This is a genomic window from Oceanobacillus sp. FSL K6-0251 (assembly GCF_038004725.1).
Taxonomy (GTDB): Bacteria; Bacillota; Bacilli; order Bacillales; family Amphibacillaceae; genus Oceanobacillus; species Oceanobacillus oncorhynchi.
In genome coordinates this window covers 661030-776372 of sequence record NZ_JBBORS010000001.1, presented here as the reverse complement: position 1 = coordinate 776372, position 115343 = coordinate 661030, and the positions used below count along the sequence as shown (strand labels likewise).

General features: G+C 38.3%; 103 protein-coding genes, 1 pseudogene and 3 riboswitches (2 of these 107 only partly in view). Of the genes and pseudogenes, 24 read left to right on the top strand and 80 right to left on the bottom strand.

The features are described from left to right. The 14 genes from MKY45_RS03880 to MKY45_RS03815 all read right to left on the bottom strand — a co-directional run. Positions 1 to 25 carry the 5' end (the start) of a cupin domain-containing protein gene (locus MKY45_RS03880; protein ID WP_341172545.1) on the bottom strand. The gene continues 866 nt to the left of window position 1, outside the view, so 25 of the gene's 891 nt are visible here — the first part of the coding sequence; its start codon is at positions 23 to 25; its stop codon lies beyond the left edge, outside the window. A 133-nt stretch (positions 26 to 158) separates the two neighbouring features. Continuing rightward, entirely contained in the window at positions 159 to 911 is a 753-nt protein-coding gene (locus MKY45_RS03875) for a class I SAM-dependent methyltransferase (protein ID WP_193065192.1), read from the bottom strand. 225 nt (positions 912 to 1136) lie between these two features. After that, positions 1137 to 1655, bottom strand: a complete 519-nt coding sequence (locus MKY45_RS03870; protein ID WP_256705681.1) for a GNAT family N-acetyltransferase — start codon at positions 1653 to 1655, stop codon at positions 1137 to 1139. Between the two features lie 123 nt (positions 1656 to 1778). Next, positions 1779 to 2456 carry a flagellar brake protein gene (locus tag MKY45_RS03865; protein WP_341172544.1) on the bottom strand — a complete coding sequence of 226 codons (678 nt, stop codon included), beginning with the start codon at positions 2454 to 2456 and terminating at the stop codon, positions 1779 to 1781. A 504-nt stretch (positions 2457 to 2960) separates the two neighbouring features. Next, complete coding sequence (locus tag MKY45_RS03860) at positions 2961 to 3662, bottom strand: LutC/YkgG family protein (protein WP_332093888.1); 702 nt, start codon at positions 3660 to 3662, stop codon at positions 2961 to 2963. Beyond that, positions 3662 to 5086, bottom strand: a complete 1425-nt coding sequence (locus MKY45_RS03855) for a LutB/LldF family L-lactate oxidation iron-sulfur protein (protein WP_332093889.1) — start codon at positions 5084 to 5086, stop codon at positions 3662 to 3664. The genes MKY45_RS03860 and MKY45_RS03855 overlap by 1 nt, the downstream gene beginning before the upstream one ends. Further along, entirely contained in the window at positions 5083 to 5826 is a 744-nt protein-coding gene (locus MKY45_RS03850) for a (Fe-S)-binding protein (RefSeq protein WP_332093890.1), read from the bottom strand. The genes MKY45_RS03855 and MKY45_RS03850 overlap by 4 nt, the downstream gene beginning before the upstream one ends. Before the next feature lie 42 nt (positions 5827 to 5868). Beyond that, positions 5869 to 6582: a FadR/GntR family transcriptional regulator gene (locus MKY45_RS03845; protein ID WP_042531843.1), complete on the bottom strand. Its 714-nt coding sequence runs from the start codon at positions 6580 to 6582 to the stop codon at positions 5869 to 5871. Between the two features lie 70 nt (positions 6583 to 6652). Continuing rightward, positions 6653 to 8242, bottom strand: a complete 1590-nt coding sequence (locus tag MKY45_RS03840; RefSeq protein WP_289584977.1) for an L-lactate permease — start codon at positions 8240 to 8242, stop codon at positions 6653 to 6655. A gap of 505 nt (positions 8243 to 8747) precedes the next feature. Then, the gene (locus MKY45_RS03835; RefSeq protein WP_341172543.1) at positions 8748 to 9749 is read right to left on the bottom strand and encodes a glycosyl hydrolase family 18 protein; all 1002 of its coding nucleotides are present in this window, start codon (positions 9747 to 9749) and stop codon (positions 8748 to 8750) included. A gap of 437 nt (positions 9750 to 10186) precedes the next feature. Next, on the bottom strand, positions 10187 to 11470 hold the full coding sequence (locus MKY45_RS03830) for an IS110 family transposase (protein ID WP_341035585.1): 1284 nt from the start codon (positions 11468 to 11470) through the stop codon (positions 10187 to 10189). A gap of 234 nt (positions 11471 to 11704) precedes the next feature. After that, positions 11705 to 13450 carry a polysaccharide deacetylase gene (locus MKY45_RS03825; RefSeq protein WP_341172542.1) on the bottom strand — a complete coding sequence of 582 codons (1746 nt, stop codon included), beginning with the start codon at positions 13448 to 13450 and terminating at the stop codon, positions 11705 to 11707. A gap of 75 nt (positions 13451 to 13525) precedes the next feature. Then, on the bottom strand, positions 13526 to 15337 hold the full coding sequence (locus MKY45_RS03820) for a glycosyltransferase (protein WP_341172541.1): 1812 nt from the start codon (positions 15335 to 15337) through the stop codon (positions 13526 to 13528). A 48-nt stretch (positions 15338 to 15385) separates the two neighbouring features. Then, on the bottom strand, positions 15386 to 16783 hold the full coding sequence (locus tag MKY45_RS03815) for a polysaccharide deacetylase family protein (protein ID WP_341172540.1): 1398 nt from the start codon (positions 16781 to 16783) through the stop codon (positions 15386 to 15388). Positions 16784 to 17301: 518 nt separating this feature from the next. Between MKY45_RS03815 and MKY45_RS03810 the strand changes: the two genes are divergently transcribed. From MKY45_RS03810 to MKY45_RS03790, 5 genes are all read left to right on the top strand, one after another. Further along, positions 17302 to 18291 carry a LacI family DNA-binding transcriptional regulator gene (locus MKY45_RS03810; protein WP_042531836.1) on the top strand — a complete coding sequence of 330 codons (990 nt, stop codon included), beginning with the start codon at positions 17302 to 17304 and terminating at the stop codon, positions 18289 to 18291. Positions 18292 to 18302: 11 nt separating this feature from the next. Then, positions 18303 to 19319 carry a Gfo/Idh/MocA family protein gene (locus MKY45_RS03805; protein WP_256705675.1) on the top strand — a complete coding sequence of 339 codons (1017 nt, stop codon included), beginning with the start codon at positions 18303 to 18305 and terminating at the stop codon, positions 19317 to 19319. Positions 19320 to 19491: 172 nt separating this feature from the next. Then, the gene (locus MKY45_RS03800) at positions 19492 to 20490 is read left to right on the top strand and encodes an ABC transporter substrate-binding protein (protein WP_332093894.1); all 999 of its coding nucleotides are present in this window, start codon (positions 19492 to 19494) and stop codon (positions 20488 to 20490) included. Between the two features lie 56 nt (positions 20491 to 20546). Further along, entirely contained in the window at positions 20547 to 22046 is a 1500-nt protein-coding gene (locus MKY45_RS03795) for a sugar ABC transporter ATP-binding protein (protein ID WP_332093895.1), read from the top strand. A 90-nt stretch (positions 22047 to 22136) separates the two neighbouring features. Further along, the gene (locus tag MKY45_RS03790; protein WP_193065181.1) at positions 22137 to 23183 is read left to right on the top strand and encodes an ABC transporter permease; all 1047 of its coding nucleotides are present in this window, start codon (positions 22137 to 22139) and stop codon (positions 23181 to 23183) included. Positions 23184 to 23227: 44 nt separating this feature from the next. Here the strand turns inward: MKY45_RS03790 and MKY45_RS03785 are convergent, their stop codons facing one another. Beyond that, complete coding sequence (locus MKY45_RS03785; RefSeq protein WP_193062887.1) at positions 23228 to 25042, bottom strand: YhgE/Pip domain-containing protein; 1815 nt, start codon at positions 25040 to 25042, stop codon at positions 23228 to 23230. Then, entirely contained in the window at positions 25026 to 27101 is a 2076-nt protein-coding gene (locus MKY45_RS03780; protein ID WP_175297030.1) for an efflux RND transporter permease subunit, read from the bottom strand. The genes MKY45_RS03785 and MKY45_RS03780 overlap by 17 nt, the downstream gene beginning before the upstream one ends. 169 nt (positions 27102 to 27270) lie before the next feature. Here MKY45_RS03780 and MKY45_RS03775 point away from each other — a divergent pair, with 169 nt between their 5' ends. After that, positions 27271 to 27825, top strand: coding sequence for a TetR/AcrR family transcriptional regulator (locus tag MKY45_RS03775; RefSeq protein ID WP_042531824.1), 555 nt, complete (start codon positions 27271 to 27273; stop codon positions 27823 to 27825). A 765-nt stretch (positions 27826 to 28590) separates the two neighbouring features. Then, on the top strand, positions 28591 to 29592 hold the full coding sequence (locus tag MKY45_RS03770; RefSeq protein ID WP_341172539.1) for an Rpn family recombination-promoting nuclease/putative transposase: 1002 nt from the start codon (positions 28591 to 28593) through the stop codon (positions 29590 to 29592). A 356-nt stretch (positions 29593 to 29948) separates the two neighbouring features. Here MKY45_RS03770 and MKY45_RS03765 read toward each other — a convergent pair whose 3' ends face one another. After that, the gene (locus tag MKY45_RS03765; RefSeq protein ID WP_341172538.1) at positions 29949 to 30734 is read right to left on the bottom strand and encodes an SDR family NAD(P)-dependent oxidoreductase; all 786 of its coding nucleotides are present in this window, start codon (positions 30732 to 30734) and stop codon (positions 29949 to 29951) included. Positions 30735 to 31005: 271 nt separating this feature from the next. Between MKY45_RS03765 and MKY45_RS03760 the strand changes: the two genes are divergently transcribed. Further along, positions 31006 to 31779, top strand: a complete 774-nt coding sequence (locus tag MKY45_RS03760) for an acetoin reductase (protein ID WP_042531819.1) — start codon at positions 31006 to 31008, stop codon at positions 31777 to 31779. A 73-nt stretch (positions 31780 to 31852) separates the two neighbouring features. Here the strand turns inward: MKY45_RS03760 and MKY45_RS03755 are convergent, their stop codons facing one another. The 5 genes from MKY45_RS03755 to MKY45_RS03735 all read right to left on the bottom strand — a co-directional run bounded on the left by MKY45_RS03755 (position 31853) and on the right by MKY45_RS03735 (position 35988). Further along, positions 31853 to 32176, bottom strand: coding sequence for a hypothetical protein (locus tag MKY45_RS03755; RefSeq protein ID WP_042531817.1), 324 nt, complete (start codon positions 32174 to 32176; stop codon positions 31853 to 31855). Positions 32177 to 32238: 62 nt separating this feature from the next. Next, the gene (locus tag MKY45_RS03750) at positions 32239 to 32829 is read right to left on the bottom strand and encodes a histidine phosphatase family protein (RefSeq protein ID WP_226894757.1); all 591 of its coding nucleotides are present in this window, start codon (positions 32827 to 32829) and stop codon (positions 32239 to 32241) included. Between the two features lie 188 nt (positions 32830 to 33017). Beyond that, a complete protein-coding gene (locus MKY45_RS03745; RefSeq protein WP_042531813.1) occupies positions 33018 to 34124 on the bottom strand; it encodes a 5-methyltetrahydropteroyltriglutamate--homocysteine S-methyltransferase in 1107 nt (368 codons plus the stop codon). Positions 34125 to 34159: 35 nt separating this feature from the next. After that, positions 34160 to 34909 carry a cyclase family protein gene (locus MKY45_RS03740; RefSeq protein WP_042531811.1) on the bottom strand — a complete coding sequence of 250 codons (750 nt, stop codon included), beginning with the start codon at positions 34907 to 34909 and terminating at the stop codon, positions 34160 to 34162. Positions 34910 to 34935: 26 nt separating this feature from the next. Continuing rightward, complete coding sequence (locus MKY45_RS03735) at positions 34936 to 35988, bottom strand: homocysteine S-methyltransferase family protein (RefSeq protein WP_341172537.1); 1053 nt, start codon at positions 35986 to 35988, stop codon at positions 34936 to 34938. 117 nt (positions 35989 to 36105) lie between these two features. Continuing rightward, positions 36106 to 36206, bottom strand: a riboswitch (SAM riboswitch). Positions 36207 to 36601: 395 nt separating this feature from the next. On the opposite strand from MKY45_RS03735, the gene MKY45_RS03730 reads away from it, so the two are divergent. Next, a complete protein-coding gene (locus MKY45_RS03730; protein WP_341172536.1) occupies positions 36602 to 36904 on the top strand; it encodes a hypothetical protein in 303 nt (100 codons plus the stop codon). A 278-nt stretch (positions 36905 to 37182) separates the two neighbouring features. Here MKY45_RS03730 and MKY45_RS03725 read toward each other — a convergent pair whose 3' ends face one another. From MKY45_RS03725 to MKY45_RS03710, 4 genes are all read right to left on the bottom strand, one after another. After that, positions 37183 to 38046, bottom strand: a complete 864-nt coding sequence (locus MKY45_RS03725) for a YitT family protein (RefSeq protein ID WP_341172535.1) — start codon at positions 38044 to 38046, stop codon at positions 37183 to 37185. A 180-nt stretch (positions 38047 to 38226) separates the two neighbouring features. Further along, entirely contained in the window at positions 38227 to 38652 is a 426-nt protein-coding gene (locus MKY45_RS03720; protein WP_341172534.1) for a GNAT family N-acetyltransferase, read from the bottom strand. A 34-nt stretch (positions 38653 to 38686) separates the two neighbouring features. Next, positions 38687 to 39334: a phosphoribulokinase gene (locus tag MKY45_RS03715; protein WP_212928668.1), complete on the bottom strand. Its 648-nt coding sequence runs from the start codon at positions 39332 to 39334 to the stop codon at positions 38687 to 38689. 67 nt (positions 39335 to 39401) lie between these two features. Beyond that, complete coding sequence (locus MKY45_RS03710) at positions 39402 to 39926, bottom strand: GNAT family N-acetyltransferase (protein WP_341172533.1); 525 nt, start codon at positions 39924 to 39926, stop codon at positions 39402 to 39404. A 203-nt stretch (positions 39927 to 40129) separates the two neighbouring features. Between MKY45_RS03710 and MKY45_RS03705 the strand changes: the two genes are divergently transcribed. After that, positions 40130 to 40318 carry a zinc ribbon domain-containing protein gene (locus MKY45_RS03705; RefSeq protein ID WP_379542154.1) on the top strand — a complete coding sequence of 63 codons (189 nt, stop codon included), beginning with the start codon at positions 40130 to 40132 and terminating at the stop codon, positions 40316 to 40318. A gap of 234 nt (positions 40319 to 40552) precedes the next feature. Continuing rightward, positions 40553 to 41785: a CynX/NimT family MFS transporter gene (locus MKY45_RS03700; protein WP_341172532.1), complete on the top strand. Its 1233-nt coding sequence runs from the start codon at positions 40553 to 40555 to the stop codon at positions 41783 to 41785. 197 nt (positions 41786 to 41982) lie between these two features. Here MKY45_RS03700 and MKY45_RS03695 read toward each other — a convergent pair whose 3' ends face one another. Further along, positions 41983 to 43914, bottom strand: coding sequence for a fructose-bisphosphatase class III (locus MKY45_RS03695; protein ID WP_042531788.1), 1932 nt, complete (start codon positions 43912 to 43914; stop codon positions 41983 to 41985). A 101-nt stretch (positions 43915 to 44015) separates the two neighbouring features. Next, the gene (locus tag MKY45_RS03690) at positions 44016 to 44855 is read right to left on the bottom strand and encodes an AraC family transcriptional regulator (protein ID WP_042531786.1); all 840 of its coding nucleotides are present in this window, start codon (positions 44853 to 44855) and stop codon (positions 44016 to 44018) included. Between the two features lie 221 nt (positions 44856 to 45076). Here MKY45_RS03690 and MKY45_RS03685 point away from each other — a divergent pair, with 221 nt between their 5' ends. The 3 genes from MKY45_RS03685 (at position 45077) to MKY45_RS03675 (ending at position 48731) form a co-directional block, all read left to right on the top strand. Then, positions 45077 to 46216, top strand: coding sequence for a Gfo/Idh/MocA family protein (locus MKY45_RS03685; protein WP_212928672.1), 1140 nt, complete (start codon positions 45077 to 45079; stop codon positions 46214 to 46216). A 95-nt stretch (positions 46217 to 46311) separates the two neighbouring features. Further along, positions 46312 to 47199, top strand: coding sequence for a sugar phosphate isomerase/epimerase family protein (locus MKY45_RS03680; RefSeq protein WP_256705671.1), 888 nt, complete (start codon positions 46312 to 46314; stop codon positions 47197 to 47199). Between the two features lie 107 nt (positions 47200 to 47306). After that, positions 47307 to 48731: a sugar porter family MFS transporter gene (locus MKY45_RS03675; protein ID WP_042531779.1), complete on the top strand. Its 1425-nt coding sequence runs from the start codon at positions 47307 to 47309 to the stop codon at positions 48729 to 48731. A gap of 64 nt (positions 48732 to 48795) precedes the next feature. Here the strand turns inward: MKY45_RS03675 and MKY45_RS03670 are convergent, their stop codons facing one another. The 9 genes from MKY45_RS03670 to MKY45_RS03630 all read right to left on the bottom strand — a co-directional run bounded on the left by MKY45_RS03670 (position 48796) and on the right by MKY45_RS03630 (position 57887). Next, positions 48796 to 50388, bottom strand: coding sequence for a solute:sodium symporter family transporter (locus MKY45_RS03670; RefSeq protein ID WP_042531777.1), 1593 nt, complete (start codon positions 50386 to 50388; stop codon positions 48796 to 48798). Positions 50389 to 50422: 34 nt separating this feature from the next. Then, on the bottom strand, positions 50423 to 51442 hold the full coding sequence (locus MKY45_RS03665; RefSeq protein ID WP_042531775.1) for a Gfo/Idh/MocA family oxidoreductase: 1020 nt from the start codon (positions 51440 to 51442) through the stop codon (positions 50423 to 50425). 236 nt (positions 51443 to 51678) lie between these two features. Next, positions 51679 to 51984: a PTS lactose/cellobiose transporter subunit IIA gene (locus MKY45_RS03660; RefSeq protein ID WP_193062877.1), complete on the bottom strand. Its 306-nt coding sequence runs from the start codon at positions 51982 to 51984 to the stop codon at positions 51679 to 51681. A 2-nt stretch (positions 51985 to 51986) separates the two neighbouring features. Further along, positions 51987 to 52283: a PTS sugar transporter subunit IIB gene (locus MKY45_RS03655; RefSeq protein WP_193062876.1), complete on the bottom strand. Its 297-nt coding sequence runs from the start codon at positions 52281 to 52283 to the stop codon at positions 51987 to 51989. Positions 52284 to 52466: 183 nt separating this feature from the next. Beyond that, on the bottom strand, positions 52467 to 53222 hold the full coding sequence (locus MKY45_RS03650; RefSeq protein WP_193062874.1) for a DeoR/GlpR family DNA-binding transcription regulator: 756 nt from the start codon (positions 53220 to 53222) through the stop codon (positions 52467 to 52469). Between the two features lie 25 nt (positions 53223 to 53247). Next, on the bottom strand, positions 53248 to 54258 hold the full coding sequence (locus tag MKY45_RS03645; protein ID WP_226894752.1) for a LacI family DNA-binding transcriptional regulator: 1011 nt from the start codon (positions 54256 to 54258) through the stop codon (positions 53248 to 53250). 271 nt (positions 54259 to 54529) lie between these two features. After that, on the bottom strand, positions 54530 to 55942 hold the full coding sequence (gene xylE / locus MKY45_RS03640) for a D-xylose transporter XylE (RefSeq protein WP_341172531.1): 1413 nt from the start codon (positions 55940 to 55942) through the stop codon (positions 54530 to 54532). Positions 55943 to 56031: 89 nt separating this feature from the next. Further along, entirely contained in the window at positions 56032 to 56844 is an 813-nt protein-coding gene (locus MKY45_RS03635; RefSeq protein ID WP_256705666.1) for a sugar phosphate isomerase/epimerase family protein, read from the bottom strand. Further along, positions 56844 to 57887 carry a Gfo/Idh/MocA family oxidoreductase gene (locus MKY45_RS03630; protein WP_341172530.1) on the bottom strand — a complete coding sequence of 348 codons (1044 nt, stop codon included), beginning with the start codon at positions 57885 to 57887 and terminating at the stop codon, positions 56844 to 56846. Before MKY45_RS03630 ends, MKY45_RS03635 begins: the two co-directional genes overlap by 1 nt. Positions 57888 to 58333: 446 nt before the next feature. Here MKY45_RS03630 and MKY45_RS03625 point away from each other — a divergent pair, with 446 nt between their 5' ends. The 9 genes from MKY45_RS03625 to iolG all read left to right on the top strand — a co-directional run bounded on the left by MKY45_RS03625 (position 58334) and on the right by iolG (position 67965). Next, positions 58334 to 59146 carry a DeoR/GlpR family DNA-binding transcription regulator gene (locus MKY45_RS03625; protein WP_256705664.1) on the top strand — a complete coding sequence of 271 codons (813 nt, stop codon included), beginning with the start codon at positions 58334 to 58336 and terminating at the stop codon, positions 59144 to 59146. A 2-nt stretch (positions 59147 to 59148) separates the two neighbouring features. Further along, entirely contained in the window at positions 59149 to 59538 is a 390-nt protein-coding gene (locus MKY45_RS03620) for a tautomerase family protein (protein WP_042531760.1), read from the top strand. An 85-nt stretch (positions 59539 to 59623) separates the two neighbouring features. Further along, positions 59624 to 61081, top strand: coding sequence for a CoA-acylating methylmalonate-semialdehyde dehydrogenase (locus tag MKY45_RS03615; protein WP_042531759.1), 1458 nt, complete (start codon positions 59624 to 59626; stop codon positions 61079 to 61081). Positions 61082 to 61174: 93 nt separating this feature from the next. Continuing rightward, on the top strand, positions 61175 to 61993 hold the full coding sequence (iolB, locus tag MKY45_RS03610; protein ID WP_256705663.1) for a 5-deoxy-glucuronate isomerase: 819 nt from the start codon (positions 61175 to 61177) through the stop codon (positions 61991 to 61993). 97 nt (positions 61994 to 62090) lie between these two features. Continuing rightward, a complete protein-coding gene (gene iolC / locus MKY45_RS03605; protein ID WP_289584973.1) occupies positions 62091 to 63071 on the top strand; it encodes a 5-dehydro-2-deoxygluconokinase in 981 nt (326 codons plus the stop codon). Between the two features lie 29 nt (positions 63072 to 63100). Then, positions 63101 to 65017 carry a 3D-(3,5/4)-trihydroxycyclohexane-1,2-dione acylhydrolase (decyclizing) gene (gene iolD, locus MKY45_RS03600; RefSeq protein ID WP_289584972.1) on the top strand — a complete coding sequence of 639 codons (1917 nt, stop codon included), beginning with the start codon at positions 63101 to 63103 and terminating at the stop codon, positions 65015 to 65017. A 22-nt stretch (positions 65018 to 65039) separates the two neighbouring features. Continuing rightward, complete coding sequence (gene iolE / locus MKY45_RS03595; protein WP_289584981.1) at positions 65040 to 65942, top strand: myo-inosose-2 dehydratase; 903 nt, start codon at positions 65040 to 65042, stop codon at positions 65940 to 65942. Between the two features lie 93 nt (positions 65943 to 66035). Then, a complete protein-coding gene (gene fba, locus MKY45_RS03590) occupies positions 66036 to 66893 on the top strand; it encodes a class II fructose-1,6-bisphosphate aldolase (protein ID WP_193062864.1) in 858 nt (285 codons plus the stop codon). Positions 66894 to 66954: 61 nt separating this feature from the next. After that, positions 66955 to 67965: an inositol 2-dehydrogenase gene (gene iolG, locus MKY45_RS03585; protein ID WP_341172529.1), complete on the top strand. Its 1011-nt coding sequence runs from the start codon at positions 66955 to 66957 to the stop codon at positions 67963 to 67965. Between the two features lie 159 nt (positions 67966 to 68124). Here the strand turns inward: iolG and MKY45_RS23235 are convergent, their stop codons facing one another. From MKY45_RS23235 to MKY45_RS03385, 42 genes and pseudogenes are all read right to left on the bottom strand, one after another. Further along, positions 68125 to 68307, bottom strand: coding sequence for a transposase (locus tag MKY45_RS23235; RefSeq protein ID WP_368901554.1), 183 nt, complete (start codon positions 68305 to 68307; stop codon positions 68125 to 68127). Further along, a complete protein-coding gene (locus tag MKY45_RS23230) occupies positions 68225 to 68530 on the bottom strand; it encodes a transposase (RefSeq protein ID WP_445667633.1) in 306 nt (101 codons plus the stop codon). The genes MKY45_RS23235 and MKY45_RS23230 overlap by 83 nt, the downstream gene beginning before the upstream one ends. Then, on the bottom strand, positions 68482 to 68928 hold the full coding sequence (locus MKY45_RS03580; RefSeq protein WP_341172528.1) for a transposase: 447 nt from the start codon (positions 68926 to 68928) through the stop codon (positions 68482 to 68484). Before MKY45_RS03580 ends, MKY45_RS23230 begins: the two co-directional genes overlap by 49 nt. 285 nt (positions 68929 to 69213) lie before the next feature. Next, positions 69214 to 70227, bottom strand: coding sequence for an ABC transporter substrate-binding protein (locus MKY45_RS03575; protein ID WP_341172527.1), 1014 nt, complete (start codon positions 70225 to 70227; stop codon positions 69214 to 69216). Position 70228: 1 nt separating this feature from the next. Continuing rightward, positions 70229 to 70969 carry an ABC transporter permease gene (locus MKY45_RS03570; protein WP_193062825.1) on the bottom strand — a complete coding sequence of 247 codons (741 nt, stop codon included), beginning with the start codon at positions 70967 to 70969 and terminating at the stop codon, positions 70229 to 70231. 3 nt (positions 70970 to 70972) lie between these two features. After that, entirely contained in the window at positions 70973 to 71746 is a 774-nt protein-coding gene (locus tag MKY45_RS03565) for an ABC transporter ATP-binding protein (protein ID WP_256705655.1), read from the bottom strand. A 142-nt stretch (positions 71747 to 71888) separates the two neighbouring features. Continuing rightward, a riboswitch (TPP riboswitch) is annotated at positions 71889 to 71998 on the bottom strand. A gap of 104 nt (positions 71999 to 72102) precedes the next feature. Beyond that, positions 72103 to 72203: riboswitch (TPP riboswitch) on the bottom strand. A gap of 650 nt (positions 72204 to 72853) precedes the next feature. Beyond that, entirely contained in the window at positions 72854 to 74221 is a 1368-nt protein-coding gene (locus tag MKY45_RS03560) for an alanine/glycine:cation symporter family protein (RefSeq protein ID WP_212928718.1), read from the bottom strand. 227 nt (positions 74222 to 74448) lie between these two features. After that, complete coding sequence (locus tag MKY45_RS03555) at positions 74449 to 75381, bottom strand: sugar phosphate isomerase/epimerase family protein (protein ID WP_193062820.1); 933 nt, start codon at positions 75379 to 75381, stop codon at positions 74449 to 74451. A 37-nt stretch (positions 75382 to 75418) separates the two neighbouring features. Continuing rightward, on the bottom strand, positions 75419 to 76630 hold the full coding sequence (locus tag MKY45_RS03550) for an MFS transporter (protein ID WP_193062818.1): 1212 nt from the start codon (positions 76628 to 76630) through the stop codon (positions 75419 to 75421). 318 nt (positions 76631 to 76948) lie between these two features. Further along, a pseudogene (locus MKY45_RS03545) lies at positions 76949 to 77482 on the bottom strand (sugar phosphate isomerase/epimerase family protein); the annotation flags it as partial. A gap of 322 nt (positions 77483 to 77804) precedes the next feature. Beyond that, the gene (locus tag MKY45_RS03540) at positions 77805 to 79187 is read right to left on the bottom strand and encodes a sugar porter family MFS transporter (protein WP_341172526.1); all 1383 of its coding nucleotides are present in this window, start codon (positions 79185 to 79187) and stop codon (positions 77805 to 77807) included. 202 nt (positions 79188 to 79389) lie between these two features. Then, complete coding sequence (locus tag MKY45_RS03535; protein ID WP_289584962.1) at positions 79390 to 80256, bottom strand: sugar phosphate isomerase/epimerase family protein; 867 nt, start codon at positions 80254 to 80256, stop codon at positions 79390 to 79392. A gap of 52 nt (positions 80257 to 80308) precedes the next feature. After that, positions 80309 to 81340 carry a Gfo/Idh/MocA family protein gene (locus MKY45_RS03530; protein WP_341172525.1) on the bottom strand — a complete coding sequence of 344 codons (1032 nt, stop codon included), beginning with the start codon at positions 81338 to 81340 and terminating at the stop codon, positions 80309 to 80311. Between the two features lie 616 nt (positions 81341 to 81956). Continuing rightward, a complete protein-coding gene (locus tag MKY45_RS03525; RefSeq protein WP_341172524.1) occupies positions 81957 to 82871 on the bottom strand; it encodes an AraC family transcriptional regulator in 915 nt (304 codons plus the stop codon). A 215-nt stretch (positions 82872 to 83086) separates the two neighbouring features. Continuing rightward, positions 83087 to 84028 (bottom strand): aldo/keto reductase, encoded by a 942-nt coding sequence (locus MKY45_RS03520; protein WP_341172523.1) that lies wholly within the window; start codon positions 84026 to 84028, stop codon positions 83087 to 83089. An 18-nt stretch (positions 84029 to 84046) separates the two neighbouring features. Next, entirely contained in the window at positions 84047 to 84880 is an 834-nt protein-coding gene (locus tag MKY45_RS03515) for a sugar phosphate isomerase/epimerase family protein (RefSeq protein WP_341172522.1), read from the bottom strand. Positions 84881 to 85292: 412 nt separating this feature from the next. Then, the gene (locus tag MKY45_RS03510; RefSeq protein WP_289584957.1) at positions 85293 to 86078 is read right to left on the bottom strand and encodes a sugar phosphate isomerase/epimerase family protein; all 786 of its coding nucleotides are present in this window, start codon (positions 86076 to 86078) and stop codon (positions 85293 to 85295) included. Between the two features lie 56 nt (positions 86079 to 86134). Next, on the bottom strand, positions 86135 to 87088 hold the full coding sequence (locus MKY45_RS03505; protein WP_212928691.1) for an aldo/keto reductase: 954 nt from the start codon (positions 87086 to 87088) through the stop codon (positions 86135 to 86137). A 24-nt stretch (positions 87089 to 87112) separates the two neighbouring features. After that, positions 87113 to 87838: a glucosamine-6-phosphate deaminase gene (locus MKY45_RS03500; protein WP_341172521.1), complete on the bottom strand. Its 726-nt coding sequence runs from the start codon at positions 87836 to 87838 to the stop codon at positions 87113 to 87115. A gap of 154 nt (positions 87839 to 87992) precedes the next feature. Further along, positions 87993 to 89318 carry a PTS sugar transporter subunit IIC gene (locus MKY45_RS03495; protein ID WP_289584954.1) on the bottom strand — a complete coding sequence of 442 codons (1326 nt, stop codon included), beginning with the start codon at positions 89316 to 89318 and terminating at the stop codon, positions 87993 to 87995. 12 nt (positions 89319 to 89330) lie between these two features. After that, positions 89331 to 89675: a PTS sugar transporter subunit IIB gene (locus MKY45_RS03490; RefSeq protein ID WP_212928694.1), complete on the bottom strand. Its 345-nt coding sequence runs from the start codon at positions 89673 to 89675 to the stop codon at positions 89331 to 89333. Continuing rightward, positions 89665 to 90009 carry a PTS lactose/cellobiose transporter subunit IIA gene (locus MKY45_RS03485; protein ID WP_212928695.1) on the bottom strand — a complete coding sequence of 115 codons (345 nt, stop codon included), beginning with the start codon at positions 90007 to 90009 and terminating at the stop codon, positions 89665 to 89667. Before MKY45_RS03485 ends, MKY45_RS03490 begins: the two co-directional genes overlap by 11 nt. A 15-nt stretch (positions 90010 to 90024) precedes the next feature. Further along, complete coding sequence (locus MKY45_RS03480; RefSeq protein ID WP_341172520.1) at positions 90025 to 92046, bottom strand: BglG family transcription antiterminator; 2022 nt, start codon at positions 92044 to 92046, stop codon at positions 90025 to 90027. A 537-nt stretch (positions 92047 to 92583) separates the two neighbouring features. Further along, entirely contained in the window at positions 92584 to 93465 is an 882-nt protein-coding gene (locus tag MKY45_RS03475) for an aldose 1-epimerase family protein (protein ID WP_341172519.1), read from the bottom strand. A 775-nt stretch (positions 93466 to 94240) separates the two neighbouring features. Beyond that, entirely contained in the window at positions 94241 to 95065 is an 825-nt protein-coding gene (gene rhaD / locus MKY45_RS03470) for a rhamnulose-1-phosphate aldolase (protein ID WP_256705653.1), read from the bottom strand. Positions 95066 to 95125: 60 nt separating this feature from the next. Next, positions 95126 to 95755 (bottom strand): dihydroxyacetone kinase subunit DhaL, encoded by a 630-nt coding sequence (gene dhaL, locus MKY45_RS03465; protein ID WP_256705652.1) that lies wholly within the window; start codon positions 95753 to 95755, stop codon positions 95126 to 95128. Beyond that, complete coding sequence (locus MKY45_RS03460; protein ID WP_256705650.1) at positions 95752 to 96753, bottom strand: dihydroxyacetone kinase subunit DhaK; 1002 nt, start codon at positions 96751 to 96753, stop codon at positions 95752 to 95754. The genes dhaL and MKY45_RS03460 overlap by 4 nt, the downstream gene beginning before the upstream one ends. Positions 96754 to 97126: 373 nt before the next feature. After that, positions 97127 to 97330, bottom strand: a complete 204-nt coding sequence (locus tag MKY45_RS03455) for a hypothetical protein (protein WP_256705649.1) — start codon at positions 97328 to 97330, stop codon at positions 97127 to 97129. Between the two features lie 27 nt (positions 97331 to 97357). Further along, positions 97358 to 98716: a PTS galactitol transporter subunit IIC gene (locus tag MKY45_RS03450; protein WP_256705648.1), complete on the bottom strand. Its 1359-nt coding sequence runs from the start codon at positions 98714 to 98716 to the stop codon at positions 97358 to 97360. Positions 98717 to 98770: 54 nt separating this feature from the next. Continuing rightward, positions 98771 to 99058: a PTS sugar transporter subunit IIB gene (locus tag MKY45_RS03445; RefSeq protein ID WP_341172518.1), complete on the bottom strand. Its 288-nt coding sequence runs from the start codon at positions 99056 to 99058 to the stop codon at positions 98771 to 98773. A gap of 27 nt (positions 99059 to 99085) precedes the next feature. Next, positions 99086 to 99565 carry a PTS sugar transporter subunit IIA gene (locus MKY45_RS03440; RefSeq protein ID WP_341172517.1) on the bottom strand — a complete coding sequence of 160 codons (480 nt, stop codon included), beginning with the start codon at positions 99563 to 99565 and terminating at the stop codon, positions 99086 to 99088. A gap of 36 nt (positions 99566 to 99601) precedes the next feature. Next, positions 99602 to 100621: a zinc-binding dehydrogenase gene (locus MKY45_RS03435; protein ID WP_341172516.1), complete on the bottom strand. Its 1020-nt coding sequence runs from the start codon at positions 100619 to 100621 to the stop codon at positions 99602 to 99604. Between the two features lie 33 nt (positions 100622 to 100654). Then, the gene (locus MKY45_RS03430) at positions 100655 to 102727 is read right to left on the bottom strand and encodes a BglG family transcription antiterminator (RefSeq protein WP_341172515.1); all 2073 of its coding nucleotides are present in this window, start codon (positions 102725 to 102727) and stop codon (positions 100655 to 100657) included. A 637-nt stretch (positions 102728 to 103364) separates the two neighbouring features. After that, entirely contained in the window at positions 103365 to 104168 is an 804-nt protein-coding gene (locus MKY45_RS03425) for an inositol monophosphatase family protein (RefSeq protein WP_341172514.1), read from the bottom strand. A 197-nt stretch (positions 104169 to 104365) separates the two neighbouring features. Further along, on the bottom strand, positions 104366 to 105418 hold the full coding sequence (locus MKY45_RS03420) for a galactitol-1-phosphate 5-dehydrogenase (protein WP_341172513.1): 1053 nt from the start codon (positions 105416 to 105418) through the stop codon (positions 104366 to 104368). A gap of 4 nt (positions 105419 to 105422) precedes the next feature. Beyond that, positions 105423 to 106919: an FGGY-family carbohydrate kinase gene (locus MKY45_RS03415; RefSeq protein ID WP_341172512.1), complete on the bottom strand. Its 1497-nt coding sequence runs from the start codon at positions 106917 to 106919 to the stop codon at positions 105423 to 105425. A 4-nt stretch (positions 106920 to 106923) separates the two neighbouring features. Next, positions 106924 to 107757, bottom strand: a complete 834-nt coding sequence (locus MKY45_RS03410) for a class II aldolase (RefSeq protein ID WP_341172511.1) — start codon at positions 107755 to 107757, stop codon at positions 106924 to 106926. 14 nt (positions 107758 to 107771) lie between these two features. Next, positions 107772 to 108800, bottom strand: coding sequence for an alcohol dehydrogenase catalytic domain-containing protein (locus MKY45_RS03405; protein ID WP_341172510.1), 1029 nt, complete (start codon positions 108798 to 108800; stop codon positions 107772 to 107774). A 57-nt stretch (positions 108801 to 108857) separates the two neighbouring features. Beyond that, positions 108858 to 110225 carry a PTS galactitol transporter subunit IIC gene (locus MKY45_RS03400; protein WP_339182442.1) on the bottom strand — a complete coding sequence of 456 codons (1368 nt, stop codon included), beginning with the start codon at positions 110223 to 110225 and terminating at the stop codon, positions 108858 to 108860. 315 nt (positions 110226 to 110540) lie between these two features. Further along, a complete protein-coding gene (locus MKY45_RS03395; RefSeq protein WP_339182440.1) occupies positions 110541 to 110822 on the bottom strand; it encodes a PTS sugar transporter subunit IIB in 282 nt (93 codons plus the stop codon). A gap of 17 nt (positions 110823 to 110839) precedes the next feature. Further along, the gene (locus MKY45_RS03390; protein ID WP_341172509.1) at positions 110840 to 111310 is read right to left on the bottom strand and encodes a PTS sugar transporter subunit IIA; all 471 of its coding nucleotides are present in this window, start codon (positions 111308 to 111310) and stop codon (positions 110840 to 110842) included. Further along, on the bottom strand, positions 111297 to 113366 hold the full coding sequence (locus tag MKY45_RS03385; protein WP_341172508.1) for a BglG family transcription antiterminator: 2070 nt from the start codon (positions 113364 to 113366) through the stop codon (positions 111297 to 111299). The genes MKY45_RS03390 and MKY45_RS03385 overlap by 14 nt, the downstream gene beginning before the upstream one ends. A gap of 313 nt (positions 113367 to 113679) precedes the next feature. Here MKY45_RS03385 and MKY45_RS03380 point away from each other — a divergent pair, with 313 nt between their 5' ends. After that, the gene (locus tag MKY45_RS03380) at positions 113680 to 114504 is read left to right on the top strand and encodes a Cof-type HAD-IIB family hydrolase (protein WP_341172507.1); all 825 of its coding nucleotides are present in this window, start codon (positions 113680 to 113682) and stop codon (positions 114502 to 114504) included. Positions 114505 to 114926: 422 nt separating this feature from the next. On the opposite strand, the gene MKY45_RS03375 is transcribed toward MKY45_RS03380, so the two are convergent. After that, a protein-coding gene (locus MKY45_RS03375; protein ID WP_341172506.1) for a PTS fructose transporter subunit IIC crosses the window boundary here: on the bottom strand, positions 114927 to 115343 show its 3' portion. It continues 663 nt past the right edge of the window; 417 of the gene's 1080 nt are visible here — the last part of the coding sequence; the start codon falls outside the window, past its right edge; it ends in the stop codon at positions 114927 to 114929.

The window sequence follows — 115343 nt, the reverse complement described above, 5'->3', positions numbered from 1 at the left end:
GCTGGTAAATAGGGTGATAATACATATGGGTCTGTTCCCTGCCTTTCCTTAATCTCCTATCAGCATATGACCATAAATGAAAAATGGAACCCAAAAAAAGAAGACATTGACAAATATCTTCTTCATCCATATTTCATTACACTATACCCAACTATTCTTTATACGCTCTGCTTTGCTTTCTTCTCCGCAGCAATCATCAAAAACATCGGTCTGCGCCATTCATGCTTCATCGCCGGCTCCCTCTCAAGCATTTCCTTTGAAGGTACTGACTCTTCCACACGTAAAATCTCAAATCCTGTTTGGATTAAATCGTTCATAAAAACAGACATCGGACGATGATATTTTATGACTGTTTCATTTAAAAAAGATGCTTCTCTTTTTCCTTCTATTTGATAATTATCCACTGGCCAATATAATGGATTCTTACTCGTTTGATCATATATCCAGTCCTGTTCTTTTCTTGCCGTAAAAATGGGATGCTCCACAGAAAACACAAAGCTTCCGCCTGGCTTCAATATCGTATGCACTTTTTCACATACACTGGAAAAGGACTTAATATAATGCAGGGCAAGCGAGCTGATAACAGTATCCATCGAGCTTTTAGAAAAATCGATGTCCTCTATAGCTTGATGCAGATATACAATCCCTGAATCATTGGTCAGTTCCTCTGCATGCGCAAGCATCCGTTCAGATATATCTGTTCCTGTCACAGATGCTGCGCCCTTCTCCCGTGCATAACGACTATGCCAGCCAAATCCACAGCCTAAATCTAAGACATTTTTTCCCTGGAAATCCGGCAGCATTTCTTTTAATATATGCCATTCACCGGCTCCTTCCAGCCCTTGTTTCGACCGGTCCATTTCCGCATATGCTTGAAAAAATGATTTATCATCATATTTGTTTTGTTTCAACGTGTCACTTCCTTTCCACCCTGTATATTATAATCGTCTATATAACGAAAAAAAAGCATATCTATTTAAAAACATGCTTTATTCTTGAAAATTATGTACCTGACAGCAACCTTATACAAATCTAAAAATAGATAAGGTGTACCGCCAGATTAAATATATTGAAGTTAATTGATTCTTATGAAATCCAAGAAGAAAGTAATGAGGATGGAAAACAACGGTTACAAATTATAAAATCTTTTCATACCTGCAATGATCATGATTTGTGCCCTTATAATCATAGCCAAAGTTTTTATAAATTTGGTTTAGTTTCTTATTGCTTTCTACACAGTCTAAACGAATCCGGCGCATTCCCTGCGTCTTCGTATATGCTTCCATCCATTCGACAATAGGTCTTCCTAAGCCGCGTCCAATATGATCATAGTCTACGGACAAGCGGTGCATATAAAACGCATCTTCGCTGGATTGTCCCCAAATGTTTTTATCCCAAGGGGTCTGCATTTCATTTAGTGTGAACGTAGCAATAATCTCATCGCCTTCTTTAACAACAAAGGTAGCTCCATCTTCAACAGACTGTCTTACTTCCGGATCTTCCTCATCCTGATCAAGGAATTCCCACTGCTTTAAACGGCTTTTCTTCAGCCATGTTGTTACACCCTTTAGCAGGCGGAGTATAGCTTTCATATCTTCCTTCTGTGCAATATACACATCTAGCTCCTGATTAATAGATCCAACTTTATTCGACATACCTCTACCTCCTTATACCCTTTGCTATACATTCGACATGAAAATTAAAAATTCCTCCTTTTTTATAAAAAAAATTCAAATTAAAGTAATCATTATCTCTTTCCAGATATTCCAATCCGTCATTTATCCCTTGATTTTATTGCGAATCTCAATTTGTTTAGCAATACAGAATTTCACAATATGTGACCTGGTTCCTTCTCGCATATCAATAAATTGCAGCGCATTTTTATACATGCTATTCGATTGTTTTATCACATTCACAACACTGCCTTTGAATACAATTTTCTGCTGGGTATCCTTTGTTTTCAAATACAATGTTCCTTCGACCTTATCGCCTATTTCAACGATTTTAGACTGCGTCAGAAAAGCAGCTCCCCCGCCGCTTATATCGTGGGTAGTAACGGTTATACTTTCCCCTTCGGCTTCCTCTTCGTTCGGATTTGCATCTTCTGCAGGAGGCAGTGTCAAATCCATATCCAGCATGACTTTCACACGGAAAAATTGCCTTCTTTGCACTACTTTAATTGCATCTAAAGAGGGGTTCGTAATGGCGATTTTTCCGTTTTGCTGAAGATGTAATTGGGAAGAGAAGTTACAGAGCCCTTTTTTATCATCATGAAAACAGACTGTAACCATCATGCCGTTTTCAATCAGCATAGGTACATTCTGTTTATTGACAGGTCTTTGAATCAGCAGCTCAGACTCATTGCGAATGAGCTGTGTATAGTATGTTTTTCCCTCTGATGTTACCAGTTCAAGTAATTGGCCATTCCAAAATTCTGTATATGCTTCGTTGCTCATAATAAATCCCCCTTTTCTCCGTTACTTTAAATAGATCATGTTCATCCTTCAATTCATTTCATTCTATGTAGTCATACAAGGAAACATTCAATCCAACCAAAAACCAATTTTTGTATTATTTTTAGAACTAATAAACGAATCCTATTTCTTACCACTATTTTTACCGAACTTTTCTATGTGTTATATCTATCATGGTGCCAGCGTCTGTTTTCTCCTCTGTTAAAGGGGAGACGAAAATAATTATATCCAAACAAAAGAGTCCTCCCAAAATAAAAACCCATACTATATTTAGGTATTTAGACAGGACTACTTTCTCCTAATTATAACGTTTTTTCTGATTTTTGTAATGGTAATTCTTATTATTCTTGATAAATATAACTCTTCCAGCTTAGTAATCACAAAAAAACACCTTTCCGTTCCGCGCGATTAAAAAACGCTTAACAGAAGAGATGTTTTTTTGACAGAAGCGGCTGTTTTAATAAAAAAGCTGCCATAAAAGCTATATTAATCTACTACAATATACGTTACCTTTACCGGTCCATGCACACCAACAATCAGATTCATTTCAATATCAGCACTGTTACTCGGACCTGTTACAAAACAAACACTGGAAGGAGGAGCAATGCCTTTTTCATTATCCTGATGAATCTTACCTGCTGCCTGTGTCATCCTGGGCACAATTGTTTCTTTAGGGATAATGGCAACATAGCATTTCGGCATTAAGCTGATGGATCTGCCATTATCTTTATTCGTCATCAATGCGACTGTTCCTGATTCAGCAAGCGTGATATCACTAAAGGAAATACCGACATCTGTTCTTTCGGCAATCACTTGGTTTTCCTTACCAAGGCTTGCATCCCAGATATGGACATCGACCTCTTTTGAAAATTCCTCATAAGCCTTATCCAGTCCATACTCCTGGTTACGCTTATCATTCGATGCAATAATCGAAGCTGCCTCATATCCATCTAATACTCTTTTCAGTGTTGCTTGCAAATCGCTTTTATCTGTCCGGACAAAATCGGTATGGATCACCTTACAATGCTCCTTTAGCACTCCAATCAGCTCTTCGGCAGAATAATCTTTAAAAACCTCATGCTGCGGCTGAACACTGTACTCCGGCCGGCTTACACCTTCTCTTCTTTGCGGACGTCCCAGGTTTGCGGCAAGATTGCTTAAAAAGGAGTCACGGTTTTGAATAGCCATTATGCCTCTCCTCCCTTCTGACGTTTATTCCACCAGCTGCGGAAGGATTGTTTCCCCGGTGCCGGAAAATCTCGGACATCCGTCCATCCTTTTAATGGTCCCGGACCATTTTCAACGTATTCCTCTTTTATCCACGGTTTTAATGCGCTTCTAGCAACTTTTGTACTTAATTTATACGCCGCCGGATTCGATGCCCATTGCGCAAAACCTTTCATCATGATTTTTTCAGAAGCAGGAGATTTTTTCTCTTCTTCTACAATAATTTCACGATGACGGATTAACTGTTCATGTAACGGAATTTTTACCGGGCAGGCTTCCGTACAAGCAGCACATAAAGAGGATGCATACGGCAATTCTTTATGATCCTCGTAGCCGTCAAGCAGCGGGGTTAATACAGCTCCAATCGGTCCCGGATAAATCGAGTTATACGCATGACCGCCGACATGACGATATACCGGACACACATTAATACAAGCTGCACAGCGGATACAATGAAGTGCAGACTGAAATTCTGTTCCCAGGATTTTAGAACGCCCATTATCCACAATTACCAGATGATAATCATCCGGGCCGTCGATTTCCTCTTCTAAGCGCGTTCCTGTAATGGTTGTGATATAACTGGTCAGCTTCTGCCCGACAGCAGCTCGTGTCAATAGGCTGACTAATACTTCCATGTCCTCCCAGGTTGGAACAAGTCTCTCCATCCCCATGACACTGATTTGTGTATCAGGAAGGGAAGTAACCATTTCCGCATTCCCTTCATTGGTTACCAATGTAACAGAACCAGATTCTGCAATCGCAAAGTTACATCCGGTAATCCCGACATCTGCGGTTAAGAAATCCTGCCTCAGCTGTTCTCTGGCAAAGGAAGCCAGTTCCTCGGGAGTATCTGATTTATCATAGCCTTTTTTATTTTGAAAGGTATCTTTGATTTGCTGCCTATTTTTATGCAAAGCCGGGGTGACAATATGGGATGGAGGATCTTCATCTAATTGCAGAATCCATTCCCCTAAATCCGATTCGACTACCTCTGCTCCGGTTTCCTCTAATGTTTTATTTAAACCAATTTCTTCGGTAACCATGGATTTGGTTTTCACGACTTTTTTCGCGTTTTTCTTTTTGACGACATTTTCAATATAGGCATTTGCTTCTTCTGCCGTCTCCGCAAAAAAGACATTGCCGCCGCGTTTTTCCACTTCCTCACTGAGCTGATATAAATAATAATCAATGTTTTCTAATGTATGGGACCGTATTTCCTCTCCAAGTCGGCGCCAATCTTCCCAATTGCCGAGCTCTTCCGCCTGCGTCAGGCGGCCATTTCGGAACCTTCCTTGTGCAGAAGAAACGGCCTGCCGCATAAAATCATTGTCAATCCCTTTTCCAATCCGTTCTTTATAAGGAGTTTCGCTAATTTTTATGCTCATACGGTTACTCCTTCTTGTTCTTTGACATGTGTATTTAAAATTTCTGTGATATGCATGACTTTTACATGTTTACCTTCCCTGCGCATACGTCCGCCAATATTCATCAGACAGCCCATATCTCCGCCGACAAGGTACTCTGCTTCTGTTTCCGAGACGTGCCGGGATTTTTCTTTTACCATTTCTGCGGATATATCTGCATTTTTCACAGCAAATGTACCGCCAAACCCGCAGCAGTCCTCTTTCACCGGCAGCTCAACAAAGTCAATTCCTTTGACATTTTGAAGCAGCTTGGTGGGCGCTTCCTTTACTCCTAAAATACGGGTCATATGACAGGATGGATGATAGGTTACCCTTCCCTCAAAGGTAGAACCGACATCAGTGATCCCTAATACATCCACGATAAACTGGGTTACTTCATAGGATTTACTAGCCAGCTCAATCGCCGGCTGTTCCCACTCCGGGTCTCCCTTGAATACGTTCGGATATTCTCGCAGCATCCCGACACATGAACCAGACGGGCCGACCACATACTCCGAATCTTTAAAGGCCTTTATCATCTGCTTCATTGCTTTTTTCGCTTCACTCAAGTAACCGCTGTTATATGCGGGCTGCCCGCAGCAGGTTTGAGCTGCCGGGAAATCTACTTCACAGCCCAGCCGCTCTAATAATTCCACCGTATTCTTACCTACATCTGCAAAAACAATATCACTTACACATGTAATGAACAAAGATACTTTCATTTTTTCCACCTCTTCTATTGATACCGGACATGAACGAGGTACTTAATTTTTATCAAGCTCCTGAAACAGCAACTGCTCTACATTCTCCAAATGCTCATACATTTTTTCTCTTGCCTGATCCGCCTGCCTATTTTTGATTGCTTGATAAATACGTTCATGCTCTTCATATAAAATATGTGACCGGTCTTCTGTATATAATAATATCCGACGTGCTTCCCGAATCGTCTCTGACATTAATTCGGAAACACTGCCCATTAAATGAATCAATAAATTCATCTGCGTTGCCTGAGCAACAGCCAGATGAAAATCGGTGTCTGCCTGCTCAGAAAGCTGATCATTCCCTTTCGCATCTGCCATCAGCTGTAACGCCGCTTCCATTTTCTCAAGGTCCTTGTCCGTATAGCTTTCTGCAGCATATGCGGCAGTGCCGACTTCTAAAATTTTGCGGACCTGATACAATTCTTTAACGTCATTCTGTTTCATTAAAAATGCCGTGCTTACAGGCAAGGTGAAAAGCTCTGCATCAAACGCTTTTACGTAGGTGCCTTCTCCCTGCCGCATTTCGACCAGCCCCATGGAACGGAGTCCGCTGAGCGCCTCTCTGATTGCGGAACGGCCGACGCCAAAGCTTTTTGCCAACTGCTCTACAGAATCCAGCTTGTCTCCTGACTTCAACCTTCCATCCTTAATCATGCCAATTAAGGAATCTGCTACTTGCTCATATATTTTTTCGGTTTTTATACGCTTATATTCCATCATGTCAACTCCTCTAGTACGTGAATCTATTTTAATTCATTCCCAGAGGTTTTTAAAGCCCATCAGCTTATCAGTCGAAGAATTGAATAGCAATAAACCCAGCCAATCCAATCATCAATCCATAGACAACGGCCGGAATCAGCGTTTTCCGAATAATATCCCCTTCTTTACCGCTCAAGCCAACGACCGCGCTTGCTGCAACGACATTATGCACACAAATCATATTTCCCGCTCCAGCTCCCATTGTTTGGGCAGCTAAAACCGTATTTATATCTAAACCCAATTGATTTGCTACGCTGTATTGAATAGGTGAGAAAGTTAATGTAGAAACCGTCGCACTTCCAGTAATAAACGATCCTAACTCTCCTAAAAAGGGTGCGACAAACATCCACATAAACCCTAAATGCTCCGCCATGCTTACGGCGATATACTGCGGCATGCTGATTAAATCTTCTGTATTTATTCCCGAATTTGTAAACACATGCACCATCGCTAACGTTGCCACTAAAGCAATCGCGGTTGACCGCATCGTCATCAGAGAATCCTTGGATGCACTAAAAAACGTGCCAATTGATTTTCGATGAACAAATACAGATAAAACTGCCGCAAATGTTAGAATTGTTCCTGGCGAATATAAAAACTCCCAGGCAGAGTCCACACCTTCTACACCAAAAATAGTTGTCCAAGAGAAATCAATGGCTGTCTGTGTGAACTCCTGCAGCCAAGGTATAATCCTGGTCATTAACAACAAGGCAACGACAATAACATAAGGTGTCCAAGCCGCCCCTATGCTCATCTTTGACTTCTCCGTTTTTACTTCAAAACCAGGGCGCAGCGCCTCTTTCCATGTCGTTTTTGGTAACAGCCAGCCTTTTTTAGCTGTGATTGTTGCTACTACCAATCCAGTTAAAGATGCTAAAATAGAGATAAATTCCTGACCAAATACCGAAGCATAGAATAAAGCAGACAACGTATAAGTAAACCCTATAAGAATGGTCCACGGAAGCATCGGCAAGGCATACTTAAACCCTCTTTTTTTACCAAAAAATAAAGTCATAATAACAATGACAATAAACGGTATAAATGATCCGGCGAATATATCTAACGTGGTTATCCGCACTCCAATTGCATTAAAGAACTCCGCATCTGCCCCCGGAATATTACTTAACCCTACTGCCAATGGTGTCCCTACAGCTCCAAAAGCCACCTGTGTGCTGTCTGCAATCAACGCCAATGTCGCAGCAACAATCGGACGAAATCCTAAAGCTACCATTAATGGAGCTGTAACCATTGCCGGAGTTCCGAACCCGGCTGCCCCTTCAATCACTCCGCCAAATAAAAAAGCAACAATGACAACCTGAACACGCATATCTTCAGAAATGCTCTGAAAACCTTGATTGATTCTGTCCACTGCTCCTGTTTTGCGAAGTGTATCCAGTAAAACTAATGCCCCAAATAAAATCCATAGAATCGTTAATGTTTTATGGGCCCCTTGAAAAATCGATGATAGAATAACATTTCCTTCCATCCCCCAAAAAATCATAGCTATTGCAATAACGATTGCTGCGCTTAACGACATCCCCTTCATTGCCGGCATACGTAACAGAACTAAAAACACAAACGGCGCAATGATTGCACTTAAAGCTAATAATAAATACAAACGAATCCCCCCTTGCCGCTCTTGTAAAACGCTTTCATTAAGTATGTATAAGTAAGGTCATCAGATGACCTTACTTATACATACTACTTTATAATTCTATTGATGACAAGATAAAATTATAAATTTTATCAAAATGAAAGAGAGAGTGCTCCATTGTTGTAGAAGCACTCCCTTTATCCTATTTATAAATAAACCCAAAATTGTAAAACTAAACCCTACTAATATCCAATGTTACACTATATTGAATTTGTCAAAAGTCTTAGTTAGATATCATCATTCTGCGTATTATAACCAAGCTATTTTATTTTTACAAAAATTGAATTGTTCTCCTGAGTATCTATTCAGTAGCTAAGCTTACAACTATTCCATTCCTTATCAAAAATTTTCATCGAGTAACAAAAAAACAATAAAATACAATCTTTCAAGGCTAAGTCAAAAACGCTTTTCCCCAGCTATGATTCTACTTATTTTCATCTATTCTAAATAATTTTTTTAGAGTTAGTAATCAAGCTTCTTCTTTATTTATTTGAGTTAAAACTTCTTCAAGATGATTAATTCTCCTTAGTGTATCTTCACTTAACCCCCCGGCTCTCCAAAAAGAAAAAGTATAATATTCTCCTTCCTCAGCCAATATTTTCGCCCATTCAGTCAGTGTTTCAGCATCTGCATACCATACTTCCACCTCTTGTTTTTCCTCTTCATAAATAAAGGTTAGGGAACCGCTCGCATGATCTCTTACCGGTGTTACATTATTTAAACTAATCAAATCTTCTACTTCATTTTCAGTTAGGGAAGTAACGTGATCATCTTTCCAACTGAAACCTCCTGTAGACAATGCAAATTCTATACTTGCTGCTTGATTTGAACACATGTCAGCTAAACTTTTTAAAAAATTTATATCAGTTTTAGGGCCGGGTCCACTGTGCATTCCATATAAGTTATATGTCATTATGGAATAATCTATATGCTCTGGTAAAGTATATTGTTCAACAGGGAACGATGGTTCAAGCACCACTCTTAACGCTAATCCTTTTCCTGAGAGTTGCTCTGATAATTCTTCTAAAAATTGCAGGTATGAAGATATATTTTCCTCAGGTATTTTTTCATAATCAATTTCGACACCATCTATAGGCATACTTACCGCATAGTTCATAATTTCTTCTATATGTTTTTTTCGCGTTTCTTCACTTTGCATCAAATTTTTTATAAGGTCCGGACTTTTTGGAATGGTAGAGCCATCTTCTAAAAACTGATCGTTCACCAGTGAAAGATATACCTGCTTATTCGCTCTTATCGGCTGTTGCAGTAATTCATCAATTAAATATTGGCCTTCTAGTGTAGTAAAGAGCTTTTCATTTTCATCAAAATAATTTCCAAATAATATAATGTTATCTACATTTGAAAGAGAGGAACTTACATCATCCAGACTCTTTTCAGCATCCCAGTCTACTATCCAAATAGAGGTTTTAACTGAAATGTCATCTACCCCTTCACTCGGTTTTAACATAGGTGTAGCTTTTTCCTCCTCAGCTGCTGAACACCCTCCCTCTATATACTTAAAATATCTCCGAAATGCTCTTGTTTTCTTAGAATTTCTTAAACATCCAATTTGGGGTTGGATAGTGGGGGTGGAGCGTTTGTCAGAATACAGAATATTCTAATGCACTCCTAGCCATCCTAACGACCAAACAGGTAGTATTTGGTAAAAAATGGTGTAACCATGCTTGGTAACTCCACACTTCTTATGGTCGCTCACCCTCCCATGTATCACGGGATTGGTATCCATACATTCCCTCGTCCTGCGTATCCACAAGGTGGAGGTCGGAATAAGCTCCTATGCTGGGTCTAGCCCGAATGGAAAAAATAAGCTCCGACTCCGCATTATTGGTGTTTGTGTATTCTAAGTTCCCAAGGTCATTTGTTGCTATTTCTTTCTTCTACAGCTTAAGCTGCCTGTAAAGTTTCTATCTGAGGTAAACCTTTCAATAACTTGCTTCCATCAAATTCACACTGTTTTTGACCAATGACAAACAAGGCACGTAATAATTTCCCACACAACGCAATCAATGATTGTTGTTTCTTTAATGGATTTTCCGGGCGGGTCGTGTAATACCTATGCAAGGTTTGAAACGTCGGATTATTCGCTACGAGCGGTCGTATCGCTAAATAAATCGCCTTTCGCAGTTTCTTCCGTCCGCGTTTCGTTATTTTCGTTTCCCCTTTGAATTTCCCGGAACTGTGCTCCCGCAACGATAAGCCGGCCAGATTCACGAGTTGTTGCGGATGATGATAATTTGATATATCTCCTACTTCCGCGAAAAAGGTAGCTACGGTTGTTACTCCCAGTCCTTTGATAGCCAGCATTTCTTTTGCTCCTGGTATCTCTCCTAAGAGCGCCTCTATTTCCAAATCCAGCTCTTTCAATTGTTCTGCATACAGCTCATATTGGTCTAATAAGCTGTGTAGCTCTTGTCTGGCAAAGCGTAAGCCGATTTCTATGCCAACACTCTTCTTCGCTTTGTCTACCAGTTTGGTTGCTCGTTTGATACCAACACCACGTTTAACGACCGTTTGCCATTCCTCCAGTACGTCTTCTGGCGTTTTATCACGAATATCAGATGGAAATGGAAATGCCCGTAACGTATATAATGCGGCCTTTCCATTCCATTGTTTAAATACATCCTGAAACTCTGGAAAATAGCGCTGCATGTTATTTTGTATACGTCCTTCCGTAACTGTCTGCTGTTTGATGAGTTGATCTCGTAGTTTCATGGCTTCTCTTAACTCGGCATAGATGCCGTCGAGAAGGTTTGGTATAGAGTATCTCCCATCCTTCACCAGCTGGGCAATCACGCGCGCATCTTTGGTATCATTTTTCGTTGGCGAGTTATCATCCAGTTCTTTTGCTTTCTTGACATGCATCGGATTAACCAATACAAAATCCGTATCCTTGCTGATCAGATAATAACCTAAACTCATCCAATAGTGACCTGTTGGCTCAGCTCCTATGATGACATGGTTTTTATCGTGTTCTTTCTGGAGCTTTGAAATCCATTCCAGTAGGATTTCAAAGCCTTCTATTCGGTTTTCAAAGATCAATCTTTTCCCAAATTCATAGCCTCTGTCGTCCTGTGCTCGTGCCACATGTTTGTCTTTGGCAATGTCTATTCCCACTACAAGTGTAGATGGTGTGATTTGCGATATTTTGTGATTTTGATTATAATTCATGGATGAGTCCTCCTTGGTATTTTTTAATTTCGGGGTCATTGCAATGACACCCTGTACTATACCAAGAGGGCTCTTTTTTGTTCAAACCTCAAATTTCTTCATTACAGGAATGCTCCTATAATAAATATGAAAATTATAACAACAATTATGTTTCTTAGCGGCAAATACATACCCCTCCTTTAAAAAACTATTAAACTATTTGGCATTCGACAGAACACGAGTTGAAATTTATATTTATAGATATTCTATGAAAAAGTCGATTATCTCATCTGTTTTATATTTTATATCTCTTTTCAGCTTTTTTTCTACTGGCGGTATAACCTGATAAATTATATCATCTTCAGAAGTTATTTGAAGCATATTAACAACCGAATCATAGATAGTATCAGTATTTTGTTGATGCTGCGTATTTAAATCTACAATTTTACCGCCAACTGCAAATTGTGTTAAGCCTTCTTCGTTTATCCAATCTATCTGCATCATATTTTTCCCATCAATCTCAACAGTAATTTCCTGCTCATTAACATCCAATACTATTTGGCGATTATTCTGCAAAGTAACTGGATATTCATCATCATCTACTCGAGACCCTTGTTGTGTGTCTTCGTACGTATAAACCATGGCTTTATTAAATGCATAGTCATCTTGATTCCATTTAATCCCGCTTAAATCTGTTTCAAACAGTACCTCTTCTTTATCTGATTTCCGCTGATAAATATATAGTTTATTTTGTTCTAAACTAAATTTCAGCTCTTTATTGTCATTAGACAAATAAAAAGTCTGTTCTCCCATTACATTCCCTTCAAGGTTCATAGAAATACGATAAGATTCAGGTAATACTTCTTTTAAAGTAGCCACTACCTCTTTTTCCGGTTGAGAAGTTAATATAATCTTCTCTCCAACAAATTCTCCAACTCCACCATTTATTGACCACAGGTTTGCAATAGATTCATCACCGTTTTCAAATTGAATACCCCAGTCATAATCCTCTTGTATTTTCATTAAAAGATGGTTAGTCGACCACCAAGGAGCTACTTGCAGTCGATTTAGATTATATATATCTGTTTTTGGACCATTGAAAGAGGTTAAATCACGATTAAAATGAAGAGAAAAATTATCTGTTATCATTTTCTCATTGATTGATTCTACAGATTGATCCATATTATTGTACATTGAATTCGCGTGCATGATTGCATAAGCATTCGGAATTTCATTAAAATGTTCCGTATAAGATTCATGCATTTTATTATACTGATTCAAAATTCTCTCTTCCATTTCTCTACGCGTCTCTTTTGGAATCATATATTCATCTCGAAGATAGTCCATTAAGTAATGATTATAATATTCAATATCTGGGTGGTCAGGAATTGGTATATTATCTAATTCTCCCAAAGACTCTCCATTCTCATTAAATGTATTGATATAGGATAATTGATAACCATTTGTACCAAGTTCCCAGTAGCCGCTTCTCATCATTGTTTTTAAATCGTTCGGTTTTAAAAACTTTGTATCTCGCTCTTCAAATTTATTGGCGTAGGTATACATCGTTGCTTTATAATTCAGTTCCTCCAATAAAGATTGAGAAAAAATACTTGAATCTGTCCGCCCGTCTTCAAACGATAGATACAATGCCTTTTCTGGCAAAAGTTTTCCCTCATGATAATACTCTAGAATTTGCTGCAGAGAAATCGTTTCAAAGTCCTGTTCTTTTAAAACTGTCAGTTGTTTCTCTAATTGTTCTTTTGATACATGCTGCGTAGAGCCGCTTCGATCTACTCCAAAATATGAGATAGCTAGAAAACCTTCTTCATTTACCATAGTGTCAGAAGACAAAGTTTCATACCTTTCCGTAATAAAAAGTGTACGTATCAACAGAACGGCAAGTAAACTAATTACCACAAACTGAAATAAAGATTTAATCAGTTTAAACGTATTTTTTCTTCGCACATTCAATTTATTCTTATTTGATTGGGACGGCATATGCCAACCTCCCTAAAGTTATTTACTTTTGGCGGTATATAACTGCCATCTATCATTAGGCTTTGACACATTATATTATTGGGCTTTTTTTTGTTTTTTTTCTAATTTCTTTTCCCTAGCTGATACGTCTTGTGGCGTATCTCTTGTCCCCCATGTCGATTTCCAGAAGGTAACCCATGCAACTGGCATTTGCCAAAGTAAAATAAACTCATAGTACATGACAAACACAAAACCAAAAAACCACAGTTTACTTCGTCGAAAAAGAAGGTGTGCAAAGCTAAGCATAAGTGCCATCACTAGTAATCCAATTATGAAGGTTAATGGGAATACTCCATAAACAACCGGAACATATACAAGATTGTAGAGCACAATAATAGGTGCTAATACTGGAACAATAAAGCCTACTATGAAAAACAGCACCATAAATGGCTCTTTTTTAAAGATAAAGGTCATCGCCCTTAATGTTTCTCTCAGCCATGATCTTTTCCAGCGCATCTGTTGTTTTAAAAACATGCTAAATTCTGAAGGAACAATGGTAGAACAAACTGCTCTATCCTGATAGCTTGTTCGATGCGTTTTCAAAATCAAATTAGTCATGCTCCGGTCGTCTCCAAATGTTGCAGGATGCCCTAAAAAGCGCTGGTCTAACCAAGCATCTGCATGCTTTAAAACTAATTCTTTACGATAGCAAGATAAGGGGCCTGACAAGCAAGTAACACAATCAAAGGTTGCTTCTGCCGCCTTCATGATTCGAAATGCAATATAATATCTGACGGTTTGTAATTTAGTCAGCGTATTAGTGAATTTATTCTCTACTTCGGTTCTTCCTGCCACGCCACCCATTTTAGGATCTTGAAATGGCTGCACAATGTTTCGAATTGCATTTGGCTCCAAAAAGCTGTCCGAGTCAACAAAAGCTACTAGTTCATGCTTTGCTATCTTTACTCCTTCTACAAGAGCCTCTCTTTTTCCACCGTTTTCCGGAAGTTGAACAAATTTTAAACGGTTCTTTGTTTTAAATCTTTTCCCTTCTTGATACATCTTAGAAACTATTTTACGTATTTCTTCCATAGAACGGTCAGATGATTGATCATCAACAATAATTACTTCTAATTTATCAATAGGGTATGTCTGATCAAAACAAGTTGTAATTGTCCGCTGAATCCATTCTTCTTCATTGAATACAGGAATGATAATTGAGACTCCGGGTTCAAAATCCGGGTTTACTTTAACATTTCGATATAACATTCCGAAAATATATCTAGATAGCAAAAATGTTGCGGCTACTAAGCTATATGCGTAGAGAATTTTATTAAACTGAAAATATATGATACTTTCAGCACGCATAAGCATAACAACTAGCGCCATGAAGAATAAAAGAATGCTGGCTACAGCAATGGATAACCCCCATCTCCTACTCCGATGATAGCTTTCCATTGATTGTAAAAATTCAAAAGCATAATAATGTTCCTTTTTGTTTTCTTCTTCTTGAAATTGCCGGACAAGCTTTGCTTTAATATTCACCCTCATTTCAAACCCTTCAGGCATGGCACCTGAGGGTATTTGAAATTTTAACTTTATTTGTTCCCCTTTTTGTAGACCAAGATCTTCAGTGCTGCTCGGCAGTTGAACTAAAATTCCGGTGTTAGATATATCTACACAGTTTGAAGTCTTCTTTTTTCTACCTATTCTCATCACTACTGGAAATTCCGCTATATAACGTTGTCCATCCATTCTTGCTTTATATAATTTATTCGTATCTTGCTCTGCAATTTCTGTATCTGAACCACGGCGATCTAGATTTAACCTGATTCCATCTGGATCAGGAACGTTTGATAATATTCTACGGTCTTTTTTTGGATTTGTTAATATTTCTTTTTTCTTCATTGATGAATGTAGCTGTTCACACAGCTCCCTCCCCTACTTTCCAATTTTTCAATCTCCAATCATTTCCGAAACAGTCTTAAATGTGTATCCACGCATTAGTATATTTTCAATAATTCTAGGCAGCACCCGGATTGTATGTGATTCATCTGAAATGTGCATTCCAATAATACTTCCGGATTCTACATTATCTACAACACGTTTATAAATCTCGTCTTCTGATCTGTTCAAATCCCAATCGAGAGAAGCAATGTCATAAAGGACAATATAATCTATTCCGGTTGCAGCAATTGTATTTGCTGATGAATCATCTAAAAGCCCTTGGGCAGGGCGAAAATAATTCTTCGGTTTTTCTTGTAACGCATTAGATATAACTTGATCCGCCTTCACTAAATCCTCCTGTAATTCAAGGGAATTCATTTCTGTTACAACAAGGTGATTGTAGGAATGGCTTGCCACTTCATGTCCTCTATCTATAATTAAACGTGCAAGTTGAGGATTTGCTTCTACTCCCTTTCCAATAACAAAAAATGTTGCCTTTATCTGATAATCATCTAGAATATCTAATATTATTGATAACGTTTCATCACCTGCCCAGTCATCGAAAGTTAGAACAACTTCTTGTTCATCGGTTTGAAAGTTTTCAATAACCTGAGGGGAAGCCTGATCGTAATCTTGATTAACAGCTAACTTATTTGTTTCAATTTCCTTATTTGGATTAGTATAAGCCGATTCCACAACGGCTTCCAAAGTTGTTAATTCATATCCCGCTTCTTCGGCATCTTTTTTAATTAAAGAAACAGCATCAATAATCTCTGGATTCAGATAAGTATTCAGTTGAATAATGGCTCCTCTGTTCATAAAACCCCTCACATATTCAGCAATTTCTTCTGCACTTTGCATGTCCCCGTCCCTTGGATTGATTGTATTAGTAACTACCTGCATATCTAGCTGTGCAGCAGCACTTTCAAAAAAAGGGGAAGTGTCTCCAGAACGGCTTCTTGCAAATTGTGGAGTAATATCTAAGTTTTCTTGGATTACTTTATTAGTCAAATATAATTCCGTATAAGCTTCTTCATAATCTATCGGTTCAACTAATATATGATTTAAAGTGTTATTTTGAATCGTATGTCCATTTTCTAAAATCATTTCTGCTATTTCTGGTTCCTCAGCTATCTTTACCCCCTGAACAAAAAAAGTGGCATGAATTTGAAGCTGATTCAATCTTTCCAAAAGACTAGTCATCGTTTCTTCATCTGCCATTCCATTAAACGTTAAAGCTATTTTTTTATCTGTTGTCATTATTTTACTTATCGATTCCTCAGACTCTATTTCATTTGGAGGAATTTCAATTTCCGGTTTTACAGCTTCTGCTTCTTCTGCTTTATTACTGCATCCCGTTATAATAACCAATACTAAACAGAGACTCCAGAAAATATACCTTTTCACTACATATCCTCCTTCTTTACTAAACAAATATTCGAAAGCACTTATGTATATTATAACAAATTTCTTATTTAAAAATTAAAATATGGAAAATATTATAATTATATTTTTAATAATCCACTTTTATAATGGAGTCAATTAACAAACTTCAAGGGACAAAGTCTATTTAAAAGTAAAAAAGTTTATTCACTCATCTACTAATAATTCTATATATACCAGTTATTTTATATTTTATGTAATTTTCCCCAACCCTTTTTTCATAGCCCATTATCATGAAATCCATTACATCTTTCAAGCAATTTCCACATTCATATTTAGAATTATCCTGCACTTTTTGAATCTTCATCGCTAAAAAGGAGTATTTTCATAAAAATAAGCTGCTCTTCCAAATTTTTTAGAATGTATTTATAAACCTTCGCATATTAATTCTATAGCTTACAGAAAACGTTTACATCAGAACTTCTTCATTCTATTCAATTCTACATCGACTGTACATTATTTGTTCTGAAAGAGGTTGTGCCATGGCAAATATACATCAGGTTGCAAAACAGGCAGGTGTTTCCATTGCTACGGTTTCGCGTGTTCTAAATAACACATCCAAGGTCTCTGAGAAAACGCGACACAAGGTTGAAAAAGCCATTCGGGAGTTAAATTATGCTCCCAGTATGCTTGGCAGGAATTTACGAAACTCGGAAAGCAGATTACTTCTTGTTCTTATTCACACGTTCTCAAACCCTTATTACACAGAAATCATTAATGGGATTGAGGATTATGCCATAGAAAACAACTATAATATTCTGCTTTGCGAAACAGATGATAACCTGCAGCGGGAAGATATCTTTCTTCATATGGTTCGTAATAAATTGGCGGACGGTATTATTTCCATGAATCCTACCGTTCATGTTGATAAGCTGAAAGAGCTTTCTGAGTCCCATTCTATCGTGCTTTGCAGTGATTATTATGAAGATGCCAATATCCCTTATATTGCAATTGATAATACAGAGGCTGCTTATCGCGCGGTAAAGTATCTGATTACGATGGGAAATAAAAAAATCGGCTTGATCAATTTCAATGAAAATCTGCTCTATGCAAAGCAGCGGCGCATCGGATTTGAGAAGGCCTTAAACGAATTTCAATTGCCTATTTGTGACGAATGGATCCATTACACTGACGGACTCAGCTTCCAGGACGGTGTAGAAGCCATGCGGCGAATGCTGCGTTCTAAAAACCGGCCAACTGCTGTATTTATTATTTCAGACACTTTAGCGATTGGCGCTATCAAAGAATTACATGCTCAGGGCATTAAGGTCCCTCAAGAGATGGCGATTATCGGATTTGACAATATTGCTTTTTCCAGTATGACCACACCTGCCCTGACAACAGTTTCTCAGCCAAAATATCAAATGGGCTATCGTTCCGCAAAAATGGTCATTGACCGGATTCAAGGGCTGCCTGTTGAAAATGTCATCATGGATTATGAGTTGATTATTCGAGAATCAACATTGGGTTAGGAGGGATCTAAATGATTGTAGGAATTATTGGCTGCGGCTCGATTACACGCTTCAGGCATGCTCCCGAGTATAGAGCCAATCCATCCGTAAAAGAGATTGTTTTCTATGACAGAAATCCTGAACGCGCAGAGGAAATGAAGCAATTATTTGGCGGCAGAACCGCTTCGTCACTGGAGGCATTGCTTCAAGATTCGACCATTGATGCCATTAGTGATTGCTCTTCCAATGAAGCACATTATTTTCATACAACAAAAGCTTTACAAGCCGGTAAGCATGTTCTTTGTGAAAAACCAATTTCCGCCACTGTGGAACAGGCAGAAAAAATGGTACGTACTGCGAAGGAAACCGGAAAGCTATTAATGGTGGACCACAACCAACGCTTTACAAAAGCACATCAAAAAGCACGTGAAATCCTTCGAGCGAAAGAGCTTGGCGAGATTCTCTCCTTTCAGACAACCTTTGGGCACAGCGGCCCCGAAGATTGGGGAGCAACCAAATCAAAAGAAACCTGGTTTTTTAAAAAAGACCGTTCTCATTCAGGGGCTGCAGGAGATTTAGGCATTCATAAGCTGGACCTGCTCTTCTATCTGTTGGATGACGATATTACAAATCTCCATTCCTATACGGCCACCTTAGATAAAACAGATGAAAACGGTCAGCCTATCGAAGTAAATGACAATGTCGTCTGTATTTTAAAAACTGCTGGAGGAAGCATCGGTACTGCCACTTTCTCTTGGACCTATTACGGGGAAGAAAATAACTCTACAACGATTTACTGCCAGGAAGGAATTATGAAAATATACCAGGATAAACACTATCCACTTCTTATTGAAAAGAAAAACGGTGAAAACATTTACTATGCATTAGAAGGAATTCAAACCAATACGAATCAAACAAACTCCGGCGTAATCGATGCCTTTATCCATTGCATTCAAGAAGAAAAAAAGCCCATTGTCAGCGGAGAAGATGCATTAAAATCATTACGACTGCTTGAAGAAATTCTCCAGCAAAACGAGGAAAGGATGTAATGGATTTCATGAAAGCAGCTGATTTATCTCTCATAGGAAGGAAAGGAGGCGTTTTCCCCATCTATTTTATTTATTTCCATCATTACCTCGTATGCTAATTGCAAACGGTTATTCTGTGCAGAGCCAGTCTATTTTATAAGATTCACTAAAAATCGGGGAGGTTTACAATACGATGAAGAAAAAAAGTTTTGGCTTTTTAATGATTGCTGTCCTCATGCTTTTGTTGGCTGCTTGCGGCGGTGGAGATGATTCTGGTAAGGCTTCAGAGGAGAATAATGCGGACAGCGGAAATGGCAGCGAGGACACTGAAGAACACTATAAAATTGGCATACTTGCGCCAGAAGTGACGCATGGCTGGGTTGCGGCAGTTGCTTACCACGCTGAAGAACGCGTAAAAGAATTAGGAGATCAAGTAGATTATCAAATTCAAACCAGCAGTAACGCGGAACAAATGACTTCCCAATTAGATGATTTAATGACATGGGGAGCTGACGCCATTGTTGCTTTTCCTCAATGGGAGGGCATGGAAGTCCCGATTCAAAATGCCATTGACAGTGGTATAACCGTGGTTAACTTTGACATCGCGATTGATGTAGAAGGAGTTTACCGTGTTGCAGGCGATAATGAAGATATGGGCGTCCAGGGAGCGAATTACATTGTAGATAAAATTGGCGAGGAAGGGAATGTCGTTGTACTGGAAGTACCTTCGTCTGGTTCTGTATCCGAATTACGGACCAAAGGCTTCGAGGAAACCATGGCAGAAATTGCTCCAGATATGAATCTGATGACGTATGCAACAGAATTCACCAGAGAGGATGGTTTAGCTGACTTCGCTGATATTCTGACTTCTGTTGAGGATATTGATGCCGTTTATTCGATTGATGATGAAACCTCTGTCGGTGTCTTACAAGCTATTCAAGAAGCTGGAAGAACAGACATTCAAGTCGTCACAGGCGGCGGTGGCATGCAGGAATATTTTGAAATGATGCCAGAAAACGAAGATATCTGGATTCAATCCGCATTATACAGCCCTGTTATGGTAAAAGATGCTGTTGACATTGCGATAGACGTGCTCAACGGAGAAGACGTGGAGGAAGAAACCATCATTCCAACTACTGTCGTTGACCGGGATAACTACGAAGAATTCTTAGATGAAAATTCACCATATTAAGCAGAGGGGAGCAGGAAAGTCTGCTCCCTTTCCATCCATTTCTCAGAGGTGATGACATGCTTGTGGAGTTAAGAAATATCCAAAAGTCCTTTGGCAAAAATCATGTTCTAAAAGACGTTTCCCTTTCTATTAAAGTAGGAGAAATTTGTGCATTGCTTGGAGAAAATGGAGCGGGGAAATCAACCCTGATGAACATCTTAGGCGGTATTCATCAGCCTGATAAAGGCAAGCTTTATATAAACGGGGCCGAGGTAAATCTGACCGGTCCGGAGCAATCTATTAATATGGGAATTTCTTTTATCCATCAGGAGCTGAACTTAATTAATGATCTGCCCATCTATGAAAATATGTTTTTAGAAAGAGATTATAAAAAGGGATTCAAGCGCGTACAGCATCAAAAAATGATTCAAGAAACAAAGGAGATATTTGAACGCATGCATGTAGACCTTGACCCCCGCATGCTGGTCAAAGAGTTAGATTCTTCCTATAAACAAATTATTGAAATCTGTCGCGCGATTTCGATGAATGCTTCTGTCATTATCATGGATGAACCAACAACATCGCTTACCGATTCTGAAATCGAACGTGTATTTACGATGATGCGGCGTTTACGCGATCAACAGGTTGGCATTATTTTTATCTCTCATAAGTTAAAAGAAGTCATTGAGGCTTGTGACACATATGCCGTACTCCGGGATGGCAGGCTTGTTTCTGAAGGACAGGTCAGTGATGTAACCACAAAGGAGCTTGCCCGCTTTATGGTCGGCTATGATGTCCGGACAGATCAACTGGTCCAGCAGCGTGACCGCGGTGAAGAAATCCTGCGTGCAGAAAAATTTACGTATAATGCTGCTTTTTCCGATATTACTTTTTCCATTCATCAGGGAGAGGTTGTCGGATTCACCGGTCTTTTAGGGGACGGACGCAGTGAGCTGTTTCAATCCATTTTTGGCGCAAATGATATTTCATCGGGCAAGCTGTTCCTTTACGGCAAAGAAATTAATATCCATACCACGATGGACGCTGTTAAAAACGGAATTGCCTACCTTCCAAGAAACAGAAAGGAAAACGCCATTATTAAAGATATGAACATTCTCGAAAATAGCGCCATTGCTTCTTGGAAGAGACATGCCAAATGGGGAATCATCCAGCATTCCATCCATCAAGAGAAGCTGGCTGCACTTCAAAAACAGCTGAAGATACGGATGACTGATTCCTCAAACAGTATTCTGAATCTCTCTGGAGGAAATCAGCAGAAGGTCGTTTTAGCTAAATGGCTTTCCACAGATCCCCGTATTTTGATTTTAGATAACCCGACACAAGGGGTAGATGTTGGAGCGAAGGAAGATATCTATGATATTATCCTTCGTTTAGCTGATGAAGGGATTGGGGTTATTATTCTTTCCAGTGAAGCAAATGAAATATTAAGGCTTTGCAATCGGACGTATGTCATGTACCACGGACAGCTGCAAGGAGAATTAAAAGGAGAAGCAATGAACGAACAAGCAATAATGGAGCTGGCTACAGGCGGAGATGCTTTTATTTCAACGTCTTAATGGACTGTCCGCCATCACTTAGGCGATAAGTAACAGGTATCCCGCAGGTTGCAGCTTCTTTTTATCCGGGATCGAAAAGGGGTGTACCTTTTGACAGAGAAAAATATCAATTACTTTCACCAGTTTATCCTTTGGTTCAAGAATCGATGGTCTACTAGTCCATTGTTTAGTATTTTTATTGCGTTCATCGTAATGGTTATCTTACAAACGATTGTATTAGGCTTTGATTATCCTTCATTTGGAGAATGGTTTACGTCTTGGACTAATAACTGGATCAATATTTTACGAAACAATGCCAGTGTAGCAATTGTCGCACTGGGAATGACGTTTGTTATTATGACAGGCGGAATCGATTTAGCTGTTGGTGCAACGCTTGTAGCAACTGGCGCATTGACAATGACATTGCTTGATATTGGAGCAAACGGTTTTTTAAATGCAATTGGAATCACAGGCTGGACAGCTATTTTCATTACAATCATTGTTGTGATTCTTTTTGGATATTTGCTTGGTTCCTTAATTGGCGTAACTGTTACACGGGGAATGGTTCCTCCTTTTATAGCCACCTTAGGAGCGATGATGGTCTTCCGCAGTGTCACACAGCATTTCATGCAAGGAGCTGCACCGCGTGTACCGCCAGAATTTTTACAAATTGCCAATTTCAAAATCGGGAACTATATGATTATGCCCATCATCTACTGGATTTTGATTGCTGCTGTTATGTATTATATTTCCAAGCGCACCATCTTTGGCCGGCAGATTATTGCGGTTGGCTCCAATGAAAGAGCTGCCAGACTATCCGGAATTAACGTGAAGCAGGTTAAGTACCGGGTTTATGCGCTTTCCGGAATACTTGTAGCCATTGCTGCAATCATTCAAGTTTCTCGAATCGGCTCGATGGATTTTGCCGGTTCAGGACGGGGAATGGAAATGGACGCTATCGCTGCCGCTGTTGTCGGAGGTACAAGTATGATGGGCGGAAGAGGATTTATCCTCGGAACGGTTTATGGAATGTTGATTATTGCTGTGCTGAACAACCTGCTCAATCTCTTCGGGGTTCCTCCATTACTGCGGGATGCATTTAAAGGGATGATTGTCATTGCAGCTGTTCTGTTGCAGCGGAAGGAAAAAACCGCATGAGTCATTTCATGCGGTTTCTTTATCATTAAAATATTGAAATCCTCTTAAAACAAATTCAATAACCTATCCCAAAACCCTTCGTTCTCTTCCTCTTCTTCTGTCTCTTCGGTATCCTCTTCCGGCTGAATACTGTCTGTTTGAATCACAAATTGAACAGAATTTGTGATCTCATCATTTTCTTCCGATACGAAGGATACAGGATCAAAATCAGATTTATCATATTGTGAAATCATCTCATCAATTTCTTCCTGCATCTCATCAGGGATACTTTCAGTGGCATCATATAATTCACTGGTTCCATCCTGTAATTCATCTGCTCCGTTCGCAAGTTCATTGGAACCGGATGCCGATTCACTAATTCCATTATGAATATCAGCATAGGAAGTACTGAGCTCATTTACGCCATTGGTATAAGAAACCAGACCTTCATGGAACTGATTATAATTTTCCGCCATGGTATCTACACTTGTAATAAATTCATCCAGTCCTTCATCGATATCAATTTGGCCGACAGATTGCTCTAATTCATCGGAAAACGTACGGATATTGCTGGCAATGTCACTGGCAGAAGTTTGAAATTCAGATAATGCCGGCTCCACCGCATCAAATGATTCTACGGATTCATAGTAGACAGCTAATGCACCTTGGGCAGCTTCATAGGTGCCAACTAATTCATCAACAACCGCCGGATCTACTGCTTCACTATCATATAATGCTTGAAAATCCTCTTCTGTTAAGGTGGCTTCTGGGATGCCCTCCATAGCTGTCTGCAATGCTTCTTTCGCATCTCCATAGCCTGTTGACAGCGAATCTAATTCGTCAGCCAATGCTTCCATTCCTGCAGCCATATCTGATGCAGCTTCTGTCATCCCGCTTAACTGCTCTATTCCATCTATCCCTGTAATTTGGCCAACTTCTTCCTGTACGGTTTGAAAAGCATTATTGATTTCTTCCGATGCACCTGTTAATTCACCGCTGGAATTATTTAACTCATTTAAACCGTTCTGAAATTCAGAAGACCCATTCTCTAATTCACTTAATCCGCCAGACAGCCCGCTGATTCCATCACCAAGCTCACCTACTCCCTGGTTGATTTCACCAATGGCATCGGTTAAGCTCTGAAACTCCTCTGTGAGCGCATCTGTATCCGGACCGTCTACAGAAACAGAAGACGGCAGGCCGGAGATTTCCATTCCTTCTAATTCAAATTGATCGGTATCTGCTTGAATCGTCAGCGTCTCTTCTTCTCCCGGCATCACCGTAAATGCCACCTGCCTATTTTTCCCGGCATTGGCTATCGTTGCATCCTCCGCTTCAATATTATAAAAGTAATCGGTATTCAGCGCCTGTGATATTTGCAGCATATAGTTATCAAAGAAAGCAGTTTCTGTTTCTGCATTCTCTTCTACCTTTATTTCGATTTCTACCTGTCCGGATTCCCCAATAACCGTTTGCGGATCTACTTCTTCCCCGTCTAAATAATAGGAGATGGTGAATTTCCAGGGCAGCTCTTTGGAAAGGTCTCCTTGATAATAAAACGTATCTGAAGCCGCGTCCATACGGATTGTATCTCCGTCCTGTTCTATTTCACTCGTATCTGTTAAATTCTTGATAGATTCATAGTTTCCGAAATCCTCAATAACACCTGATTTATTCAATTCAAACGCATTTACGACATAGATATTTTCTAATGCGCCGCCTGCTTCTAAATTCGCATAAATAACCTCGTTCTTTTCCTCAATTTCCGCATCTCCCTCAGACGCAGAATCCTCAGAAGCCCCCTCTGCAAGAGCTGTATTCATAAACGGAATAAAGAACAGAGCTAAAGCGAGCCAGATCCATTTAATTGTTGTCCTCATGTTTTTCCTCCTTGCGAAACTTCATTCCTAATGATGTCTTTTGAAGCAATGTATCCCCATATACAAGCAATGCAGGCAGTAAGGTGATAACCAGAATAAATGCCAAGAGCGCACCTCTCCCCAGCAGCAAGCCGATAGACCCGACAACCGGATTAGATGATGTCATCCATAAAACAAATCCGACGATGGATAGAATCGATGCAGAAACAGCAATGGAGAAAATCTTATCATCCAATGTCATTTTTATTGCCTTCCATTTCGGCATATATCTTCTGTAATTTTTATATGTCTCCGTTAATAATATGGCATAATCCACCGTTGCTGCCAGCTGAACCGTACTGACAATTAAATAACCGATAAAGACAAGCGGTGTTCCTGTAAAATAAGGAATAGCTAAGTTTATCCATACGGCTGCTTGGATAACCAGTAGTAAAATAATCGGGAAAGAAATCGATCGGAAATTAACCAAAATCACAATCCCTACCCCAAGAATGGTTAAAATATTTACAAGCTGATTATCCTGGGACACAATATTCTTCATATCATACAGAGACGCACTTTCACCTAAGGTCAGCGCCTCCTCTCCATAATAAGCGGAAGCAATTTCCCGTATATCTTCTATCACTGCAAAAGGAAGGTCTCCTTCTGTTCCAGCTTCCGTATTAATAATAATCCGGCTGTAATGATCGGAAAGAAATTGCTCTGTCGCCTCTTCCTCTAAAAAGTCCTGCGGAATAACACTGCCGACCATGGTTGCATAGCTGATAACCGAGGAAACATGATTTACATTGTCCAGGACCTGAACCATTTCCTCCTCTTTCCCTATATCATTATTAGGAATAAGCAACACAACGGAAGTCGATTCTCCAAAAACTTCTTCAATCTGTCTCACATCAGTTCCTAGCCGGGTATCCTCCGGCGGTTCTCCCATCCCGTAGGTAAAGGTCGTGCTGCTCTGCGCCATAAAGCTGGGAACAAGAAGCAGCAGCACCAGAATAAGAACAGGAAGTCTTAATTTCAAGAGCTTCTTCCCGACTCCCTCAAAACGAGTCGGAACAAACGCACGATGTTGCGTCCGGTCAATCCAGCGATAAAACACAAGTGTAAAGGCTGGCAGAAAGACAATCACACTGATAAAGCTTAAAATAATTCCTTTAACTAAGTTCAACCCCAGATCGGAACCAATCTCAAAACGCATAAACATCAATGCCATAAAGCCAAAAATAGTTGTAAAAGCACTTGTGCTGATAACCGGCCATGATTCTTTAATAGCTGATTTCATTGCTTCTTCCGGTTTGTAATTTTTATTCCTGTAATCCTGAAAGCTATGCAGAAGAAAAATAGCATAATCCAAGGAGACTGCAAGCTGCAATATTGGTGCAACCGCTTGGGTAACAAAAGAAATCTCGCCGATAAATATGTTCGTCCCCAGGTTAATTAATACAGATACCCCAATGGCTGTCAGGAAAAATACCGGCTCCACCCATGAGCTGGTAGACAAGATAAGAATAATGATAATAATTGGAACAAGCAAGGCCGCCGCGTACATGCTCTCTGTCCCTGTCATTTCCTGTTCTGTTGCTGTATTGACAGCCTCCCCGGAAACGGCATTTCCCTCACCAATCAAGTCATAAATAGCATTGGTGGCCTCTACCTCTTTTTCATTAGCAATCGTGACAGAAAAAAGGGCATTTTCATCCTTATAGTATGTCTCCACTGTATCCGTGTCAGTTACTTCAATCGGTGTCCGAATATCAACAACATCATCCAGCCAGAGAACCTCTGTAATCCCATTTATCTCTTCCAGAGCATGTTTATACTCCATCGCTTCCTGAATCGAGACATCTCCTATCATGACCCTGGCATTTGCAATACCGCTTGAAAATTCCTCCTCCATCACCTCTAAAGCCTGCGTAGATTCTGCATCATCCGGTAAATAATCCTGCATATTGTAATTCACATCAACAAACAGAATCCCCGCTAAAGAAAGGATCATAAGTATGATAAAAAGTGTTACCACTGTCTTTTTAAAACGAATAATTAAATTTGCCACTGTCATTCCCCATTACCTTGCTGATTTCATTCATATAATCTATTATTATAACTACACACTGTCAGTTAGACAACAAACAGTTGTTTAAAATATGTACGTTTCGCAACAAATAATCATTATCTGTTGGATAACAGATAGAATTTCATATTTTGTTCATAAAAGGAGTTTATTTATCATGGCACAAAAACTAGATCGCAGAAAACGTTATACAAGGATGGCTCTTAAAAATGGGCTGATGGAGCTTTTAAAAGAAAAACCAATTTCTTCGATTACAATTAAAGAAATTTGTGAGCAGGCTGATATCAACCGTTCCACATTTTACAGCCACTATGCCGATCAATATGATTTACTGACCAATATTGAGGACGAAATTATCGATGAATTAAATCAGGCACTGCTTCAGTATGACTACACGCAGGAAAAAGAAGCGCTGGCGATGTTAAATTATTTACTCAAATATGTGTACAGCCGTCATGAGCATTTTCGGATTCTGTTCAGCGAACACGGCAATAAAAGATTCACACATAAAGTCATGTTCGCCGCACAAACGCATATTATGAATGACTTTAACGGACCAGAACATAAAATGAGCGAAACCGCTGCAAAGTATATGACAATCTATTCTATCAGCGGGAGTATTACGGTAATTGAATACTGGCTGGAAAATGGAATGAAGGAGTCACCGGATGAAATGGCAAGAATTATTACGGAAATAAGTAAGCCTTGTTGAATTCAGGGAAAGTCAAACACTTTCACTAAGCTTCTTCCATTGTACGATAACATCGAAACTTGTCCATTTTCACACCAAGAACAAACGATTAAATAAGGATCAACACCAAAATCTATGGTTGGAAAATATAATTAAATGTGATAAAAGCAACTAGCTAGCGGAGAAAATACACGGAGACTCCTATGGGAAAGCGCAATGGTCTTCGGTGGGGCGAGTAATCGCAAAAGCTCTTCGATGGGACGAGTAATCGCTGTCCCAGTCCCAGTGGGAAGACCCCGCAGAAAAAAAGCGAACTTCTTTTTTTCTACCCGCAGGGCATAAGTGCGATTATGCTTCTGTCTGCGCCTGACGGCTTGCCAATCAGCAAGTCTTCTTTTCACCCGCAGGGCATAAGTGCGACTATGCTTCTGTCTGCGCCTGACGGCTTGCCAATCAGCAAGTCTTCTTTAAAGGAGATGAGCTTGGGGCCGATGGAAAGCGTAGTGTATTTCCGTAGCGGTCGCTTACAGCAAATTTATATCTACTATGTCACCCATAGATTTTGGTGAAGAGCCTTAAATGATCATTTTTCGTTCTGTATAAAAAAACATAAAAAATGCAATATGAACATCCTATTGTCATTGAAAAAGGCACAAACCTAAGTTAAAACGTCATTTATACAGCAGATTTTCACGCAGGAAATCCTATTTTACCGTTTTGCATCCCCCACTCATAGCCGCTATGATTAAAAGCAAATTTAATATTACCTGGGGGTGTGATAAAATAATGATAACCACAGTAAAAGAAAATACCGACAGCTACGATGCAAAGGATACGGATTATGACGGGCTTTGGAAAAATTTGATTGAAGAACTGTTTCAAGAATTTATGGAATTTTTCGCACCCGAGTTATACCCGGAAATTGATTTTGAAAAAGGAGCAGATTTCCCGAATATAGAACTTCTTCAATTTGTAATTAATTCAAGAAAAGGCAGAAAATATTCAGATAGGTTAGCCAAAGTGACGCTGAAGAACGGGGAAGAAAAATACGTCTTCGTCCATATTGAAGTGCAGGCTATTGGAGAGCAAGACTTTGCTGAACGCATGTTTAAGTACTTTTATCGAATCTATGACAAATATAAGCATCCGATTTATTCCATCGCCCTCTTGACGGATGCAAGTCATCAGCATTATGAAGATACGTTTCGTTATTCTTTCTACGGAACAGAATTAACTTATTTATACAATGTCTATCGTTTTTACGGAAAAGATAAGGAGAAGCTGAAAAAATCTGATAATCCATTCGCTTTAGCGGTACTTGCAGGAATCTATGTTAGTGAAAACGCCGGCAGAACAAAGAAAGACGACGAAGAAAAGTTCCAATTTAAACAGCAGCTTATCAGTATGGCACTCGAAAAATATTCGCACCGTGACACCTATCTGTCAGCCCTATTGTATTTTATCGATTATATCCTGCAGGTCCCAGCGGAATTACAGGAAAAGCTGTATGAATCATTACCAATCGCAGAAAACGAAAAGGAGGAAGGAAAATTCATGGGAATGGAAAAATTGAGAGATACCCCGACGTTTGGAAGACTGTTTAGAGAAATCGAGGAAGAGGCGACAAAAAAGGGCTTAGAAAAAGGCATGGAGAAAGGCATGGAGGAAGCGGAACGGAATTTTGCCAAAAAGCTTTTAGACAGGAACTATTCAGATGAAGAAATATCCGAATTAACAGGTCTCGAGCTTAAGGACGTAAGCGAACTCCGAAAATCGCTTGAAAATTAATGTAAGGGTAAAACGAGCAGCTCTTTTGTTTCTATTTTTATACAGAGGTAAGTTTAAACTTACCTCTGTATAAGTGTAACTGAGGTTGTTATTTAAAGGCTGGGTGATAACCCATTTTCAAAATAACAGCTTTGGTTACATAAAACGAAACTTCACTCAGTGGGAGTTTTTCGACGCACAAATGTTTCCGATGGGGCGAGTAATCGCAGTCCCAGGATGTGCTAGTGCAGACGTCGCGAACTTACTCTGTTTCCTTAGTTCCCCACTGAGTGTTAGTCGAGTGATTCAGGGAGTTAGCGTCCGTTATCTCCCGCCTAAATAAATTTATTTTTACGCTTTATTTTGAGGCGGGAGTTTTACGGACGGTTCTCCGTGATAAATTTGCTTAAATCCGGATAGCCTGTCACTGCCCAGCCACCATCTACAAGTAAGCTGGCTCCATTCACGTAGGAGGCTTCCTCGCTGACAAGGAACAACGCTGGACCTGCTATTTCTTTCGGCTCCCCGGCTCTTTCCATTGGGATACGCTCCAAATAAGCTTCATTGATTGCATCAACGTCTGTTAAGCCGGAGGTTAACGGCGTCGATACAAGCCCAGGCAGAATGGCATTGACACGAATATTGTGCTTGGACATTTCAAGCGCAGCATTTTTTGTAAGCATCTCCACACCAGCTTTCGCAGAGGAATAAGCTGCTCCGTAATGCATTGGAACATGCGCGTTTAAAGATGAAACATTGACAATTGCTCCACCGCCATGCTCTTTCATATATTTTGCTTCATGTTTTAAAGATAGGAAGACACCTTTTAAACACAAGTCAACAGTGAAATTCCAATCCTCCTCCGGCTGATCAATAATTGCTCCTGATTTCGATGCACCAGCTACATTAAAAGCTATATCCAATCCGCCAAATGCTTCTACCGTCTTGTTAACAAGGTTTTTAATATCCTCTTCTTTGGTTACATTGGTGACGACACCAAGCAGCTCCCCTTTATGCTGCTGTTCCAGCTCTTTCAGCTTTTCTTCATTTAAATCCGCTACACCTACTTTTGCCCCAGCTTCCAGCAAGTTCTGTACCATCGCATAGCCAATTCCTGAAGCGCCTCCAGTTACAATTGCAACTTTACCTGCTAATGTTGTCATACTTACTTCCTCCTTTTCTTTCTACCTTAAGCATACGCTTTTGTTTTATTATTTCAAAGTTTGCAGCTTTTAAACTTCAATTTATCGTTACATTTTAGGTGTATAAATAATCACTGAAAAATTACCTCTTAAAAGGAAACATCTTTCTAAAGATTTCCCAAAAACTTTTTCTAATTATGCATGTTTTAAACTCCTTAAAAGAGGAATAGTATAACTAGATGCAAAAACTACATCTAATTATTTAAAGTAAATTTATTTGGAGGTCTTTTCTATGTCAAAAGTGGCAATTATTACAGGTTCTGCAGGCGGTTTAGGAAAAGGTATCGCAAAACGTCTTGGTGAAGATGGTTTCAAAATCGTTCTGCATGATATTAATAAAGAGATGCTGGACAGTACATTAAAAGAATTTAAAGATGCCGGTGTAGATTCCATTGCCGTTGTCGGAGATGTGTCTAAACGAGAGGACCAATTTAATCTTGTCAAAGAAGCTGTAGATGCTTTTGGACAGCTGGATGTTTTTGTGAACAATGCTGGAGTTGATGTTGTTTCTCCATTCCTTGAAATTGACGAAAATCAGCTGAATAAAACATTTTCAGTAAACGTAAATGGTACAGTATTTGGTACACAGGCTGCTGCGGATCAATTTATTAAACAGGATACAAAAGGGAAAGTCATTAATGCATGCAGTATCGCCGGGCATGAATCCTATGAAATGCTGGGTACTTACTCTGCAACTAAACACGCGGTCCGTTCTTTCACGCATTCCGCTTCAAAAGAGCTTGCACCATATAACATTCGTGTCAATGCATACTGCCCAGGTGTTGCAGGTACAGCAATGTGGGATCGTATCGATGAAGAAATGGTGAAATACTATGACAATATGGAACGTGGAGACGCTTATAAGCAATTTGTTGACGGCATCTCCTTAGGTCGTTCTCAAGAGCCGGAGGATGTCGCTAACCTTGTATCCTTCTTAGCTTCAGATGATTCCGACTATATTACCGGACAAGCTATTATCACAGATGGCGGAATTGTGTATAGATAATAGAGGTCAGCATTGAAAGCATTAAATGTATATAAAAAGCAGCCGTATCTGATCTAGATATGGCTGCTTTTAACTACTCAAGGATAGGAATAAAATACATAACAGGATAATCACTCGGGTGGATATCATGGATGATTTTCTTTACCTTTTCAATCTGGTGAATCATACAACGAAACTCCGCCTTATAGAGAGTTTGAAAAAATTCGCTTTCTATCGGCAAAGCCATTTCCAAAGAAGCTAACTCCAAAGGACGGGAATAGTGATTGTATTTTGTATAAGAAAGTACGTTATCCTGATTGCCGTAGTGCAGAAACCCATGTTCATGAAGCTGCTCCCGCAAACTGCTGATATATTCCTCTGCAATCAGCACCTCTACCTTCACAAAATTCATTTTCATCCATATCCCCCCTTTTTTGAACATCTCTCTATTTTAAATTGATACGTTTTTTATCGCAATGATTACTCATTTACAGGCGTAAGATGGTCTGTATTATTATAATCAACCACACGCCATTCCCCTTTTTCACAAGTAAATTTTGTAATCGATGTATTTTGGAGAAAGGTAACCCCTGTACCCAGCTCTCCTTTTGAAATCACAGACAACAGACTATTGATTAATGCGCCATGGGAAACGATAAGAACACGTTCGTCCGGATATCTCACGCACACTTCCTCTAATCCTTTTATCCCTCTCTGCTTTAAATCTTCAAACGTCTCCACATTCGGGATAGCCTCACGATCAGGGAAATAACGATTTCTATCCTCTATCGTCATCCCCTCCGCATCTCCATAAGACCGCTCTACAAAAGCCCTCATTTCATGAAGCGGCAGCTGCAGTTTCTGATTAATAATTTCTGCTGTTACCTTTGCACGAGCTAAGGGACTGGTAATTAATACAGTCGGTTCAAATTGCATTGCAGCCGCGCAGCAAACTCCCGCTTGCGATTTTCCCGTTTCATTTAAAGGGATATCTGTCTTGCCTTGAATTCTTTTTTCTTTATTCCAATTTGTTTCTCCGTGGCGTATCATACAAATCTCTGTCAAAGTCATTTCCCCACTTTCGAACTATTTTTCCAGTTACCCCTATTCTAGCACTATTTCTATCTTTATATCTATTAAGTTGTGCTTGGTTGGCATGAAAAAACAGGCTCAAGGGTTCCAATCTCCCTCAGCCTGTTTGGTTGTTTATTTATTTTCCATACAATGTGATAACGCATTTTTCTTTATAAACGTGTTTTTTATTCTCCCCATATTTCTTTAGCCGTATCCACGATATATTTCAGCTTGTTCCATTGCTCTTCCTCTGTTAACAGATTCCCATGATGGGTCGATGCAAAGCCGCATTGCGGGCTGATGCATAGCTGATCTTTTGGAACATACTGCGACGCTTCTTCAATTCTTGCTTTAATATTTGCTTTATCTTCTAATTCCCCATGTTTTGAAGTAAATACACCCAATACTACACGCGGTCCGCCATTTGGAATGTAATCCAGCGGTTCAAAACCGCCAGAGCGGTCATCATCATATTCCAAGAAGAAACCATCTACTTTTTCTTTGGCAAATAAAGTAGGGGCTATTTTTGCATAGCTTCCTTCAAATGCCCATTTCGAACGATAATTTCCACGACAAAGATGCGTGGTAATCATCAAATCTTCTGGTTTGTCTTCCAACACGCTGTTTAGTACATACAGTGCCAAGTCAATAAAATACTGACGGTCCTTTCCATCTTCCGTTGTCGGGAAATTCTCTACATTTAACCCCGCAATATACACATCATCCAGCTGAAGGTAGCGGCATCCCGCATCATAAAAAGCTTTGATTGCATCACGATAGGTTTGGATGACATCCTCTGCATATTCTGCAATACTTGGATAAACCTCGGGATTTACAATTCCTTTCCCAAATAATTGATTCGGACTTGGAATCGTTTGTTTGGCAATCGCACGGTCTCCGACGATTTCTTTGAATTCCACAAACTCCTTAACATGCGGGTGATCCGGATTAAAGGAAACCTTTCCTGTGACACGCACATTATAGCGTTCTGTTTCTTCTCCAACAAATTGAAATCCTGTATCCGGCACATATCCTTCCACACCGTTTAGATGCTCTTGAAAATCCGTATGCCAAAAGCGGCGTCTGAATTCCCCGTCCGTAACAGCGCTTAAGCCGACTTCAATCTGCTTATCTACGATACGTTTGATTTCTTCTGTTTCAATCTGATGAAGATCCGCTTTGGAAATAGCTCCTTCTTGAAAGTTCTTTCTAGCTTGATGAATCCGTTCCGGCCGCAATAAACTTCCGACATGGTCTGCACGAAATGGTGCTTTCACTGCTGTTTTTGTCATGTTATTCCTTCTCCCTTTTTGGTAGATAGTATTTATTATGGCAAAATGGCAAACGATCGAACTGGAAAACCGCTTGCTTTTTCAGGCTTGGGACTAATATTGAAAATCACAGCTCCTTTTGCCGGCAATTGATCCAGATTCGTCAGCAGCTCTACTTGAAAAGTATCCTGCTCTAATACATAATACTCGCCGATCAATGAACCATTTTTTCTGGCATCCACAGCCGCATCCGTGTCAAACGTTTCATGACCCACTGCTTTAATCTGTCTTTCTTCAAATAAGAACTTCAGAGCATCGAGCCCCCATCCGGGTAAATGACTGTCTCCATTCTCATCCTTATTCTCAAATGCACCTTTATCCGGCCAGCGCTTGCTCCAATCTGTCCGTAACGCGACAAATGTACCCGCTTCAACCTTTCCATGCACCTCTTCAAAAGCTAAAATGTCCTCCACCGTTAAAATATAATCATGGTTTTCTCCGGCCGCTTCTGATTTATCAATCACAACGATTGGGAGGACAACTTCTTTTAAATCCAGCTCCTCTAAATAGCGCTGATCACGAACAAAATGAATAGGTGCATCAATATGTGTGCCATATTGTCCGGAAACACTGAACTGCTGTGCGAAAAACCCGTCATCATGCGTATATAATGTTTCAAACTCGGCATCTTTAAATGCGGCAAAATGCGGCGAATTAGGACCGAATGTATGTGTTAAATCTACCCATGTTTTTGATTTTAGTGTTTCTAACGCGTGTAAGATTTCATTTTCTTTGGTAACTGTCATGATAAGCCGCCTCCCAATATATTGTTTTACGCTTTTGTTTTGTAATCTGTGATATGATCCTGCAATGTTTCATCTTCACCAAATAAAAAGTGTTTATGCATATCTGGAGAATAAATTGAATTAATTGTTTCGATGCCGACAGCTTCCGCAACCGCACGCAGCATTGCCGGTGAAGCTCCACAGCATAAACCGATATAATTCACGCCGATGCTATGTGCTTGTTTCGCCCATTCTGCCAGCTCATAGCGGTTATGATATAGCGGATCCAGAGAAGTCGGGAAGGTTGTTTCCGTTGGTAAATGACAGCTGCACCCTCCATCCGGCAAGTTAAAGAAGGTTGGATTCTCTTCTGTTGTCCGGTATGGAATCGGCAGTGCTCCAACATACCCGTCTACTTTGTCACGAATCTTTTCTAAATACGGCTGCATCGTGCCCGGCCCCCGGAAACAGTTCATCCCAACAACCAAGGCGCCGTTATCCTCTAAAATCTTACATGACTCTTCCACTGTGTAACCATCACGTAAAATGTTTTCACCCATTAATCCCAAGGTAATAACTGCCGGTAAATCATATTTTTTAATTTCCTCTAAAGCAATCAATGCTTCTTCATGGTAATAAAAAGTTTCTCCGTTAATATAGTCAACATCCTCATCCTTACACCATGAAACCATTTCATTAAACATCGCTCTGACTTTATCCTTGGATTCCTGATCTTCCGGATTAAAAATATTGGTGTTCGATATATTTCCTGCAACCAGAGCTTCCTCTGTCGGATGTTCCTTTGCTACTTCCTTCGCTAATTTAATAGCATTTCTATTTAGAGGCTCTAATAAGTCCTCTTTACCGATAATGCGCATTTTTTCTCGGTGTGCGTTGTATGTAAAGGCAAGCACTACATCGGAACCTGCTTTCATGTAATCACGATAAACTGCCTTTAGCGTTTCCGGGTTATCCAGCGCTACTTCGGGTACAAAGGAGCCCGCCTGCAAATACCCTCTGCGCTCCAATTCAAATAAATATCCTTCCCCTGCAATAACTGTTCCTTGCTTTAATCGCTCTTCCAAACTTCTTTTCGCCATCGTTCCATTCCTCCTGTAAGCTTTTAATTATTTGGTTCGCTGCGGATAAGTCGATATAGACACGAAAAAACCTCTTCTTTCAGAAAGAAGAGGTTTTGAGTACGATATCAATGTCTCTTCTTATCTGCTAGCTAACGCTACTGGAATTGGCACAGTTCTTTTATAAGTCTGTTGCCGAGGCTTCGAAGGGCCAGTCCCTCCACCTCTCTGGATAAGAAAATGTATTGCTATTTATTTGTTGTAGATAACTATATATCTATTTGAATTCCATGTCAATAAGAAATTTTAAAAATATTTCAGCGGTTTTTGAATCGGTTTGAATGAATCTTGTAAATATCTCATATCATAGAGAGAAGTTCCAAACACGCACGGCTTTATATCTCTAAGCAGATGTTTAAATTCCGTAAAAAAAAAGGAATGTTAATTTCATGGAGAAAAATTCATAAAATGTTCAAAAAGTATAGACACACCCGAAAAATAAGCATATAATACAAATTAATTCTAAAACATGTAGACATTATATTGAATTTATTCTTCATTATTGGTATAATTAATTCTTTCGCTTTAAGAAATCGAATCAAAAAATATATTTATCATACGGAAGGGGGCGTAGATGTTGAATAGATATTTGATGATTGCTTTAATGATTATCCTTTTGCCAATGACACAATTATTCCCAGGTGTACATCACAGCTACGTTCTCACCGATCATGAAATGCTGATTGATTCCCAATCATCACCTGATTTAGGCGTTGGCGGAAATGACCAGCAAGATAAATCATTTATAGCAAGTCCAGGTTTAGTCATTACCTTATTCTTATTAGGCAGTCTCTGTTTATTCACTACGATTGTGCGGGTCAACCGTACGAAACAGCTGCTGACACCTGTTTTCTATCAATCCAATTTCGTGGTTTAAGCCTCTTTTAATAAAAAAATTAAAAATTAAAAGAGGAGGCAAAAACTATGATGATTTTCAGATTAATTGTTATTGGGTTCTTTTCACTGACTGCATTGTCCGTTTTCACTTATCAAGGTGTTGAGGTATTTCATGCAGTTGCGGATATATTCAGAGCAAAATCATAAGCTATCGTGTACCCCTTCGTACAATAAGCTTTTTCACCCTATACTAATCAAAAGGCAGCCAATGAAATGGATTCATTGGCTGCCTTTTTTGATTTAAGAGAAGTCGATGCTTTATTTAAAATTACCGCCGCGTACTTCTGACACATCATAGACAGTTACAAATGAAGTGGCATCGATATCTTGAATCGTTTCTTTCATTTTACTTTCTTCCAGTCGTGTAATCACACATTTAATTTGTTTAAATTCCTTTTTGGAGTAGCCGCCTTCTACATGCTGTAATGTACAGGCACGTCCCAGCCGGTCGCCAATTTCTTTCATCATCTCATCTGCATGCTCGGTAATGATATAAACTGCTTTTGTACTGCTTAATCCTTCTTCAATAATATGAATGACCTTGGAAGCTATGTAATAAGCAATACCGGACATCAGGGCCCCTCTTAATCCAAACACCGTGGACACTACGATAAATACAAATAAATTCAGAAATAATATTAAGTCACTCGTTCCAAAAGGCAGCTTTCGGGATAATAATACAGCAAGCATATCAATCCCATCCAACGCTCCTCCATTACGTAGTGCCAGTCCCATGCCAAATCCAATAATAATCCCGCCGACAACAGTGACAAGCAGGGTATCTCCTTCGATTTCAATAATAGTTGGAATATGTTGCATCAGGCTGGTGCTTATAGCCAAAGAAGCAATACCGAGGATAGAGAAGATTGCAAAACTCTTGCCGATTTGTTTATATCCTAAGTAAATAAAGGGAATGTTTAAAATAGCAATCAGGATTCCTAATGGCAATCCGGTCCACTGCGAACCGACAATACTTAACCCGGTTACACCGCCATCAGAAACATTATTAGGTATCAATACAGCTTCTAGTCCATACGCAGTAATGAACCCGCCGATGATAATAATCAATCCTCTTGAAAAAAGCATTGCCTTTCTTGTTTTTTTCGATTGTGCTTTCTTCATCCAATGTTCCTTTCTTCGTCATACATTTTGTTACCCTAAATTCCAATGTGTTTAGGTTCCCACATTTCACATGGAATAACCTGTACTTTTTTTAATATTATTTATTATACGCTTCTCGATTTCAAACTCAACTATTTTGCAGGTGAAAAATGTATAACGTGATAAGGACATGCTCTATCATTAAAGCTCTTTTTTAAAAACATAACTCACCTTCGAATACCCCATTCTTTTTTGATAAAACCGATGTGCATCCTGACGCTGCAAGCCTGACGATAAAGCAACAGATGAAAAATTATGTTGCTCTGCCCATTGATGGACAAATTTCAAGAGCTGTTCTCCATACCCCTTCGAATGACTATGTTCATCTGTTACTAAATCACATACCCATACAAATCTGCCATAATACAGTGTGGTCATTGGTTTAAACCCGACAACAGCAACCATTTTCATTCCTTCGTACAAAGCGGCTAAATGGTAACGATCTACCTCCACTGCTTCTTTTACAAGTTCCAGATAGCCGGATTCATCAAGATGCACTCGCAATTGACGCATTACCTTATACGCCTCCCGCCATGCTTGTTCTGTTGTTAATTCCTTTATTTCCATAAATAAGGCCCCTTCCCAATAAAATAAGCTTTGATTATTCGATTGATAATTGCTGTTTCTCTATATGCATCCCTTGTTTATCCGTAAAAAGAATAATATCTGCCTTCTCTTTCAATGGATGCATAAAATGGCTGTATTGTATTCTTCTTTCCTGATGTGATTTTTGTATATTCTCCAGATTTCGATTTCGTTCCGTAGTATCCCGACTGGAACGACGGGTTAATTCGGTCTGTCCATCCGTATAAAGGTAAATTTGCAAATCTAAATAATCAGGGTTTATAAATGCCACACTCATCCCTTCAAAAATAGTAAGTTTTTTATTTGGATCGATTAATTTACTCGGTAGATAATCTCTATCGATTGTGCTCCATTTCATACCTGCAAGCGTCATTTGTATATCACGTTCCAACGCTTCTGTATAATGAGCCAAAGGATGGCAGGCCGTCATCTTAGCCGTACGGACTTCATTTTGAAAAGTATACGTAATTTGAGTGTCTCTTCGAAGCGCTGAATGGACGATATACGGATCTGTACATATCAAATTTGCATCCTGGCAGAAAACTTGCTTCAATTGGTCTGCAAATGTCGTCTTCCCGGCTCCTCCGTGCCCTGTAATACCGATAATGATATGTTTTTCCTGCCTGTTTATCCATTCCGTCAAATCTTGTATGATATTATTCATCGTTTTCCCTCTCCATCCCTACCTTTATTTTTAGTCATTTCATACATCTCACAGCCAAACACAACGGCTAATTCATTTTCACAATACTACTGATATCCTTCCATTCATATACAAGTAAATCAAGCACGTCATCAGCAATTTGAATATTCTTTTTTTCAATCATTTCTGCACCGAACTGTTCATAGAACAAACGGCTGTCATTTTCCGACAGAACTTCAACTCGGACAGTATAGATAGACTGCTCTACAAAACATGTAAAGGCAGTTAATAATAGCATTTTCCCTATTCCTTGCCCTTGCCAGTTTTCCAGCAAGTAAACGGCTGTAATTTCACCGATACGGGCTGAATCAGCTGATTCCTTTACCGCTATATTCAAGAATCCGCCAATCTGTTCCTCCGTATCTACAGCTACAAATGTAGTGCTTTCATCAGCTTGAATGGTATTTTTCCAATTTTCTACCCTATCTTCCACTGATAATCGTTTTAAAACCCTATCTGCCATAATTCCCCGATAAGTTGTCTGCCAGCTTTCTACACTTACTTTACCAATTGCGCCTGCATCCGTAACATCTGCTTTTCTAATCAAAACCATCCTGCCCCTCCCTTAATCGCTTTACTCATTACTTTTCGCTTGCCGTACAATAGTTAGAAACATTCTAAGTCAGACTCTAATTATAGCAAATATTTTTATTTTTCCGGTAATAAAGTACGTTTAAAGCAGGTGAAACCAAGGAATAGCTTTATACGTATAAATTTATTGAAGAGGTGATGAAATTGAGAACAGGTGAAGGCTGTATGAAATGCGGAAGCCGAAATGCAGATAAAAAGGATGTATCCATGACCGGTTCAGGTTTATCCAAGGTATTTGATGTGCAGCATAATCGATTTACGGTTGTCTATTGTCAGGATTGCGGTTACTCCGAATTTTACAATACAGAAAGTTCTACGGCGAGCAATGTATTTGATTTATTTTTTGGAGGATAATTTACTCGGAAAACAAGATAAGATAATTAAATTTGATTTCTTTCTAAGTTTTTTGCAGCAGAAAAGAAGCATGGTTCCTTGAGCCATGTTTCTTTTTACGCATAAACGCTTTATCTGCTGTTCTATATAAATATACTGTACAGACGAAAAGCATCTCTTTACATTTACTAATCTCTTTTGATAGAATGATTCTCTGTATGTTTTTAAATACATTGTAAAGGAAGCCTATTTATTATGCATTTATCTAAAAAATCTTTTGCAAAAAGATACTATATCGTTTTATTACTCTTGGCAATTTTATTGATTGCAGCCACATTGCGTTCACCAATCACGTCTGTTGGTCCGCTTATTCCACTTTTCCGCGGAGAACTGGAAGCTTCCAATGCCATGATTGGACTGGTAAACACGCTGCCATTACTTGCTTTTGGCTTGTTCTCTCCCTTTGTCCCAAGAATATCTGGCAAACTTGGAATGGAAATAACACTATTGATTGCGATGGTTTTCCTGTCCATCGGTGTATTTATTCGGGCAAATGGCGGAATGGAGTTGTTGCTTTTTGGCACAATTTTAACTGGAATGGCAATCGCAGTTGGAAACATCCTGATGCCAGGGTTGATTAAGTCTACTTTTCCTTATCGCATGGGGCTGATGACTGGGATTTATTCTGTTTCAATGAATGCATTCGGAGCACTTGCCTCTGGTATTTCCGTACCGATTGCTTCCATATCCGGATTCGATTGGCGACATGCGATGCAAATATGGAGCCTCCTATCCGCAGCCGCTGTCGTCGTCTTATTACTGCGGCTTCCTGCCAGACGCTCATCTGGCAAAAAAGTGTTTGTCGACGTCAAAAGCCAGCCATCGAAAGCTATCTTCAAATCAAAGATTGCCTGGGCCGTCACCTTTTTTATGGGACTGCAATCACTGATACCATACAGTTTATTTACGTGGCTTCCGGATATCTTTATTTCGAAAGGGTTTGGGGAAAGTGAAGCCGGATGGTTAATTGCCATTTATCAAATCGGACTGATCCCAACAACATTTATTGCACCAATTATTGCCGGAAGGATGCAGAATCAGCGGCTGCTTGGCTGCAGCGCCGGATTATTATTTTTCTTTGGTTTGTTGGGAACGCTTTTCACTTCATCCCATTTAATTATTGTCTTTCTTGTATTAACAGGTGTTGGTGCCGGGACGGCGTTCAGCTTAGCCATGATGTTCTTTGTCCTGCGTACTAATTCTGCTATGGAATCTGCGCAATTGTCCGGCATGGCCCAATCTGTAGGATATATTGTCGCTTCTACAGGACCGCTTTTCCTTGGAACCATTGCTGACAAAACGGGAGGCTGGACGGTGCCGTTTATTATTTTAATGACTGCAGCTCTGATTATCGCTTTTCTCGGAACCATTTCAGGGAAGAACGAAAAGATTTCCTTTGAATCGAATAAAGAACCCGCAACAAAATAATTTATTGAGTTATTTAAATAGACGTTGCCTCTATCTATGAAGGCAACGTCTATTTTTCTTACCACCATGAATTTTTTATCAGTATTTCCATTAAAGAAATTTGCCGGGAAGAAAGTCAATACTCTGACAACCTTGCATCCTTATAAAAAACGGGTTATCTAAATAATGACATTCAGATAACCCGTTTATCTCATTCCTCAATTAATATAACGATAATCCATCAGCTGATTCAGCATGTCAATTTCATCCTGCAGCTTAGCTCCGATGTTCGTTTCCCGAACCTTCTTCCGCTCCAGCTCTTTGTCTACGACCCGGCGGACAGATAAAACATCCGCTCCATTTAAAACAACATCCTCTTTTGAATTAAAATGCTGGTGGGCGACGAGCTGCATTCCAAATGAATTATACAATAAAGTATAGCCGGCAATCCCCGTGGTAGATTGATAGGCTTTGGAAAATCCGCCGTCGATGACAATCATTTTCCCGTCTGCTTTGATTGGGTTCTCCCCATCAATTTCCTTTACCGGTGTATGTCCATTAATAATATGCCCTTGTTCCGGATCCAAATCAAATTCTTCCAGTACTTTCTGGCACATTTCTACATTTTCACGCAAATAATAATAAGGATTTTTTTCTTCTTTATGGGATGCCTTATCGGAAATAAAATAACGCTCAAACGTCGTCATTGCCCGTTTTCCAAAGAGAGAGGAATATTCTCCTGTCCATAAATACCAAACCATATCTGTCGCTAAATCATCCGTTGTTTCTTTATCTGCAAAAGAATGACGCAAATAGGTTTCAAATTTATCCAGCAGCTCTCTCCCTTTATATGCTTTTCCTTCAATCACCATCGGTTCCATATCCCCATTTTCATCGACAGGCATACAGCCATGAATCAACAGATTGCCATTATATTTAAGATATAGGTTTCCTTTTTTCATTAAGAAATTCATATGTCTTTTCAGCTTCTCTGATTGTTGTACAGAGAGCAGCAGTTTGTCAATGATTTCTTCCTCTTCCGGCAATAGCTTGGCAGGATCAGCAGGATCCACGGTAGCAAAACATGTATTTTCCAGCGAATACGTTTTTCCATAAACGGTGATTTCCTGCTTCTCGTAATCGGTTTTCTCCAATACAAGTCTTTCTTCCATATTGAAAAAAGGCCGGCGTTTAATAATCGGACTTTCCAATTTAAATTGAATCATAGCAATCGCCTGATGAATCTTGGTAATCTGCAGTCTTTCCTGATCCGAGTTGTTCTGATCTGGATTTTTTTTCGGACGAAATGCCGGATTATCATCGTAATATCTTTCTGCTAACGTAAGTAACGGCCGCAGGTTAATGCCATAAGCATCTTCTATGATATCGAGATTATCGTAGCGGGCACAAATCCGGATAATATTCGCCAAACATACTTTGGAGCCAGCATACGCACCGATCCACAGAACATCATGATTGCCCCATTGTATATCTACCGAATGATGGTCAATCAGTGTATCCATAATTTTATCCGGCTCCGGCCCACGATCATAGATGTCTCCAACCACATGCAGGTGATCAACAACCAGACGCTGCGTTGTATACGATAAGCCGATAATCAGCTTTTCGGCCTGGCCAAGCGAGATGATTTTTTCAATAATTTTTTCATAATAAGGTCTCTTATTTGTATATTCATCTGTTTTATATAATAGCTCTTCCACAATAAAAACAAACTGTTCCGGCAGCGCCTTACGCAGCTTGGAACGCGTATATTTAGAGGACGCATAGGCAATCAGGTGAATCATATGCTGGATTTTTTCTGCATACCATTCTTCCAATGCCTGCTTTGAATTGAATTGATGCCTAATGAGCTTCAGCTTATCTTCTGGATAATAGACAAGCGCTGCAAAATCATTAATGTCTTCCTCTGATAAGGTATCTTTGAAAATATCATTTATCTTCTCTCTTACCTTTCCGGAGCCATTCCGTAAAACATGCTGGAAGGCTTGGTACTCCCCGTGTAAATCACTTACAAAATGCTCTGTTCCCTTCGGCAGATCCATAATCGATTCTAAATTGATAAGCTCGGTAACTACCTTTTCTTCCCTATCAAATTTCTCCGCTAATAAATCAAGGTATTTTGTATCCACCCTCAGAATCTCCCTTCAAATTGTGCCACATTATTTTTAAATAGTATAACACTTTTATGTAAGTATTGCAGTAGTCATACGTTACTGCAATACATTTTCCCTTAAAAAAAGATAGCTCTAAATTGCTTTGGAGACATATCCACATTTTTCTTAAATGTTGTTATAAAATGAGAAGCACTATTAAAACCACATTCCGCTGCAATTTCTTCGATGGATAAATCGGTATGATGCAGCAGCTTTTTCGCATGATTCACCCGATAGTTAATCAAATATTGAATCGGCGAGCTGTCCATCGATTTTTTAAATACTCTTGAAAAATAATATGGACTTAAGTATACATAGCTCGCAATGTCCTCCAGCTTGATATCCTTTTGAAAAGCATCCTCCATATAAGCAATCGCCTGTTTTATTTTATGTTCCATCTGCTGATCGGATGGATTAGAATACTGATTCAGCTCATATAAAATCTGTTGAATATAAATCGAAGCGAGATGCTCCTCCACATTATCTTCTTCCGTCATTTTTATAATTCTCTCCATCAAATTCAGCAAAATATGCTGCTCATAAAGCTTATACACACAGCCATTTTTCGCATAAAGCAGCTCAAAGTATGCTTTGCTAGCATTCCCAGAAAAATGGAACCAGTCAAATACCGTTCTATTTTCAATGGCTCTGTACATATGCGGTTGATGACAATCTAAAAACACAAAGGAATTGCTCTGAACAACAAAAGAGCGCCCGTCATATTGAATTGCCAGCTTCCCCTCTTTGACATAAATAAACAGGAAGCTGTCCAGTGTTTCTCTTCTAATTTGATAATTTGTATTGCAATAAAACCTGCCGGAGTTGATCACATAATAAAGTGCTTTTTTTGCAAATTCATTGGTCATTGCAAAATACATTTTCGATGGCTCTACGGTTCCTTTATCTTCAATTTGCATATGCATAGCTCCTTAGATTCAGCATACTTACTACAGCCCGCGGCTGTTTGGAAAACTATTTTATAAAGTATATCAAATAAAACACCAAAATACCAAAGAGCAAGATTCTTAAATTTTAAAGCAATATTAACTAATGACTTGTCTAAAAATCTATAATAGTATTCTAGTTAGAAACAGAGTTAATAAAAACTTAACAAAAAGTTACCTAGGAGGTATTTAATATGGATGTAAGAATTGGATTAGTCGGTGCAGGATGGATGGGAAAAGCTCACAGCAACTCATTTGTAAACGCTTTAATGGCTTTCGGGCCTGAATATGGAAAACCTGTATTTGAAGTGGTATCGGACGTAAGCGTGGAAGCGGCACAGGCAGCCTGCAATCAGCTTGGGTTCTCAAGATATACCACCGACTGGCAGGATATTGTCACAGATGAAAATGTTGATATAGTTGACATTGCAACACCAAACGCTTTTCACTACGACATTGCTAAAGCTGCTTTAGAGAATGGAAAACATACTTATTGTGAAAAACCATTAACACTGACAGCAGAACAATCGGTTGAACTAGCAGAGCTTGCCAAAGAAAAAGGTGTCGTTAACTATGTTGGCTATAATAATGTAATGAATCCTGCGAACGCTTATGTTAAAGAACTCGTGGAAGCCGGAAAACTAGGCAAGATTGTTAAATTCACTGGAACATATGACCAGGATGGTTTATTAGATGAATCGCTTCCAATCACCTGGAGACATATCAATAAATTCTCCGGTTCCGGTGCTTTAGGAGATCTTGGCTCTCACTTACTAAGTATATCTCAATATATTTTAGGAGATATGGAAAGTGTCAATGCAATCTCCCAAACCGTTATCAAAGAACGCCCGGCTCAAGCCGGTTCGGAGGAATTACAAGAGGTAGAAAATGAAGATGTTATCTCTTTCTTAACCAATTATGAAAACGGTGCAATTGGAACGATTTCTTCCAGCAGAATTGCTTCCGGCCGTAAAAATCATTTAGCTTATGAAATTCAGGGTACAAAAGGGTCTGTTCACTATACGCTGGAAAGAATGAATGAAGTGAATGTTTACTTCACTTCCGATAATGAGGCAGACCGCGGCTTCCGCACCGTCTTATTAAACCCGGAGCACAAAGGGTACAGCGCATTCCATCCAGCTGCTGGAATCTCCATCAATTACAATGACATGAAAATATTGGAGGCGCATGAATTATTATCTGCTGTAACGAAAAACACACCGTACACATGTGATTTTGAATTCGGGGCGAAAATCGATCAAACCGTAAGTGCTATTTTAAAATCAGCAGAACAGAAAAATTGGGTTCAAGTAAAAAATACAGTTCAAGTATAAAACGAAACTACACTCAGTGGGGGTTTTTCGGACGGTTCTCCGTGATAATCGGATCGTTTCATTGCGATAACAATATATGCCAGGAGGAGTTACGTATGAACATTAAATTAGGTTCCGCGCCAGATTCATGGGGAGTTTGGTTTTCGGAAAATGATAAACAAACACCGTGGGAGCGCTGCTTAGACGAAATGGCCGACGCCGGCTACAGCGGTCTGGAGCTTGGTCCATGGGGCTATCTGCCGAATGAATACAGCAAATTAAAAGCAGAATTGGACAAGCGTCAATTAGATTTAGTAGCAACCACGCTGGTAGGTGATTTAACATCTGAAACAAGTACGGATGAACTGATCCAGCAGCTGGATAAAATGAGCGAGCTGCAATTGAAATTTCCAACAGCAGAATATGTTGTGCTAATCGATGATTGCTATACGGATTTATTTACCGGAGAGCTTGTCCGCTCACCAGAATTAAATGATGCAGAATGGAAGCAGTTCGTCAACCATGTAGATAAAATCAAAAATCATGCAAAAAGCAAATATGACTTAGAGGTTGTTTTCCACCCGCATGCGCAAAGCCATATCGAAACAGAAGAACAAATTGAAAGATTGCTGCAGGACAGTGATGTGAAGCTTTGTCTGGACACAGGACATCATGCGTATACAGACGGGGATGCAGTTGCATTTATGCGCAAGCACCACAAACGTATCCCCTACCTGCATATTAAAAGCTGTGATTTGAAAGTAAGAGAAAAAATGCAAAAGGAAAACTGGTCCTTTGCCAAAGCAGTCAGTGAGGATATTATGTGCGAGCCGGAAAAAGGGGTCGTTGATTTTGAAGCCTTTATCGATGTCTTGAAGGATATTGATTTTGATGGATGGGCAGTTGTTGAGCAGGATATGTACCCTGCCCCATTTGATAAGCCTTATCCGATTGCGAAAAGAACGTATGATTATGTAGACGGACTGATTAAGAAAAGGCAGTGACCAAATAGAGAGAAAACAATCTCAGGAAAAAGAGATATCATGAAGAATTACTTCATGGTATCTCTCATTTAATAGCTATTATGGTATTAAAAATGGGAGGAAATAAAATGAGTAAACCAAAAAATAATAACCGCTATATTCTCACCGTCGTGCCGATTATCGCATTAGCAGGATTCTTATTTGGATATGATACAGCAGTTATTTCCGGGGCAGAGCAATCCGTACAAAAATACTTGATTGAGCCGCTGGGTCTAGGTTCCTTCACACATGGTTTTACGGTATCCAGTGCCTTGATCGGTTGCGTGATTGGCGGATTCATTTCTGGATTTCTAGCAAATAAGATCGGCAGAAAAAAGACCTTGATCTTAGCAGCATTACTATTTTCTGTATCCGCTTTCACCAGTGCGTATCCGGAAATTCTGTTTTTCACAAAGGATGATCCGACACTCGGCCTATTATTCATGTTTAACATCTATCGTGTTATCGGGGGAGTTGGCGTTGGAATCGGATCAGCCATTGCGCCAGTTTACATCAGTGAATTAACACCAAAGCAGAGCCGCGGTAAATATGTAGCATTGTATACCCTATCCATCGGAATCGGTGCCCTGATTGTTTATATCGTTAACTTAAATATTGCTTCTGGTCAATCACTTGCTTGGATTGATGACTTTGGCTGGAGATATATGTTTGCTTCGGAGTTAGTACCTGCTCTGCTCTTTTTCATATTACTATTATCCGTACCAGAAACCCCAAGATATCTGGCATTGAAGCAGGAATACGATAAAGCAGCCATTGTACTAGAGAAAGTAAATGGATCAAAGGAAAAAGCACAGGCTATATTAGCAGATATCAAAGAATCCGTCCGCTTTGAATCAGCTAAAAAAATCAGCATCTTTACGTACGGCAAACTTGTCTTGTTTGTCGGGATTATGGTCGCTATCTTTCAGCAGCTGATTGGAATCAATGTTATTCTCTATTATGCACCGCGTATTTTTGCAGAGCTGGGAGCAGAACAATCCGCCTCGATGCTGCAAACGGTAATTGTAGGTATTGTGAACGTAGTCTTTATGGCAACAGCGATTCTTCTAGTAGACAGCATAGGAAGAAAACCGATGCTCATCGGCGGTTCCATACTTTGTGCCTTTAACTTATTTATGGTTGCTATCCTGGCATACTTTGAAGTCTTTGGCATTTCAACATTGATCTTCATGCTGTTATATGTAGCGAGCTTCCAGTTAACCTGGGGTACGGTCACATGGATTGTTGTATCCGAGATATTCCCGAACCGCATTCGCGGACAAGCTGTATCTATCGCAACTGCATTACACTGGATTGCCAACTTAACGATTTCTTCCACGTTCCCGCCAATCCATGATGTATTAGGCGGAATGACATTCTCGATTTACGGTGCATTGAGTGTGCTTGCTGTTATCTTTATTTGGAAGTATGTTCCGGAGACGAAAGGAAAAACATTGGAAGAGTTAGAGCATATTTGGGAAGATAATAGCACTGATAAAAAGGCAGTATTGTAAAAATAGTTAATCAACACAAAAGAAAGCAAACATCTTTAACATGGATGTTTGCTTTCTAAATATATTAATTAGCTAATACAAGTGGAGAAAAGACAATATAGGATGCGACAACAACAACCAGAATCAGAATACCAACCCATCTAACATGCTTCCAAGGAGTGATATCGACTTTGTTTGTATATTTGTCGAATTGGAAATCTTCCTGAGATGGTTTCTTTTGGCTATAGAAATATAGAATAGCTAAATCTACTAAAAACAGGACACTCCAAACATATAGATAATGAATATCCGGAATAACAACTTTAGACAATGCATATACAACAATGTGGAAAATCAATGTAATCTTTGCACCGGTTGCAGATGTTTTTTTAGAATAAAAGCCGACTAGAATAATTGCTAAAAGCGGCATACTATACAACCCGTTAAACTCTTGGATAACTGCATACAATCCTTGCGGGAATAAAGAGATTAATGGTGCAACAAGAACAACAATAACACCAATGACAATCGTTAAAACTCTTCCTGCTTTTGCGATTTGACGGTTTGTTGCTTGTTTATTAATTACCGGTTTATAAAAGTCTAAGCTGAACAAAGTAACCGTTGCACTTAACGATCCAACGAAAGAACTCATAATTGCTCCAAACACTACTGCCCCAAACAGACCGGCAGCCCAGTTTGGTAACACTTCTGCTACTAATGCAGGGTAAGCAAGATCCATCTGCATGCCATCACCAAACATATTGTAGGCGATAACACCAGGAATAACTAAGAAAAACATGCCGGAAATTTTAAAGAACCCGACAATCATAGCGCCTTTTTGCGCTTCTTTTAAGCTTTTCGCGGCTAGTGCTTTTTGAACAATCATTTGGTTTGTACACCAGAAATACAAGTTATTGAACAACATTCCTAAAAATAATGTTGGCCACGGTACAATTGGCGAGTCCAGTGCACCCCAAGCATTTAATTTTTCTGGATGGCTTGTTAAAAAGTTATCCAGACCAGCGAAGAAGCTATTTTCACCAAGTGCGATGATGCCTAACACCGTAATGGTCAGACCGCCAAGAAGTAAGCCGATGCCATATAGTGAATCACTATGAGCAATCAGGGAGAGTCCGCCGACAAATAAATAGGTTACCCCAACTAAACCAATAACTGTTGAGATAATAATCACAGCTGTTATTCTGCTGACTCCCAAGTGCTGCTCAATTCCAAATAAATCATTAAAAATCAAAGCTCCAGAGTATAAAACCACGGGCATAAAGCTGACAATGTAAGTAAATATAAACAAAATAGATACAATTCTTTTGGTAAATGTATCATACCGAATTTCAATAAAGTCAGAAATTGTATTGACACCATATTTGAAATATTTTGGTAAAAATACCCACGCTAACATAACGATAGCAACGGAGGCAGTTACTTCCCAAGCCATCACTTCCATACCAGCTACATAGGCTTGACCATTTTGTCCTACCAGCTGTTCTGTCGATAGGTTAGTCATAATGATGGTCATCCCAACCGTTGTTCCGACAAGGGAACGCCCGCCTAAAAAGTAACCCTCTGAATCTTTTTTATCGATACTTCTTGTACGATAAAAAGCATAGAGATAAATCAATACCAACACAGCAACAAAACTGATAATACTAAATAAATTCATTTTATTCTCCCCCTAAAATGATATGCATGGTCCTTTAATAGTGAATATCCACCAATTTATTCCCGTCAAATGATTCTTGGCATGCTAACGCTACCTCTGTTCCGCGTAACCCATCAAGAGCAGTTACTTCAGGCTGCTGATTTTCACGAATGCAGCGGACAAAGTCCTTTAATTCATTTACATACGCTTCTGCAAATCGTTCAGGAAAATGCTGCGAGGATGGGCGGATTGCACCATGCTCATTAAATACAGCTACTTTATTTTTTTCAGGAGATGCAGCAATCCGCAGCATGCCTTTGGTTCCAATAATTTCTGTTTCTACATGGTAACCATGGGAAGCTGTACGGCCAGCCACCAGCAAAGCGGTTACATCATTGTCCAATTTCATAGTAACTGTTCCTAATTCCAATTCATTCAGCTCATTCAATTCCGGCGCAGCTTTATTCGTTCCTGTTGCCCAAACAGTCGAAATTTCTGATTTGGTCAGCCATCTGATCACATCAATATCATGGACGCTCATATCCAGGAACAGCCCGCCGCTTGGACTCTTCTTAGCAAAGTTGACAAAGCTGTCTAACCCTTGGATTGGATCAATACTATAGGAACGAATTAACGAAATATCTCCAATTTGTCCGCTATCTATCATTTCTTTCGCATATAGATAATCTTCATCAAATCTTCTCATAAATCCTAAGTGAAAAATGCGGTCACTTTTCTCAATTTCATCTATCGTTTGCTTGATATCTTCTACTTCTAAACCAATTGGCTTTTCACAAAAAATATGCAAATTCTTCTTCAATGCTAAACGAATATGCTCTGTATGGAATCCAGAAGGTGTAACAATGCAAACAGCATCTAACTCCGTTTGTTCCAGCATTTCCTCATAATTTGTGTAAACATTTGGGACTTTATATTTTTCCTTTACCTGTTTATTTACTTCCTCATCTAAATTAGAAACCGCTGTCAATTCGACTCCTTTTAGATTATAGATATTTTCTGCATGAATCAGTCCTAGTCTTCCTAATCCTGCAACACCAATTTTAAGCGTTTTCATTTGAAATTCTCCTTTGTTAAACTTATAGATATGTTCACTTACGTTGTTACTATGTTATATACTATTATAAAAATTAATATTTAGTCAAGTTTCTATCAATTTATGATTAATTTATTGTTATCTTTTGTAATCAATTGATTAGTATCTGCATGTTTAAATTCGCTGGACACCTCTTTTTTTCATAAAAAAATCCTGTAATGGCATATACCAATTACAGGATAATCTTTTTCTATGATTTATTTTTTTAAATGAAGCTCTGCTAATTCCTGCGCCATATCACAAATCATTTGAGCATTTGTCACATGATCCATCGCATGAATGACATAAATATTGATATCTGTCTGCTGCTCACGGCTGTTCAGTTGCAAAAGCTCCGTCTGTTTTTTATGAGCAGCTATCAAATGCTTTTTAGCATCAGCGATGCCTGCTTCATATCCTTTTATATCTTGTTCTTTTGCAAGACCTAATGCCTGATAAGCTAACGTTTTTGCTTGAGAAGCTTCTGTAATCAAAGGCATAAATACTTCTATATCGATCGCCATTGTTACGCCTCTCTTATCTGTTCAAAAATGCTGTAAACATTCATGCTGTTATAGTCTTTCACTGAAATTTTAGCGACTTTTGCATTTGTTGATGCTTCGTAATTCTCAGCGCTATGATGAATTTGGGGCCCTAATAATACAACATCTATATTATGCTCTTTCACGTAATCCAAGCCTTCTTCCAGACTTTTAGATTGAATATCGATACCTTGCCCTTTTTCTTGCGCAAGTTCATTTAATTTTTTTACTAATAAACTGGTTGTGATCCCTGCTTCACATACTACAATCACTTTTTCCATCCGTTACACCTCTTTTTTAGTTATATTCGTCACACTGATTCGTGCAATTAAAATATGGAAATAGAAATTTCTTGATGATTGTGCACCCTTTCACAGTGTGAAGTTTTATTTTATATTAAAGAGTTTACCCTAAGAATGCAATTTTTCTGCATACAATCATTTTTTATGAAGAGTATTACAAAATCAATTTGGATAAATTACTTCATATTGATTTTGTTCACTATGTGTTATATATGCTTTCGGAGGTTCCTGATCCGTTATTAAATAATCAATGTCATCAAAATTACAATAGGTAGTCAATGCATACTTATCAAATTTTGTATGGTCTACAAGAATAAATACTTGCTCACTTTTTTGGATTACTTTTGCCTTTACTTGTGTTTCTAAAGGAGATGAATTCGTTATTCCTTTATCCAGTGAAAGTCCTGTCGAAGCCATAAAAGCTTTATTAAAATTATATTTTTGGATTACTTCTGCGCTTTCTGTTCCGACGTAAGATCTTGTAGAACGCTCGAAAACCCCGCCTGTTGAATAAATGTTTAAATTGGGATAAGCACTGGCATCCAATGTGAAATCGAGATTGTTGGTCACAATAGTAATATTTTTATACTTGATAAAATCAAGCAATTCTACGGTAGTGGTTCCTGAATCAAGAAATATAATATCCCCATCCTCAATAAATTCCGCTGCTAATTTTGCAAGCTTTTGTTTTTCATGGAATTGCTTAACTTTCCGGTCTTGATACGGAACGGTCAGCGGTTTTGAAATAGACACCCCGCCGTAAACCTTCACCAATTGTTCTTCATCTACAAGCTCCTGAATGTCCCGTCGGATTGTATTTTTAGAAACCCCAAATCGATCTACAAGTTCATCAAGTGATACAGATTCTTTTTCTTTCACATATTCAAGTATTGCAGTTACCCGCTGCGCTTTCATCATATAGCATTCTCCTTCTAAGAATTTATTACTGCCGACCTTCCCCCACCGTCCCCCGAATCACTAATCTCGGAGCTAATACGATTCGCTGCTTCACTTTTTCCGTTCCATTTATTTCCTCTACTAAGAGCTGAACAATTTTTTCAGCCATCTCCTCCGTCGGTTGTGCAACAGTTGTTAACTGAGGGTAGCACATTTGAGCCAGAATAGAATTATCAAAACCAACAATAGATACATCATCAGGAATCATCAGACCTGCTTCCCGAACTCCTTGCATGGCACCAATTGCCAAAGGTTCTGTAGATGCAAAAATTGCCGTTGGCGGCTCTTGCATGTTAACCAGCTTCCCAGCTGACTGCGAAGCATCCATAAAGCTGGAATTATCTATTGAAATAAGTGATTTGCTCGCTTCCATTTGCTCATCCTCCAACGCCTGCTTATACCCGTCTACCCTTGCCTTTACAGATGAAAAATACATATCCTCTGTTATCATCGCAATCCGCTGATGACCTTTTTTTATTAAATAAGAGGTTGCTTCATAAGCTCCTAAATAATCATTTACTAAAACTGTATTCAAAGGCAGCGAAGGAACTTCCCGGGATAAAAGCGCAATAGGAATATTACTGTTTTTCAACTCCTGTAACGCCTTCGCATTTTTCAAGCCGGTCGCAATAATAATACCATCTACATATTTTTTACGAAGAATAGCAATATACTCTTTTTCTTTAACAAGATTATTATCTGTACTGCAAACAATTAAGCTGAACCCATATTTGCGTCCATTATCTTCAATTTTCCTGGCAATTTCTGCAGAAAAAGGATCAGCGATAGATGGAATTAATAATCCAATTGTTTGCAGCCTTTTCTGCAATGCAGGTGCAGCAATTGGCTGATAACTTAGCTTCTGCATACTTGCCTCTACTTTTTTCTTCGTTTTATCTGCAATACTGCCCGTGCCGTTCATTACTTTAGAAACGGTGGAAATAGAAACTCCAGCCTCTTTAGCTACATCATAAATTGTCGGTCGCTTCTCTTTCAAGAACATTTCCCTACTTTCTTATCATGTATCGTTTTCTTATCATTAAGTAACTTTAATTCTACAGTAAACAACCTGAGTACGCCATAGATGTAAAACGGTTCTTATTTCACTATTCTTTAAAATCATTAGAAAACTTGGTTGTCACCAGGCCTTTAGGTGACAACCTTAGTTACACTTATGCAATAAGAAAGTTTATACTTTCTTACCTGCTAAAAAAGCCTGATATAGTCGCAAACTACATCAAGCTTTTTTTCCATTCTATCTTGTTTCCCTACACAGCTTTGTTCTGCTGCGAGTTCGCCTGTTTATCTTCCCAATACTTTTCAATTTCTTCTAATGTTTTCCCTTTTGTCTCAGGGACAAGCTTTAGAACAAACAATAGCGCGAGTACACACATAATGCCATAGAAAGTATAAGCAAATCCTGCCCCAAATTCTAATAAAGACGGGAACGTAGAAGATATCAATAGATTCGAACCCCAGTTTGCCACAACAGTGATTGCCATAATCTGGCCTCTTACCTTATTAGGGAACAGTTCTGAGGCTAATACCCACATCAACGGACCAAATGATAGATTATAGAATGCCACAAAAATCAAGATAAAGATAAGTGCGCCAATCCCCATTTGATCAAGATATGCTAGTGCAGCAACACCAAACATTCCTACAGCCATACCAACGGAACCTACAATCATTAATAATCTTCTTCCAACTCTGTCAACTAACAGCATTGCAATTAATACAAAGATAAAGTTAACAATTCCGATGATTACCGTTTGAAACATCGATCCATCTGAACTCGCACCCATTTCCGCAAAAATTCTTGGAGCATAATATAAGATAACATTGATGCCTACAAATTGTTGAAATGCAGCTAATAAAATACCAACAATGACAACTAATTTCCCATAAGAAAACACTCGAACATTTTTTACATCAACGGTTTGTTTGATTTCTTGATAAATTGCGTTTGCCTTTTCCTTCGAGTTATTCACTTTTTCAAGTATTGTCAGTGCTTCTTGATCTTTATTTTTAGAGATTAAATACCTTGGTGTTTCCGGAACAAGGAATAACAATCCAAAGAATAACAGGGCTGGTATTGCTTCTGAAGCAAACATATACCTCCAGCCTACATCATGAATCCAGCTTAATTCCTGCCCCGCTGCGATTCTCCAGTTAACAAAATACACAAAAGACATCCCGAATATAATCGCTAAATTATTTAATGTTACCAATTTCCCTCTAATATTCGCGGGAGATGTTTCACTAATGTATAAAGGTCCAAGTCCCGACGCTAAACCTACGCCGATTCCACCGATAATACGATAAAAATTAAACATAATGAAAAGTCCCATTGTCTGGTTATCTTTCGTAAAGAATAGAAATTCAGGATAAGCCGATAACAGAGCAGAAACGAAGAATAATACAGCAGCTACTAACAGGGAGTTTTTGCGTCCAATTCTGTTAGAAAGAAATCCGCTGATTAACCCTCCGACAATACAACCAATTAACGCACTGGAAACGGTTAATCCATGTGCGAATGTCCCTAGGCCGAGACTCTCCATAAAATACACTTGCAAGGATTGCTCAGCTGCAGAAATAACAGCTGTGTCATAACCAAACAATAATCCTCCTAAAGCGGCAATCAATGTTAATGTAACAATATATCTTGTATTTTTCTTCATGTATTTACCCCTCTTCCCCTTTTTAAATACCTTCCTGGAAAGCGTTGTCATTCATATGAAGGAAACAGCGCCTTAAAAGCGCTGAAACCTTAGTATTTCTCCCATTCTTTTAACTGTTTTAATGACGCACGATAATATGCTGTAATAACACCTAAGTAGTCTCCTTCTTTCACAGGAGTAAAAGGATTAGGTCCGGCAGCTGTCATTTCCATAATCACAGGACCTGTATAACCGATTTCTCCTAAAACAGCTACCTGTTCTTTTAAATTTGCATGTCCATTACCAATAGCTTGTCTATTGGAGTCAGCAATATGATAAACGCCCAAATTTTCTCCGGCATCCTTCAACGCTTGAACAGATGAGCTTTCTTCAATATTCATATGATAAGCATCTAATAAAATAGTAAGATATTTACTTTGAACCTCATCTATCAATTTTTTTGCTTCTTTTGACGTGACTATTTGATGATTTTCATAACGATTAAGCACCTCATAAACAATAGGCATTTCGAGTTCTTCTGCTTTTTCTACTATTTGCTTTGTACTTTTCACAAGCAATTCCCAGTCTTTATCCGAGTTACCTGAACCTGTTATTTTCCCAACTTCACCATGAAGACAAATTCTACCTGCTCCCAGCTCTTTAGCCCAGATTAATAATTCCAGAAAGTAATTAACAGCATCCACTCTGACTTTTTCATCAATACTTGAAATATCAACATTATCCGGTGTCACAGATAAAGCCTTTAAGTTATATTCTTTCAGTAATTCTTTTATTTCCGCAGGGTCATCCTCTAAGTTTCCTTGCACTTCAACACCATCTACACCAATCTCTTCCGCAAGCTTTATCTTTCTCTGTGTATCTACATCTCCAAATGTCCATAAGCATAGCCCATATTCTCTCATTACATTGCTTCCTCCTTTAACTGTAATGAAATAACATCTTCTACTTTTACAGGAAGTCCTGTTTTCACAGACTCAATACTTGCCAGCGCCAAATACAATGCCCATTCTGCATTTTCAATAGATACTTTTGGCGTTACTTCTTCATTTTGTACCGCTTTCACAAAATGCTTTAATTCATCAACATATGCATCAAATAAAAGATCTTGATCATATCTGGTAGTTTGGTAGCTTGCTCCAGCTGTATTAAATTTTTGCATGCTGGATGTTTTGATATCTCCTAACGTAATCATTCCTTCCGAACCAAATACTTCCGCACGTACATCGTATCCATATTTAGCCTGAAAGCTGGCATCCGCTACCGCAATACATCCATTATCAAACGTTATCGTCACCACAGAAGTATCCAATAATCCGTTTTCCTTCAAATCCGGCCGGATAAGCGCATCTGCTTTCGCATATACCTCTACCGGTTTCGCTCCTGGATTTAAGTACATCAACGTATCAAAATCATGAATCAATGTTTCTATAAATATCGTCCATTCCGGTTTCTTTTCTGGACCAGAAAGCTCTGGATCTCTCGTATTTGAACGAAGCAGCTGTACGTCCCCTAGCTGTCCATCAACAATTTCTTGATGCGCTTGTTCAAAACCCTTTTCAAAACGACGATTAAAACCAACTTGGACCGGTACAGGATTTTTCTTTGCAGCTTTTTTGATCGCTTTCATCTCTTCTATCGAAACTGCCATTGGCTTTTCACAGAAAACGGGCTTTCCATGTTCAATCGCTTGAATAACATTTTCCGAATGTGTTCTTGCTGGAGAAACTATCACAATGGCATCTACTTCAGAATCTTGAATTAAATCTAACGGATTTGTATAAATTTTAGCTTCTTCTCCAATATGTTGTAATACGTTTTCAGCAGATTGTGGAAATGGGTCTGCAATCGCATACAATTTCGCCCCAGGAATACGCTGCGCAATTGTTTGGCCATGAAACGCCCCCATTCTTCCAGCACCTATCAATCCTATATTTAATGTTTTCATAAAAATTCACCCCTTCTTTAGGAAAGTGTTTTCCTTATGACGATGATTATAAACAGGCTTTCAATTCATGTCAATATTAATTTATATAAAATAAATTAGAAATAAAACAAACTATACAGGAAAACACTTTCCCTTTTTTCACCTTTATTATTAGCAAAAAACTCGTATTAGCTCTTCTAATGCCCAAAAAGAAGACAAACCAAAGTCTATCTTTCTATTTCAGTATGTCATTTTTGTTCTAACAAATTTCATAAACACAATCTACTGCTCTTCTGCAGAGCAAATATCTCAATAAACATTAACTTACCCATCCTTCTAAAAGAAAACGCATCCAAAAACACCGTCACATCAACAAAACAATAAAATGCTCAAATAAATTATAAACTTTTGGTCATTTCTTGTTAACTTTTTGGATTCCTTGTGTTATACTCGATGTAAGAAAAGAGGTGATCAACATCAAATCGAAGCGTATCGCTGCATTACAAGAATATATTACGTTCAAGCAAAGAGCTTCTTATGATGAACTCGTTGATAAATTTGCAGTTTCTAAAAATACTATCCGTAATGATGTGCAGGAGTTATGTAAGACCGGTGACATTGTTAAGGTTCATGGCGGAGCAGCTGTTAATCAGCCTGCTGAAAAAAAACAGCAAAACAAAGATATCACCAAGCCTTTAACCTCCTTCACTTACCGGCAGACAAAGAATCTGCCAAATAAACAAAGGATTGCGGAACAGGCTGCCAACTATATTCAAGATGGGGACATTATTTTTATAGATACGGGAACAACCGTATTAGAGCTCATTAAATATATTCAGGACAAACAAATCACGATTGTAACGAATAATATTGATTTCATCCTGAGAACGATGCCTTATGAAAACCTTACTGTTTATAGTTTGGGAGGCGCGCTTAACCGCAGAACGCAGTCGTTTACAACGATTCAGGCACAGGAAATTCTAAAGAATTATAATATTAACAAAGCATTTTTAGCTGCTACTGCGATTTCTATCAAAAATGGCGTAACGAGCTCTATTCCTGTGGAAAGCGAATTGAAATCTTATATAGCGGAACAAATCGAGCAGAAGCTGTTGTTAGTTGATCATCAAAAATTCGATAAAGTCGCTTTAACTACTTATTGCAATCTGAACCAGCTGGATTATCTGATTACAGATCAACGCCCTGGTCAAGCGTATATCGACTATTGTAAGAATTATAATGTCGAGCTTGTTATTGCAAATCAAAATGAAGGAGTGTAGAGATGCCCCTAATTAAAGTTGATTTAATCAAAGGTCGAGAACCGGAGGAAATCAAACAAATTTTGGATGCAGCGCATCAAGTTGTTTTGGAAGCGTTTCATGTCCCTGAGGGTGATCGTTACCAAGTTGTAACACAGCATGAACCCTACGAAATGATTATGAAGGATACCGGGCTCGGCTTTGAGAGAAGTGATAACGTCATCCTTTTTACCGTCATCAGTACACAGCGGACGGACAAGATGAAGAAAGACTTTTATCAGCTTCTGACAGAAAGGTTAGAGCAGCAATGTCAGGTAGATCCAAAGGATGTCATGATTACCTTTGTCACGAATGGCGCCGGAGAATGGAGCTTTGGATTTGGCAAGGCACAATTTTTAACCGGTGACCTCTAGCATTTTTCAACTAAGTTATCTATTTTCTCTAAATTTTTCAGAGAATAAAATATAAATCTACTATATTAAAGGAGGACATATCCTAATGTCTAAAAAACTAAAGAACTTTATCAATGGTGAATGGGTCGAAAGTAAAACAGATAAGTATGAAGATGTTTATAATCCAGCAACAAAAGAAGTATTAGCACAAGTGCCAATCTCTACTCCAGAGGATTTTGAAGATGCTGTGCAGGCAGCTCAGGCTGCTCAAGAAAAATGGAAAAAAGTATCTGTAGCCAAACGTGCCCGCATTCTATTTAAATATCAAAATCTATTAGAAGAGCATAAAGAAGAATTAGCAAAATTAATTACCCAGGAAAACGGAAAAAGTGTTAGCGAAGCACTAGGTGAAGTTGGACGCGGTATTGAAAACGTAGAATTCGCTGCTGGTGCACCGACATTAATGATGGGAGATTCTCTTGCAACAATTGCAACCGATGTAGAAGCTACCAACTATCGTTACCCTGTAGGAGTTGTCGGCGGAATTGCGCCATTTAACTTCCCAATGATGGTCCCTTGCTGGATGTTCCCAATGGCAATTGCTTTAGGTAACTCCTTTATCTTAAAGCCATCAGAAAAAACACCTATTCTTGCAGCCAGACTTGCAGAATTACTGGATGAAGCCGGTCTTCCTAAGGGTGTATTCAGTATTGTAAATGGTGCACATGATGTGGTGAATGGCATTTTAGACCACCCTACTGTAAAAGCAGTATCCTTCGTAGGCTCTAAGCCAGTTGGAGAATATGTATACAAGCGCGGAAGTGAGAATTTAAAACGTGTTCAAGCATTAACTGGCGCGAAAAACCACTCTACGGTATTAGCAGATGCTGACTTAGACCTAGCTACAAAAGAAGTAATCAGCGCTGCATTCGGTTCTGCCGGAGAACGCTGTATGGCTTGTGCGGTGGTAACTGTAGAAGATTCCGTTGCAGATGAATTTATCGCAAAATTAAAAGAAGCATCTGACAACATCAAAATGGGTAATGGCCTGGATGAAGGTGTCTTCTTAGGACCGGTTATCCGCGACGAAGCAAAACAACGTACACTGGGTTATATCGAAAAAGGAATCGAAGAAGGCGCTACGTTAGTTCGCGACGGACGTAACGAACAAAATGAGGATGGCTACTTTGTCGGACCAACGATTTTTGATGGCGTATCTCAAGATATGACAATATGGAAGGATGAGATTTTTGCTCCAGTGTTATCTGTCGTACGTGTGAAAAACCTAAAAGAAGCAGTGGAATTCGCTAACCAATCTGAATTCGCTAACGGTGCTTGCCTATTCACTACAAGCGCATTATCTGTACGCTATTTCCGTGAAAACATCGATGCAGGTATGTTAGGAATCAACTTAGGTGTACCAGCACCGATGGCATTCTTCCCATTCTCCGGATGGAAGTCTTCTTTCTACGGTACATTGCATGCAAATGGAAAAGACAGTGTCGATTTCTATACACGTAAAAAAGTAGTAACCGCTCGTTACCCTGAACCAGATTTTTCATAATGCATTAAAGCAGATTACTAGATTTTAAATAAAAGATGAGGCTGGACTTGTTACTCCAGTCCCAGCCTCATTCCATATCGAAAGGAGTTCTTTATGAGTCATTTATTAAGAAAACCTGAAAATAACAAATTAGCAGACGGCGTAACACTTGTTCATGAAGTGACAGAAGAAAATTCCGACCTTCATTATGTCGGTTTTAAAGTAGTAGATTTAGAACCAAATACCAGCTATGACGAAAAGCTGACGAACTTAGAGCTTTGTGTTGTCGCATTAACAGGAAAAATCACCGTCACAGATGGCTATCGAAGCTTCTCTGATATTGGTACCCGCGAAAGCGTATTTGAACGTAAACCGACAGACAGTGTTTATGTTTCCCATAATAAAACAGTTACCATTACAGCTAACACGAAAGCTCGTGTAGCATTATGCTTTGCTCCATCTGATAAAGAGCTGCCGACCAAACTGATTAAAGCAGAGGATAACGGCGTAGAGCATCGCGGAAAATATAATAATAAACGGCAAGTACACAATATTTTACCGGACTCTGATCCTTCCGCAAACAGCTTGCTTGTTGTAGAAGTGTTTACAGAAACAGCTAACTGGTCCAGCTACCCTCCGCATAAGCATGACCAGGACAATCTTCCAAACGAGTCCTTCTTAGAAGAAAGCTATTATCACGAAATGGACCCGCCGCAAGGGTTTGTTTTCCAGCGTGTATATACAGAGGACCGTTCTTTAGATGAGACCATGGCTGTAGAAAATGCCAATGTTGTTCTTGTTCCTAAAGGCTACCATCCAGTAGGCGTGCCAGACGGCTATGCCTCTTACTATTTAAATGTCATGGCCGGGCCGGAACGCATCTGGAAATTCCATAACGAAAAAGATCATGAATGGATTATTGATCGAGACTAATCATTTTTGAATCGTCCCCCTCTCCTCTATTCTTATAGAAAGAGGCGAGGGCGATTCTCCTATGAAAATAAACCGTAATGAAAAAGGAGCGAAATGCATGGCACTTACATTTAATCAAGATAGAGAATACGATATTATTGCGATTGGCCGCGCTGCGATTGACTTGAATGCAAACGAATACAACCGTCCGATGGAAGAAACAATGACTTTCACAAAATACGTTGGCGGTTCTCCGGCAAATATTGCTATTGGCAGTTCAAAATTAGGGCTGAAAGCTGGATTTATCGGCAAAATCTCAGAAGACCAGCACGGAAACTTTATCAAACAATACATGGAGGAAAAAGGGATTGACACCTCTCATATCGTTTACGATACAGAAGGACATAAATCCGGACTTACTTTCACAGAAATTCTAAGCCCGGAAGAATGCAGCATTTTAATGTATCGTGATCAAGTAGCGGATCTTTATTTAGATTCCACCGAAGTAAGCGAAGATTATATAAAAAAAGCGAAAATCCTTCTTGTTTCCGGTACCGCACTGGCACAAAGCCCTTCTCGTGAAGCGGTATTGCAAGCAGTTCAATATGCAAAAAAGAATGATGTCAAAGTTATCTTTGAATTAGATCACCGTCCATATACATGGAAATCTGCTGAGGAAACAGCAGTATATTACTCTCTCGTTGCAGAGCTTTCCGATGTCGTTATCGGTACGCGTGACGAATACGATGTGATGGAAAACCTGGATTCAGAAGGCGACAATGAAAAAACAGTCCAGCACTTATTCCAGCATAATACCGAGCTTGTTGTCATCAAGCATGGTGTCGACGGTTCCTATGCCTATGAGCCAGATGGTACCGTTCACCGCGGACAGGCATACAAAACAAAAGTGTTAAAAACATTTGGCGCAGGCGATTCCTATGCATCTGCATTTCTTTACGCACTTGTTACAGGAAAAGACTATGAAACTGCATTGAAATTCGGCAGTGCATCTGCTTCCATCGTTGTCAGCAAGCACAGTTCTTCCGAAGCGATGCCGACTGTAGAAGAAATTGAACAGCTTATTCGCGAGCGTTCTTAAATTTAGATACGAAAGGTAGGTTGAATAAAATGGGTGAAAAAATCCGTTTAACTACTGCACAAGCATTGGTAAAGTTTTTGAATCAGCAATATATTTCTGTAGACGGCGTAGAAACGCCTTTTGTAGAAGGTGTTTTCCATATTTATGGCCATGGAAATGTTTTAGGCTTAGGAGAAGCACTTGAAAATAATCCTGGACGTCTAAAAAGCTATCAAGGAAAGAATGAACAAGGAATGGCACATGCAGCAACAGCTTTTGCCAGACAAAATCTCCGTCAAAAGATTTTTGCTGTGTCCGCATCTGCAGGACCAGGCTCAGCGAATATGGTAACAGCAGCTGGAACTGCTTTTGCAAATAATATCCCGGTGCTATTCTTACCGGCAGATACATTTGCCACCAGACAGCCCGACCCTGTACTGCAGCAATTAGAGCATGAACACAGTACAGATTTAACAACCAACGAAGCATTCAAAGCTGTTTCAAGATATTGGGACCGTATTGATCGTCCGGAACAGTTGATGAGTGCGTTAATCCGAGCATTTGAAGTATTAACGAATCCGGCAACAACTGGACCAGCAACGATTTGCTTACCTCAGGATGTAGAAGCGATGGCATATGATTATCCAGTCAACTTTTTCAATAAACGCGTTCACTATGTAGACCGTAAATTACCGACGCAGCGTGAATTAGACGGAGCAATTGCAGCCATTAAACAAAGCAAACGCCCGGTACTGTTAGTCGGCGGCGGTGCTAAATATTCAGAGGCAAGAGAGGAATTAGTAGCACTGTCTGAAAAAGCAAATATTCCCATCGTAGAAACACATGCCGGGAAATCAACCGTGGAGTTTACTCATCCGAATAATCTTGGCGGAAATGGTATTTTAGGTACCTCCGCTGCGAACAAAGCAGTGATGAACGCCGACTTGATTATCGGAATCGGTACAAGATATACAGATTTCACAACGTCATCCAGAACGTTGTTTGACTTTGACAAGACAACATTTTTAAATATCAATGTAAACCGCGGGCAGGCTTATAAATTTGACGGTTTCCAAGTGGTGGCTGACGCCAAAGCAGCATTGCAATCAATCAATAAAAATATTGGCGATTACCAATCAAGCTATGGAGAAGAAACAGCTTCCCTGAAACAAGAGTGGGAAAATGAGCGCAATCGCTTAGCTGCAACAGAATTCAATCGCAATGATTTTAAACCTGAAATCGCGGATCATTTCAATCAAGAGATTTTAAATGATTATGCAGATGCGCTAAAAACAGAATTAACACAAACGGAAGCATTAATTAGAGTCAATGATGTGGTTGACAGCGATGCTATTGTGATTTCTTCCGCAGGATCACTGCCAGGAGATATGCAGCGGATTTGGAATGCCAATGTGGCAAACACGTTCCATTTAGAATATGGCTACTCTTGTATGGGATACGAAATCGCAGGAGCACTGGGAGCTAAATTAGCGAAGCCTGAACAGGAATCGTATGCAGTTGTAGGAGACGGAAGCTTCTTAATGCTTCACTCTGAAATTGTAACAGCTCTTCAATATGATAAAAAAATCAACCTGCTGCTATTCGATAATTCCGGGTTTGGATGCATCAATAACTTACAAATGGATCACGGAAATGGAAGCACAGGAACAGAATTCCGTAATGCGAATAACGAAATCATGAACATTGATTACGCTAAAATCGGAGAAGGATATGGCTTAAAAACCTATTCTGTCAATAACCTAAAAGATTTAACAGCAGCTGTGGAAGATGCTAAAAAACAAACGGTATCCACGCTGATTGAAATAAAAGTGCTGCCAAAAACAATGACAGACGGCTACGATGGTAGCTGGTGGAATGTTGGAGTAGCAGAAGTTTCCGAAAAGGAAAGTGTACAAAAAGCTGCCGCAGAAAGACAACAAATTCTCGATAATGCAAGACAATATTAATGGAAGCTGGATGTGATGAATGATGGGAAAACAGGATATCCATTGGGGAATAGCACCAATCGGCTGGCGAAATGACGATATGCCGGAAATCGGAAAAGACAATACCCTATCGCATCTATTGAGCGATATCGTTGTTGCCGGATTTGAAGGCACAGAAGTCGGCGGTTTCTTCCCTGATGCGAAAACATTAAAAAAAGAAATAAAGCTCCGCAACTTAAAGATTGCCGGACAATGGTTCTCCAGTTTTATTATTCAAGATGGCGTGGAGAAAGCATCGGAAGCATTCCGTGAGCACTGCGCTTATTTAAAAGAAGTGGATGCTGCGGTTGCTGTTGTATCCGAACAAACCTACAGTATTCAAGGCTTACCTAAAAATGTTTTTGCTGATAAGCCCACTTTTTCAGATGAAGAATGGAATCAGCTTACAGAAGGCTTGAACGTACTCGGCGAAGTCGCTGACAGTTACGGCTTAAAGCTTGTATATCATCACCATCTCGGAACCGGCGTACAGACGTTGGCAGAAGTCGACCGCTTGATGAAAAATACCGACCCGGGACTGGTTCACTTGCTTTACGATACAGGTCACATTTACGCCTCTGATAAAGCATACATGCCGTTATTAGAGAAGCACATCGACCGGATTAAACATGTGCATTTTAAAGATATTCGGGACAATATCATGAAAACGAGCGAAAAGGACGGTCTATCCTTCCGCTCTGCCTTTCTTGCCGGAATGTTTACGGTACCTGGCGATGGCGGTATCGACTTTAAAAAAGTATATGACAAGCTGCTGGAAAATAACTACCAGGGCTGGATTGTGATTGAAGCAGAGCAGGATCCGGAAATTGCGCATCCGCTTGAATATGCTTTAAAGGCCCGCAAGTATATTAACGAAAACGTATTGAACGAAAAAGTCACAAACTAAATGAGGATGTTCACTTTAAAAGCAGTATGTTAGAGTGAACCTCTTCATGAAATGTACGGCATATTTAATTATAAAAAGAATGGAGGTGAAAGAATGACATTTGTATCATTAAAAGAGCTGATGCCTGAAGCAAAGAAAAACCAGTATGCTGTCGGCCAATTTAATATCAATACCTTTCAATGGGCAGAAGCCACATTACGCGCAGCAGAAAAAGAAAAATCTCCCGTTATTTTAGCTTCCACGGATCGTATCGTAGACTACCTTGGCGGATTTAAATTGATTGCTGCCACTACCAAAAAAATGGTAGAAGAAATGGGAATTACCGTACCTGTCGTTCTGCACCTCGACCATGGTTTATCGGTAGAACGCTGTAAAGAAGCTGTTGATGCAGGCTACAGCTCTGTTATGTATGATGGCTCGAAGCTGCCTTTGGAAGAAAATATCGCCAACACCAAAGAGGTTGTCGACTATGCAAATAAACAGCATGTCTCTGTGGAAGCAGAAATCGGTTCTGTTGGCGGTACAGAGGATGGCATCACTTCAGGCATCAAATACGCGGACCCAAACGAGTGTTATCGGCTTGTAGAAGAAACCGGAGTAGATCTGCTTGCAGCCGCGCTTGGATCGGTTCATGGCGTTTATCAGGGTGAACCAAAGCTGGCATTTGATTTAATGCAGGAAATCTCTGACAACCTGAATGAGGTTCCTCTGGCTCTGCATGGCGGTTCTGGTATTCCTGCCCACCAAATTGTAAAAGCCATTGAATACGGGCATGCCAAAATCAATGTAAATACCGAATGCAATCAAGCATGGACAAAAGCAGTACGTGACTACCTGGAGCAGCATCCAGATTCCCATAAGATCCCGGAAATTATGACAACAGGGATGAATGCAATTGAAAGAGTAGTAATAGAAAAAATGCGTTTATTTGGTTCTTCCAATAAAGCATAAGTCCATATTATCAGAACAACTGTCGCTTCACATAGACAGTTACAGACTTGGAGGAATGACAATGACAAAAGTAGTTGTAGGCATCATTGGCGCTGGACGTATCGGACAGCTGCATGCTAAAAATATTCTGCTATCCGATAAATACCAGTTAAAAGCAATTTCTGATGTATACACCGATCACTTGAAGGATATCGATTATTTAAAGGCTGTTCCTGTTATCACACAGAATGCAGATGATATTCTTAATGACCCAGAAATCGATGCTGTTTTTATCTGCTCAAGCACGGATACCCATATTGATTTTATTACAAAAGCAGCAAAGAATAACAAGCATATTTTCTGCGAAAAGCCAATCAGCTTTGATATTGAAAAAACAAAAGAAACCTTGGAAGTGATTAAAGAAACAGGCGTCAAATTCCAAGTAGGTTTTAACCGCCGTTTCGATACACATTTCAGAAAAGCACATGATGTTGTCCGCAATGGTGATATTGGTACACCGCATGTTATTAAAATCACTTCCCGTGATCCGGAAGCTCCGCCAGAAGAATATGTAAAACGCTCCGGCGGCCTATTTATCGATATGGCGATCCATGATTTCGATATGATTCGTTACTTATCCGGTCAAGATGTGAAAAACATTACCGTAAAAGCGTCTTCTCTGGTAGATGATCGTTTTTCACGCAATGATGATGTAGATACAGCCATTATCACCCTCACCTTTGCAGATGATTCTCTGGGAGTAATTGATAACAGCCGCCAAGCATTATACGGCTATGACCAGCGTATCGAAGTATTCGGCAATAACGGCATGGTCCAGGTAGAAAATCAGAAGCCGACCAATGTAAAAGTAAGCACAAATGCTGCGGTTACCGAGGACAAGCCAATGTATTTCTTCCTTGAGCGTTATAATGAAGGATACATCGCGGAAATCCATGATTTTGCCCAATCTATTTTAGAAGATAAACCCGTCGTGGCAAAATTCGAGGACGGGCTACAGGCTGAGCTGTTAGCAAAAGCTGCGAAACTTTCCTGGAAAGAGAATCGTACGGTTGAATTGAGTGAGCTTCGTTAATATGAGATGACTTTAACTTTTAAATTGGAGCTGTCGCAAAATGCATGATACGCATTTTGCGACAGCTCCTTTTGAGATTCGCTATCTTATTTTTGGCGGTAAAAAGAAAATTGTTCGTTTTTTTGACGTACTTAAATAAGCTTCGCCTTTTAATAATTTTTAAGCTGTCTTTAATGGGTGATAATAAAGATCCAGGCGATTAGCTTGGATTTTCTTATATATTTTATTGAAATTATAACCAAATGCTAGAATCAAAAGCTCATTTTGTACATTGCCTGTTCCTCTCGTACGAAACTTCTTCAGTTGATAATCTTCTTTCAGTATGCCGAATGTTCCTTCCACCTGAATGGGAACGATTCATACGGTACAGCTTGCCTGCTTCTGTTAGAATATTTTCTTGTGCTGTTTCTCGGTAAGCCAGAAATTCCTTAGCTACATGCAGTTGACAATTCCCTTTCGCTTTCGTACATTTTTCTTTAAGCGGACAATCGGAACAGTCTTCACATTCGTAGACCGTTACTTGAGATTCGTAGCCTGTCTGTGAAGTTCGTGTATAGTTTCTAATGACTTGTAACTTCCGATCATTGGCACAGGTGTAGGGTATCTGTATTTTTGTCGTAAGCCATGTTTTCCCGATGTTTGATATCCTTTTTTGAAAGAAGCTTTTTTCTTGCGTTCATGATTTTGCAGCTTGGTATAGCCCGTCTGCTTTTGCTTCTTTAAATAGACATAATTTTCTTCGCTTTCATATCCAGAATCCGCAACAATATGACGATACGTGAAAGGGAGGTTTTCCTTTAAATATTGAAGCATCGGAATCAACGTAGCTGTGTCGTTACGATCGGAAAAGACATCTATTCCCACGATAAATTCTGCGTCTACAGCGGCTTGGACATTGTAAGCTGGTCGAATGATCAGGAGCTGCATATCCTTGAAGAAGCCAGCGAAAATTGATATTTTCATCGTTCCAATAAAAAGAAAAACACCGAAACCATAAAAAACTGCACGGAAAAAGCGTTGATCATCGTCGGCATAATGGGCTAATTAGGAGATTCGTCAAAAAAAGGACACACAATGAACGTATATTCTAATACCGTACATTACGCAGTTCGAAAATTGACTGAAAATACCTTTTCGCAGAATTTTTTGATGAGGTAATCTAGGCAACCTTATCAAGAAATTCCATTCCAGCCCTATATAATGACTTCATATAAAGTATTACATTTCCTATTGCCATTTAGGATATTATTATTCAATATTGATAAATATATCATCGATGTTTGGAATTTCTTTAATTACTCCATATTCCTTTAACCATTTTGCTGTTTCTTCCCATGAAGCTTTTTCTTGTGATCCAAAACCTTGCTCTGATTCCATTTTTGGTAAGAGAATAGACAAGCTTTCTGTTTCTATTTCTTTTTCTAAGGGAAAGTTTCCTTCATCCTGGTGATCAAGCAGGATTTGCAGTGCCTCTTCTTCATTTTCAATCATGAAATCATATCCTTTTCGTGCAGCCCGCCAAAATGCTTCAATATTTTTCTGTTCCTCTTCCCATGTCTCGTCACTGGTAACAGCGACAATTTCATAAAAGTGAGGAACCCCGTAATCTACTGGATTAATAAAATCAATATCATAGCCTTCACTGCGCAGAACTGGCACTTCATGGTTTACATACATACCACTTACAGCATCAACCTGCTCAGAAATAAGAGAAGAACCCAATTCAAATTCCACATTCAGCATATCTACTTTTTCATAATTTCCACCGTCATGTTCAACAATTGTTTGAACAATTGCTTCATTAACAGGAATTCCAGGATACCCTACCTGCTTCCCTTCTAAATCTTTCGGAGAATTTACCGGATCATCGGAACGGTAAACAATGTGATTTAATGGCTCCCGAACAATAGCAGCCACGGATTTAACAGGGATATTTTCATTTGCTCTTGCTGCAATCACATCAGGCTGGTAATATAATCCCATCGTCACATTGCCTGAAGCTGCAAGTGACAGCGGATCTGTCGGATTTGCTGGAAATTGAATATCAACATCGATTCCCTCTTCTTCAAAATACCCTTTCTCTTCTGCTACGTATAGATAACTATGTACAGCATTCGGGTACCAATCAAGCATAATAGAAACGGTATTTGTTTCTTTTACGTTTTTATTATCCTCTGCTATAGATTCTTCCTTTTCATTTCCACAAGCACTTAAACTAATAAAGATTATTAGAATACCAACTATTATTGATAATTTTTTCATATTAAGATCTTCTCCATTTCAATATATATTTTTCTAATAAAACAACAGTAATAAACAATAAAATTCCAATCAAAGAAAGAAGGACAATCGGAGCAAATACACCCGCTCCATTAAACTGTGTCATCATCCGACGACTAAAATACCCTAAACCAGCTTGTGCACCCAGCCACTCTCCAATTGCCGCTCCAATCACGCTCATTGGCACCGCTACTTTTAGCCCTGAAAAAAAAGAAGGCAGTGCGGATGGGACTTCTAATTTGAAAAAAAGAGCTCTTTTAGATGCACCTAATGTTTGAAATAATTCTTTCAGCTCTTTACTTGTTGATCGAAAACCATCGAAAGTACTGACGGTAATTGGAAAAAAGGTAATGATAATTGTAACGATAACTTTACTCCAGATGGAATAACCGAACCAAAGTACAAAAATGGGCGCCAATGCAATAATAGGAATAGTTTGTGATGCAATTAAAATAGGATAAATCGCTTGTTGTAATGTTTTAGATAGATTCATGCTTATTGCTAAAGCAACTCCCAGTACCAATGAAATCCCAAGACCAATGATAATAACAGCAAGCGTCATAGGAAGATGATGCAACAAGAGCTCTGTTTTTAATTCCCATAGCTTCTTCACGATTTCGGTTGGCGCTGGCAAAATAAATGATGTAGCGACAAACCCCGCTCCCGCTTCCCATATAAGCAAAAAGATTGTGATTAAAATAATAGAATAAAGATAATTTTTCATGCATTACACCCTCATCCGAAACTGATCTAGTAAATCATTTTTTAGCTCCGTCACTTCCTCTTTATCTAAATCGTATTGTCGTCTTGGACGTTCTAAAGGTACTTTAATTTCTTTTAATGTTGTAAATGGGGTATCCGTAATGACGAAAATGCGGTCAGACAAAAATAATGCTTCTGAAATATCATGTGTTATAAACAAAATAGTAGATTGCTGTTGTTCCCACTGTTCTAATAACCATTCCTGCATATATAACCTGGTCATTGCATCTAAGGCTGAAAAAGGTTCGTCCAACAACAACACATTAGATCCGGATAACGTGGCTCTTAAAAAGGAAACCCGTTGCCGCATCCCCCCAGATAATTCATGAGGGTATTTATTCTCGTATCCTTTTAACCCAAAGGCCTCCAGCAAGTTTTGAACAGTTCTTCTATCGAGATGATTTTCCTTTTGCAGTTCCAATGGAAGAGCTGCATTTTGTTGAACAGTCCGCCATGGCATCAATAAATCCTGTTGAGGCATATAACCAACTTTTCCAGAACGATTGGTTACTGGATCCTCGTTTAAATAGATAGTTCCGCTTTTCAGTTCCTCCAATCCGACAATTAGACGGAAAATTGTCGACTTGCCGGACCCACTTGCACCGATAATGCTTACAAATTCACCATCCGCAATAGAAAGATTCATATTTTTTAATATAGGAATTTTCCCTGCATCATTTTTGTAATAGAAATTTACGTTTTGAAACTGAAGAGCTATTTTTTTATTTTGTTCTCTCATCCTTCGTTCTCTACCTTCTTTCTAACAAAAAGTGTATTATTATGTCTTAAAAGCAATCATCAACTAATTAAATATGCAAACCTCCTTCCAAATAAAAATACCCCAGACATGAAGCCCAGGGTACATACATTTCCTTATGATAGAAATTACTTTGCATGTTCCCTACGCTGGTCTCAACCAGATCAGGTTCTAAGGGTCTATATCTTACGGATAGTATCTCAACCAGCAACACTGGTCCCCCTACATTCTTATTAAATTGGTATCTCTTTTATTGAATTTATGACATAAGCATTAAAAAACCCATTCAACGAATACAGATGAATGGGAAATGAATACATAACTAGATTATTATCTACTTAAGTAAGTCATCACTTCCCTACGTTAGTCTTAACTAAATCAGGTTATAAGAGTCAAGTTTCCTTTCTCAGCGATAAAAATCGCTCCCCTAGTGATTATAGAAATATGAAATTTTTGATTCTATAAATGAACTTGTATGATTGAAAAATACGTTAAGATTCACAATGTTATTTTCATCAGCCACATCTATAGAGAACTGTAGGAAAAATAACTTAAAGTAGAATCTATTTAAACATATAAAATTATAATATGCAAATTATTCTAATTTATCTTTTAAAATCATGAGATTTGTTTGTATATAAAAAAAGATATATCCGCCTATTTTAATATGTTTTCAGGTGAAATTTGGTGAAATAATATAGGATATACAACGGTATAATAAAATAAAAAGAATAACTTTTACTGAGATACTCCTGTTATATGAGGATAGGAGCATCTATTATTTCTAAAGGTATTTTATAATAAATAAAACAGATTAAAAAGAACAGCTCAGCTTGGCTTACATAGCTGTCCTCTTGTAAACGGGACTCTTGTTACTGGAGAAGTGATATTATTTGGAAATCCTGAAGACAACCTTTTAGAACGAATAAATCCTATAGCTGCAATTAAATTCAATTATTGAGAAACCTAAAAAGTGACTTCCATGGATGCAAAGAAGTCACTTTTTATACGAATTGATTTCCCCTCAATTATTTCCTTTATATGTCCGATAGAAAATTACTGTAACTTTATCATTTATTACAGCAATCATTAACCAGCCAGCTTCTGCTTCCTCTCCTCCTCTTTTTCCTTTCTCCGTACTTCTCTAAATTTATTTGTTTCAGATACAATCACGCCGGATAATAAACAGAGCGCAATCAAGTTGGGCACTGCCATTAATCCATTGAATATATCCGCAAGATCCCATACTAACTGCACAGATTGAACCGCACCAAACAGGATAACCAGACAGAAAATGATTTTATAATAGATTGTATTTCGATCTCCAAAAATATAACCGAAGCATTTCTCCCCATAATAGGACCAGCCCAGAATAGTGGAATAAGCAAAGAAAATAAGGCCGAATACAACAATATAATTACCTAATCCAGGCAAGAAAAAGTCAAAAGCTTCTCCTGTAATGACAGGTGCTGCATCTGCTCCAAATTGCAAATGCAGCCCGCTCATCACCACAACAAGTCCGGTAATCGTACAAACCACGATCGTATCCAGAAATGTTCCTGTCATCGATACTAACGCCTGCCGCCCTGGATAATCCGTCTTCGCTGCCGCTGCCGCAATTGGCGCTGAACCAAGACCCGCTTCATTGGAGAACACCCCGCGGGCAATCCCGTATCGAATCGCTAAACCGATAGCTCCCCCGCCGACAGCTTCCGGATTAAATGCAGCCTCAAAAATAACTGCAAACGCCGCAGGAACTTCCGTAATATTTAAAATAACAATAATCAGTCCGCCAGCTATATAAAACAAAGCCAGAAATGGGACAAAGATAGCAGTTACTCTTCCAATGCCTCTCACTCCGCCAAGCAAAACTAATGCAGTGAGCGCCATCAAGATGATTCCCGTAACCCATGGGTTAATATTAAAAGTAGCTTGTAAGGAACCGGCAACAGTATTCGATTGCGTCATATTTCCAATTCCAAAGGATGCTAAAAAGCCAAACAGCGCAAACAAAACAGCTAACCATTTCCAGCCCAATCCCTTTTCAATATAATACATTGGACCGCCTGATATTTCCCCTTTATGATTGACGGTACGGTATTTAACAGCTAAGATAGCTTCACCATATTTTGTGGCCATCCCAAAAAATGCCGCCAGCCACATCCAAAATAGCGCACCAACACCGCCAAGGAGCACAGCTGAAGCAACTCCAGTCATATTACCAATTCCCAGTGTCGCCGCCATAGCAATCATCAATGATTGGAAATGAGAAATATCTCCTTTTTCGTTTTTGTCTTTATTTTTACTTTTAGAGAATGTTAATTTAAGCGCATAAGGTAAATCTCTTACTTGTAAAAATCCCAGACGCAATGTTAAAAATATTCCCGTTCCTACAATCAGTACGAGCGTAATCGGCCCCCAGACGATACCATTAACCGTATCCACTATTGCCTGTATGCTTTCCACTTCCACATCTCCCCCTTTTCAATTGTCTGTTTTTTCACAAAAATACAATTACAGTAATTGTATTTATTTTACATGAATATCATCTAAAAATCTATGAGAAAATGAAGAAGTGTAAAGTAATTTGACACGGTGTGATAAATTACTGTAAAAAGCGTATAAAGCTGGGCCGGGTGGCCTTATTCATACGCTTTATTACAATTACATTGGAAAGCTTGAACTTATTTATTAAACCCAAGCTCTTCTAAAAATGCGACACTTTTTTTCACATCGGCTAAACTGCTGCCTGCATTTCGAGGATCACGCTCCTGCTCGATCGTGATAAACCCTTCATATTTTAATTTTACAGCTAATAACTCATATATTTCTTTATAATCAATAACACCTTCACCTATAGGACACATTACATTTTCCGCACAGGCATCAAAAAAACGGATTTTTTTATTCATGACTTGTCGGTAGACATCTATATCAATGTCTTTAAAATGAATATAGTCTACACGATGATATAGCTTTTCCAGCCATTCTATCGGATCCATTTTTGAATAAAGTAAATGTCCTGTATCTAAACAAAGACCGGCTACTTCATACGGAATGTCCTCTGTCAGTTTCAATATTTCATCCGAAAATTCAATGTACCCACCGGCATGTGGATGCACCACTGCACGAACACCGTATTCTTGCGCAGCTTTCTTTGCAATTTGGGTAATATGAGAGATCATATTACCCCATGCCTTATTTGATAATCTCTGCGCCTGATCAGGGTGGCCTGCTGCATAATCTCTTTCATCATGGCCCCAATCAATCACAATCAGATAAGGTGTCTTAAACTTTTGATTGTCTCCCGCTTGTTCTTGCGGCATCTGCGTGATTAAAGAACAAATAGCCTCTACTTGTTGAAGCAGATTAGGCAGATTGGCCTCGGAGACAAGATCATCAAAGATAGTCCCTGCTACAATCGTAAGTTCATTTTTTTCCAGTTCTTCTTTTAAAACACTTGTATCAAGCGGAAGATATCCGTAAGGTCCTGTCTCAATCCCTGTAAATCCTGCCAGATGCGCTTCTTTTAAAACGTCTTTCCAATCTGGAAGATAAGGGTTCTTAGGATCATCAACTCCCCAGCAGCATGGCGCACCCGAAATGTTTATTGTCATGATTCCTTCTGCCTCCTATCATATAATGTTAGTAGTTTTAAATTGCATGATGCTTCTTTGTATCCTTATTGCCAAATGAAAGACGAGTAAATATCTTCCCCCTATACCAAATGGCGACAAGCAGCGTCGCTATCATCCCTAATCCACCTGCAAAATAGAACCCAGATGCGAGACCAAACTGCGAATTAACCACTCCTGCTAAAAATGGACCAACAAATATACCTATTGCATAGATAGATTGATACGCCCCCATAGCTGTTGCTCTTTTTGCAGGTTTAATCGATTGGATAGACATCCCCAGCAGCAGCGGGAAAATCATTCCTAAGGAAAAGCCCTGCAATCCCTGAATGACCAAAAAGATACTCTTCAGCTGTGCGAACGGAATAAGCACAGTAGCTATCGTCACCAGCAAAAAGGCAGCCACCAAGGACTTCCCCTCTCCTAAGCGAGGAATAATCACGTTTCCCATAAAAAGCGTCGCAATCGCGTGCGGCACCATAAAAGCAGCTACAATCCATGTAATCTCACTCGCTTCAAAACCTGTCTGTAACGCAAACGTTGATGTAAAGCCAAACATGGTCGAGAAAATAATACTATGAGCCAATATGGATAACAGAGACACTTTTAATAGCGACGGTTCGCGGATAATATGTATTAATCCTTTTAGCTTAATGGGCTCGGAGACTTTCTTATTTTTTGGTTCATAAATAAAGAAAGCCAGCCCCCATCCAATCACACTGAACACACTGCCAATCCAAAATGGCGCCTTCCATCCCCATTCCTCAACAATATAGCCGCTAAAGCTCATCCCAAGAAATTGAGCCAGCACGACAATAAAAGAAATACTTCCCATTGCTATATGCACCTTATCCTCTGAAAAATAAATGGGATATAAGACAGTAAAAGCAACCCATGATGCAGCTGCAAGTCCGGCCAGCGCACGTGCAAACAATAACCATCCAGCCCCATCCATCGTTAGAAATATAAAACAGCTGAGCATGCTAATAAACATGCCAAAGAGGATAAATGGTTTTCTTAGTTTTATGATGTCGGAGGTTATCCCAATTGGCAGCCTAAACAATAATTGGGTTAATCCGTAGCTGCCCAGGATAACCCCGATAAAGGAATATGGAATCCCTGTATGCTCCATATACGGAGATAAGGTTGGAACATACATAAATTGCGGAAACCATAATAAAAACGATACCAGCATAAATAAATTTTTGTTCCTGTTCATTGCTTTTGTCATGGATAACCTACTTTCTAATTATCTTTTTTCTATATATGGATCTGAAATAGTTTTAATCTACTCACTTCCAGTTTAAATAAAAAAACGATAAAAGTATTTATAATTTGCTGACCGTTTTTTGCATTCTGAAGTCAGCTTGTTCTTAAAAAAGCAAGTAGATAAATACCAGCATTTCATTCCCTGCTTAGTATATAAATCAATATATTTATCTTGTGTTCTTCTGATTAAGTATCAAAAAAGCTGTCCTGTCCATCTAGTTTTACAACAAGATTTATCAGGAACAGCTTTTCATTTTAGAAACTGCTTTAGCTTTGCTTATTAAAAGCTCAATGTTTGTTTGAGAGCATCAACAGAGGTCCGGACCCCTGCTTCAGGAGTCATCGTTAAATCTTCCATTTCTAAAGAAACATACCCATCGTATCCCATCATTTTAACGACAGAGAAAAACTCTTTCCACCACTGTAAATCCTGACCGCATCCTACAGCTACATAATTCCAGGCTCTATTTGCTACATCATCTATTTCTTTTGTTTCTAGCAAACCATTTACACCAGATAAGTGCCGTTCTAAACGTACATCTTTACCATGGACATGATGAATCGCATCTCCCAGCTCTCTAGCAGCCAGAATCGGATCTGCTCCCATCCAAATTAAATGACTTGGATCTAAATTCAAGCCCACGATAGGACCTACAGCATTACGTAATCGAAATAATGTTTCTGGATTATAAACCAGCTGTGCACTGAAATTCTCTAGTGCAATTTTCTCGATACCACACGCTTCTGCTTTTTTCACTAACTCCTGCCAATACGGAATAGCCACTTTTTCCCACTGATAATTTGATGCCTCCTTCTGGTATTACAGAGCCAAAATTTTTATGAAAAGAGATTACTAACAATATTATTAGATAAGGTTGGAAATTAAATTCAATAGAAAAAGCGTATGAGCTTGAATATCCTTTCAAGTTCATACGCTTTTCTATCACTTCAAACCTTGATTCATTTGATTTAATCTTCCAACATTACTGCGATTACTCATTCAATCGAAGAACTTTTTTAAGACTCTCACTTCAAGAAATGAAGGAAACATATTATTTCCAAGTGGGAGATGAAAGAATCCCCCACTGAAGGAAGTTTCACTTTATTTGATGCCTGCGTAAGCTTAATGATTTACCCTAAGCCTTTTGCTCACCATGCTTCCGAAAACGCTGTTCTAATTGCTCTAATGTCAGCCCTTTGGTTTCCGGCAAATATCTTGCTGCAAAGGTAATCAATAAAATTCCCAAAGCAACGAATACTAAGAACGTAACCGATAAACCTGTTTTATCCAGCAATACGGGAAAACCTAAACTAATTAAGAAATTAAAAATCCACATACAGAAGACTGCAGTTCCCATTCCTATACCGCGAAAACGGGTCGGGAATATTTCTGACAGCATCAGCCATGTTACCGGAGATATAGCACCTTGTTGAAATGCAAGGAACGTAACCGTTAACGTTAGGACAACATAAGGAAGCGCCGAAGAATCAACAAGCACATTTCCAAATATCGCAATAAGAAGCAAGGCACTTGTTGTTCCAATTTGTCCGACAATCAGCATAGGGCGCCGGCCTACTTTTCCAAGAAGCCAGATTCCAAGAAAAGTTGCTAACACCGAGATAACTCCATTAGCAATATTTGCTACTAAGGCAGCTTGCGTCGCAAACCCTGCATCCCGGAGGATCTGTGTTCCGTAATACATAATCGAATTTACGCCAGTACCTTGCTGGACAAGCGATATACCAATCCCAAGGAATAGAATACGACGTACCCACTTTAGCTGAAGCATGTTCTTAAACGTTGTTTTTTCTTTCTCATTTTCTTTCGCAAAGGATTCTTTAATCTCATTCAATTCAATCTGTGCTTCTTCCTCGCTGCGAACTCTGCGAAGAACCTCCAAAGCTTCATCTGTTCGATTCTTTGACACAAGCCAACGAGGGCTTTCTGGCATTTTTAACATTCCAAAGAATAACAATACTGCTGGAATTGCTGCAATAACTAACATATAACGCCATACTTCTGGAATAACATCTGCCATGTTACCAAGTATCGCATTAACAATGAAAGCTATCAATTGTCCTGATACAATCATCAGCTCATTGATGGTAACTAATTTCCCCCTTCTGTTAGCAGGAGACATCTCTGCCAGATAACCAGGCACCGCTACAGAAGCTCCCCCTACGGCAACTCCTAAGGCGAAACGAGAAATAACCATAACTGTTATGTTAGGGGCTAGTGTACAGCCAAGCGTAGCAAAAAAGAATAACAGAGCTAAATAAACAATATTTTTACGACGTCCTAAATAATCAGCCAGCCGACCTCCTGTCACAGCACCAACTGCAGCTCCAAGCAGAAGCGCACTTGCCACCAATCCTTGTGTAAATGAGTTTAAATCAAGTGACTCGGCCATAAAAGGCAGCGCACCGTTTACAACACCTGTGTCATATCCAAAAAGAAGCCCGCCTAATGTCGAAACCATAATAACCTTAATTAAAAATGAGTTTTGTTTTGTGTTCACTTTCTCTTTCCTCCCTTGAAGATACCCCTTTAAAGCGTACACTTAATAAAGCGCTTACAATCATATTCAACCGCTTTTCTTCATACATGGTTTATCCACCAGTTTTTTTAAGGGTAATATCAAGCATACAAACTGTTATGTATACCTGATATTACGGAGTAAACATCTATATCTCTAACCTTCTATTTTTACATGCTATTTATTAATCCAAATGTAAACCCTCTTTAATAGATTTCAACGTTAATTCATTGGACCACTCCGGTCGATCCGGATAAGCAAATACCGCATTTGTCACAATCCCATCAAACTTCATTTCTCTTAGCTTCTTATATAGCGCATCAAAATTGATTTCTCCCTCGCCTGGATTTAAATGCTGGTGAATGGTCACATTAGCACCGGGAGGATTGATAATGTAACGCAGCCCAAATGCTGCTTTATGATTCAGCGTATCTGCAATCAATACATGGTCAAGCAAGTCGCCAGCTTCCTCCAAATGTTGCTCCACATCTCCAATCCCATCATCATAGAAGAAAGCATGCGGTACAGAATAAACCAGCTTGATCCAATCTTTATCTAACGCACGAATCATACGGACTGCTTCCGTATTCAGTTCAATAAAATCATGCGGATGCGATTGGATATTTAACCTGATTCCTTCTTTTTCAAAAAGAGGCATCAATTCATCCATTGATTTCACGAATGCTGCTTCACTGTCTGTCGGACGTGTTTTATCTCCGGCAAATTCTGTATTCATCAAATCGACATCCAGCTCAGAGGTGATTTCGATACAGCGCTTCCAATTTCTAACCGCTGCTTCCCTTACTTCTTCTACGGGAGAAGACCATTGCTGCACAGGAAGTACCGATGAAATTTTCACGCCGGCATCGGAGCAATATCTCTTTAAATCTTTGATTAACTGCTTATCGACTTTTGGATATTGATTGAACCAGATAAAATCCTCCCGCGGGGAAAGCTCCACATACTCATAACCTAACCGGGCAACATTCTCAATCGTATCCCTTAAGTTCGTATTATCACGATAATGTGATGGATCATAAGCTAAACGCATTCTATTCATCTCCTTTAAAAATTTGTCTGATACTATTTTTGTTTCATCACCTTTAAACAGTATGTTCTGCTTTAGCCTCTTGATAAAAAGCTGGCTGTTCAGGCATTTCTATTGGAACGATTTTTCCTGTTTGTTTCGCTTCAATACTTGCATCCGTTGTCACTGCTACAACATAACCATCCCATGCTGACGGACCATGCACCTCACCTTTGACCGTAGAATTGATCCACTCTTGTAATTCAACATCATATGCTTCGATAAAGCGTTCTTTCCAGTTTACTAGAATATCAGTGGAAAGCTTGGCTTGACTGCGCATTTGAAGGCTAGGCGGTTCCGGTAAATTAGCTATGCCCGTCTCCCCGACAACCTGACATTGAATATCATATCCATATTGACAGTTAACAAAAATCTCCGTATCGATACGAATCCCTTTTTTCGTTTCTAATAATATAATAATCGGGTCTTGCAGCCCTTCTTCAGCAAGGTTTGTTCTTCTTGGCTGGATAACCTGTGTAGAAACATAATCATCCTGAATCAGCCATCTCAGCACATCAATTTCATGTACAAACGAATCCGTAATTGCCATATCACCGCTAAAATTCGTAACAGAAGGTGCTCTGTGTGCACAATGCAGCATCAACGGTTCACCAACCTTGTTATTATCGACAGCCTGTTTCAACGTACGATATCCTTTATCATATCGTCTCATAAAACCTACCTGTACCAGCTGTTTCCCATATTCCATTTCAGCTTCTACGATTCGCTTACACCCCTCTGCTGTTGTCGCAAGCGGCTTTTCACAAAATACAGGTTTTCCAGCTGCAATCGAAGCTAACACAAACTCTTCATGAGTTGGCCCCCAAGATGTGACAATGACGGCATCTACTTCATCCGCTTGAATCAAATCATGACCATTATCGTACACTTTCGCCTGCAGACTTTCGCGTTCCACAACTGCATGTGCCTGTTCACTATTTACATCGGTTACAGCGACAATCTCTCCTCCTGTCAGAGAGTGTGTAATTCTATGAATATGATCCTGCCCAATTGCTCCTGTTCCGATAACACCTATTCTTAAAACCATAAAAGTTACCTGCCCTTCCTTTATTGGATTAACATACCGATTACTTTTTAGAAGCATCACTTATTCAACATATTGAATGCGTTTTCTTTTTATAGAAGAATGAAGCTCGCTCTACTCACAAACAAATGGATACCCTTCTGTTTTTAAAGACTTATAGAAACAGAAATAATCATAGCTTTCCAATGATAAGTGATGCATTCCTTTTGTACAGCGTATATTACATTTTTTGAAATCGATTACTATTTCAAAAATAATTAATAAATAATCAAAATATACCCATGAAGTAATCATATCTATTGGTATATTATAGAGAAAGATATTTAAATTGTATTTGCATAATTCAGCCATTTTTTTGCATTTTCAGGACATGGCTGGGGAGGGCAGTTCAGACTTAGTAAAGAAATATTTGGCATTGGTAGGATGTATTTCGCCGGTAAAAAGAAAATCGTTAATTATTTCTTCCATATACAAAAGAAATATAGGACAGCTTTTTTTAAATCAAAATATATTTGAAGCATTCATTTCATTAAAAAACTCTTTCCCAGCTTTTATATTAGGAAAGAGTTTTTTAATACATGTATATATTGTTTTAGGGAAGATTTTGTATTTACCTTATTTAGCTTTCCTTAAATTCAGATTCCACCGTCCCTTGATATATCTTTCTATATTTCGCTGGAGGAGTTCGTATAATCTGCGTAAATACTTTTGTAAAATAATGCAGGCTGGAAAATCCACAAGCCGTAGCGATATCTTTAATCGACATCTTGGTTCCTCGTAAATATTCCGTAGCTAAACTCAGACGCTCTTCCTGTAAAATCTCTGTAAATGTCTTGCCCGTCTCCTCTCTGATCAACCGGGACAAATGGCGCTTCGAAACATAGAAGTCATCTGCGACCTCTGATATTTTAAGATTTTTTTGCAGATTGTCCTTTATATAGAGATTCACTCGATAGACTAGAACCTTTCTTTCATCAAAATCATCGTCATTATCTTTTAAACTGGATTCCTGTTTAGGTAACGGGTAAAAGGAGTCGAATATAGCAGGCAGTAAATTAGAAGCAAGCTGTTTAAGCATATCTTCTTTCCATCTATGTTCTACATCTATCGCAGACTGATAGAGTGCTTTCCATAAATAAGCATGTATCGCTTCCTCTTGCGAATGGATGACAGGCTGCACCTCTTGCTGCAAATCTTGTATATAATGTCTCCATTTCTTAGCTGAATCACTTTCTTTTAATTCAAATGCAAAATATAAATAATACATTCCTTGTACACTGGATATTTTATGTTCCTGATTAGGCCGCGTCAAAATAAGAGAGTGCGGAGCCAGCGGGTAACTAACATCCCTTTCCTGGTATTCTCCAGTTCCGCCAAGTACATAAGACACCTCAAAAAAACTGTGTACATGCGCTTTTGTGCCAAAATGACGCTGCCATCCTCCCCAATAATAAACTCGAAACTCAGCTCCATATATCGAAATAGAAGTAACATATTTATTTAAATCTTTTTTTCCTTCAAATAGATTTTTCATCCTTTTATACAACCTTTCCCATGAAGTTAAAAAGCTCTAACGCATTTTCTAAAAAGACAAGAAGCTTTTTAACAGCACCCGGAATCAATCGGTGTCAAGCATATATAGAAGTATTCCAATTTATATTGATAACAAGCTTTTTATCCCTTTGTGTAAGAATAAACAGAGGCTGTCACCTAAATAATAAGTAACAGCCATTCATTTCATGCAGCAGCTTACAAAGCAAAAATATCGCTGATTGCTTTATACTCTTCATCTGAAATAGCAACATCTAATGTTTGCAGGTTATTTTGCACTTGCGAGCCGTTCTTTGCTCCAGGAATAACAACATCAATGGCATCATTAGCCAAATACCAAGCTAATATTAAATGAGGAATTTCCACCTGTTTAGCTGCAGCAATCTCTCGCAGCTTCTCCACCCTGGCAAGATTCTTCCGGAAGGACTCTCCCTGAAAATGGTCAAAACCATTGCGTAAATCCCCTTCTGGGAACGTCGTATTTTCATCGTATTTGCCAGCGAGCAACCCAGAAGCAAGCGGAAAGAATGGAATAAAGGAGATGTCATTTTCTTTCGTATAATCAAAAAATGTTTGCTCCGCATCTCTTTGGATCAAATTATATAAATCTTGGACGACATCCACATATCCGTCTTTGTTTGCCTCTTTTAACTGATCCAATGAAAAATTGGAAACACCGATAGAACGGATTTTTCCTGCATCCTTCAATTCTTTCAATGCACCAACCGCCTCATCTTTAGGCGTATTTTCATCGGGATTATGAATATAAAATAAATCAATATAATCTGTTTGTATACGCTTTAACGCATCATCAACAGCTTGCTTTAAAAATGCCGGAGAATTATCAAACTGCACCTCTCCATCTACAAACTTATGAGCAGCCTTTGTGGCGATGACTACTTCTTGACGCTTGCCCATGTCTTTCACGACTTTTCCTACTAACTCTTCCGAATAACCCGGTCCATAAATAAAAGCAGTATCTAAAAAATCTACGCCGTGATTGATGGCATCCCGAACCATATCCATTCCTTGTTCATCCTTCAGATTCGGGTATAGGTTATGACCTCCAACTGCATTGGTTCCTAATCCTATCGGGTTAACAACTAAATCTGTTTTTGCAATCTGCACTTTTTGTACCATGTGTCCTCCTCCTCTAATCTATGAATGAATACTAGCTGCGATAGATTCCAGTGTCGTTTCTTTTGCTTTTCGAATCACTTCCTCCGCTGGCATTTGATAATACTCCGGACGGAACAATTCAACAGAGACAAGATCTTCTTTATAACCAATCTCTTTTACTGTCTGCAGCAACTTCTCCAGATCAATGACACCTTCCCCAGGCCAGACACGATGTTCGTCCCGAAGTACTCCGATAGGGTAATCCTCTGTATCATCGATATGTAAAATAAAGATTTTCTCTCCATCCGCCTTCTTCAGAAATTCAAAATCTGAATTCATTGCATGAAAGTGAAAACAGTCAAAAACTAAACCAACACTTTTTCTGTCTACCGTATCAATAATATCATAAGCCTGTTCAAAGGTATTAATTGTACATTCCGGATGCCCAACAAATTCCAATGCCACCTTCACATCTTGCGCTTCTGCTATGTCCGCGAATTGGTTCAACATACTGACTGCACTCACTTTAATATCTTCCTTAAGAAGCGCCTGATCAGTTACTAATGGCACCACGACCACATAAGCAGCTCCCAGCTCATTGGCGTTATCCACCATCGTTTTAAATTCTTCGATGACTTGTTCCTCGTCCTCGCGGTTATTGAAATATACCAACGCATTTAAAGCGATTGGTTTAATATGATGGTTTTGGAAATAATCTTGTAATTCTTCCATCGAATGGTCTCGCAAGTATTCCGGCAATTTATCCATTGTGCGGATCTCGATATAGTCATAGCCATGCTTCTCACAGTATTCGAGATCCTTGGCAAGGTTTGAATTCTCTAATGTAGTTGCTTGGTTATAGCAGAGTTTCATTTTTTCATCCTCCTTGTAGATAATAGGCGTCCTATCACATGTTTGCTTTTTATTGATATATTCTTTTCATTAAAGCGCTTGCATTATTTTTGGAAATATAATGCAACCTGTGAATGATTGCAATAAGTTACTATTATCTTCTTGTGAATTTATTGTTATGTTTTTCAGTCTAAATCAAGGAAGAGGATAAATATTTATAATTTGATGCCTATCTTTTGTATTATGGAGACAATATTGATTAAATAATATCCATTCCATTTAAAAAGCGTATGAACTTAAGTAACGATACACTTAGTTCATACGCTTTTTATTATTAATACATTTGAAACGTTTCTTTCTATTTTGTCGAACCCTTCAATTCATTAAAATTGAGAAGTTATACTTTTTTGTATAAACCTTCTAAAAGAATTATTTACAGTTGTTCCTGTAATTCAAGTAAATTATTAAAACTAATTTGATAGCTTTCCATCATCCCGCCATCTAAAAAACTGCGATCTTGTTCTACTACATACCATTCCGTACCATTCGCCTCACCCCATTGTAATATTGGAACAAAGTCAATAATACCCGTTCCAATCTCAGCTAAAGATTCAGGGTAAGTTAATCTCTTATCTGATTTTATATCTTTCAAGTGCATGATAGGCATTTTTTCTGGAAATCGTTTAATCACAGACAGCGGATCAATTTCAGCATATTGAACCCAGTACGTATCTACTTCAGGATAAATAAAACAGTTTCCCTCAGGCATCATCAAATAATTATAGGCAGTACGATTGTCAACTTTTGATAAAAATTCAAATTCATGGTTGTGATAGCCCACTCGAAATCCTAGACTATTGAGTCGCATAGCCAAATCAAGCAATGAACTCTTTACATATCTATATCCTTCTTCATTTTGTAATTCTTCAGGTAACGAATTGCAAAAAATATCTTTTGTACCAAACAATAATCCTTCATATATTACTTTATCTGTATCATTAAGCATTCTGTCAAGTGAGACATGCATTCCAGCTACTCTCATTCCTGTCTCTTTAAGTACTGCAGCAATATGTTCTGCACTATTACCGCGAAGTCCATCTATCTGAACAGCTTGCCATCCCATTTTTCGCAGCTCTCGTATAGTTCCACCGAAATCCACTTCAAGCTCACGTCTGAATGAATATAATTCCACAGCAAACTTATTGCGAATATCTTTCAATTTAGTCACCTCATTTTTTCTATAAAGGATTATTTAGTCTTAACTTAAATTAAGTTCTATTCTTTTAAATCAAGCCAACGAACTTCATCATCCGTTAATAAAATTTTCGTTGCATCGTAAGAGGACAATAATTCGTTACTATTTTCTGGTCCAATAACCGCCGCTGTTGGGAATGTCTGACACAATACATAAGCAAGAGAAATTTGAATAGGTGTTACCTTTTTTTTGTCTGCTAACTCTTCCGCACGTCGATATCGTTCCCAGTTGGCTTCACTATAATAAACTTCGACCATCTCTACATCATCTTTAATATCCGGTGTAAATCGACCAGAGAAAAATCCACCCGCTTGAGACGACCAAGCTAATAAAGGTGTATTTGAGTTTTGATGCCAACGTATCATCTCATCATTTGCAGACACACAATTTTCCCAACGAGGGCGATTCACTTTAGCAAGACTTAAGTTTGGACTATTAAAAGTAAAAGGCGTTAACTTATGCTCTGCCGCATATTTATTAGCTTCAATAATTCGTGCTATTTCCCAATTTGATGCACCAATGGCATAGACCAGACCCTTTTCAACCTGCTTATGAAGACTTTCCATAATAGGACCAACTTCCTTAGTTGGGTCATCTCGGTGCAAAGCGAATAGTTCGACATGATCTGTATCTAGTGTTTCCAAACTGGTATAAAGATCGTCTTCAATTGCCTCTGGAGTCACTCTAGCCACATCTGGATTTTCACGTGTCGGGTGACACGCTTTCGTATGAATAACTAGACTATCTCTATTCCTCCGCAACTTCATCCAACTTGCTAACGTTTTCTCACTATGTCGATATTGCCTTGCTGTATCAAATGAATTTCCACCTATTTCAATAAATTTATCCAGTACTGGGGCAGCAAAATCCATATTATCCGGTCTCAGGAAATCTCCTGAACCCATCAATAGATTAGAAACACTAATGGTAATATTTTTCCCATCTTTTTTCCCTTGAATATCTATATATTTCATCTGATTACGTCCCTTCTTCTTTCATTATAGTTTGCTGGCAGCTGCATCATCGATGTACAGTACAGCATGTTTTGAATTCTTAACAAGAGTAGACGGGATATCCGCAGTTGGTTCTGTATTGATTGTCAGCTCCACTATGTCTGCTTTCTTTTCACCATTTGCCATTAACATTACTTCAGCAGCCTCCGTAATATGTTGAATACCAAGTGAAATCCCTCGTGTTACATTCATTTCTTCATCAAAATATTTTACTGAAACCTTCTTAGTTACTGGGTCAAGATCGATGACGTGGCAATATGTATCCACTCTTACACCAGGTTCGTTGAAACCAATATGTCCGTTCATCCCAATTCCTAACAGCATAAAATCAATCCCTTCATGCTTCGCAACAAAGTGGTCTACTCTTTTACATTCTGCGTCCATGTCTATAGCCAAACCATCAAAAAAACAAATTTGTGAATCATCTATATTTGGGATACGATCAAAAAAATGATCAAATAGTGTTTGCTTACAACTTCCATTCGTTTCTTTACCAAGACCAACCCATTCATCAAGACTGACAAACGAGCATTTCCCAAAATCAACTTCTCCCTGTTTAGCTGCTTCTGCTAAATAGTTTAAAGTCATAAGCGGGGTATCTCCTCCAGCAAAGCATAGTAAACTATCAGGTTTCTTTTTTACTATTTCAATAATATGTTTCCCTGCTGCTTCCGCCATTAATTCAGTTGTAAGAAACTTCTTAATATTCATATTAGTAATCTCCTTTTTTACTTATACTGTCTTATGAAATAATAATTTGATTCCTTCAATTTTAGAAACACTAGAAATTACAGTTTTCATAAACTTTAAGGTATTTTCTAAATTAAATAAGGTAATATTATCAATTAAATTTAAGTAGCTAGTTTTAAAAATCCAAATCAAGCTCTTGATGTGCTTTTTCTCTTTCGTTAAGAATCCTTTCCTCTTTCATTGCACTGCGTTCATACATTTTGAAAAACGGATAATACATACAAACAGCTGCCGCTAACACGACAAAACTAAGAATAACAGCTTTCCAGTCCATCGTTGCTAAATATTGAGCAAACGGAATTGGTGTTCCGCCTACATTGACCACTGGCGGCCGAACTATCCCCCAATGAAATATGAACCATTGACAAACTGCTAGAATAGGAGTCCCCATGACAAATGGGATAAACAAATAAGGATTAAAGCATATTGGCAAACCAAAAACGACCGGCTCTGATATGGTAAAAATTGCTGGAACAGCCGAAGCTTTTCCTACCGCTTTAATTTTTTGAGATTTACTAAATAATGCTAGGATTACTAAAGCTCCAGTAATCCCTGATCCGGAAAAACCCATGAAATAATCCCAAAAGTTTGGTGCAAACACATGTGGAATCGGTTCTCCAGCTGCAAAAGCAGCGGCATTTCGTCCAAGGTATTGAGTCATAAACGGCAATACAAAACCAATCAAAATTGCATAACCATTCAATCCAATAAACCAGAATAGCATTTCTAAAAAACAAATCAGGAAAACTGCATAAGGTGTATCAATACTATTAATTGCGGGCGCCAGCATGGTTGTAAATGCTTCAGGAATGATTTGCCCATTGGTCACACTTTGTACACCTGCACTTAGAAATACTGCAACAAATAAAACAACTACCATAGGAATAATCGATTCAAATGTTGCGGAAATCCCTTCGGGCAATCCTTTTAATCGAATCGTAATATTATTTTTCATAAATACATTTAACACTTCAACCGTAACTAATGAGGCAAAAATTGCGATAAACAAACCTCTTGAATCCAGAAACTGTGTATCTAAACTTCCATCAATTATTTTCGTATTTAAAATTAATGTCACCAATACCCCAGCTATTACACCGTGCAAAACAGGAACTTTCATCTGTTTTGCATGATTATATGAAATTGTGACGGCACAGTATATTGATAATAATCCAAATGTAAACTGGAATGGCAATTGCAGCATATCATTGTAATCTACAAAAAAGTTCTTTATTGCTGTTCCTTCAGGAAACATATTTCCAATTGATGAGATTATTAAGGAAAAAGAACCGATAATCAGTACTGAGATAAGCGCGATCATCCCATTCTTAATTGATGCTACATGGCGTTGTTTTTCTATTCTTGCTGCAATTGGCTCAAAATGCTTCTCCATAAAGGATATAAAGCCATCCATTTTTCGATTTTTTCCACTTCTCGACATATAGATATCCCCCTATTTTTCAGCAGACTCTAATTTCATGATAATAGCATCTTTCAAAATATTCCCGCCATTAACAGTTCCGTAATCTTGAGTATCAATAACTTGAATAGGTTTCTCCACTTCATCAGCTAGCTTTTTAAGTTCAGCAAATTTATGCTTAATTTGTGGACCTACCATAATTACATCGAAATCCTCTATATATTCCTGTATCTCTCCAGCTGGATGCGCCTCAATCCGAATATCAACGTTTTTTAATTTTTCACTTTTCACTGCAATTTCTTTCATTTTGGTTACCATTACCCCTGTTGAAGCACCTAGATTACAAACCAATAAAATATACAATCTATCAATATTCATATTCTGCTCCACCTTTATTTTCAATTTGTTTTTTTAAATCTACATACATAGATATCATTTCTTCCACCAGTGTCATCATTAAAATGGTATTCATTAATGTATCTTGAGCATGAATGAGTAAAACCGAAAAATCAGCAGTTTCTCCTTGTGCCTCTTTAACAATTAAGTTAGTTTGTACATCATGAGCCTCATTTACTTGTTTTTTTGCTGTATTAATTAATACTTCTACTTGTTGAAAGTTACCTTTTTTCGCCATCTGTAAGGCTTCAATCAACGTTGAAAATGCATCTCCTGCTAATGAAATAATTTTGAAAGAAACTTGTTCAGTATTCATTAAACTCCACCTTTTTTATACAATTGTTGCTTTTACAAGCTGATAGATTTCCTGTTTGGACCTTGCTTCTGTAAGCAAGCGAATTTTTTCTGAATTCAGTGCTAGTTGCGCAAGTCTCTCTACTAACAGATATGCCTCTTTCGATTGGAAAGCCATGGTAAAAATGACTTGTACGGGGACATTATATCGGTCATAGAAAGAAACACCTTTATTTAAAACAGTTACTCCTAAACTATCCTGTAATACACCATCTTCCGGCCCTGCATGTGCTAAAACTACACCAGGTGCGACCGTCATATAAGAACCATATTTTCTAATGCTTTTCATAATATTTTCATAATATCTCGGTTCAATACAATCCATTGCTATTAAATTGTCAGTACCAAGTGCAATTGCTTGCCGCCATGTATTTGCCTTTTCACCATAAACAACTGTTTCTGGTGAAAAAATAAAATCGGGAACAACTTCTCTACTGGCTTCGTATTCATCATTAGTGAGTACCTCTAGTAAATCCGATTCCAGTTTGCTTAGATTAGTAATATGGCCATTATCCATCATAAGCTGTATGATTTTGCTAAATTTATTTAACGGTTGAATGGATTGAACTTTCATTTTCAGCTGTAAATGCTTTTGAAGTAATTTGATATCATCCAAATAAAGGTAACTATTAATACGCAGAATTTTTTCGGAACGAATATCTGGAATATTTACCGTACTCAGCACATAATCATATTTTTCTATCGTTTCCTTATCAAGTAATCTAAGTGGCATGGTATCAATTCGTTCGAATTCGAACATTTTCTTTATTTGCGCTCCTATCATACTTGCCACGGCTGTTCCTTCTACACACACAATAAGAATAGCCGGTTTTGTCTTTTGATTTGTTTTGAACTTCTCCATTTCAGAAAAAAAATAGATGGCAAGAAAGGAAATTTCCTGATTGCTCACAGTTACTTTAATAATCGGCTCTAATTCTTTGCAAATTTGGGACGTCACAAGAAATATTTCATGATTAGTTTTCATAAATTGTTCAAATATGGGGTTTTCAATTGTTATATTTTCTCGTAATCTTTTTACCATGAATATGACATGATTCTTAATTTGCTCTAAAAACTTACTATTTCCCTTAAAGAAATCTACTTTATATACCTCTCCTACTTTTTTGCAGAGTTCTCTTGTAAATAATTCAATTTCCTCTTCCTGATTCTTACTGTCTGATTGCATAACACTATTAAGTAGGATTTTTAAGCTGTTTTTGTATTTTGGCTCTATTTTAGATAATGCATTTGATATATTTTCAAAGTCTCCTTCTACTCTAGTAACAATTTTAAATAACAAAGCTAAAAGTGTGAGATATGTTTGGTCATCCATGCCTCTATTTAAATTAGTCTCCAGCCGATGACTGATTTCAACTGCTCTCTGTAAATACTCATATTCAAATAAATTATAAAAAAACAATTCACCATGTTTCGAAACAATCCTGTCATCATTAATAAAATTATAAAATTCTCTAATATTAATGCTGCGAATCAGTATCTTAGCAAAAGTAATGCACTTCAATAATGTATCACCAGTGATATAGTGACCTTTTCTTTTTTTATGCTCTAAGTTTAAATCTTCTAGAAAAACCTCCCCTTCAATAGCTCTTATATGATTTAAGATTGTTGTTCGAGAAAGAAAAAGGACTTCTTCAAAATAAGCGGTTGGAATGACCTCTTCTGAAATTAACATTTTCAGCTTCAAAAAATTCTGGATTTCTTCTTGTGAATACTGATATTTTTTTGGCGTCATACGCTGTTTAAATATAGACAATATTGGACGAATACTTTTCTTTTCAACTAAAAATACTCCTTTACGCGGATGTCTAGTCAAAGGTTCAAGCTTATTTTCTTCCATGAATCTATCAATTTTGCTCAAACTATAACGTACGTTTCTCTCATTAGTTTCTACTTGTTCGGCAATCTTTGCTATATTCATGTAACCATCTTGCATAAGCAAAATATCAATAATCTCTATACATCGCTGATCCAATTTCATCTGTATTCACCTCCTCTTTCTTATCTCTTTCCAAGTATAATAATTTAAAAAAACGCTTTCAATAAAGGTTATAACACTTTTTGTCGTAGAATCACCGTCAAAAGATAACTATGTAAAGATTTCTCAACTAACAAAAATGAAGTGTCTTACACCTCGACACGCAAAAATAGCTCTTCCAATTTTATTATTTCTAATCTAAAAAGCACATAAAAAATGAGCCTTCTAAAGAAGACTTTTTAGAAAATAAATCTATTTGTACCATTTTCATACTGTATTCAATACATATATTTTTATAATTTAAGAGCAGTTTAGTAAAAAAATTTTTTTATTTTCAATTTATAATTTTATATTGATAATGGCTTGATTCCACTAAAAACCATACTTATTTGAATTATAAAATGCTTGAAATCAAAAAAGCATAGGAACTTATACATTATAATAGTTCATATGCTATGCTTTTGATAATGTAAATTTCTATATAATAAATTCTTCATTCAAAATTTGTAAATATACAGAATTGATAACCTAACCAAACAATTATTTAAATTTCATCATATACGCCTTCTGAAATACATCACCAGCTTCTAACCGGTTAACACCAAACTTCTCTTTAAAGTCTCCCGTCGTATCATGCATATCCGCAATACCACACCAAGGCTCGATACAAACAAATGGTGCAATACTATTATTTTCTTCATTATATTTAGACCAGATTCCTACAAACGGAAAGTCTGTAAATTCAACATCTACGCCACGATCAGATTTTGCTGAGACAAGCTCGATACGATCGATATGACTGTATATCATAGCATCCTTTGCAAACAGCTCTGGCTGCAGTGTTATGTCTGGAAGCTGATTACGGACTCCTTTCTCATGAACCAATGCATTTTCCAAGCCATATTCCATTACCTCTTTATTTGGAGCAGGAGTAAATTTCAATTGGTAATCCTCTAATCCTTCATTTTCTAAAAGCGGGATTCGAAAAGCGGGATGAGCGCCAATTGAAAAATACATTTCCCCGCTATTTTTGTTTTCTATTTTCCAATCAACGGAAAGCGAATCCTGGTTGAGGGAATAAGTGATTGTTGCTTTAAATTCATATGGATAAACTTCTTTAAAACGTCCATCCGAAGCTGCCTCAAATGCAACATGCTCTGCCGAATGTGAGCTTAGTTCAAAATCAACATCTCTTAAAAATCCATGCTGAGACATGTCATATGTTTTTCCGTCTAATTGATATTGGTCTCCTTTTAAACGCCCAACAACCGGGAATAATACCGGTGAAACACGTCCCCAATAGGCACTGTCTCCCGTCCACATATAGCTTAAGTTATTCTTTTTATGCTCGACAGCCCGTATTTCAGCGCCATTACTTTCTATTTCAACTTTTAACCAATCGTTTTCTATGATTTGTTTCACTGTGGTTCATCCTTTCTGGAATTAAAGAGTTGATGGAGAAGTGGTTATATACTTTAATCTTAATGTTTGGGGAGCGGGGTGTCTAGTTTGGCTTTCCGTTATATACTTTCTTGTTTTCTTAACCAATAGTAGACTTAAGTTCTTTTTAACCTTTAATTAAATTTTTCAGTATTGATGAATCTATTTGAAACGAACAAAAAATACAGATAAATCCAGCCGTTCTCCTTTATATTATAGATAGGGGACTATTTTCTTTACCTTTCTTCTATTGTTCATTGTAATGTGTAACCAAATTTAGTTGGCAGTTGATATTTTGTATTTTTATTTCCTTATTATCTACGAGATTTGAAAAGAGACCTTAAATGTCATTACATTCAAAGTCTCCTAACTTTTCACCTTCTACCTCATAAAAAATATAGCATAATATTTTTATCATTAATATCTTTCCAATGATTACGAGTAACGATATTTATCCTCCTCCATCACTTTCCAGATAAGTAGTTGTTATGAATTTTTCTGTGAACAATTTAGGTTAGACTAACATAAATTTCTCCACTGCTTAGAATAAAGAATTTTCATCTTAATCAGTATTCTTGGTACATTAGACAAACGATTATTTATTATCAAGATATTCTAATATAATAATACAAAAGCCCTTCCAAGCAATATCTATTAAAATTCTCCTGATTCAAGGCTTTTCAAGTACTATTTCAACATCTCATAAACCAATTTTATATTTAAATCTCTTTGACAACTAACACCCTATCAAAGATCATTATACGTTCTTCTTAATAATTCCTTCTCTCGGCTTTAAGTTGAATGCATAAGCTAATTCCACAATTTGCTCCTCTGTCATACATTGTTTCGTTTTTCCCTCTGTTAGAATGTATACTTGTGCAGCTTTTTCAACAGTTTCAATTAATCCTAATGCTTGGTCAATAGATTGTCCACATGCCAGGATACCATGATGCGGCCAAAGAACAATACGAAACTCTTTCATCTTCATTGCTGATTGCCAGCCGATTTTCCCATTTCCACATACCATCCATGGGAGTAAACCAATTCCTTCTGGAAAGACAAGAACACACTCAGAGTTTAGTGACCACATCGTTTTAATAAAGGCATCCTGTTCTAATTCGTGTATAAATGTCATCGCAATAGTATATGTTGGATGGCAATGAAGGACAATTCTGTTATCTGGGTCTACTTGTAGTCTTTCATTATGGCAGAGAAGATGTGTCGGAAGTTCGCTCGTTGGCTGTCTTTCTTCTCGAAATCCCCAAATAATCTCATAGGTACTTCCTTCTTCATTAAGATGAATAATTCCCAAATGCACCTCTGGATCATGCTTTATATTTCTGAAAGGACTCCCCGAAGCAGTAACCAGGAAAAATTGATTCCCAAGTTCGGGACAGGGCTTTTCAAATTTATACTTTCTAGTTACTCCCCATTCTTTTCCTATATATGCTTCTACTTCTTGAGCGGTCATTCTGTAGCTTAAATTACCAGCATGATTCTCTCCCCAACCTAGTTTATAAATGGCACTGCAAACATTGATAATTTCTTCCATAAATGGCGTTTTTAAAATTTGTTTTTTCAACACGCTACCTCCTACAAGAAAATTTAGTATTCTTAATAACTACTTCTACTTACTTAAACTTTATTTAGAAAGATAGTTGTACATTGCTTTAAAAATTAATGACACAGTTGTAGCACCAGCATCTTCTATACCAATAGAGCGATCATAAAGAAATTTTGCCCGGCCGTGCTTTGCTGGATATTCTTTTGTTTTTTCAACGCCGTCTTCAGCTGCTAAAAATGCTGATTTAAGCGCATTTTTTAAGCTACTATCTTGATTTTTTTCTAATGCGATTACTGCAGGTTCATAAGCATCAACCATTGTTTTATCTCCCAATTTTGCTTTCCCCTGAACCTTCACTTTTTCAAGCCCTCCACGCATAATAGATGTTAGCGATCCTATATTAAGGGTTTCTAAGTCAGTTAGAGCACTTCCTCCAAGGAACATTGACGAGAATATGATACCTGATGCTCCACCCATAGAATGAAGCATGGACATTCCAGTATCTTTAAACACATTATTCACTGTAGAGTACGTATTATCATTAAGCGTTTCCTTGACGGAAGTAAAACCTCTTGCAATACCAAATCCATGATCCCCATCACCAATTTTCCCATCAATTTCACATAGCATTTCCTTCGACTCAATCAAATTATCTGCAACAAAAATCAACATATCCCGCGTTTCTTGTACAGTTAATTGTTCCATCATTCAGCACCTCTTCTATAGAAATAAGGAGTATAAGCAGGTTCATTATATAGGCTCTTCAACTCGTTATCTAACTTCATTACAGATATAGATACTCCTGCCATTTCCAAAGAAGTACAATAAGAACCAATATTTGTATCATATATATGAATATCTTGTTTTTTTAACAGCTTAGCGACCTGTCGATAAACAATATTTAATTCTAATATTGTTGTCGCTCCTGTTCCATTCACCAGAACTACAACTTCATCGCCACTCTGCAGATTTAAGTCATTAACAAGTCCTTCTACTATTTCAGCAACAATTTCGTTCGCTGTTTTAAGTTTTTTTGTCTTAATCCCTGGTTCACCATGGATACCCATACCAAATTCATACTCGTCTTCTCCAATAGTAAAATTAGGTTTACTTCCTGGAAGGGAACAAGGTGTTAAGGCAATGCCCATTGTGCGAGTAAGACGATTTGCTTTTTCAGCTAAATTCTTTAATTCAGCGAGTGAACATCCCTTTTCAGCAGCAGCGCCAGTGACTTTGGTAATTAACAAGAGACCGGCGACTCCTCGACGTTCTTCCTCTTGCCCTTTTGGTGCTGAAGCTACATCATCGGTTACTAATGCAGTTTCTACTTTTAAATCTTCATAACCGGACAATTCAGAAGCCATTCCAAAATTCATCGTATCTCCCGCGTAATTAATAACAAGACAAAGTGTACCTTCATCCGTATATGAAGACTTAATCACTTCTAAGATTGTTTGGGGATCTGGGGAAGCAAACACACTGCCTAAAGCTGCTCCATCTGCCATACCTTCTCCAACTAAACCAAGAAAAACAGGTTCATGACCACTTCCACCACCTAAAACAATACTGACTTTTTTATTATTTTTAACCTTACGAATAACTCCATTAACACCGTTTACTTTTTGATGCGTACGATGATTCGCAGTTACAAAACCTTCCAAACTTTCCAAAACGACATCATCAACTTCATTAATTAATTTTTTCATTTTTAGTATCATTCCTTTCGCTGTGTACAAGGCACAAAATTAACTGAAAGTAATTCTCTCTCCCCTAAAACTGTTATCCTATAATCGAGCAGGCATATTACAGAGCACGTGGAGATGAGGTGTGTAGTTATTAAATGAAAACTGCCCGCATTTTAAAATGTGTCGTTTACATTTTTAAATTACAAATATGTGTGCCCGTACTCGAAAACTAATCCTCGCATTAACAGTCCCTATTTATTAGGAGATAAACGATCAATGTCTACTCTATCCACTATAAATTCAAATGAAGATGGGTTATGTTAAATCTCATTCATTCTTCTTGGTGTGGTATGGATTAGGTATTTTCCATCTGGTGTATTCCTCTCTTTTTTGGTTAAGCCATTTCTTTAAGTTCTTTTCTTACTTCCTTTGCGCTATACCTGGAAGGCAAACCTACATCATCCAAGTATCTTGTCAGTCCTAGTGCAATGACGAAAGAACAAGCCCCCAATAACATATTCCAGCTTAGAATACTGACGATTAAAAAAATGATACTTAAACCTAAAAAGAAGAAAAAAACCGCTTTTTTTATCCACATAACAATTCTCCTTTACCGATAAATTAATTAATCTTCAACACCTAATTCTTTCTTTATTTCCAAATCTTCTTTCCTTATTCCTTTGAAATAATAAATCGCAAAACCTACTGTTATGATAAATAAAACAATCCCAACCGGTGTAAATAACGAAAATTCTGCAATAATGTATCTCAATTCAGATATATCCATTCCAAACCAAGCAAGCATTTGCCCTTGAGGCACTTCCACTCCTCCAGTAGCATTGGCAAGTGCAGTGAAATGTGGAGCAAAATAAGAAGCTACATACAACTGCATTGGAATACCTATAATTGTCCCAATTGCCATTTTAGGAAGGTTCCCCATTGTAAGATAAAAAAGTGGAACAACCATACATATGTTCATCAGCCCTCCAAAAGGAAGTACAAGATTGCCAGGTAGTATTAAAGAGTAAACTAAAATAATCGGTATAGTCAGGATCATAATCAACCAATGTTCGGAACGTCCCGCCATAATAGGCCAGTCCAGACCAATTGTAAAAGCACGATTGCTGAATCGTTTTTTCATGAAAGCAGTTGCTGATTCACTAACAGGAGTCAGTGCTGTTGTAAAGAGTTTTGCAACTAATGGAAATAACATCAAAGCTGCTCCAGCTTGTACTCCAAGCGTAAGAATCGACCTGATATCATAACCTCCAAAAGCGCCAATTAAACATCCAATTAGAAAGCCCATTACATGCGTCTCTCCAAAAATCCCTATCTTATCACGCAGCTTTTGTGCATCAAAGTTGAATGTACTTGGAAATACTTTATCCATAACCTTTACAAATGGATAAAGCCAAATCCCAGACAGGAACATTGGGTGAGGCATAGATACTCCTGGAATTCCAGTAAGCTTCTGCAAACGATATCTCGTATAGTCTGCATTTTTTAATTCAAGTATAGATTGAAGTGTTGCAAATAATAACCCTAGCCAAGCATACCCTGATACATATGCAACTAAAAAAGCAGTACACACTTTATTTCCTACATTCCACATATCCACGTTTACGCAGGATGTCCAGCGAAAAGATAACATTAAGATATTTACCAGAATTTGAATTGGAAACATTAAAAACGCAAATTCCCATGTCCAAGCAAGACCCAAAGCTGGCGGCCACCCCATATCAAGCGCATCCAGCTGTATACCGGTCAATTCAACAAATGATCGAGAAGCTTCTCCAACATTTGCAATCATAAAGTCTACTACGATATTAATTCCTACCAGAGCTACTCCCAATGTCAAACCGGCTGAAAAGGCCCGGCTGAATTTCATTCGAAAGATAAGACCGAGAACGGTCAAAATAATAGTCAAAAATACAGGCGCTCCCATATCAATTAAACCTTGAAAAAAAACTTCAATATACCCCATACTTATCCTCCTTCTATATAAATAAAGTCATTATGAAATATCCCATAAGGAAGGTTATGAATTTATCACTTCAATTATTTTTTCTAATTCTTCTTCTGCACCTATCCCCGTTAAAAATGGAATACCACTGAATACTGGAATCTCATATTTCCCTTCCGGTTCTTGCGTAATTGAGACATAAATATCTGAACTTTTAATATAAGTTGGAATCGAATTAATATTAATTGCTTCGATACTCGCTTTATTACCTAATCCTCTCTCTTTTAATAGATTTTCCAACTTGACCGCAACCGTTTGTGAAGTAGCGATTCCTCCGCCGCAAGCTACAATAATTTTTTTCATTTTTCTTCCTCCTCGTATTTTTCGTTATTATATTATTTCCATCTCATGAATTGCTTGAAAAACAGTATCTAACAATTCCTTTTTACTACTTGCTTTTTGTAAATCCTTCATTACGTCTTCCATTGAAAATAAGCTGATTAACTTTTGAATAACCTTTAAATGATCTTGGCTTCCATTAAGCGCAAGCATGAAGACCAAGTTAACTTCCACTTCAGTATTTGCATTACCCATTTCGCGAAATGGTACAGCTTTCTTTAATCTGGTGATACTAATACATGATTGATTAACATGCACTACATCTGTGTGAGGAATTGCTATTGACATCACTTTCGTAGGCAGTCCTGTCGGAAATTTATGTTCACGTTCGATAACAGCTTGTCTATAGGTGTCTTTTACTAAATTTCTTTTTTCCAGATGATCTACCATTTTTTCCAGCAACTCATCACTTGATTCCGCTTCAAAATCAAAATGCACTAACTGTTCATCAAATAACTCTAATAAGTTCACACTTCACCATCTCCCATTCTTATCTCTTAACTTTTTCTAATACACAATACAATTCTTAATAACTTCGCCTCTGGCATGTTCAAGAATTGCTTGTTCGGTCTGTTCAATTGGATATTCATTCTCCACAAAATCGCTCGCTTCAATAACCCCCATTTTTAATAGTTGAAAAGCTGCCTTAACATGAATAGGTGTCGTATGAAAAACTCCTTTTACAGTAATCTGTTCATAATGAAGCCTTGTACAATCGAAGGTTACTGTTGTATCCTTTTTTGTGCCGCCAAAGCACAGAACCGTTCCGCCGGGACGTACCATGTCAAAAGCCATATTCCATACAGCAGGCACACCGGCTGCTTCAATAGCTATATCTACACCTCGTTCATCCTCAGTTAATTTACGGACTTCTTCCACTTGATTAATATCTTCACTTACTTTAACTGTTTCCAACGCTCCAAGTTTCCTCGCTTTTTCCAGACGATTGTCTTTCATATCACATGCAATTACATGTGCTCCGCGCAAGTAGCATAAACGAATAAACATGAGTCCTATTGGTCCACAACCATTAACAACTACTGTGTCACCTAATTCAATTGGAACTTGTGAGGTGCCATAAACAGCGCAAGCAAGCGGTTCCATTAATGCAGCTTGTTTATATTCCATATCATCTGGAAGCTGAAACATATTTTCTTCAACAATATTCTTGGGAATAAGTTGATACTCTGCATAGCTCCCTAAGTTAGAAGGCAAATCTTCACACATAGAATGCTGTCCTTTCTTGCAGTAGTAACATTTATGGCATGGAGCTGTATTATGAGCAACTACCCGGTCACCTATTTTAAATTTTGTAACACCTTCACCAATTGCATGTACTACTCCTGCTGCTTCATGGCCAATAAGATGTGGAGGATCGTATCGATACCCTCTCATATACATCTTTGCATCCGTTCCGCAAGTTAATGTAACCAAGTTTTTGATAACTACTTCTCCATATTTTGGTACAGGAATTTCTGTTTCTTCTAACCTTAAATCTTGAATACCATGATAAACAATTCGTTTCATTTTTTAGTCCTCCTTTTAATTTAAATACTATTCTTATAGCTGAAGCTTTTCTTGATTGGAATAATCTTCTAAACAATGATAAATATCTTCTACACGTACAGCTTTAATTATTTCTTCTATTTCCGGCTTTAACTCTGAAAGCTTGGATATTTCCAAAAGGGCACGTAAATGTTTTTTCTTATCTATTGGCGCAATAACAACAATGAGTCTTATTGATTGATTAGATGATATGTTTACTCCCTGCTGAAGCTTCAGCATACTCATCCCCAAATCGTTAACCCCATCTTCTGGCGTAGCATGGGGTATTGCAATATCTGTTCCATAAACAATATAGGGTCGATTAATATCATGCAGTTCAATCATCTTCTTAATATACTGTGGTGTAATAATTCCTTTTTTCAAAAGAGGTTCTGCAGCAGTTTCTATCGCTTCTCTCCAAGAACCTACTTCTGACCTGATTATGATATGATCCGGTTGCAGCAATTCAACCAGCCTAGGCTGTTCCTCCTCATATATAGCTGTCTCATGCAATTGTTCACGCCGTAAATACACACTTAATTCCCGTTTTAATTTTGATTCGTTTTGAATATCAGTATTGTTCCCTACAATCTTTATTAATTCTTCTATATCTATGGACTGAGGGGTGAACCCATAGACTGTTTGCATTACCTGACTGCGTAATTGTTTTTTCACTTCATTTGATATAAAAGGCTCAACAATAAACAGTTTTTTATCTGTATCCAGATAAACAGGAGAAAATACAATATCATACTCTATATCAAATTTACGGAACTCTCTTATTGATAACGCCTCTAAAAATACAAATTCTGGAAATAACTGATTTAATGTACTTTTCATCAACTTGGAAACAGATACGCCATTAGGACAAACTACGATTGCTTTTATACGATGACGAAGCGAATCTCCTTGTCTTTCCATCCAGCCTCCAATCAAAATGGTAAAGTAAATGCTCTCCGATTCCGGAATGGAACAGCCAATTACTTTTTCTAAAGATGGGATTGATTTCTTTACCAAATGGTGCAGTTCCTTATATTCATCTTGAAATACTTCACCAAAGTATTTTTCATCTACTTTATGGTTTTGAGTCAGGCCAAATTTGATTCTATAGTACGCTGGCTTCAAATGAAGCCATAATTTCTTCAAGAGTTCTTCTCTATCCAGAAAAACAGTACAGGAAATATATTCAAAATTCCGAATCATTTGACGTAATCCTTTCATCATCACAGTATCTGTTGACCAATCCGGTTCTGTAGAAAAAGTCAGATTTGCCGTAAGGAGTTGAAGTGTCAAAAATGATAAATCTTCATTTGAGATAAGCTCTTCCATTTCTAATAAATCCAGAATAATGTTATAAACATTTTCTTGAGAAAAATCAATTTCATCATTATTAAGCATATTTCCTCGTCGAATCCTTCTGATTATGCAAACAAATACATAGGGAAGCAAGTTATGCTTTTCATCTGTAAAACGGAGTTGCATTTTACTTTCACAATGCTCAACAATTCCTTGCATTCTATTTATTTCTTCTTTTGCTAGATGTCCATATATTTCTATCCATAGTGATCCATTAGATATTTTTTGTATTCGGTCAATCACTTCCAGCAAAAGGCGACGTATATTCCATTCATCACCTTTAATATCATATCCTTCAACTCTGGAATAATGGATTTGCAAATTATAAAAACTAACTATCTCCTGCGCTTTCTTTAAATCAGCTAATATTGTATTCTTACTCATCTCAAGCTCAGATGTTAAATGGAGAAGTGAAATATCCCCCGTTTTAGTCAATAATATAAAACAAATAAGAAGCGCCCGTTCTTCAGAAGAGAAAATATAGTCTGGAGTTAACTCTTTTCCTTCTTTCAAGAGCAACATCTGGTGTTTAGGATCACCTACAAAAAAACCTCTTGAGTCTTTTTTTATCAGCGGGAATTCATTATCTTCGAGCCAGTCATTTATTTTTTTTAAACTGTAGTCAATTTGCCCCCTGCTTAACCCATATTTCCTAGATAGATCCTTTACTTTAAGGCCGGAGTTCACAAATATTTCTTGAATTAACGCCTTACTACGATCGTCTAGGTGCATATGTTCATTACCTCCTTTCTATATTTATATCGTATCACGAACTAACTCATCTAAGAATGCGCTTTCATCCCAACTTTTTTGAACTCCCATCAAAAAAACTGTGACTAAGACAGATAAATCTAATCTTTCATTAGGTATTTTCGTCTTCTTTTTCAAGGAAGTATATGTGTGTCAATCGTTGCCCCAAGTAAAATAGTACAATATCTAAAAGATAGGTCATCAAGGTTATTATAGTATGAATTCCTATAATTAAATAAAAGGTGCTAGAGATAGCATTTAATATATTTGTTTTTTGGGAAAAGTCGGATGGATATATATTTTTTCAATTCATAACTGTAACGTAGTATATAATCTGCAATTTTTTGTTCTTGTATCGAAAAGTTCCAATAATTATTTTGTATCGTCATTAATAGATTCGTTTTTTCATCCTTTGTTTTTGTATACCTTTGATTCCTCAAATATATTTAACCTGACTAATAGCTGTATATTTCAAGTCCCAAATTAGACATATACACTTATGCTTTATATTTGATTAGCAAGAATCTTCGAGTTTACTTTAACTGCTTAAGTATATAAAAATGAAAGAAGAATCTGCTCCAACACAGATTCTTCTTTCACAAAGTAAAAAATACTTCCATTAAAAACCATGTATAGAAGCAAAGATTTCCTTCCATTCCTTATCAATCTTTCCATTCGTACAGGTGAAATGCGGAAACTCAAACCGAACCTCACTCCCATCCAATTGATAAACGCTTCCCCCTGCTTCCTCAACAATCAATCGGCCGACAGCAATATCCCAAATATTTACTCCCCATATCCAAACCGCATCCAAACGTCCAGCAGCAACATAAGCACACTGTAAGGCTGCTGAACCCAAAATACGGATGTCCCGAGTAACCGGCGTTATTTTTACATAGTCTTCCAAGCCATGATAACGAGCACTAGTATTATTAGCTGGAAGACCTGTGGAGACAAGGCTCTCAGATAGATAACGATGCTCGCTGACACACATTGCTTCTCCGTTCAATGTCGCACCTTTTCCACGTTCAGCGACAAACAATTCTTTTGCAACAGGGTCATAAATAATGCCATAAGCTGCTTCTCCTTTACAATACAAGGCTACGGAAATCGTATATCCCGGCAGCCCATGGACATAATTGGTTGTGCCATCAATTGGATCTATTACCCATAGATTCGGATGTGATGCAATCATTTCAAGCATTTTATCATGTCCGATTTCATCTACTGTTTCCTCTCCCAAAACAGCATGATCAGGAAAGTTCTTTTTTATTTCCTCTGTAATATATTTTTCTGTTTTCTTATCCATTTCTGTAACTAAATCAATATCGCTTGCTTTTGTTTCGACGGTGAAATTTGAATTCATTTTATTTACTAGGTTTTTCCCGGCTTCTATGACAACTTCATGGATTCTTTCAAACATTAAATCACCTTTCCTTTTGAATATCCTCTTTAAAGAATATTTTCATTTTAAAGAAACTGTATTTTGTTAATTCCTCGATGATGCTTTACATAGTATAGTGCTCACGGGAAATAGACATACCCACCATAAATAAAAAAAGCAGTGAAATAAAAATCAAATTTCTACTTCACTACTTTTCTCTCATATCATCTATCCACTTACTTCCCTAATTCAAACAAAACCTTCATCGTCTTTTCTTTACCGCTAATTATTTTTTGAAAAATATCCGGCCCTTCTTGTAAAGGCAAGTAATGAGAAATCATCGGTTTTGTACGCAGCTTTCCTTCTCTAAGAAATTGAAGGGTGGTTGTAAATTCTCTGCCTGGAAATGGTGCAGATACCGCATTCCATGATCCACGTACCGTTAATTCCTGTCTGACAATCCGTTCAAAATAAAATCTTTTCAACGCAATATCACTGTACGGAATGCCAAGGTATAAAACCTCTCCGCCTTTTTTGGGAGCTGCCAATACCTCTTCAGAAGTTTGAACGGAGCCGGCAGCTTCAATAGCTAAGTCGACGCCAGTTTCATCCATCAATTGCATTAATTTTTCATAAGTGGAAACACTTTTGCCAGGCTGGATAACCTCATCCGCTCCCAGCTCTTTCGCTAATGTGAGTTTATCTGAATCAATATCAATGGCTGCCACTTTATCTGCACCAAATAATTTAGCCCACTGACAGGCAAGTAAACCAATGGTGCCGCAGCCAAAAACAGCCACTGTCTTTCCAGGCTGCAGCCGGGTTTGGAAAAGCCCGTGCAGCACAACGGAGGAGGGTTCTATCAAAGCCGCTTCCTCAAAAGAAACATTATCCGGCAATTTTAATACATTCTCTGCGGGCACTTTTGTATAGGAGGCGAAACAGCCGGGCTGTTTCGCCCCTATTACGAGTAAATCGGGACATGCTGCAAAATATCCTGACTTGCATGCTTCGCATTCCCCGCATGGTACTTGGGGACATACCGCAACGCGATCTCCTGCTTGTATATTCGTTACCTTGCTTCCTGTTTCCCTAACAACACCGGAACATTCATGTCCAAAAATATTTCCCGGGGTCAGCGGGCCAATCTTCTTGTATCGAGATAAATCGGAACCGCAAATTCCCGCATACTTCACTTCTATAATCACTTCATCTGCTGCTTGTATCTCTGGTTTATCTTTATACTCGTAACGAAGGTCTTCCATACCGTAAAAGGTTAAAGCTTCCATTTAATCATCCCTTACCCTCAAATTGATTTTTCAAGTGATAGAGTGGTAAATAAAATTGTTTGTAAAAGGCTTCAAGCGCCTCTGCTCTCTTCTTATCCGGTGTATATGTTTTTATTTCCTGCTTTGGCAACGTATCGACCATCCCCTGCTTTGATGCACTCAGCATAGCTCCTCCTTTGGCAACTGCTTCCTCTATTTCATACGCAAGGATATCCGCTTGGAGGATATCTGCCTTCAGCTGCAGCCAAAGCGGGTTTTTCACCGCAGGACCAATCACCTTTACGCGGTGAACGTTGGATTCAACATACGTTTCATATACATTTTTTAATTGCTTTAATTCAAAACAGAGCCCTGCTATCATGGAAAAAAGAATATCATGGTCTGTTGTCTGATCCGTAGCCCCGTATATCATGACTTTAGAAGCACTGTTTCGGGTTGGCGGACCGCTCCCTCTTAGATGTGGAATGAAAACCTGCATTCTATCCTTGATGGAAGTAAAATCATTTAGATATTCCTCATGCATATAGTGACACATATAAGTAATATCTTTCATGCTCCGATTCAATGCATTCGCTATCCAATGAAAGCTTTGGCCAGCAGTCGGCATTGACCCATAAAGCGTATATTCCGAATCTAACACGTAACATCCATTCGAAATGGCAAATTCCCGAAACGCATCAGATAAATGAGGCTTCCCTCCCAGCAACAGCAACCCCTCGGTTGTGCCAGTTGAATTCAATATCTCTGTTTTCTTCTGCAGTCCAGTACTAATCGAGCCGGCCATATGATCATGACCAGAGATGGAAATGGTCGCATCATTTGGCAGACCAGTCTCTTGTGAAACAGAATCCTTTACAGCAGCAATCGCAGCACCTGATTCTACCAGTTCAGGAAAGGTTTCTTTATTCAGTTCAAATGTTTCTATAAGCTCTTCTGCCCACTGCTTCTTATTAATATCGAAAACCAGAGTCCTGGAAGCTAAGCTCCAATCTATCGCAGAAATACCTGTTAACCGGGATGCTATAAAGCCTGACATACATGTCCATTTATGCATCCTTTGAAAAGCAGATTCCTTATGACGTCTCAGCCATAATAATTTGGTGAGACTTTGATTGGAATGTGCATTGATTCCCGTCAGATGGTACAGCTTTTCTTCACCAAAGCCGCCTTTTACTTCCTCCGCTTCCTTTTTGGTTCTAGGATCAAACCAGGCAATGGTTGGCGTAATGACCTCCCCTTGACTGTCTTGCAGTACAATCGTTTGGGCAAAGCTTGAAACGGTAATCTGTTTAATTTGCTGAGGATTTTCCACCTTATTGCTTAAATTCTTTAATGCTTGAAGCACTTCTTTCCAAATTTGTTCAGCATCTATATCTGTTTGGCCGTTTTCAAACGTCTGAGGCGTCGCAAAGTTCTCTATTTCTCGCAAACGAAACTCGGGAAGCTCATATAAACAAACTTTTGTGTTGGTTGTTCCAACATCAATGCTAACAATATACATTTCTTTACCCATTCAAAGCCTTAAATTTAGGTACCGCCGCTTCTTTAACCGCTTTTTGAGCATCTAATAAAACGGAGATCAAGTTATACTCATTGTTATTTTTCTCATAACGCTTCCCTACAGCCGTAATAAATGCTTTTCGCAGATCACTTGCTAAATTGACTTTTCTCACGCCATAATCTTTCAATTTTGCCAAAGCTTCAGCCGAGATGCCGGATCCGCCATGGATTACCAATGGTACATTTACTTTTTCATTTATTTCTTGAAGCAAATCAAAATTCAAATCTGGAGCTTGGTCAATACCGTGTATATTTCCAATTGAAACAGCCAGCAAATCAATCCCTGTTCTTTCCACAAAGTCCTTACATAAGGAAGCATCTGTCTGTGCGGCATCTTCTGCCACATGGTCGTCTTCTTTCCCGCTCAGTTCTCCTAATTCAGCTTCTACTAGAACACCACGCTGATGACAATATTCCACCACTTCTTTTGTCAGATTAATATTTTCCTCATAGTCTAAGGTAGAAGCATCAATCATGACAGAAGCAAATCCAGCGTCTACAGCCTGCTTAACATCCTCAAAGCTCATACCGTGATCTAGATGCAGTGTGACTGGAACCGATACATTCTCTGCAGCTTTTTTGACAATTTCTGCAATATAGTCATAACCTGATAGCTTTACATTCGTTGGTGCAATCTGAACCATGACGGGACAGCCTGTTTTTTCCGCTGCTTCCACAATTGCGATGGTCATCTCTAAATTCGTTGTGTTCATTGCCGGAGCAACATAGTTCCCTTCCTCTAATGCTTTTAAAAATGTATCCATTGCTTGATAAGCCATATTCAATCCCCTCTCTATTTATTTTCTAGTACAATTTTTAGAACGTTCTCTGTTTTCTGCTGTGTTAATTCAATTGCTTTACCTAAATCAGATAAAGGCATTTCATGTGTAATTAATGCTTCTGTATTGATGACACCGTTTTGTATTGCCAAGATAGCTTCCTCGAACTCATATGGAGAAACACTATAGGTGCCGACAATCGATTTCTCATCATGGAAGAACACACTCGCATCAATTTCTACCGTTGGTTTCACTGTAAATGGAGAGAAGCAAACCACTGTTCCGCCTCTTTTTAGCACGTTCATCGCCTGAGGCAGTAACGCAGATACACCTGCAGCAATAATAACAATGTTAAATCCCGGGTGATTCTGTTCCTGCAAATACGTTTCCAGATCCTGTTCTGCCGTATTAATGGTTAAGTCGGTACCGAAATCATACGCATTATTCAGGCGATGATCAGAGACGTCGGTTACCACCACTTCTTTCACTAATTTGTTTTTTAGAAGCTGCGAGTGAATCAAACCGATTGGTCCTGCTCCCATCACCAGTACGCGGTCTCCGGCATGAATATCCACTGCCTTTTGTCCGTGAATACAACATGCAACCGGCTCTGTGAGTGAAGCTTCAGTGTAGCTCATGCCGTCCGGAATCTTATAAAGCAAATCTTTCACATGTTCTTCCGGAAGTTTTACATATTCCGCAAACCCGCCTGGATGGATATTCGTCTTTTTGAATTCCGGACATAAGGTATAATGCCCTCTGGAACATTGCTCACATGTGAAACATGGAACATGTATGCCGCCTGTAACACGATCCCCCAGACTGAAATCAGAAACTTTATCTCCAACTGCAACGACTTCTCCGGCGTATTCATGACCCAGTACAGAACCTGAAGGAACTAATTCTTCCGTTACTTTGTGAATATCTGTTCCGCATAAACCGCATGCTTTCATTTGTATCAAAATTTCATGATCACATATTTCCGGTTTCTCTACTTCTTCAAAGCGAATATCATTTTTTCCATAAAAAACAGATGCTTTCATTGTTCCTATCTCCTTTCCCATTTCGATTACTTTCGTTCAATAATTTCCATAATATTCTCATTCTTTTAACTGACCGTTTTCATCGAAATCTCTTCTGCTAAGTTTATAAATATACCAAACAGCTAGGAGAACAACTGGGATAGCTGCAATCGCAATCCAGCTTCCTTGAGCTAACATAACAAGCCAATACCGGACCGGATTACCTCCATCTAAAAAGCTATTAATCATAGAGGTAGCTCCCTCTGGAAAATCATAGTGAATACTTTCGGCTACATTCGTAACAAGTGGAGCTAAATTTGATGCAAAATAGAGAGAGACGATAATCATGGGTATACCAATGATTGCCGACCGTATGATATTTTTGTTGGTAGCAACCAGAACCATTGCTAATGGCACCACGATGAATGGTAAATCTCCTAATGGCATAATGATAACTCCTGGAAGAATGACAGCTAATAATATTGTAATCGGTACCAATAATAACGCTGTAGAAACAACAGCAGGGTTACCAATTATAACTGCTATATCTAGACCGATATTCAAATCTTTACGATCAGGGAAACGTTTCTGCAGAAAATTACGTATGGCGTCTGATAACGGAATCAATCCTTCCATAAGGATTTTAACCATTCGAGGCATAATAAACATAACTGCTCCTAAAGAAATTCCCAATTCGATAATGTCTCTAATTTCAAATCTGGCAATAATCCCGATAAGAATACCTAAAATAACGCCAATCATCATAGGTTCTCCAAATACGCCGAAACGTTTTTTTATCGATTCTGGATCAGCATTTAATTTGTTAAGACCAGGAATTAAATTAATGATTTTATCTCCTAATATTCCAACAGGGAAGTAGATAGCTGATGATAATGTCGGCAGGGAAATTCCAGGTAGCCCCATTCTTTTATGAATATATGGAGCGGACCAATCTGCAAGTTTAAACGTGATAATGGTAGCAACTGCCGCACCAAGCAGCCCAAAAATGATATTTCCTGTAGCGATATACACTAATGAACCAGCAAATGCAAAATGCCAATAGTTCCACAAATCGACATCAACGGTTTTTGTCCACTTAAATAAAATCATCACTACGTTTATAACAATTGTTAATATAATGACAATTGGAGCAATTGGTGACGCAAATGCAATAGCTGCAAGTGGCGGCCAACCTGTATCCATGACAGGGAGGTCTACTCCTGAGTTATCTATCATTGCTTCTATGGCAGGACCAAGACTACCCGTCAGCAAATCGAGCACTAAAAATATACCTACAAAACCAAATCCAATTGTTAAAGCAGATTTTAGTGCTTTACTGAAGCTGACCCGAAAACAAATAGCCATGATGAATATAATAATCGGCAGCATTACTTCAGGTCCGAAACTAAGAATGTATTGAAACCCATCTACTATTGTTTGTCCCATAATTCTCATCTCCTTATTCTAAAATATGGTTCTCTGATAATAAGTTTATTTCTAACGTCAAATAATCAAAAGTAAAATATATCAATAAATAGATTAATTTGGAAGTTGAGCATTAACTGAAATCTATGACTGAAAATACGATGCCCTATTGATTCAGGTGGTAAGCAGACACTACAGAAAATAGTACTTTTTCTGTGCTTATCTTGAATAAAAATCATTATGGTTACCCTTCCAGCTCAAACCATTAATTATACCGTTTTTTCATCATATGCTTATATTTATTTCACCCATAGATTCTAGTATTAGCCCAGATTTTTATCCTTTTAAAATAGAAACAATTTGATCTAAAACTTCTTCTTCTCCGACCCCAGTAAGGATAGGTAGCGCATTCACAACTGGTGTATTATAACCGCCGCCAACATCAGAAGTAACAACAAATAAGTCAACAGAGCCATCTAATCCGGACAGTTCTCCCACTGTACCTTGACGTGCATTCACATCAATTCCATTCTTTTCACAATGCTCTTTCACCTTCTCTGCTACTACCGTTGATGTTGCAATCCCGCTCGAACAAGCAAAAATAATATCTTTTTTCATTTTAAATTCCTCCAATTTTATTCTGATTTTAAATGGTTTTGTAAAAATTGATAAAGTTCTTTTTGAGGCATGGCGGTCATTTTCTTTAACACGCCCTCCTCTTTGATTAAGTCCATAATTTGACGTAGTATATTCAAATGCTTTGTACTCTTGGATAACCCTAATAAAAATATCACTTTAACCTCAATCGTTTCTTTTACATTGACCATGCTATGAAACTGCACAGGGTCTTTTAAAACAGCTACCCCTAACGAATCACTGTTTACAAATTTGGGGTCTGTATGTGGAATAGCAATACCAAAATCATACGCTTCAATTCCTGTTGGAGCATTCTTTTCCCTATCCAAGATACTCTCGTAGTACCCTTCATTAACATATCCATTTTCTGAAAATGCATTGGACATTAACCTTAGAGCTTCTTCTTTATTAGATGCTCCCAGGTTTGTAAAAACAGCATCCTCTGATATCATTATTTTATTTGTCACCATAAATCACCTCGTCTACAAAATCTCTAATAACTTTTTCCATTTTTTCTACAGAGTCTGCTTTTTTTATTTGATTAACTGTATATTCATGCTCTGCAAGTCTTCTAAGCTGCAATAATGAATTAATATGCTTTTCTTTATCTTCTGCGGCAATAAAGCAAATCAAATTCAAACGCTGTCCATTCGGAAATTCTACAGGCTCCTTCAGATTTAACAGGCTCATCCCGAGCTTCAACACACCATCTTCCGGTTTTGCATGCGGAATTGCTATCCGTTTTGCTAATATAATATAATCTGAATTTTTTCTGCAGTGCTCAATAACAGCATCTACATAAGTTTCTCTTATATGCCCGCTTTCCAGAAGTGGTTGAGAAGCCAATCGAATTGCTTCTTCCCAGCTGTTCATTCTCTCTATTATTTGGACGGTGTCATTGACTAGAAAATCATCTAATTTCTTTTCTGTATCATACTGGTTTATTTGAGAAGCTGATGCATTCTGTCCCAGCAGATATTTATTTAAGCCATCAACTAGCTTGAAGCGATTTTTGACATCGGCATGTTCTTCGATAATGCTCATAATAGAGTCCATGTCAATATTTGAAAAGGAGAAACCATAAAGCTCTGTATAAACAGCAGACTGTAATTTTCTAATCTTTGTTTCGCTCATAATCGGTTCAACCAAAAATTGTTTTACATCGGTATCCAATTTATCTGTTGTAAAAACCATATCTACTTCTCCTTCATAATTGGAGAATTCACGAATGGACATCGGATTTAAAAATAGAAACTCTTTAAATATAGACGTTAACGTTACATGAATCATAGCGGAAACAGAGTGACCATTTGGGCAAACAACTGCCGCTAAAATCTTTTTATTAAAATCAATACCATGCTGTCTTAGCCAGCCGCCTATAATAATAGTGATATAAACCAGTTCGCTCTCCGGAACTTTTTTGTCTAGAGCGCTTTCAATTGGTTCAACAATCAACTTAATTACTCGATGGATGTTTGTAAGATTTTGATCGAATTTTAGAGCTAACGATGAATTATCAATAAGATCATATTTAATTCGGTAGTAGGCAGGCTTCATATGAATATATAATTTTTCTACTAATAATTCCTTTTGAGGAATATCAATCACACTAACCCTCTCAAATTTATCCAGCATTTCCTTCAATGCATTTTTGATGGCATTCATTGATTCGCTAGTATAATAATTATTTGTAGAAAACACATTCATAATCATAAGCTGAAGTGTTACGTAATGTAATTCACTTTCCTTAGTAAAACGAAGCTCATAAAATACTTTTTTCACCGTATAAAATTCTTTTGTATCTGCCAAATCAAACTTACTCATTTCATTTCCTTCTACTGTCTTTCCTTGCTTTACACGGTTCTGCCAAACCGCTAAGCAATAAGCTACCGTAGAAATCATATTGTCAGAAAATGTATAGCCTAATGTTTTTTCGCATTGCTCCAATTTGCGATAAAACATTTTTAAATCTTCCGGATTTATATTCCCATACTTCTCTAATAATTCTCTATCTTTTCTATTCTTTACATACTGTTGGATGATATCAAACAGCAGCTTTCTTTTTTCATACTCACCTCCTAAAAGTTGATACCCTTCTATCCTCGAATAATTTAATTCGATTTGATAGAGTTTAAGATTTTCTTTCGCTTGCTTAATCACTTTGGTTATTGTATTTCTACTAAAATCCAGCAATTCTGTTAAATGGGTAAGTGATAAATCCTGCGAACGATTTAAAATAATGATTAGCAGGATATCAACCCTTTCATTTTCTGATAACACATAGGAATGACCACTTCTTTCTGCTGAAAACATTTCTGTGATTTCCCCTGGAATAATAAATTGCCCTTTAGGAGTACGTTCAATTTGCACATGATGGGCATCCATTAAATGGGTATTAATTTTCTCAAGACTATATTTTATTTGCCGCTGGTTAATGCTCATCTTAGATTCAAGTGACTTCAATGTTGCATGGGGATTATTGATTAATTCTTGTAATAGTTGATTGCTTCTTTCATCGATATGCATTATTGTTCGCCTCCTGATACTTCTCATTTTAGATTGGGCTGACTACAAAGTAAATTCAATTTCAGCCCAACGTTTATTATGCTCATTGATTCACAAGGGTATGTGACTTTTTCTGTAAAAGTTTTATATTAGATTATATAGGTTCTTTCTCAGCAATTCTGTGTTTAATACTCTTTTATGAATTGAAGGTCAGAAATAGCATTCTATTCTGGTCAAATTTTTCTTGACTATATTTCAACATTCAATTATTGAAATTTAAATATTGACCTGAAATGCTTTTCATACATTATGGTTTACTTTAAGGAGATAAAAAATGAATGAGAAAAAAATCATCTTTTTTGATATTGATGGGACACTGGTGACAGAAGATAAAATCATACCTGAGAGCACCAAAACAGCCATCCAGTATTTACAAAAGAAAGGTCACTATACGGTGATAGCTACTGGGAGGGCGCCTAATATGTTTCAACATATTCAAAAAGAATTAAATATTTCCTCTTATATAGCTTTCAATGGCCAGCTACTGGTATGTGACGGAATCGAGGTTTATTCGGAGCCATTAGATTCAACATTTGTTAATGATATTACAACATTTGCCGATCAACATAACCATGCAATTGGTTTTGGAAACCATAAAGATCTTATTATTACACATGCTGACCATCCACTTGCGAAGGACAATTTTTTACATTTAAAACTGGACTATCCTGCAGTTGATCCAGATTATTATAAGCAGAACACAGTAAATCAGTTAAATTTACTCTGCACAGAACAAGAAGAAATCATCTATAAAGAAAAATACACAGATTATAAGTTTGTTCGTTGGGGATACTTTGGAGCAGATGTATTGCCTGCGGACTCTTCCAAAGCTATAGGAATTCAAAAATTTATCGAGTATGCAGGCGCAGCTATGGAGAATGTCTATGCCTTTGGGGATGGTGAGAATGATATAGAGATGCTGTCATCAGTAAAAAATGGCGTTGCTATGGGAAATGCAGTCAGTGAATTAAAAGACGTCGCTTCTTATGTCACAACAGATTGTAATCAAGATGGGATTTTATATGGATTACAGCATTTGGGGCTTATTGATTCTTCATTTGTAAATTATCATTTCGATTTGTCTAGAGCAAAAATTTAAATATAGTTGGATAACTTGTATTGGTCTTTTTTGAGTAGCTTTAAAGCATGGAATAATGAACCAAATCGTTCTATTAATAAAATACAGCATAAACCTTTAATTAACTGGGTTTATGACTGTATTATTTTTGAAGAGTTATCGCGCTTTTGTTTCTTTTAATTTAATAGGTACAGAAACTTAGTATAAGAGTCCACAACGAAAAACCACCATCCAATGAGAATAGATGATAGTTTTTCGTAAATAGCTTCTTCTCAAATTATATGTGTTATGATTTCTAGACCAGCGCTATTAGATGGAATATCCACTTCTAAAGCACCAATAACCATAGTATTTCCTACACATATGCTGCAATTTCCTTTTCATTTACCAAAATATATATCCAAAAACTAATAGGAATGTCGGTCATTCTGCATTATTTCATTTTATAATCCTGTTTTAAAATCAATTCCTGAAAGATCTGCTTCCTCTTCTTCCGCTTTATTCTCTTCATGTTCTTTTACTGCCGGTTTCCATACAGATAATGTAATACCTGTTACAATAATTCCGATACCTAAACAAAGAAGGAAATACATTGGCTGAATCATCAAAGGGACCACCAGTAATCCGCCGTGAGGTACGGTGCTGCCTACTCCAAGTGTCATGGATAAACCGCCGCCGACTGCCGACCCTAATGAGCAGGAGGTAACGACACGGATGATATCTCTTGCAGCAATAGGAATAACACCTTCTGTAATCATACATATTCCCATCGGAACCGCAGCTTTCAACGCTTCTTTTTCCATTTTTGTGTATTTATAACGTGTTATCAAAAAAGACAAAGCAATGCCAAATGGAGGAAC

Coding starts and splice junctions, on each gene's coding strand:
- MKY45_RS03870 (WP_256705681.1), bottom strand. CDS start 1,655: ATGTCGAATAAAGTTGGATCTATTAATCAGGAGCTAGATGTGTATATT.
- MKY45_RS03865 (WP_341172544.1), bottom strand. CDS start 2,456: ATGAGCAACGAAGCATATACAGAATTTTGGAATGGCCAATTACTTGAA.
- MKY45_RS03860 (WP_332093888.1), bottom strand. CDS start 3,662: ATGGCTATTCAAAACCGTGACTCCTTTTTAAGCAATCTTGCCGCAAAC.
- MKY45_RS03855 (WP_332093889.1), bottom strand. CDS start 5,086: ATGAGCATAAAAATTAGCGAAACTCCTTATAAAGAACGGATTGGAAAA.
- MKY45_RS03850 (WP_332093890.1), bottom strand. CDS start 5,826: ATGAAAGTATCTTTGTTCATTACATGTGTAAGTGATATTGTTTTTGCA.
- MKY45_RS03845 (WP_042531843.1), bottom strand. CDS start 6,582: ATGGAATATAAGCGTATAAAAACCGAAAAAATATATGAGCAAGTAGCA.
- MKY45_RS03835 (WP_341172543.1), bottom strand. CDS start 9,749: ATGTTAAAACCGAGTGAAGGGGTAGATGACATTTCAGTTAAAACCTCT.
- MKY45_RS03830 (WP_341035585.1), bottom strand. CDS start 11,470: ATGAATTATAATCAAAATCACAAAATATCGCAAATCACACCATCTACA.
- MKY45_RS03825 (WP_341172542.1), bottom strand. CDS start 13,450: ATGCCGTCCCAATCAAATAAGAATAAATTGAATGTGCGAAGAAAAAAT.
- MKY45_RS03820 (WP_341172541.1), bottom strand. CDS start 15,337: ATGAAGAAAAAAGAAATATTAACAAATCCAAAAAAAGACCGTAGAATA.
- MKY45_RS03810 (WP_042531836.1), top strand. CDS start 17,302: ATGGCAAATATACATCAGGTTGCAAAACAGGCAGGTGTTTCCATTGCT.
- MKY45_RS03805 (WP_256705675.1), top strand. CDS start 18,303: ATGATTGTAGGAATTATTGGCTGCGGCTCGATTACACGCTTCAGGCAT.
- MKY45_RS03800 (WP_332093894.1), top strand. CDS start 19,492: ATGAAGAAAAAAAGTTTTGGCTTTTTAATGATTGCTGTCCTCATGCTT.
- MKY45_RS03795 (WP_332093895.1), top strand. CDS start 20,547: ATGCTTGTGGAGTTAAGAAATATCCAAAAGTCCTTTGGCAAAAATCAT.
- MKY45_RS03785 (WP_193062887.1), bottom strand. CDS start 25,042: ATGAGGACAACAATTAAATGGATCTGGCTCGCTTTAGCTCTGTTCTTT.
- MKY45_RS03780 (WP_175297030.1), bottom strand. CDS start 27,101: ATGACAGTGGCAAATTTAATTATTCGTTTTAAAAAGACAGTGGTAACA.
- MKY45_RS03775 (WP_042531824.1), top strand. CDS start 27,271: ATGGCACAAAAACTAGATCGCAGAAAACGTTATACAAGGATGGCTCTT.
- MKY45_RS03770 (WP_341172539.1), top strand. CDS start 28,591: ATGATAACCACAGTAAAAGAAAATACCGACAGCTACGATGCAAAGGAT.
- MKY45_RS03765 (WP_341172538.1), bottom strand. CDS start 30,734: ATGACAACATTAGCAGGTAAAGTTGCAATTGTAACTGGAGGCGCTTCA.
- MKY45_RS03760 (WP_042531819.1), top strand. CDS start 31,006: ATGTCAAAAGTGGCAATTATTACAGGTTCTGCAGGCGGTTTAGGAAAA.
- MKY45_RS03755 (WP_042531817.1), bottom strand. CDS start 32,176: ATGAAAATGAATTTTGTGAAGGTAGAGGTGCTGATTGCAGAGGAATAT.
- MKY45_RS03750 (WP_226894757.1), bottom strand. CDS start 32,829: ATGACTTTGACAGAGATTTGTATGATACGCCACGGAGAAACAAATTGG.
- MKY45_RS03745 (WP_042531813.1), bottom strand. CDS start 34,124: ATGACAAAAACAGCAGTGAAAGCACCATTTCGTGCAGACCATGTCGGA.
- MKY45_RS03740 (WP_042531811.1), bottom strand. CDS start 34,909: ATGACAGTTACCAAAGAAAATGAAATCTTACACGCGTTAGAAACACTA.
- MKY45_RS03735 (WP_341172537.1), bottom strand. CDS start 35,988: ATGGCGAAAAGAAGTTTGGAAGAGCGATTAAAGCAAGGAACAGTTATT.
- MKY45_RS03730 (WP_341172536.1), top strand. CDS start 36,602: ATGTTGAATAGATATTTGATGATTGCTTTAATGATTATCCTTTTGCCA.
- MKY45_RS03725 (WP_341172535.1), bottom strand. CDS start 38,046: ATGAAGAAAGCACAATCGAAAAAAACAAGAAAGGCAATGCTTTTTTCA.
- MKY45_RS03720 (WP_341172534.1), bottom strand. CDS start 38,652: ATGGAAATAAAGGAATTAACAACAGAACAAGCATGGCGGGAGGCGTAT.
- MKY45_RS03715 (WP_212928668.1), bottom strand. CDS start 39,334: ATGAATAATATCATACAAGATTTGACGGAATGGATAAACAGGCAGGAA.
- MKY45_RS03710 (WP_341172533.1), bottom strand. CDS start 39,926: ATGGTTTTGATTAGAAAAGCAGATGTTACGGATGCAGGCGCAATTGGT.
- MKY45_RS03705 (WP_379542154.1), top strand. CDS start 40,130: ATGAAATGCGGAAGCCGAAATGCAGATAAAAAGGATGTATCCATGACC.
- MKY45_RS03700 (WP_341172532.1), top strand. CDS start 40,553: ATGCATTTATCTAAAAAATCTTTTGCAAAAAGATACTATATCGTTTTA.
- MKY45_RS03690 (WP_042531786.1), bottom strand. CDS start 44,855: ATGCAAATTGAAGATAAAGGAACCGTAGAGCCATCGAAAATGTATTTT.
- MKY45_RS03685 (WP_212928672.1), top strand. CDS start 45,077: ATGGATGTAAGAATTGGATTAGTCGGTGCAGGATGGATGGGAAAAGCT.
- MKY45_RS03680 (WP_256705671.1), top strand. CDS start 46,312: ATGAACATTAAATTAGGTTCCGCGCCAGATTCATGGGGAGTTTGGTTT.
- MKY45_RS03675 (WP_042531779.1), top strand. CDS start 47,307: ATGAGTAAACCAAAAAATAATAACCGCTATATTCTCACCGTCGTGCCG.
- MKY45_RS03670 (WP_042531777.1), bottom strand. CDS start 50,388: ATGAATTTATTTAGTATTATCAGTTTTGTTGCTGTGTTGGTATTGATT.
- MKY45_RS03665 (WP_042531775.1), bottom strand. CDS start 51,442: ATGAAAACGCTTAAAATTGGTGTTGCAGGATTAGGAAGACTAGGACTG.
- MKY45_RS03660 (WP_193062877.1), bottom strand. CDS start 51,984: ATGGCGATCGATATAGAAGTATTTATGCCTTTGATTACAGAAGCTTCT.
- MKY45_RS03655 (WP_193062876.1), bottom strand. CDS start 52,283: ATGGAAAAAGTGATTGTAGTATGTGAAGCAGGGATCACAACCAGTTTA.
- MKY45_RS03650 (WP_193062874.1), bottom strand. CDS start 53,222: ATGATGAAAGCGCAGCGGGTAACTGCAATACTTGAATATGTGAAAGAA.
- xylE (WP_341172531.1), bottom strand. CDS start 55,942: ATGAAGAAAAATACAAGATATATTGTTACATTAACATTGATTGCCGCT.
- MKY45_RS03635 (WP_256705666.1), bottom strand. CDS start 56,844: ATGAGAGAATATGGGCTATGCTTATGGACATTTGGAGATGTAGATACA.
- MKY45_RS03630 (WP_341172530.1), bottom strand. CDS start 57,887: ATGAAAACATTAAATATAGGATTGATAGGTGCTGGAAGAATGGGGGCG.
- MKY45_RS03620 (WP_042531760.1), top strand. CDS start 59,149: ATGCCCCTAATTAAAGTTGATTTAATCAAAGGTCGAGAACCGGAGGAA.
- MKY45_RS03615 (WP_042531759.1), top strand. CDS start 59,624: ATGTCTAAAAAACTAAAGAACTTTATCAATGGTGAATGGGTCGAAAGT.
- iolB (WP_256705663.1), top strand. CDS start 61,175: ATGAGTCATTTATTAAGAAAACCTGAAAATAACAAATTAGCAGACGGC.
- iolC (WP_289584973.1), top strand. CDS start 62,091: ATGGCACTTACATTTAATCAAGATAGAGAATACGATATTATTGCGATT.
- iolD (WP_289584972.1), top strand. CDS start 63,101: ATGGGTGAAAAAATCCGTTTAACTACTGCACAAGCATTGGTAAAGTTT.
- iolE (WP_289584981.1), top strand. CDS start 65,040: ATGGGAAAACAGGATATCCATTGGGGAATAGCACCAATCGGCTGGCGA.
- fba (WP_193062864.1), top strand. CDS start 66,036: ATGACATTTGTATCATTAAAAGAGCTGATGCCTGAAGCAAAGAAAAAC.
- iolG (WP_341172529.1), top strand. CDS start 66,955: ATGACAAAAGTAGTTGTAGGCATCATTGGCGCTGGACGTATCGGACAG.
- MKY45_RS03580 (WP_341172528.1), bottom strand. CDS start 68,928: ATGAAAATATCAATTTTCGCTGGCTTCTTCAAGGATATGCAGCTCCTG.
- MKY45_RS03575 (WP_341172527.1), bottom strand. CDS start 70,227: ATGAAAAAATTATCAATAATAGTTGGTATTCTAATAATCTTTATTAGT.
- MKY45_RS03570 (WP_193062825.1), bottom strand. CDS start 70,969: ATGAAAAATTATCTTTATTCTATTATTTTAATCACAATCTTTTTGCTT.
- MKY45_RS03565 (WP_256705655.1), bottom strand. CDS start 71,746: ATGAGAGAACAAAATAAAAAAATAGCTCTTCAGTTTCAAAACGTAAAT.
- MKY45_RS03555 (WP_193062820.1), bottom strand. CDS start 75,381: ATGACAATAAACATTTCGGGTGCGCCATGCTGCTGGGGAGTTGATGAT.
- MKY45_RS03550 (WP_193062818.1), bottom strand. CDS start 76,630: ATGACAAAAGCAATGAACAGGAACAAAAATTTATTTATGCTGGTATCG.
- MKY45_RS03535 (WP_289584962.1), bottom strand. CDS start 80,256: ATGCGTTTAGCTTATGATCCATCACATTATCGTGATAATACGAACTTA.
- MKY45_RS03530 (WP_341172525.1), bottom strand. CDS start 81,340: ATGGTTTTAAGAATAGGTGTTATCGGAACAGGAGCAATTGGGCAGGAT.
- MKY45_RS03525 (WP_341172524.1), bottom strand. CDS start 82,871: ATGAAAAATCTATTTGAAGGAAAAAAAGATTTAAATAAATATGTTACT.
- MKY45_RS03520 (WP_341172523.1), bottom strand. CDS start 84,028: ATGGTACAAAAAGTGCAGATTGCAAAAACAGATTTAGTTGTTAACCCG.
- MKY45_RS03515 (WP_341172522.1), bottom strand. CDS start 84,880: ATGAAACTCTGCTATAACCAAGCAACTACATTAGAGAATTCAAACCTT.
- MKY45_RS03505 (WP_212928691.1), bottom strand. CDS start 87,088: ATGAAATATATAGATATTCAAGGGAAAAAAGATGGGAAAAATATTACC.
- MKY45_RS03500 (WP_341172521.1), bottom strand. CDS start 87,838: ATGAATATTAAGAAGTTTCTTACAACTGAATTAATGGCGGAAGCAGCA.
- MKY45_RS03495 (WP_289584954.1), bottom strand. CDS start 89,318: ATGTCGAGAAGTGGAAAAAATCGAAAAATGGATGGCTTTATATCCTTT.
- MKY45_RS03490 (WP_212928694.1), bottom strand. CDS start 89,675: ATGAATATTGATAGATTGTATATTTTATTGGTTTGTAATCTAGGTGCT.
- MKY45_RS03485 (WP_212928695.1), bottom strand. CDS start 90,009: ATGAATACTGAACAAGTTTCTTTCAAAATTATTTCATTAGCAGGAGAT.
- MKY45_RS03480 (WP_341172520.1), bottom strand. CDS start 92,046: ATGAAATTGGATCAGCGATGTATAGAGATTATTGATATTTTGCTTATG.
- dhaL (WP_256705652.1), bottom strand. CDS start 95,755: ATGATGGAACAATTAACTGTACAAGAAACGCGGGATATGTTGATTTTT.
- MKY45_RS03460 (WP_256705650.1), bottom strand. CDS start 96,753: ATGAAAAAATTAATTAATGAAGTTGATGATGTCGTTTTGGAAAGTTTG.
- MKY45_RS03455 (WP_256705649.1), bottom strand. CDS start 97,330: ATGTGGATAAAAAAAGCGGTTTTTTTCTTCTTTTTAGGTTTAAGTATC.
- MKY45_RS03450 (WP_256705648.1), bottom strand. CDS start 98,716: ATGGGGTATATTGAAGTTTTTTTTCAAGGTTTAATTGATATGGGAGCG.
- MKY45_RS03445 (WP_341172518.1), bottom strand. CDS start 99,058: ATGAAAAAAATTATTGTAGCTTGCGGCGGAGGAATCGCTACTTCACAA.
- MKY45_RS03435 (WP_341172516.1), bottom strand. CDS start 100,621: ATGAAACGAATTGTTTATCATGGTATTCAAGATTTAAGGTTAGAAGAA.
- MKY45_RS03430 (WP_341172515.1), bottom strand. CDS start 102,727: ATGCACCTAGACGATCGTAGTAAGGCGTTAATTCAAGAAATATTTGTG.
- MKY45_RS03425 (WP_341172514.1), bottom strand. CDS start 104,168: ATGTTTGAAAGAATCCATGAAGTTGTCATAGAAGCCGGGAAAAACCTA.
- MKY45_RS03420 (WP_341172513.1), bottom strand. CDS start 105,418: ATGGAAGCTTTAACCTTTTACGGTATGGAAGACCTTCGTTACGAGTAT.
- MKY45_RS03415 (WP_341172512.1), bottom strand. CDS start 106,919: ATGTATATTGTTAGCATTGATGTTGGAACAACCAACACAAAAGTTTGT.
- MKY45_RS03410 (WP_341172511.1), bottom strand. CDS start 107,757: ATGGCTTATCAAGCAATGGATACATTTTTAAAAGCATTAGAGGAAGGG.
- MKY45_RS03405 (WP_341172510.1), bottom strand. CDS start 108,800: ATGAAAGCATCTGTTTTTTATGGAAAAAATGATATTCGCTTTGAAGAA.
- MKY45_RS03400 (WP_339182442.1), bottom strand. CDS start 110,225: ATGGGACAAACAATAGTAGATGGGTTTCAATACATTCTTAGTTTCGGA.
- MKY45_RS03395 (WP_339182440.1), bottom strand. CDS start 110,822: ATGAAAAAAGATATTATTTTTGCTTGTTCGAGCGGGATTGCAACATCA.
- MKY45_RS03390 (WP_341172509.1), bottom strand. CDS start 111,310: ATGGTGACAAATAAAATAATGATATCAGAGGATGCTGTTTTTACAAAC.
- MKY45_RS03385 (WP_341172508.1), bottom strand. CDS start 113,366: ATGCATATCGATGAAAGAAGCAATCAACTATTACAAGAATTAATCAAT.
- MKY45_RS03380 (WP_341172507.1), top strand. CDS start 113,680: ATGAATGAGAAAAAAATCATCTTTTTTGATATTGATGGGACACTGGTG.